The following is a 115343-nucleotide window of genomic DNA, read 5'->3' as shown; positions in this document are numbered from 1 at the left end:
TCAAGGTCAGCGAGCCGCTGCCGGACGACCTGAAGGGCAAGCTGGTGACCGAGGGCGAATCGACGCTTCGTGGCCACATCAAGGGTCAGAACGAGACGGATGACGGATCCGGATCCGAAGCTTACGTTCCGCCGGAGGCGAAGGACGACGTGCAGCTTAATTACGCGCTCGATCTTTTGCGCGGCGTCAAGACCGATCCGTCTTTCCCGCCAAATCCTGAAAAGGCGGTTGTCGCCAAGTAACAGACAAGGCGCCGGGCTGGAAACAGACCCGGCGCTTCCATGTTGGGGATGAACGGTTTCCGGTTGGGGCGGACGAGGAAATTGGGAACGGATCTGCATGCACCGCTGGGCAGGGACCGCCCTGCTGGTCGTAAGAGGCGAGCCCTGCCTTTGGGCCGTGGCATCGCTGGACTTTGCCTGATTGCCATTGCCGGGTTCTCGCTCTATTCGGCATTGCTCAAAGACAATCTGCAGAAGACACCTGCGACGGAGACGGCACGAATTGCGCCGCAATCTACTCCTGCCGGCGTGGAAAAACCTGCCGAAAGCGATGCCGTCAAGACGGGAATGCCGCAGGCCGATCCCCAGTCGGGCGCCAATGTCCAGCGAACGACCACGGGTGACGGTTCGGTCGTTACCACGTTCAGCCCCCGTTCGCGCGACGGCAATGGCCCGGTCCTGATCGGGGCGAGCCAGGTTGGGCAGGACCCGCGCATGGCAGCAACACCAAATGACAGCCTGCTGGAGAACTCGCCCTATGGCCGACTGCCGATCATCGGCTCCGGTGGATTACGGCCGATGGATCAATATGCAAGGCCATGGTCCGGTGCGCGTGGCACCCGTATAGCCATCGTTGTCGGTGGTTTGGGCTTAAGCCAGACCGGCACCCAGCGCGCGATCGAGAAACTCCCCGAGGAGGTGACGCTGGCCTTTGCCGCCAGCGGCAACAGCCTGCAGCGCTGGATGCAGGAAGCCCGCCGCGACGGCCACGAGATCCTGATCCAGGTGCCGTTCGAACCCTTCGACTATCCCGGCAACAACCCTGGGCCGGATACGCTTCTGACCTCCAAGCCGGCGGCAAGGAACGTCGAAGATCTACACAAGGCCATGGGCGAGATCACCAATTATACTGGCGTCATGAATTATCTGGGCGGCCGCTTTCTATCAAATCCAACGGCGCTCGAGCCCGTTCTGCGCGACATTGGCAAGCGCGGATTGCTCTTTCTCGATGACGGATCCTCGGCACAATCGAAATCCGGCACAATCGCCAAGGCGCTTTCAGTCCCCCATGCTTTTGGGGACATGCAGCTGGACGGCGAGTTGCAGACCGATGCCATCTTGAAGAAACTTGACGAACTAGAGCGCGTCGCTCGCCGCAACGGCTCCGCGATCGGCGTCGCCTCCGCCTTCGACGAGAGTATTGACGCCATCAGCAAGTGGAGCGAAGACGCCGCAACACGCGGCATTGAAATTGTCGCTGTTTCGGCATTGGCCGACGATCCCAAGCATCCCTGAAGCCGTGGCAGATTTCAGCCGCCAAGAGGAAGACAATGAGCAAGAGCCAATCACCCGTGAACGCCGCAGACCTGCCTTATCGTCCGTGCGTCGGCCTCATGATTTTGAATCGCGATGGTCTGGTTTGGGCTGGCCGGCGCATTCCGGACGAGAACTCCGAATATGACGGTTCGCCACAGCTATGGCAGATGCCGCAGGGTGGCATCGACAAGGGCGAAGATCCGCTACAGGCGGCCTATCGCGAGCTCTACGAGGAGACCGGCATCAGGACCGTGTCCTTGCTCGCCGAGACGCGCAACTGGATCAACTATGATCTTCCGCCGCAGCTAATCGGCATCGGCCTGAAGGGCAAGTTCCGTGGCCAGACGCAACGCTGGTTCGCATTCCGCTTCGAGGGCGATGAGAGCGAGATTGCCATAAACCCGCCACCTGGAGGCCACCTGGCAGAATTCGATGCTTGGGAATGGAAGCTGATGACCGACTTGCCGGACCTTATCGTGCCCTTCAAGCGAGCGGTTTACGCGCAAGTCATCTCCGAATTCCAGCACCTGGCTGACCTTCGCGCAATGGACGATTGATTGGCAAGGAGGGCAGGCGACCGCGTTTGGCCGCATGCCAGATTAATATAAGATTTGACTAATTCGCTTCATCGGCTGAATCGGCGTTGAGCTGACCGTATTTCGTCTCGCCGATCTTTCCAAGCAGGTCGAGCTGGGTTTCGAGAAAATCTATATGGCCTTCCTCGTCGGCCAGCAGGTCCTCAAATAGCTTCATGGACACATAGTCTCCCTCGTCACCACAGATCTCGCGGGACTTTTTATAGGAGGTGCGAGCATCATATTCGCCGGCGAGATCGGCTTCCAGCACTTCCTTGACGTTCTGTCCGATCCGCAGTGGTGCAAGTGTCTGCAGGTTTGGATGGCCTTCTAGAAAAATGATGCGCGCGACCAATCGGTCGGCATGCTGCATTTCTTCGATCGACTCGGCCCGCTCCTTCTTTGCGAGTTTGGTGTATCCCCAATCCTCGAGAAGGCGATAATGAACCCAGTATTGATTGACCGCACCCAGTTCGAGAAATAGTGCCTCGTTAAGCCGCTCGATTACTTTTTTGTCGCCTTTCAATGTCCGCTCTCCTATTTTCGTCATGAAATTTCTTGAGACGAGACATGAAATCAAATATTTCGGCATCCGTCGAGTGTCGACGGGCATGATAATCCTCGGTTGTTTTTATTATCAGATCCACAACGCTGGGGAAGCAGCCGCAGCAGCGGCCCCGCTTCGACATGGCATGGTAGACCTTGGACGGCACGATGAGCTGCCAGCAATCTTCATCGAGGAGCTCGGTAATGACCTCCCGGATTTCACTATCGGTGATGTAGTTGCAACTGCAGACCAGCATGCCTTATTCAGTCCATCAAACATGACACTTGCTATCCTGTTTATCTGATAAAGAAGATGACCATTGTCAAGAAAGATTCTCGATTCTCTTCATCGAGCCGACAGCGGCAACCTTGCATCGATGTGAAGCAAGTACCTCCCGTTCAATGAAAATTTCGGCCCCTCGGCATAACGCGGGCGGTTTCTGCTGCTTCGCTGCGGCCATCGGTCGCTGCGGCCTTGCTGATCGCCTTTTCCCGGGCGATCCGCTCGATCAGCAAGGCGATCCTTTTTTCCCGGTGATCCGCAGTCGGATGCAGCGCCTCATCCGCCCGCTGATCGGCCGCGAAGCGCCGCGCCTCTCGCTGGAGGATGCCGAGCGCCGACGTCAGATCCTCTATATGATCGACAACGACGTGGATGACGCCGCTCTGGCTTTGCAGGCGCCCCCTGATCTTGACGAGCCGCGCACCCATGACCACGGAACGATATTCATCGAACACCTTCTTCCAGACGATCGCATTCGCCACACCTGTTTCGTCTTCCAGCGTCATGAAGATCACTCCCTTTGCTGAGCCGGGACGCTGACGTACCAGGACCAGACCAGCTATGGTGACCATCCTGCCGTTTGCCACCGTCAGAAGATCGACATTCCGAACGATGTTCATCTGTGAGAATTCAGTCCGAAGGAAGGAAACCGGATGAGCCTTCAAGGACAGCGACAGGTGGCGATAATCCTCGATCACCTGTTCGCCCGGCAGCATGGTCGGCAGGACGACCTCAGGCTCGACCTGCAGATCCTCGCGATCGGCGAGATCGAAGAGCGGCAGTTTTTCCGCGGCACTTTTCGCATCGAGCGCCCGCACGGCCCATAGCGCTTCGCGCCGGCAGAGGCCGATCGAACAAAACGCGTCCGCATCCGCCAGGCGTTCAATGTCGCTTTTCGCAAGCCCCGATCGCAGCCAGAGATCGCGGACGGAAACATAGCGATCGCCACGATTGACAATCAGCCTGTCTTTTATGTCCGTCTCAGACAATCCCTTGACCTGCCTGAAGCCGAGACGCACCGCCCTCTTCGCCTTGATCACATTCCGCATCGAAGCATGGCGCGGATCGATCGCGTCCCTGTTGAATTCGACTTCTTCCAGGGTCGAGTCCCACTCCGACAAATTGATATCGACCGGGCGCACTTCGACACCATGCTCGCGCGCATCTCGAACCAGCTGCGCCGGCGCATAAAAGCCCATTGGCTGCGAATTAAGCATCGCCGCGCAGAAGGCGTCGGGATAATAGGCCTTCAACCAGGAGGAAGCATAGACGAGCAGCGCAAAGGAGGCAGCATGGCTCTCCGGGAAACCATATTCCCCAAACCCCTCGATCTGGCTGAAACAGCGTTCTGCGAATTCGCGTGGGTATTTGTTTTCGATCATGCCATTGATCATGTCATCCTTGAATTCATTCACTTTCCCGAGCCGCTTGAACGTCGCCATCGAACGGCGCAACCTGTCCGCTTTTGCCGGCGGGAACCCGGCTGCCGTAATCGCGATTTGCATCGCCTGCTCTTGAAACAGAGGAACGCCGAGCGTCCGTTTCAGGACTGCTTCCAGCTCTTTGCTCGGATAATCGATCGGCCTGCCGTTTAGATCGTCCTCTCGCCGCTTGAGGTAGGGATGCACCATTTTGCCCTGGATGGGGCCGGGCCGAACGATTGCCACTTCGATGACCAAATCATAGAAGCACCGCGGGCGCAGGCGCGGCAACATGCTCATCTGCGCCCTGCTCTCGATCTGGAAGACGCCGATCGTGTCGGCTCGACAGATCATGTCATAGACCCGGTCCCCCTCGTCGCCGCTTATATTGCCCAGATCGGCGAGGGCGACCTTCCTCTCGTAATGCAAGGCAAGAAGAGCAAAGGCCTTCGCAAGACAGGTCAGCATCCCAAGCGCGAGGATATCGATCTTCAAAATGCCGACCGTGTCGAGATCGTCCTTGTCCCATTCGACCATATAGCGATCTTTCATCGCCGTATTCATGATCGGCATTACCTCGTCCAGTCGGTCTTTCGTGATGACGAAACCGCCGACATGCTGGGTCAGATGTCGCGGAAAGCTCATCAGCTGCGATGCGTAAGAGAGCACGCGTTGGGTGGTCCGATCGGAGAGATCGAGCCCCGCAGCTTTTGCTTCCCTCTCCGAAAGATCATCCGCAGACCACCCCCAGACCGTACTGGCAAGCGCCGACTGGACATCCTCCGACATGCCGAAAGCCTTGGCGACCTCTCGGCCAGCGGAGCGGGCACGATAGCTGGTAACCGCAGCCGTCAGTCCTGCATGTTCCTTGCCGTATTTGCCGTAGATGAACTGAATGACTTCTTCCCGCCTGGAATGCTCGAAATCGACATCGATATCAGGTGGCTCGTTGCGCTCTGTTGAAATAAACCGCTCGAACAGCAGCGTCGTTATCATCGGATCGACTTCGGTGATGCCGAGACAGTAGCAGACGGTGGAATTGGCGGCCGAGCCACGGCCCTGACAGAGAATTTGAAGCTTGTAGCGAGCATGCCAGACAATGTTGCGAACCGTCAGGAAGTAATGCTCGTATTCCATCCTTCCGATCAGATCGAGTTCGTAATCGATCTGATCAGCGACCTTGGTAGGAATGCCGTTCGGATAACGCCAGACCGCCCCTTCGCGAACCAGGCGCTCCAATGTTTCCCCAGGGGCTTCGCCCGGAACGCTTTCGTCAGGGTAGTTATGGCTAAGCTCCTTCAAGGAAAAGGATAGTTGACCGAAAAACCTCGCTGTATTGGCAACAGCCTGGGGATAATCGCCAAACAGCCTTGCCATTTCATGCCCATTCTTCAGATAGCGCTCGGCATTTGGAGCAAGCCGGAATCCGGCTTCCATTATCGTTACATGCTCGCGAATGGCGGTGACGACATCGGATAGTGGCCGCCGTGCTGGGGCGTGATAAAGCGGCTGGTTGGTAGCGATCAAAGCGACCCGGTTGCGCGCAGCGATCATAGAGAGCATTGCAAAAATAAAGGTCTCTCGGCCATCATAGGATGGCGAAAGCGCCAGATAGAGTTTCTTGCGAAAACGCTTTCGTAAGCGATCGAGACACGCCTCCAGCTTTTGGCGATAGGCGACCTCGTCGATGAGGGTTGGTGCCGGAATGAGCGCGAGCATCATCTCGTCGCCCCATTCCAACAGGTCCCCTTCTCTCAGGATGCAGGAACCCTTTTGCGCCCGCAGGTTTCCAGCACTGAGCAAACGGCAGAGGTGCGCCCAACCCGTCCGGTTCTGTGGAAAGGCGAGAATGTCAGGCGTTCCATCGGAAAAGACAAGGCGGGCGCCGGGCTGAACCGGCACAGGATCGAGAACCTCCTCTTCCTCCTCCCCCCTTTCCCTTCGCTCCAGATTTTCTCGTTCTTTCTTTTCATACTCTTCAAGGAGAGCCCGCTCCTGAGAGAAAGCCCTGACAACGCCGGCTACCGAATTACGGTCGGCAATTCCAAGGCCTGAAAGGCGAAGCCTTGTCGCCTGCGTCACCATCTCCTCCGGGCTCGACGCGCCTTCGAGGAAAGAGAAATTCGTCCTGGCTCCGATCTCGAAGAAGGCGGGCAACGCGCTCATGCAAAGACCCCGTGCATCAGCCAGCGCGGAGCAACGCCACTGTTGTAGAGGCCCTCGCGAAACATCCAGAAACGATGGCCGGTCTTAACCTCGAGACGGAAGTAATCGCGCAGAGGCGCCGCTTCGCCGTCGATCCACCATTCCGCCGCCAGCCTTTCCGGCCCTTCGGCCCGCCGCACTTCATGCATCGCGCGACGCCAGCGGAACCGCAGCGGCGGCCCGTCCGGCACTTCGGCGGCGAAGGTCTCGACAAGCTCCGGCACGCGGAAAAGCCGCAGCGGCCGCTCGGCCCTGGCAAAACCTGAATGCGACGCCTCAATAGATCGATGCTGATCGGGCAATGCATCCGCGGCCGGGACGAAGATGGAAGCACGTTCCGGAACATGGCTCTCATGCAATTCGAATACCTGCAGACATTCCCGGCCAAGCCTGGCAGCAACCTGATCGATAAAGACAGCAAGCGATTGGTCCGATTGGCCATTTCCGTCAAAATCGCCCTGCGCCGCATCGAATTTCTCATATCGCTGCACATTCAATCGGACAATCTCATATCCAAACCCGGCATCGAGATCGTCATGGACTGCCTTGATGCGCTCGGAAAACAGCGCAGCGATCCGTTTGGGCTCGCGCAGCGGTTTGGAGGCGCCAGCAGCAATGCGAAAGACCCGACCATCGACCCGAAAAAGCAGTAGTTCGAAAATCCGTCCACCGACGCCCCGCGCTTCCAACCCCGGTTTCAGCGCCTCGCCAAGTTGGCCTGCCAGTCTCAGAATATCGTCCTCGGCCTGCACCGGTTCGCAAAGACGTCTTTCGGCAGACAGGCTGGCCACCGGCCGGCGCGGCGAAATCGGCTCTTCATCCCGTCCCAGCGCCTGATCGAGACGTAGGAGCAGCTGCGATCCGAACCGCCTTGCAAGCGGCGCCCGGGCAGCAGTCAGAATGTCGCCAACCTGCTTCAGGCCGAGTTTTTGCAGCGCGACGACGGTATCTTCACCAAGTCGCAGAGAAGCGACCGGCAGCGGCGCAAGCGCCTCCTCCATCTTGCCCGGTTCGATTATCCCACTGCTGCCAAACCGGGAGACCGCCCAGGATAAGCCTGGTGAAGAGGAGATGGCGCCGCGAACCTCCAGACCGAGGTGGAACAGTCGGAAAAGAATATCCTTAAGCAGCGCGCGTTCGCCGCCGAAAAGATGCGCACAGCCAGTGATGTCGAGAAAAATTCCATTTTTCCCATCGAGCGCTACCAGCGGAGTGTATCGATCGCACCAGTCGGCCATCGCTTCCAGCAGCCTGCGGTCAGCCGGTAGATCCTCTTCGATAACATCGAGAACCGGACATATGGCGCGCGCTTCGGCAACTCCCTGATCAAGCTTAAGCCCGATCGCTTCTGCCGCTTCCTCAAGCGCCGTCAGCCGCATGGCATTCTTCAGCCGACCGGCGCAGACAAGCGGCGGCGCCTTAGGACGACCGACCGAACGCCAGGACAGACCCCATCGCTTGCGCGCGATCCTGTCTGTCGGCAGCCGGGGGAAGGTGAGGGCGAGAATTCGCTGATTTCCGTTCGATAGGGGCAGGGCGCTGCCGGTCGTGGATAGATGAAAATTGGCGGTCATGAGCGTCCCACTCCAGAACGAGGGAAAGAGGAGCCGGATTGCGGCTCTTTTCGAGGGTAAGGCGAAAGGACGGGTTGCCGATGCTGCCGCCAAGCATCGATCCATCCGGCAGGAACCGCGCCCCAGCCGGCGCGGGTTCGACAGACAGGCGAAAGAGAGCGCTGCTCGCCTCTTCCTCTCCCCCCTGTCGCAACAGAAACAGCGGCCGCCCCGCCGCCTTGGCCCTTAAGCTGAGCCGCCGACTTTCCGTCAGCCCGAAACGGGCCGGATTGCCGCGCACCTCCAGAATGACCACGACAAAGACCGCGCTTGAAAGCGCTGCCTCCGCCAGCCACAATGCTTCGTCAAGTTTTCGAGGGGCTGCATGCAGGAAGCCCTGCGGCTCCAGGCCAAAATCCCTAAGGCCGATCGCATAGGGCAGGCCCGCTTCCATCGACGCCACCGTGTCGCCAATCCAAAGCACCGTTTCGTGGCCAGCCGATACATTTTTCTCCCCTTCTCCGAGACGCGAGGCAAGTGCCAGGGCAAAACCCGTAGCAGCACCGGCATCGCGAAGCGAAAGCGAACGGATCTCGGTCATCGCATCGCGTGGAATCCCACCTTCAAGTGCCGCGTCAAGAACGGTTACGCCGGTCTGAAGAGGCGGCCTTTGCTTTAGGCCCGTCTTTAGCTTTCCTTCCTCCGCCGCCATCGCCTCATGGGCGGCAGCGGCCAAAGCAGGCGCCGGCTTGCCTTCCAATCTGGCAATGGTTTCACGCAGGGCAAAAAGCGTTTCCCGCGCCACGGCTGTTTCGGCCACGACGTTAGCTCCTGATAAAAAATGTTCCTGTTATGTTCTTATAGATTCCAGAGTGCCGAAGAAGAGTCAACAGCCTATTTATGTGAATTTATTCCTCGGCTTGATTCCGCTCTCGAAAACTTGCCGCGAAGGCTCTATATGGGCGCAAAGGAAGGAAGTATCATGGCCCGCATTGACCAGAGCGAGGATTGGCGGGACCGCCATGCGCCGACGATCAGTTCATTCGAATCCCTGGCAACGGAGGCCTACGGCCACCTGCCCGAAGAATTCCGTGCGCTCACCGGCAATCTGATCATCGAGATCGAAGATTTTCCGGATGACGAGGTTTTCGAGGATATGGCCCTTGAAACCCCCTTCGACCTGCTGGGCCTATTCGAGGGTCGCGGCATTTCCGAACGCTTCACCGTTGAAACGGGTGAAATGCCCAACCGCATACGCCTCTATCGCCGGCCGATCATCGATTACTGGGCGGAAAATGAGGAAACGCTCGGCGATATCATCACCCATGTCCTGATCCACGAGATCGGCCATCATTTTGGGCTTAGCGACGACGACATGGAACGGATCGAGGAAAGTGCCGAAGAAGCCACCGACCGCTAGGACGACAGTTTTCTACTGCTCGGAAAGCTTCATTTCAGGATCGTACTCCTTGCCCTCGACTTCCTTGACCACCGCCTGGCCGCATTGCATTTCGCCGGTTGCCGCATTGAAGGCGTAGGTCGGCGAGCCATAGAGCGTCCAGCCCTTGTTGAGGCTGGCGGAGATCTTGTGGCAGAAGGAGGCGTCGTCCGGACCGGACAGGAAGCGGTAGAGTTTCATCGGGTCGTCTTTCGTTCTGCAATCAGGCGGGCTTTATGAACCAGTCCCTGCGCCTGGACAAGATGGAGCCTTTCGACCATTCGACCACCAAGATTGACGACATTGAGCCCCTCCGACGCAGGATCGGCAAAAGCTGCGATAATCGCTTCCGCTTCGGTGATGGCCTCGCCATTGGGCCCGAAACAATAATTGGCACATTCGATCTGGTTCGGATGGATCAGCATCTTGCCGTCAAAGCCCATGGCACGTCCCTGGGAACACTCGCTCTCCAGAGAGCCCATATCCTTGAAATCATTAAAAACGCTATCAATCGCATCCAGCCCGTAGGCGCGAACCGCCAGCACCACCTGCATCAGCCATGGGACGAGATAGGTTCGCCCCGGTTGCGGCAGCACACCCGTTTCCTTGCGCAGATCGTTCAGTCCGACGACGAAGCAATCGAGCCTGGAGCCTGCCGTGCGCCCGGCCTCGGCAATCGCTGCAGCATTGAGGATACCGCGCGGCGTTTCAATCATTGCCCAGATGCGTAAATTTTCCGGCGCATCGGCGTCTGCTAGCCTGTCGCTGATGGCCATGATATCCTGCGGTTCATCGACCTTGGGCAACAGGATGGCGTCTGGTTCCAGCTCAAGAACAAGATCCAGGTCGGCATTCCCGAAGCTTGAAGACAGGGCATTGACACGGATGATCCGCTCCTTGGCCGTAAGTGCAGGCCCGGAAAAGAATGCCTTCAGATTATCCCGCGCTTCCGTTTTCCTTTCGACGGCAACGGAATCCTCAAGGTCGAAGATGATAGCGTCGCAATCAAGCTTATGGGTCTTTTCCAATGCACGTCGATTGACCGCAGGCACGCTGAGCACCGAGCGGCGTAGGCGAATGGAACGGGGCGGGGCGGATCTGCTCATTAAATCAGTTCTGCCAATCTTTCGAACATCAGGCAAGACAACAAAAAGCCATGCTCCTCTTGCAGATGAGAAGATCTAGGACCACATTGCACTGCAGAGAAAGGTCTCGATCATGCAGAATGTCCGCTCGTTGTTTCTTGCCCTTGCCGGCATCACCGTCTTTGCCGCCCTGGCACTGTTTACGGTTTCCCTGACGCTTGCCGTCGGCGGCATCCTGACCGTTTGTATGGTCGGGCGAGCCCTGTCGACACGCATGAAGCCAGCTCCGGTGCGCGCAAAGGCAGATCGCCAGCGCGAGATGCACATCTGGAACGACGGTCGCGGCACCATCATCGATCTCTAATGTCGTGATCAGGTAGCATTGTTGCTACCTCCTCAGACAATCGTGCGCGCAATCGCCAGATTGCGGAGCTGACGTCCGACGATCGGGCAATTCCCAAGATTCTCCTTCATTTCTGGCGGGATTTGCTCTATTGGCAGGACAATTCGTTTGATTGAGCGAAATCGAAGGCAGGACTCCATGGATAAGTTCGTAAAATTAACCGGCGTTGCAGCGCCTCTTCCGGTCGTCAATGTCGACACTGACATGATCATTCCGAAGGATTACCTGAAGACCATCAAGCGCACCGGTCTCGGTACGGGATTGTTTGCAGAGGCCCGATACAACGAGGACGGCACGCCCAACCCAGATTTCATCCTGAACAAGCCTGCCTATCAGAACGCCAAGATCCTGGTCGCAGGCGACAACTTCGGCTGTGGCTCGTCGCGCGAACATGCCCCTTGGGCATTGCTCGATTTCGGCATCCGCTGCGTGATTTCCACCAGCTTTGCCGACATCTTCTACAACAACTGCTTCAAGAACGGCATCCTACCGATCAAGGTCTCCCCGCAAGACCTCGACAAGCTGATGGACGACGCCTCGCGCGGCTCCAACGCAATTCTGACCGTCGATCTCGAGAATATGGAAATTACCGGCCCCGACGGTGGCTCGATCACCTTCGATCTCGATGCCTTCAAGCGGCATTGCCTGCTGAACGGCCTCGACGATATCGGCCTGACGCTTGAAAAGGCCGCAGCAATCGACAGCTTCGAGAAATCAAACGCGGTCTCGCATCCCTGGGCCTGATAAAGCTCACGATCTTTAAAGTTTCGAGCCGGGCCGATGAGCCCGGCTTTTCTTTTGCCCCAATTTCAGGTCCGCTCTGAAGCTAAGCTCACTGTAATAAGCCCGACAAGAATGGGGATCATACAGCGCCTGCGGATCAATTCCCCTCCGCAGCGTTTACAATTTCCAACCGGAGCATTTTCATGACCTCCCTCCCGATCCTCGGCGCCGCCATGACGCTCGACGACCTTGAAATCCATCGCAACTGGCTGCTCGACAAGCAGCGAGACCTGGAGTTGCAGAGCTTCGTCGATGCAGACATCCTAAACGGCGACTGGGCGCCGCTTGCCGAGCGCGCGCGCAGTCTCCTCGATGGGCACAATGGCCGGCTTGGCATTCATGGCCCGTTCTGGGGTTTTGTCATCGCCTCTCAGGATCCGGAGATTCGCGCGGTCGTCAAGAAGCGCCTCTCCCAGGCCCTCGACGTCTGCGCTGACATCGGTGCGACGCAGATGGTGATCCACAGCCCTTACACCACCTGGTCCTACAACAACCTCGACAACAACAAGGGTGAGCGCGAGAAAATCATCGCCTATACCCACCAGACGCTCGACGATGCCGTCAAGCGGGCCGAGGATATCGGCCTTACGATGGTCATTGAAAATATCGAGGACATCGATCCGCATATTCGCGTCTCACTGGCCAACAGCTTCAATTCTCCCGCTGTCGCCGTTTCGATCGATACCGGTCATGCGCATTATGCACATGGATCAACAGGCGCTCCGCCGGTCGACTATTACGTGCACGCCGCCGGCAATCGCCTTCAGCATGTTCACCTCCAGGATGCCGACGGTTATGCCGACCGCCACTGGAGCCTCGGAGAAGGCACGATCCGCTGGCACTCGGTCTTTTCGGCCATCGCCAAGCTCGACAGCAACCCGCGGCTGATCATCGAGATTAAGGACAAATCGAAGATCCCGGCATCCGCCGCCTTCATCGCCTCGCTCGGCCTTGGCGAATAAGTTCGGCTTTAGAAAGCACGACCGGCAATCACGGAGATCGCCGGTTGGAGAGAAATTGAGCCATCGGCAGTTCCCAGCCGTACCGTTTTGGCCGGAACCTCGCTTGAAATGACCGCGTTGCGGGTCTAAGAACCCGCAACTTGTTTCTATTGCAGAGGCTTTCTTATGACAGTGCGCAATCTCTTCCTCCTGCCAGGCGATGGCATCGGCCCTGAAGCCATGGGCGAAGTCCGCAAGATCATCGCCTATATGAACGAGACGAAAAATGCCGGTTTCGCCACGGATGAAGGCCTTGTCGGCGGCTGCGCCTATGATGCGCACGGCGCTTCGATTTCCGAGGCGGATATGGCCAAGGCGATGGCCGCAGACGCCGTTCTTTTCGGCGCCGTCGGCGGCCCGAAGTGGGATACGGTTCCCTATGAGGTCCGCCCCGAAGCTGGTCTCCTGCGCCTGCGCAAGGACATGCAGCTCTTCGCAAACCTTCGCCCGGCCATCTGCTATCCGGCACTTTCCGCTGCTTCCTCGCTGAAGCCGGAACTGGTCGAGGGTCTCGATATCCTCATCGTCCGCGAGTTGACCGGCGGCGTCTATTTCGGCGAGCCTAAGGAGATCATCGACCTCGGCAACGGCCAGAAGCGCGGCATCGATACGCAGGTCTACGACACCTATGAGATCGAACGCATCGCAGGCGTCGCCTTCGAGCTGGCCCGCACCCGCGACAACCGCGTCTGCTCGATGGAGAAGCGCAACGTCATGAAATCCGGCGTGCTCTGGAACCAGGTCGTCACCGAGACGCACAAGGCAAAATATTCCGACGTGCAGCTCGAGCATATGCTGGCTGACGCCGGCGGCATGCAGCTCGTTCGCCAGCCGAAGCAGTTCGACGTCATCGTGACAGACAATCTTTTCGGCGACATGCTCTCCGATGTTGCCGCCATGCTGACGGGTTCGCTCGGCATGCTGCCATCTGCCTCGCTCGGCGCACCCGATGCCAAGACCGGCAAGCGCAAGGCGCTTTACGAGCCGGTCCATGGGTCGGCACCCGACATTGCCGGCAAGGGCATCGCCAATCCGATCGCCATGATCGCCTCCTTTGCGATGTGCCTGCGCTATTCCTTCAATATGGTCACGGAAGCCGATGCGCTTGAAAAAGCGATCGCCAACGTTCTCGACAGCGGCATTCGCACCTCCGACATCATGTCGGAAGGCAGCCGGGCCGTCGGAACCAAGGAAATGGGCGAGGCGATCCTTGCAGAATTCAGAACACTTTCCGCCTGATATTTCACGTGAAACAATGACCGCTGCCTTTTCCTTCGAAAGGGCGGCGGCTTGCCGTTGAACTCGCGACTGTAGCGCCTATTTCCTGGCGATGAACACAGAAATCGCCAGACCCAAAAGCCCCGTTAGACGAAAAACACTCTGGCTAAACCTGTCGCGCCGCTACGCCGTGCGCACCCATCTTCATCGCCCAATCGCCTGGCTTGGCTATACACTCGCCTCGATCAATATCGTTGCTATTGCCCTGCTTGTTTTCGACGCGCCGCTGGGCGCAGCGGCAAAGAACCTGTCCCCACAATTGATATGGTTCGCCAGCCGGATTACCAATATCGGCCTGCTCGTCTGCGTGCTCGCCGTAATCTGCGCGCTGCCGATCATCGGTCTGCTGTTGGCGCAGCGGCTTCCTGTCGCCCAGCGTCGATTTCGCATCGCCGCTCTCGCCCGCATGACTGCTTACCTCGCCGCATCAGTGCTTTCGGCCAGCCTAGCCGTGCACATTTTGAAATATGCAATCGGCCGAGCCCGCCCACCTCTCTTCGATGCGGTTGGAATTTTCCACTTCGAGCCATTCGACGGAGGCTTCATGCTTGAAAGTTTCCCGTCGGCCCATGCAACCCATATTGGCGCGCTTTTTTCCGCTCTTGCTCTGCTTTTTCCGCGCTTTCGGCTGCTTTTCGCAGGCCTCGGCCTCTGGCTCGGCGTGACCAGGATCATCGTCGGCGTTCACTATCCAAGCGACGTCGCTGCCGGATTGGCACTCGGCATATGGTTCGCCTTTGCCACAGCGGTGATCTTTGCCCGTTTCGGTCTGGTATTTTCGCCGACGCCGAACGGCTTGCCAACACCTCGAACAACCCTCACAAATCCGTAACAAAATTGTTGCAGGCTAGTGCCTGAGCGGCATACAGACCAGCCGGTATCGAGGTGGACCATCATGCGGGCAATTCTGACGTCTCTTGACCGGCGCTGGCGGCGGAGACAAGCCGGCTTTCCTCCACTACCCTGGCAGACATACCTGTTCATCACAGCCAACATCGTGCTGCTATCGGCGCTTCTACTGGATCAGCCGGTCGGCGCCGGCATGAAACATATGGCTCCTCCGATCCACTTCCTCGGCAGAATGCTCACCGATTTCGGCGAATCCGGCTGGATCATTGTTGTCAGCGCGTTTCTTTGCATCGAGGGATGGGTCGGAAGCCGACTATTGAAGTCGTGTCGCTGCCGCTACCAGGCAGCCATCGCGAGCCGGATCGGCGGCTTTTTCCTTGTCTCGATTGTCCTGTCCGGCCTGGTCGCCAATAGTCTGAAGCGCATCATCGGCCGCGCCAGGCCTGTTCATTTCGACGACTGGGGCATCCTTGGCTTTTCGCCCTTTTCAAACAGCGCCGCCTTCCAAAGCTTTCCTTCCGGGCACGCGACAACCATCGGCGCCTTCTTCGCCGCGCTCATATTCCTCTTCCCGCGTTACCGTATCATCTTTGCGATTTGCGCTATCTGGCTTGCGGCGACCCGAGTGATGGTCGGCGCCCATTATCCGAGCGACGTGGTTGCCGGTCTTGCCCTTGGCGCCTGGTTTTCCTTCATGACGGCCATTGTCTATTCGCGCTATGGGCTGCTTTTCAAGACGGACGAGAACGGCTGGCCGATACCTCGACGGCCGATACTGCGCAAATGAAAACCGGCGCGATCAGGCGCCGGCTCTCCTTGTCAGCAATAACGAAGCATCTCAGCTCATCGTATTGATATCGCGATCCTTTGTTTCCGGCAGGAAAATCAGGCCGATCACCAATGTGATGCCGGCGAAGATGATCGGATACCAGAGACCGTAGTAGATATCGCCCTTGGCGGCACTAAGCGCGAAGGCCATAGCCGGGAGCAGGCCGCCGAACCAACCGTTGCCGATATGATAGGGAAGCGACATGCCGCTGTAGCGAATACGGGTCGGGAACAATTCGACCAGCAATGCGGCGATCGGCCCGTAGACCATTGTCACGTAGAGAACGAGGATCGTCAGGATGGCGATCGTTCCGATCCAGTTCACCGCCGCGGGATCGGCGACCATGGAAAAGGCGCCGCCCTTTGCGATCGAATAGACCGGCATGTCGGTCAATCCATTCGTCTCGTCCTTGGTCATCAGCTTGTCGGCGACAAGCTTGTCGACCGGAACCACGGTCTTGTCTCCAGCGCGCACGGCCTGCGCGTTGAGGCTCAGCTCGGGATTGGCGGCAATGAAGGCATCAAGCTTGGCATCCGGCACCTTGGTGGCGCCGCGAACCAGCGGGTATCCACCGTCGTGCAGCGCGACATTGACGCCCTTTTCGAAGGCGCTATTCAGCGATTTTGCCTTGTCGCCGGCGGCAACGACATCGTAGCTCGGCACTATCTCATTGCCGATCTTGACCGTTGCAGGCGTACCGGCCGGAGCAGGCACGATGTCGTAGGGCACCGAATTCTTGGTCAGGAACGCAGTGGCCACGTCGCAGGAACTGGTAAACTTCGTTGTGCCGGTTGGATTGAACTGGAACCTGCAGTCGGCAGGATCGGCGGCAACCGTAGCGCGGACCGTCGCCTGGGCCTGGGCAAGCGCCGGATTGGCGGTCCAGGTCATCGCCTTGAACAGCGGGAAGTAGGTAACCATCGCCAACAACAGGCCAGCCATGATGATCGGTTTGCGGCCAATCTTGTCCGACAGCCAGCCGAACACCAAGAAGAAGCCGGTTCCGATGAGGAGCGCGACCGCAACCATGATATTGGCCGACTGGAATTCGACTTTCAGCACGTTCTGCAGGAAGAAAAGCGCATAGAACTGGCCGCAATACCAGACGACTGCCTGTCCCATGGTGGCGCCAAAGAGAGCGATCAATGCAATCTTCGCGTTCTTCCACTGGCCAAAGGCCTCGGTCAACGGTGCCTTTGAACCCTTTCCCTCAGCCTTCATCCGCTGGAATGCCGGCGATTCGTTCATTTTCAGACGGATCCACACGGACACCCCAAGCAGAATGAACGAAACCAGGAAGGGTACGCGCCAGCCCCAGACCGAAAAGGCGTCCTTGCCGAGCATCGCCTGCACGATCAGGACGACCACCAGCGACAGAAATAGCCCTAGCGTCGCGGTGGTCTGGATCCAGGATGTGAAATAGCCGCGACGGCCCTTCGGCGCATGCTCGGCGACATAGGTTGCGGCACCACCATATTCGCCGCCGAGCGCCAGGCCCTGAAGCAGACGGAGCGCGATCAGAATGATCGGCGCCATAATGCCGATGGTGGCGGCGCCCGGCAAAAGACCAACCAGGAAGGTCGAAAGACCCATGATCGTGATCGTGACCAGGAAGGTATATTTTCGACCGACCAGATCGCCGAGGCGACCGAAGACCAACGCGCCGAACGGCCGCACGAGAAAACCTGCCGCAAAGGCAAGCAGTGCGAAGATGTTGCGGGTCGTCTCGGGATACTGGGTGAAGAATGTCGCTCCGATATAGGTTACGAGCGACCCGTAGAGATAGAAATCGTACCATTCGAAAACGGTTCCGAGCGAGGAGGCGAAGATGACCTTCTTCTCCTCTGAAGTCATCGGGCTGGCCTTCGGCCCGCCGACGGCTGTAACATTTGCCATTGATCTGTCCTCCAACAGAATTGAACAAGCGCGACAGAACCAATTCTCCTCCGGTCCGACGCACCTGTTGCGAGTGTGACAGAAATGAACAGCTGGACGAGGCATGCTTTGGGATTATGACTTTAGTCTAAGGAGTGGCCACCTGGCCCGGCTCAGAGCTGGCCTGAAAGGTCGTGATCGCAGGTCGGCTGAAGGTTGCCAACCACTCGCCACCTCCATATATCTGCAAACAAGGCTTGCTGCCGCCTATCCTCGGGGAAATCGCCTGAGGAAGCGCGCAACCTGCCAACGCGGCGTACTGCCAAAGTGACGTGAAAAGATGGCACCTGCCAAAGAATTGAACCTGAGCGAACGACAGATGGGCTTGATCGCCCGCGCGCTCGCCGAGCCGCGCCGTTTGCAGATATTGAAGGAAATCGGCGCCTTCCCGTCGCCCATGCCATGCAGCATGGTGACGCAGTCGCATCCCGTCAGCGCCGCGACGATCTCCCATCACATGAAGGAACTTGAGACCGCCGGCCTCATCGACATCGTGCGCGAAGGAAAGTTTGCCAATCTCGTCCTCAACCGCGACGTTCTCTGCGCCTACATGGCGGAACTTTCGAAAATCTGACTTTATTTGATCTGGCTCGTCGGCCCTCTTGTGTCAGTTAGATGATTACCTAAATATCGAAGTGACGGGATGGCTCCCGAACAAGTTTCGGGTGGCTTCGCGTTTTCTAGTTCGATATTTGCCTAACTGTCTAATCATCATCCGATAGGGGATAAGCATGAGCAAACTCTCAGGAAAAGTAGCTGTTGTAACCGGAGCATCGAAGGGCATCGGCGCGGGCATTGCCAAGGCACTTGCCGAGGCGGGCGCATCCGTTGTCGTCAACTATGCCTCAAGTCGCCAGGGTGCCGACAAGGTCGTCGGCGATATCCTTGCCAAGGGCGGCAAGGCAATCAGCGCACATGGCGACGTTTCAAAGGCCGACGATGTAAAGCGGCTCTTCGCCGAGACCAAAGCCGCCTTCGGTCCGGTCGATATTCTGGTAAACAATGCGGGCGTCTACCAGTTCGCCCCGATCGAGGAAGTGACGGAGGCGGAATTCCATCGGGAATTCAACATCAACGTCCTTGGCGTGTTCTTGGCGACGCAGGAAGCAGTAAAGCATTTCGGGCCGGAAGGCGGAAGCATTATCAACATCTCCTCCACCGCGACCAGTCTCGACCTGCCGACGGCATCGCTCTACACCGCGACCAAGTCAGCGGTCGATTCGATTACTCGCGTTCTTGCCAAGGAACTCGGTCCCCGCAACATCAGGGTGAATACCATCGCGCCGGGTGGCGTCGAAACCGAGGGCCTGCACACGCTCGGCATCATTGGCAGCGACTTTGAAAAGCAGATGGTTGCCCAGACCCCGCTGGGGCGTCTTGGTCAGCCTGGCGACATTGCACCGATCGCTGTGTTTCTTGCCTCGGCAGATTCCGGCTGGCTGACTGGCGAAACGCTCAGCGTTTCGGGCGGTATGCGATAACAGAAACGCCGCCTCCCTCCTTCACGGAAGGGAGGCGGCATACTGCCGACAGCACAATGCCTTGACTCTTTGCCAAAACATTTTAATAGCTGCGACGGAAAAGGAAGACGTCCAATGGTTCGTTTCGAACGGATTGCACTGTGCGATCACCTGGCATCAGCTGCCGGGCCGGATTTCTGTTTTCCGGTTTCTTCCAAAACCAAGGCCAAAACGACGACGAAAACCGTCTGACGTCTCTGGCCTGCCGCTCTCTCCCCGGCCCGGCTGGGGACAGGAGCCGCCAGCATGCGGCTCCCCCTCACCGGACAGAGGAGAGATGAGAAAGAGAGCTTGAGAAATGGGTTTCAAAGTTGCAGTTGCGGGAGCAACCGGTAATGTCGGCCGGGAAATGCTCAATATCCTGTCCGAACGCGGATTTCCCGCCGATGAGGTCGTCGCGCTAGCGTCTGCCCGTTCGCAGGGCACGGAAGTGTCATACGGCGATCGGACGTTGAAGGTCTCCAACCTGGAGAACTACAACTTCTCCGACACCGATATCTGCCTGATGTCTGCCGGCGGCGAAGTTTCAAAGAAGTGGTCGCCGAAGATCGGCCAGCAGGGATGCGTCGTCATCGATAACTCCTCTGCCTGGCGTTACGATCAGGACGTGCCGCTGATCGTGCCGGAGGTCAACGCGGACGCGATCACGCAGTTTACCCGCCGCAACATCATCGCAAATCCGAATTGCTCGACGGCCCAGCTCGTCGTTGCGCTGAAGCCGTTGCATGATTTTGCCAAGATCAAGCGGGTCGTCGTTTCGACCTACCAGTCGGTCTCCGGCGCTGGCAAGGACGGCATGGACGAACTGTTCAACCAAACGCGCGCCGTCTTCGTCGCCGATCCGCTCGAAAACAAGAAGTTCCCGAAGCGCATCGCCTTCAACGTCATTCCGCACATCGACGTCTTCATGGAAGACGGCTACACCAAGGAAGAATGGAAGGTTCTGGCCGAAACGAAGAAGATCCTCGATCCGAAGATCAAGGTCACCTGCACGGCCGTCCGCGTTCCAGTTTTCATCGGTCATTCGGAATCGGTCAACATCGAGTTCGAAAACGAGATCAGCGCCGATCAGGCCCGCGACATCCTGCGCGAGGCTCCCGGCTGCATCGTCATCGACAAGCACGAGAACGGCGGCTACATGACGCCTTATGAATCGGCTGGCGAAGACGCGACGTTCATCTCGCGCATTCGCGAAGATGCGACCGTTGAAAATGGTCTCAACATCTGGGTCGTATCGGACAACCTGCGCAAGGGTGCAGCACTCAATGCCATCCAGATTGCCGAACTGCTGATCAACCGTGGACTGATCAAGCCGCGCAAGCAGGCAGCCTAACGACCCGCTAATACGGTTTATAAACCATTACCAGTTAAAAACCCCGCTGTTTCGATCTCGAAAGGCGGGGTTTTCTATGACAGCCGCTGCAGAAGCGCATCATCTGAAGCGTTAACGCAAGATCGCAGCAACCTGATGATGACAGAATCGTCCCGCGCTGGCATGGTCGGCACGAATGACAAAAACTTGGGGATACGAAATGCGCATGACAAAGTCTGGATGGGCCGCTCTCATGGGTGCGCTACTGATGACGATGCCCGTTGCGGCAAACGCCGCCCAATGCGGCAATGGCCCGGCCGGCTTTCCGGCCTGGGTGCCGCAATTCAAACAGGAGGCCGAAGGTCGCGGCGTCAGCCGTTCGGTGCTCGACCGCGCTTTTGCCGATGTCCACTACAATCAGCCCACCATTCGTGCCGACCGGGGCCAGAAGAGCTTCAAGCTCTCCTTCGACGAATTCATGCGCAAGCGCGGCGGCCAGACGGTCATCTCCCGCGGCAAGGGCATGAAACAGGCAAATGCCGCGCTCTTTGCCAGCATCGAGCGCCGCTTTGGCGTTCCCGCCGGCCCGCTGATCGCGATCTGGGGCATGGAAACAGGGTTCGGCAGCTATATGGGCAACGAGCACACCATGTCTGCGGTCTCGACGCTTGCCTATGACTGCCGCCGCACCGACTATTTCACGGATCAGCTTTACGCCGCACTGCAGCTGATCGGCGAAGGCAATCTCAACCCATCGGCCCATGGTGCCGCGCATGGGGAAATTGGCCAGACGCAGTTCCTTCCGCGCAATGTCGTAAACTATGGCGTCGATGGTGACGGCAATGGTCACATCGATCTTGTCGGATCGCGCGCCGACGCGCTTGCATCGACGGCAAACTTTCTGCGCGGTCACGGCTGGAAACCGGGAGCAGGCTATCAGCCCGGACAGCCGAATTTCGCGGCCATCGCCGGCTGGAATGCAGCCGAAGTCTATCAGCAATCGATCGCCTATATCGGCCAGCAGATCGACGGCAAGTAAGCGCGACATCGAAAAGGGCTCTGCGCAAAGCGCCGAGCCCGGTCGCATTTCAATCTGTGAAGAGCCTAGACTTCCGGACGGGTGAAATCGCCGGTCGTTGCGTCCATAACCCACAATTCCCCGGTCGAGATATCGAACCAGGCGCCGTGCAGCGCCAATTCTCCGCTTTCCTCGAGCGTCCCGATATCGGGGAAGCTGCGCAGGTTATTGAGCGAGTTGCGGATTGAGATCCGCTCGAGAGCCGTCTGCCGCTCGGCAACCGTCATGACGTCGTTGTTCTGGATCTGCTCGGTCGCAGGTTTCAGCAGTCCCATCCATTTGCCGATGAAATCACCTTCCGATAGGGGCTCGGAGGTGGTGTCGAGGGCTGCCCGTATGCCGCCGCAGCGACCGTGGCCCATCACCACGATGTCGCGAACCTTGAGCACCTTGACGCCGAATTCCAGCGCCGCCGATGTGGCGTGAAACTGTCCGTCGGGCTCGTGCGGGGGCACCATGTTGGCAACGTTACGGATAACGAATAGCTCACCCGGCCCGGCGTCGAATATCGTTTCCGGTGCGGAGCGCGAGTCGGAACAGGCAATCACCAGCGTCGTCGGCTTTTGGCCGTCCTCCGCAAGGCTGCGGTAGCGGTCACGCTCATCGATGTAGCGGCCGCTCATGAAGTTGCGGTAGCCGTTCAAAAGTGATGATGGAAAACGTTGCATTCTCTTGGATTACAATGCGTGCGAACCAAGATCAACTGCTGCACCGCAAAATGAGCGTTATCTCTGACGACGTTGCGAGGGATGCATGAGGCGGCGCATCTGCACCATCGCCATGGGCGTCGACAGGCTCGAGGCGTCGGCGGCGAGCGTCAGTTCATCACTACCGCGCTTCACCGCCCGTGCGAGCACCTCGTAGACACTGGCGGTCGCCAGTTGCAGCGCCCGCTCCTCATCAAGGCCGCAGAGCAGGCGTGACAGGAATATCGCCGACAACAGATCGCCAAGACCATTTGGCGCATTGTCGATCGAGCGATGTTCCGCCAGCAGCGCGTTGCGTCCGCTGAGATAAAGATTGCCGGTCCCGCCCGCCATCATCGGCACGGCCGAAGTGACCAGCATGCGCGAAGGCCCAAGCGCAAGGGCAGCCTCCATGACCGCATTGTTGTCGTCGAGCGGCGCGCCGGATAGCCAGGCAAGCTCATATCGGTTGGGGGTGGCAAGCGAAGCCAGCGGAATAAGATGGTCGCGGATAGCCTCCGCCATCGGCTCAGGCACATAGAGGCCGCCCAGGTCGCCGATGACAGGATCGCAGGCATAAAACAGATCGGGGTCCCTTTCGCGAAGTGCTGCAACCAGCCGGGCGACCGAGCGCACCTGCGCGACATTGCCAAAATAGCCCGACAACACCGCCTTCACCTCCGAGAGCCAGGGCGCCGCGATGAGATCATCGATCGCCCGGTCGAAGTCGGCCTCGTTGAAAGTCAGCCTCGTCGATTTGCCATGACCCGGATGCCAGGGTAGGACCACCGTCGGGAGTGCCCAGACCGGATGGCCCAATGTCTCCAGTGCAAAGACGGCGGCCCGGTTGCCGACGGATCCCCGGACCACGTGGCTGGAAATGACGATCACGGCCCCCGCTGCAATTTCCGACATGATGCTCGCCTTCACGATTTCGATTGCGCTGTTGATGATATTTTTGCTGCCCTGCTGTCAACCGCCCTTCACACAGCCATGAAAGATCTAGTCAATGCGACAGCCTGTTGCCGAAATAGCCAAAATTTAAGTGCAATTTAAGAAAACAGAACATTTAAGGGCCCGATTCTACGGAAATAGAGAGCCCAAGCGACCAAAAGTCACAATAGCGAGGTCTTTTTGCTAATGTTTTCGATGGGCGTTCTGTTAGTTTGAGCCAAATCAAGGGGGGAGAGTTCCATGGCGGCCAAGACAAATCCGAAGCGGGAAAAACAGATCGATGCGGCGCGCAAGATCGCGACGGCCACAGGCGACGCATTCCTCGATCCGGAAATCCTGTTCGGCCGCGCCAGCAACGATGACATGGATCGCTACACGCCCGAAATGCTGGCGCTGACGGCTATCCGGTCGGCCACGGAATTGGCAGGCTGGACCGGCAAAGAACCGCGCGTCAGCATCGCGCAAATCGATGGCGTGGAGCCCGATGGCACCGCTGTCTCGGTGCTGTCGATCACCGATCGTAACATGCCTTTCCTTTATGAATCGGTCATGGGTGAAGTGACGAGCACCTATCGTGACGTCTATATGGCCGTGCATCCCATCCTGATCGTCAAGGAGGGCAGCACGCCGTGCCTCTATTCGTCGGATACGCCTAGCGACCCCGCGCATCGGATCAGCCATATCCAGCTGCATCTGGCCGCACTCACCCCGGTTCAGGCCGACGACCTCATCAAGCGCGTGTCAGCTGTGCTGGAGCAGACCCATCTCACCGTCTCGGACTGGAAGCCGATGCTCGCAAGGCTCGATACCGTTATCGGGGAGTTGTCGGCATATGATCCCGGCCGCCGCAAGGCGGACCGCGACGAGGCGCTCGCTTTCCTTTCCTGGCTGCGCGACGGCAACTTCACGTTCCTGGGCATGCGCGATTACGTCTATTCCGGCCGTGGCGCGGCAGCCAAGGTCGAGCGCGACCAAGGCACGGGGCTCGGCATCCTTTCCAATCCAGACGTCCGTGTTTTGCGCCAGGGCAAGGATGCCGTCACCACGACCCCAGAAATTCTCGCCTTCCTGGAAGGCCCGGATTTCCTGATCGTCACCAAGGCCAATGTGAAATCTATTGTCCATAGACGCGCCTATATGGACTACATCGGCGTCAAGCGTTTCGATGCCGATGGAAACGTCACCGGCGAGTTGCGCATCGTTGGCCTCTTCACTTCAACGGCCTATACGGCGGCGGTGGCGGAAATACCGCTGCTGCGCTCGAAGCTGCAGAAGGTTACCGACCATTTCGGCTTCGACCCGACCAGCCATTCCGGTCGGATGCTGCAGAACACGCTGGAATCCTACCCGCGCGACGACCTCTTTCAGATAGACACTACGCTTCTTGCAAGTTTCTGCGAGCAGATCAACGATCTGGCCGACCGGCCTCGGGTGCGCGCGTTGCCGCGCATCGACCATTTCGACCGCTTCGTCTCCGTCATCGTCTACGTCCCGCGCGAGGAATATGATTCCATCGTGCGCGAAAAGATCGGGACTTACCTGAAGACGGTCTATGACGGCCGGGTCTCCGCCTACTATCCGGCTTTTCCTGAAGGTGGCGTTGCCCGCGTGCATTTCATCATCGGCCGGTCGAGCGGCAAGACGCCGAGAATCCCGCAAGGCAAGCTCGAAGATGCCATCCGTCTTATCACCGCGCGCTGGTATGACCGGTTCCAAATGCTTGCAGGCCCAAAGGCTCCGCATATCGTAGTCAGCCAGGCTTTCCAGGAGGCTTTCACATCAGACGAGGCCGTAGCCGACCTGCCGGCCATGGTTGCCTGCGCCGGCAGCGAGGCGATCCGCATCGCATTCTATATGAGGCATGCGGAAGAGGGCGACATCCTTTCTCTGAAGATATTCCACGGCGATGGCAATCTAGCGCTTTCACGCCGCGTGCCGCTGCTTGAAAACCTGGGCTTTAACGTGCTCAGCGAGCGAACATTCGACATCAGCGTCACGACATCGGACGGCAAGACGGGATATGTCGTGCTCCATGATATGGAACTGGAAGCAAGAAGCGGCGTGACGCTCGACCTGCTTCGTCATGGCGCGGCGCTCGAGCAGGCGTTCCTTGCAGCGTTCGGTGGAACCATCGACAATGATAATTTCAACCGCCTAATCATCTCCGCTGACCTGTCCGGTCGCGAAGCCAATATCCTTCGCGCCTATGCCCGCTACCTCAGGCAGGCAGGCATTGCCTATTCTCAGGACTACATCGCCGCGACACTCGATAAGTATCCAGCAATCTCCGCTGCAATCGTGCGTCTGTTTCAGACCTCGATGGATCCGAGGCTTGCCGAAAAGCCGCGGTTGAAGAAGCTTGCCGAACTTCATCAGACGATCGAGACCGATCTTGCCGACGTTCCGAGCCTCGACGACGACCGCATTCTGCGCCGCTACGTCAATGCGGTCGACGCGACATTGCGCAGCAACTATTTCCAGAAGAATCCCGATGGCTCGCCGAAGGCCATGCTCGCGCTGAAGCTTGATCCGAAGCTTTTGATCGGTCTGCCGGAACCGCGACCTTTCCGCGAGATCTTTGTCTACGGCGTCGAAGTCGAGGGTGTTCATCTGCGCTTCGGCAAGGTAGCGCGTGGCGGGTTGCGCTGGTCGGACCGGGCGGAGGATTACAGAACCGAGGTGCTCGGCCTGGTGAAAGCCCAGCAGGTGAAAAATGCCGTGATCGTGCCGGTTGGCGCCAAGGGCGGTTTCTATCCGAAGAAGCTGCCCGTTGGTGGCAGCCGAGACGAAATATTCAATGCCGGCCGCGAAGCCTACAAGACCTATATCCGCACGCTGCTATCGATCACCGACAACATTTCGGGGACCGAGATTATCCCGCCGCCGGATACGGTCCGCCTCGACGGCGACGATCCTTATTTCGTTGTCGCAGCAGACAAGGGCACGGCGACCTTCTCCGACACCGCCAACGGTTTGGCGCAGGAAGCCGGCTTCTGGCTCGACGACGCCTTCGCGTCAGGCGGCTCGGCAGGCTATGACCACAAGAAGATGGGCATCACAGCGCGCGGCGCCTGGGAAACCGTCAAGCGCCATTTCCGCGAGTTCGACATCGACATCCAGACCACGCCCTTCTCCGTCGTTGGCGTCGGAGACATGTCGGGCGACGTCTTCGGCAACGGGATGCTGCTGTCGCCGAAGATCAGGCTGATTGCCGCCTTCGACCACCGCGATATCTTCATCGATCCCGATCCCGACATGGCCAAGACACTGGCAGAGCGACAGCGCCTGTTTGATCTTGCGCGCTCGAGCTGGCAGGACTTCAATAAATCGATTCTATCCAAGGGCGCGATGATTATCTCTCGCTCCGCCAAATCCGTGACGCTGACCTCCGAAGCCGCTGCCGCCATTGGCATCGACAAGTTGGTCGCGACACCCTTCGAGATCATGACCGCAATCTTGAAAAGCCCGGTTGACCTGCTCTGGTTTGGCGGCATAGGCACCTATGTCAAGGCAGCTGCTGAAACGGACGCCGACGTCGGCGACCGCGCCAACGATCCCATCCGAATCGCTGCCGACGAGGTGCGCGCCAGGGTGATCGGCGAGGGCGCCAATCTCGGCGTCACTCAAAAAGGCCGCATCGCGTACGGGCTCAAGGGCGGGCGCTGCAACTCCGACGCCATCGACAATTCTGCCGGCGTCAACACGTCGGACGTCGAAGTCAACATCAAGATCGCCTTGGCGGCAGCCATGCACGATGCCCGACTGACGCGCGCCAAGCGCAACCAGCTTCTTGCGTCAATGACCGACGAAGTCGCCGCTCTCGTTCTGCGAAACAATTACTTGCAGTCGCTGGCGATCTCGCTGACGGAACGTCGCGGCACCGCCAACGGGCTGGAACTCGGTCGCTTCATGAGCGTGCTCGAGGCGGCGCGGCAACTCAGCCGCAAGGTGGAGACCTTGCCTGACGACCAGACTTTCGCAGAGCGTTATGCCAATGGCCGTCCGTTGACGCGCGCTGAAATTGGGGTGCTGCTTTCCTACGCCAAGATCGTGTTGTTCGACGCCATCGTCTCGAGCGACCTGCCGGACGACCTCTATTTCGCCGAGACCCTGACAGGCTATTTCCCGGTCAAGATGCAACGCTCTAACGCGGCCGATATCGATGGTCATCGCCTGCGCCGCGAGATCATTGCGACGATCCTTGCCAATGAAGCGATCAATCGTGGTGGCCCGGGCTTTATCGTCAGCATGATGGACGCAACCGCGGCATCGGCTCCAGAGGTGGTCAAGGCAGCTGTCATTGCCCGCGACGGCTTCGATCTCGATCGGCTATGGGCCGAGACCGACGCACTTGACGGTCGCATCGGTGGACAAGTGCAGAACCGCATCTATGCGGAGATCGGACATATCTACACCGTGCTCACACGACTGCTGCTCAAGACCGCTATGGCGAAGGGCGACATCGAAGAGACGATTAGCCGACTACAGGCGGCATTAAAGAAGCTCAGACCCGTCTTTGCAACGCATATTCCAGCAGAATTTTCAGCCGACATCGCCGCGCGACGGGCGGAGTATGTGTCGGCCGGCCTTCCCGAAAATCTCGCAGCGGAGGTCGCTTCTCTATCGACCCTGGTCCTGGTGCCCGAGATCATGCAGATCGCGGAGAGGACCGAAGACACGCTTTCCCGCGCGGCCGAGAGCTATTTTACCGTGTCGCAAACTTTCCGTGTCGGCCGACTGCTCTCCTCCGGCAGCCGCATCATAACGGGTGACCACTATGAAAGCCTGGCGCTGGCCCGCAGCCTCGACCAGATCGCCGGCGCCCGGCGCGACATCGTCATTGCTGCCCTCAGCAATCACCGCAAGGACAAGCAGCCCATCCTTGCCTGGCATGCAGAAGACCGGATCCGCATCAACCGGATAGCTGAAGAGCTATCCGGCCTCAGCGAAGGCGGCGACCCTAACCTTGCACGCATCACGGTGGCCGCCGGCCTGCTGACCGACCTTGCACATGATCGACTGAGATGAGAAGGTCCGGGCGATTTCGTTAGCAAGCAGCGATTTTAGGGGTAAGAGGCTTGGAAATTGTGCATATCGGCGACGGCGCGCCAGCCAAGGTGCCGGCGCGCGGCATCTGGGGTTGGATGCTGTTCGACTGGGCAGCACAGCCGTTTTTCACCGTCGTCACCACCTTCATTTTCGGACCCTATTTCGTCTCTCGGCTAACCACAGACCCTGTCAGCGCGCAGGCCATGTGGAGCAACATGGCGACGATCTCATCGATCATTATCGCCGTGCTCTCCCCGGTTCTCGGCTCCATCGCCGATCAATCTGGCGCTCGCAAGCCGTGGATCGGCTTCTTTGCTGTGATAAAGATCGCCAGCCTTTTCTGCCTTTGGACGGCGGCTCCGGGCTCACCCATCATTTATCCCGTCATCTTCATGATCCTTGCCTCGATCTCGGCCGAATTCTCGATTGTCTTCAATGATTCGATGATGTCGCGGCTGGTCAGCAAGGACGATGTCGGCCGGCTTTCCAATACGGCCTGGGGTCTTGGTTATCTCGGCGGCATGATCGTGCTCATTACGGTCGTCGTGTTGCTGGCGGGAAGCCCCGAGACCGGCAAGACGATCCTCGGATTGATGCCCCTGTTCGGCCTTGACCCAACCCTTGGCCAGGACGCCCGCATCACGGGGCCCATATCGGCGGTCTGGTATGCGATCTTCATCCTGCCGATGTTCTTCTTTACACCGGACGCCAGGCGCGGTCTGCCGCTCGGCCCTGCGGTCCGGTCTGGCCTTGCGGAGTTGAAGACGACGCTAGCCGATCTCAAGCACCGTCCGGGCATTGCCCGTTTCCTGTTCGCGCGGATGATCTATCAGGACGGCGTCAACGGCGTCCTCATCCTGGGTGGGACTTTCGCGGCGGGCATGTTCGGCTGGCCTACCATCGAAATCGGCATCTACGGAATCATTCTCAATGTCGTTGCCATCTTCGGCTGCCTGATTGCCGGACGCCTCGACAAGCGGCTTGGCTCGAAGACGACCGTCGTCGTCAGCCTGACCATGCTGCTTGTTGCCACAATCGGCATCATTTCCACCGGGCCCGGTTTCACGCTGTTCGGTCTCGTGAAACTGTCGACGGAAAACGCCGGTGGTCTATTCGGCACCGCTGCTGAAAAGGCCTATATTCTCTACGGGCTTCTCATCGGCCTCGCATTCGGGCCGGTGCAGGCCTCATCGCGGTCCTACTTGGCCCGCAGTGTCAGCCTGGCTGAGGCCGGCCGGTATTTTGGCATCTACGCACTCTCCGGCCGCGCCACCAGTTTCATGGCAACGCTATTCTTTTCGATCGTCACCTATTGGACTGGATCGGCACGCTATGGCATGGCGACGCTGATCATCTTCCTAGCCGGCGGCCTGCTGGTGCTTTTGCCGACGCCCTATCCCGCCGACGTTCCCAAGAAGCGCTGACGGGTCACACGAAGCAGCGTTCACCCATGGATATCTGTTATTCGTGCGGGAATATCCGTCAGTGGCGGAAATGACGAACGCCGGTGAAGACCATGGCAACGCCATGCTCGTTGGCAGCGGCAATCACTTCCTCGTCGCGCATCGATCCGCCCGGCTGGATGACGGCAGTGGCCCCGGCGGCAATCGCCGACAGCAAACCATCGGCAAACGGCAGGAAGGCCTCAGAAGCGACTGCCGATCCCTTGGTCAGCGGCTCGGCAAGGCCCATGGCCTTGGCGGCATCTTCCGCCTTGATCGCGGCGATACGCGCTGAATCGACCCGGCTCATCTGGCCGGCGCCGATGCCGGCGGTCCGGCCATCCTTGGCATAGACGACGGCATTCGACTTCACATGTTTGGCGACGCGGAAGGCGAACTTCATGTCGATCAGTTCCTGCGCGGTCGGCGCGCGCTTCGTCACCACCTTCAGCTCCAGATCATCGACCATGGCGTTGTCGCGGCTCTGGACAAGCAGGCCGCCGGAGACGGTCTTTGCGGTCAAACCCGGCGCACGCGGGTCGGGCAGGGCGCCCACGGATAGGAGGCGTAAATTGGGCTTGCGGGCGATGATCGCCTTTGCCTCGTCGCTGACCGCTGGTGCAATAATGACTTCGGTGAACAGCTTGACGATTTCTTCTGCGGTCTCGGCATCCAGCAGGCTGTTGAGCGCAATGATACCACCGAATGCTGAAACGCTGTCGCAGGCAAGCGCCCTTTTGTAGGCCTCGGCAAGAGTTGGTCCCGTCGCGACGCCGCAAGGGTTCGCATGCTTGATGATAGCGCAAGCGGGACCGTTTGCCGGCGAGAACTCGGCGACCAACTCGTAGGCGGCATCCGTGTCGTTGATATTGTTGTAGGAGAGCTGCTTGCCCTGAAGCAGCGTCGCGGTGGATACACCAGGTCGGTTGTCACCTGTGACGTAAAACGCCGCCGCCTGGTGCGGATTCTCTCCATAGCGCATCTCCTCGCGAAGCACGCCGCCGATGACCCGGTGGCGTGGTGTGGCAATCTCAAGCGCCTCGGCAAACCAGTTTGAGATCATAGCGTCATAGGCTGCGGTGCGAGCGTACGCCTTTGCGGCCATCCGCTGACGGAATGCATAGGCCGTTTGGCCGGCATCCGTCGAAAGCTGGTCGAGCAGAGCTGGGTAATCGGCCGGATCTGTGAGGATTGTCACATAGGCGTGGTTCTTGGCGGAGGCACGGATCATCGCCGGACCGCCGATGTCTATGTTTTCGACTGTCGTGGGGTAGTCGCCGCCTGCAGCGCGGACCTCTTCGAAGGGATAGAGATTGACGACCACGAGGTCGATCCCCTCGATGCCGTGCTCCTTCATTGCCGCCTGATGTTGCGGATCGTCGCGGATGGCGAGAAGCCCACCGTGCACCTTCGGATGAAGCGTCTTTACGCGCCCGTCCATGATCTCCGGAAACGCCGTGACCTCGGAAACATCGGTGACGGCGATGCCGGCAGCGGCGATCGATTTGTGCGTACCGCCGGTCGACAGCAGGCGAACGCCAATATCGCTGAGAGCCTTTGCAAGTTCGACGATGCCAGTTTTGTCAGAGACGGACAAAAGCGCGATTTTGATTTTCACCTTATCGGGGGCAGGGATCTTCTTCGAAACGACGGCCATGAATTTTCTCCGATCTGGTGTGCGGGAGACATCCGGCGAGGGACGCCATGAGGCTATGGCGCCGCGTTAGCACAGCTTCACCGCAGAGAAAACACTTGGCCGCTCAACGACGGGATAAAAACCACCGGATCTCCGGCTTTTCCGAAAGCGAGAACACCACTTCGATCTGCTCGGACGACCGGACGCCCGAAGCGTCGGCGAAAAAGACGTCCTCGGCCAACAGAACTTCATTGCCGGGGGACGAGAATACCCAGGTTTCACCATCCGGCGCTTTGAGCATCACCGATTCTGAGTCCGACTGCATCATGGCAATCGAAGGATGAATGTGAAAGCGCGCCGAGGCGCGATTTTCCCCAGCGGCCATGTTCTTCCCCGCCGGTGGATAGAACCGGTCGCGGCCGGTCACGATCGTTCCTGTCGCATTCAACGTCAGCTCACGCTCGTGGTGGACACCGAAAGCCTGGAGGTAACCGTCGTGCGATGCCTTTACGCAATCGCGCCCATCCTCGGTCTCCATTCGCTCGACATCGACTTTGCGCAGCCCGCTCACCGCCACCGGCCCGAGCAGATCGGAGCGCGAGAAAGACATCGACGAGGTGTCGTTGAGTGTGACCGTGGAATGCGCGGCCGTGGCGCGGGCCATCTGCACGTAGCGACCGCCGGCAAATTTCGGCGAGCCGGCGTTGATGACAATACGATGCTTGCCAGACGACATCTCGAAAGCGAGACAGCCGGCATGCGCCGTCCGCGACAGGTCATTCGAAACGGGAAGGCCGGTATCGACGATCAACAGCGTCTGTCCGGCCGATAGCCGTTGATAGCGACCCTGCGGCAGGGCCTTGAAGGGCTGCCCGGCTGTCTCGTCGTAGCGCAGCACCGACATCAGCTCATTGGCAAGCGTGGATGTGGCGCCATTGAACAGCGCCAGATCGCCGTCCTGATGGCGAAAAAAGCGCAGCGCAGGATACATTCGGTCGATCCCGGCTATCAACCGTGCGGGCACGTCGTGGCCGAGGTTGACATATGTCTGTCGCAGCGGCAGCAGATCGAGAAGCAGTTCCAGCGCGGCACGGGGATTGCGTGATATATGCGATCCGTCGGGCTGGATCTGCCGGTCGATCTCCCGATCAAGCGCCTGGCCGGCGCGCCGGACGGTCGATAGCCGTGCCGGCATTGCCACCGAAGCCACGGCCAGCGCGATGCGGACCCGAAACCGTACTTCACCATCCGACGCCGTCGCGGCGACATGCCTGAGATAGCGAACCTGGTGGGTGAGCGACTTCATGAAGCGCCGGTAAAAGCCGCTGTCTGTCCCTTGCAGGACGACGGGAGAATGCGACAGCCAGGCGATGATCCGCTGGGCGACAATGTCGGCCTCCCAGGCAATCCCCGTGGGGCGGCGTCCGTGAACGCTGATCCACTCGTTGACGATCGCCCGTGCCTGGGCGCAGGCTTGGTCCGTCTTGTCGGCGCGCATATGCCGAAGCCAGCCAAAACTATGCAGGCGTGTAGCAAACATCTGCGACGGCAATTCCAGCACGAAGGGTGAGCGACCGTTGGTCTCGAGCACCCGACCAGCAAGCGGGATCCGGCCATTGATGATTTCGGCCGCAACAAAGGGATCGATGCTTCGCAAATCTGTCGGCGCGACGATCAATCGTTCCGGCACGCGTACCGTATGGCGGGTAAGGCGCAAACGCGCCAACGCTGTGCGACGCAACATCCGCCGCCATGCTTCCCGCACGTATAAACTCACAAAGCGCCTGCCAATTCTGCGTATTTAATCGCGCTTATTCTCCGCCCCCATCGTTAAGGGGACGTTAGCAAATGGTCAATTCGACCCGGTATGATCCATTTTGATCAGGCGGGGGCTATTGCGTAGCTAGCCCCACCCATCACTTCCGGCGAAGAACAGCCGCAAAAAATCCATCGAGACCGGGCGCAAAACCTTGCGACATCGGCAACATGGATGGTGTCGTCCTGAATTCGCCGAGCGGTGAAATAGCCGCTTCAAGCCCCGGCCAGCTATCCGGGCTGATCGGCACGCGCTCTACTCCGGCATTATTCGCCAGCACGCGCGCGACAAGTTGCTCCCCCTCGGACGGATCGAGCGAGCAATTGGAAAAGACAACAATGCCGCCGGGCTTTACCAGCGTCAGCGCATGGACGAGCAACCGCTCCTGAAGGGCTGCAAGCTTGGCAATATCTTCCGGCCCCTTGGTCCAGAGCACATCGGGATGGCGCCTTGTCGTGCCGGTCGACGAGCAGGGCGCATCGAGCAAAGCCGCGTCGAAAAGCTCGGCCGGCTCGAATTTCGCCATATCCGCAACCACGGTCTCCGCCTTCAGCCCCAGTCGCTCCAAGTTCAACGACAGCCGTCTTAACCGACTGGCAGACTGATCGAGCGCGGTGACTATACCGCCAGCCAGAACAAGCTGCGCGGTCTTGCCGCCAGGCGCGGCGCAAAGATCGACCACGCGTTTTCCAGCGAGCGAACCGAACAGCTTGGCGGGAATACTGGCGGCAGCATCCTGCACCCACCATTCCCCCTCCACAAAGCCGTCGAGCGAGGGTATCGAACCGTCGAAGGCGGCAAGCCTTACTCCCCCCGTTGGCAGCACAATGCCATTCAAGCGATCTGCCCAACCCTGCGGATCGGACTTGACGGTGACGTCAATCGCCGCGGGTTCGAGCTGCGTATCCGAAATCGCAAGCGCCGCCTCGCGCCCGTATGCTGCCTCAAGACGTTTCAAAAACCAAAGCGGCATGGCCGGGACGTTGGACGTGCGGTCGAGAATTGCCTGCTTTTCCCGCCCGATTCGGCGCAGAACCGCGTTGACCAGCTTGGCGAAGCGACGGTTGCGCGGATCCTGGTTGGCCTGCTCGACCGCCAGATCGACCGCCGAGTGATCCGGCACGTCGAGATAAAGCATCTGCGCTGCGGCAACGACCAATACGTGGTGCAACGCCCGCGCACCCTCGGGTAGGGGCGTATCCAACATCGATGCGATTGCTGCCTCGATACGCGGCAGATGGCGAAGCGCCGAATTCAGGATGGCGCGCACCAGCGCCCGGTCGTTGTCTTCGAGAACCCGATAGGCCGGGTTGCCACCCTCCGCATCCAGCATGCCGTCGAGCGGAGTCTTGCGGTCAATGACGGCAGCGAGGATCTTCGATGCGGCCGCCCGCGCGGCCAGACCGGGCTTTGCCGGCAGCGAAGAAATCGGTCGCTGGTGGTCGCGTCTTCCTGTTGTGGAATTACGTCCCTTGGCGGCGGCTTTGTCTGTATCGTCTGAATTCAAGACCAGGGTCCTTTGGGCGGCTGTGTTCCACCGCGGCCGAGGCCGGTATCGGGGACGGAGCGCGATTTGCGCACCGGACTAGCAGGCCGGACCGGCCCCGTCGAGACGATATGCGAATTTGGCTCCGCGCTCTGGTTGCTACGCCTCGCCATCTCGTGGAGCGCAGCAATGCGATTGTCCGTGTTCGGATGGGTGGAAAAGAGATTGTCCATCCGTTCGCCGGACAAGGGATTGATGATGAACATATGCGCGGTCGCAGGGTTGCGCTCAGCCTCGTAGTTCGGCACTTCCCCGGCGGAACGGGCGATCTTTCCGAGTGCTGACGCGAGTGCGAGCGGGTTACCCGAGATCTCCGCACCACGCCGGTCGGCCGAATATTCACGAGTTCGGCTGATCGCCATCTGGACCAGCATCGCCGCTAGCGGCGCCACGATCATTGCAACGAGAACACCGACAAAACCCAGGGGATTGTTGCTGTCCCTCCGGCCGCCAAAGAAGAAAGCAAAGTTTGCGAGCATCGAAATGGCCCCGGCAAGCGTCGCAGTAATGGTCATTGTCAGCGTGTCACGGTTTTGAACATGCGCAAGCTCATGCGCCATGACGCCGGCAACTTCCTCGCCGGTCAGCGCATTGAGCAGGCCGGTCGAGGCGGCAACTGCGGCATTGTCAGGATTGCGGCCAGTGGCAAAGGCGTTCGGTTGCGGGCTGTCGTAAAGATAGACCCGCGGCATCGGCAGGCCGGCATTGCGAGCGAGATTGCGAATGATCGCATAGAATTCCGGCGCGCTTTGTTCATCCACCACCTGCGCGTTGTAGGTGGAAAGTACCATCCGGTCGGAATTCCAGTAGGAATAGAAATTCATGACGAGCGCCGCCACGAAGGCGATCGTCATCCCAGCCCGGCCGCCGATCAGGTAGCCGACACCCATGAATAGTGCCGTCATGAAGGCCAGCAACATGGCTGTCCGAACAATGTTCATAGATACCTCTTTAGGCAAATCATCGGCCCGGTCTTTATATTCGCCCGGGACGCATTATAATCTGGCTATTCGCCTGCCTATTTCAAGTTTGGTTCAAAGTGCCGCATGCAGATAGCTGACAACGACGATATCGGGACCGTCAACGTGGAAACCGAGAGAAAAGCCCCTCAAAAGCCATTGTCCCCCGCTGCAAAACGCGCCCTGGCCGAGGCCGAGGAGCGCCGAAAGAGACAAGCCCAATCCGACCAGCCACCTGAAATCGGCGGACGCGGGGGCGCCGATCCCGCGCGTTTCGGCGATTGGGAGATCAACGGTCGAGCTATCGACTTTTAAGGTAGATATTCCTACTGGCTTTTACCATTGTCAGGAAATAATCCCTGACAATGGTTCGATCTCATTTCGCGGTAATTTTGGCGTTGCTGGCTCTGCATTTTTGCGGAACGACGGTGCACGCCAACACAATCAACGAGGTCGTCGATGGACCGATATCGGCGGAAATAGATCACGTCATCGATGGCAACACGATATCCTTGTCGAGGCGTCGCCCTGGCCGCAACAGACGATCGAGGTCTATGGGTGACAGCGCGGGATTGACGCGCCCGAGTTTCACTCGAAATGCGAAGAGTTTCGCGCCGCTGCCGAGCGAGCCCAGGCGGCTCTCTAGGAAATTATGCCTGCCACCGGTAAGGTGGAGCAGACCAGGAATTCAGGCGACAAATATTTCGGCAGGATTCTTGCCGATGTCACGACGAAGGACGGGGGAATCCGGCTCATGATCTACTCGCCACCGGCCAGGCCGTCCCATACAATGGCGGCCACAGGCCGGCGGCGCATTGCCGGTCGAAATGAAAACGCCGCCTCCTGGAATGAAGCGGCGCGTTGTTTGCATGCGGTCGCTCAATCAAGCCGCGTCCACCTTGTTCTGCCTGTTGGCGATGAGATCGTCGACCACGCCGGGATCGGCCAGCGTCGAGGTGTCGCCCAGCGCGCCGAAATCATCCTCGGCGATTTTCCGCAAGATGCGGCGCATGATCTTGCCTGAGCGCGTCTTTGGCAGACCGGGGGAGAACTGGATCTTATCCGGCGTGGCGATCGGGCCGATTTCCGTGCGCACATGCTTCACTAGGTCTTTGCGCAGAGCCTCGGTGCCTTCGTGGCCGGCCATCAGCGTCACATAGCAATAGATGCCCTGGCCCTTGATCGAATGGGGATAGCCGACGACCGCAGCTTCTGAGACCAGATGATGTGACACCAGTGCCGATTCGACTTCCGCCGTCCCCAGCCGATGACCGGAGACGTTGAGCACGTCGTCGACGCGGCCGGTGATCCAGTAGTAGCCGTCGGCATCCCGCCTGCAGCCGTCTCCTGTGAAATATTTCCCCTTATAGGTCGAGAAATAGGTYTGGATGAAACGCTCATGGTCGCCGTAGACGGTGCGCATCTGGCCCGGCCAGCTGTCGGCGATGCAAAGATTGCCGTCAGCAGCACCTTCCAGCACATTGCCTTCGCCATCGACCAACTGCGGTATCACGCCGAAGAAGGGCTTGGTGGCCGAGCCCGGCTTCAGATCGGTGGCMCCCGGCAGGGGGGTGATCATGTGGCCGCCGGTTTCCGTCTGCCACCAGGTATCGACGACCGGGCAGCGACCGTCGCCGACGACGTTGTAATACCATTCCCAGGCTTCCGGATTGATCGGCTCGCCAACGGTGCCGAGCAATCTCAGGCTTGAGCGCGAAGAGCGCTTCACAAACTCGTCGCCGGCGCCCATCAGCGAGCGTATCGCCGTCGGTGCCGTGTAGAAGATATTGACCTGATGCTTGTCGATCACCTCCCAGAAGCGACCTTGGTCGGGGAAGTTCGGTACGCCCTCGAACATCAGCGATGTCGCGCCGTTGGCGAGCGGACCGTAGACRATGTAGGAATGGCCGGTCACCCAACCGACGTCTGCCGTGCACCAGTAGACATCGCCGTCATGATAGTCGAACGTGTATTCGTGCGTCATCGCCGCATAGACGAGATAACCGCCCGTCGTATGCAGAACGCCTTTCGGCTTGCCKGTWGAACCTGAGGTGTAAAGAATGAAAAGCGGATCTTCCGCCTTCATCTTTGTCGGTGGGCAATCCGCCTTCACCGTGGCTATCTCCTGGTGATACCAGAGATCGCGTCCCGGCGCCCATCCTGTCTTGCCTCCCGTSCGGCGAACGACCAGAACCTTCTGGACCATGACAAGCTGTTTGGCAGCAATATGGATCGCKGTGTCGGCATTGTCCTTGAGCGGCACGGGCTTACCGCCGCGAAGGCCCTCGTCGCAGGTAATAACGAATGTCGACTGGCAGTCGACGATACGCCCGGCCAGGGCATCGGGCGAGAAGCCGCCGAAAACAACGGAATGGACCGCACCGATCCGCGCGCAGGCGAGCATCGCATAGGCGGCCTCGGGTATCATCGGCATGTAGATGGTAACGCGATCGCCTTTCTTGACGCCGTGCTTTTTCAGCACGTTCGCCATGCGGCAAACCTGCTCGTAGAGCTCGTTGTAGGTTACCTTCTTATCGATGTAGGGGTTGTCGCCTTCCCAGATGAAGGCAACCTGATCGCCACGCTTCTTCAGGTGCCGGTCAATGCAATTATAGGCGACGTTGGTGAGGCCATCCTCGAACCATTTGATCGACACCTTTCCTGTGAAAGAGGTGTTCTTGACCTTCGTATAGGGCTTGAACCAGTCGATGCGCTTGCCGTGCTTGCCCCAGAATTTATCGGGCTCTTCGACACTTTGCCGATACCATTTCTCATATTTTTCCCGATCGATGAGCGCACGCGCCTCTACCGATTTACGAACCGGGTAAATATTTTCCGACATGATTTTCCTCCTCGAAATATCAGCCCCGCCATCATCTTTCCCGAGAAAGATGGTGGGGCTTTCGGGCAATCAATAGCAGCTTAAGTTACGGCGGCAATTAGACAAAGGTCATTTGAACGGCAAAGAATTGCAATTCTTCGACACTGAGGTTATATAGGGCACAATTTCCCGGAAATTGGTGGTGTTACCACGGACCGCGGCCCCGGCGCGGACTGATAGAAGGACTATATCCATGGCTCAACAACTGCTTATGCCGAAGGCTACGGCCATCTGGCTTGTCGACAATACGGCATTGTCGTTCGAACAGATTGCGCAGTTTTGCAAGCTGCATCCGCTTGAGGTTAAAGCAATCGCCGATGGCGAAGCCGCCCAGGGCATCAAGGGTCTCGACCCGATCTCCACAGGCCAGCTTTCCCGCGACGAGATCGCCCGCGCCGAGGCGAACCCGAACCACAAGTTGAAGATTTCTGAGCCGAAAGTGCGTGTTCCAGAATCTAAGCGCCGCGGCCCGCGCTATACGCCGGTCTCCAAGCGCCAGGATCGCCCGAACGCTATTCTGTGGCTGGTGCGCAACCATCCGGAGCTGAAGGACGCGCAGATTTCCCGCCTCGTTGGCACGACCAAATCGACGATCGAGCAAATCCGCGATCGCACCCATTGGAACTCGACCAATCTGGCGCCGATGGATCCGGTGACGCTGGGTCTCTGCAGCCAGATCGACCTCGATATGGAAGTCGAGAAGGCCGCCAAGGGCCGTCCGCTGCCAACCGCTGCCGAACTCGGCGCAACATTGCAGCCGGCTCAGGAGACCGAGAAGCTCGGCTTCACCTACCAGCGCGAAGAAAAGGAAAAGGAAATCGACGCCGATGCCGTCTTCGCCAAGCTCAAGTCGCTGAAGTCGACCACCAGGGACGAGGACGACGACCAGTATTAAGCCGAAACTATCGGTCCGACGTTTAAACCCCGGCTTGGCCGGGGTTTTTTTGTTGAGTGGCCGGCCACAACGGTAGGAGAGGTTCAGCGGGCCCCGAAGATTGCTGACCCGACGCGAACGCTGGTCGCGCCGAAAGCCACAGCGATCTCATAGTCGCTCGACATGCCCATCGACAGTTTCGCTACATTGCACTCGCCAGCCAATTTGGCGAGAAGGGCGAAATGCGGCCCCGGATTTTCGTCTGCCGGCGGGATGCACATCAGTCCCTCGATCGTCAGCCCCAGCTCAGCCCTGCATAACTCTACGAAGCCGACCGTGTCGTCCGGGGTAATTCCAGCCTTTTGCGGCTCAAGCCCGGTGTTCACTTGGACGTAGAGCCGCAAATACTTGCCCTGACGCTTCATCTCCTCGCTGAGTGTGCGGGCGATCTTCTCCCGGTCCACCGTCTCGATGACATCGAAGAGCGCTACCGCCTCACTTGCCTTGTTCGATTGCAGCGGTCCAATCAAATGCAACTCGAGACCCGCGATTTCAGCCCGGAGTTCAGGCCACTTGCCTTGACTTTCCTGAACGCGATTTTCGCCAAATACCCGTTGTCCGGCCGCAATCGCCGGCCGAATGGCAGCAGCATCGAAGGTCTTGGAAACAGCGACAAGCTGGACAGTCCCGGCCGGCCGGCCGGCCTCGCGCTCCGCTTTCTCGATATGTGCGCGCACGTCTTCCAGCCGCTCTTGAAGTTCCATAGCCGCACCTCGACATATGTTGCAGTTTTTCCACCAATCGCAGTAGCCAGCCGCAAGGCGATTGCCAAGAGGCGATGGGCTGAATACTTCGCCGCAGGGCCCGATAGGGCAATTGCGGTCCCCGCTAAACTTGACGCTTGGTTGGTTTCATGATGAAGGTCACGGCCAACTCCCCATGATCTCCGGAATACAGATTAAATGGCTACCGAACGTTATAACCCACGCGATGCCGAGCCTCGCTGGCAGCAAAAATGGAATGACGAAGAGGTCTTCGTCACCGACAATGACGACCCACGCGAGAAATATTACGTCCTCGAGATGTTTCCCTATCCGTCCGGCCGGATTCACATGGGCCATGTTCGCAATTATGCGATGGGCGATGTCGTTGCCCGCTACAAGCGCGCACGCGGCTATAATGTTCTCCACCCGATGGGCTGGGACGCTTTCGGCATGCCGGCCGAAAACGCCGCACGCGATAACAAAGTACATCCGAAAGAGTGGACCTATCAGAACATCGCCTCGATGAAGGCCCAGTTGAAGGCGATGGGCCTGTCGCTCGACTGGAGCCGCGAATTCGCGACCTGTGACGTCGAATATTACCATCGCCAGCAGATGCTCTTCATCGACATGATGGAAAAGGAGTTGGTCTACCGCAAAAAATCCAAGGTCAATTGGGATCCTGTCGACAACACCGTTCTCGCCAATGAGCAGGTGATCGACGGACGCGGCTGGCGCTCCGGCGCTTTGGTAGAGCAGCGCGAGTTGACGCAATGGTTCTTCAAGATCACTGACTTCAGTCAGGATTTGCTCGACGCGCTGGACACGCTCGACCACTGGCCGGAAAAGGTACGGCTGATGCAGAAGAACTGGATCGGCCGTTCGGAAGGCATGTCGATCCGGTGGGAGATCGTGCCTGGCACAGCCCAGGGCGACGAAAGGGAGATTGCCGTCTATACAACGCGGCCCGACACCCTTTTTGGCGCCTCCTTCCTGGCAATTTCCGCCGATCACCCGCTTGCGAAGGAAGCCGCAGCAAGAGACGCTGCCGTCGAGGCCTTTTGCGAGGAATGCCGCCGCGCCGGAACGTCCGTCGCTGCCTTGGAAACGGCTGAGAAGAAGGGCATGGACACCGGGATCCGCGTCAAGCATCCGCTCGACGCCTCCTCAGAGCTGCCCGTCTATATCGCCAACTTCGTACTGATGGAATACGGCACTGGCGCCATCTTCGGTTGCCCTTCCGGCGACCAGCGTGACCTTGATTTCGCTCGCAAATATAACCTACCCGTCATACCAGTGGTCATGCCTGCGGATGGTGACGCAGCAAGCTTTACCGTCGGCGAGGTCGCCTATGACGGTGACGGTATCATGATCAATTCCAGGTTTCTCGATGGTATGACAACAACGGAGGCTTTCGATGCCGTCGCGACGAGGCTATCGGCGGCGGCGCTCGGCAACACTCCCCAGGGCGAGCGGAAGGTCAACTTCCGGCTTCGCGATTGGGGGATCTCACGCCAACGCTATTGGGGCTGCCCGATCCCGGTCATCCATTGCGAAGACTGCGGAGTACTGCCCGTGCCGAAGCGGGACCTGCCGGTGAAGCTGCCGGACGACGTCACCTTCGATCAGCCCGGCAATCCGCTCGATCGCCATCCGACCTGGCGGCATGTGGCCTGTCCCCATTGCGGCAAGGACGCGCGGCGGGAAACGGACACAATGGATACCTTCGTTGATTCGAGCTGGTACTTCACGCGCTTTACCGCTCCCTGGGAACAGGAGCCGACAAACAGGGCGGCGGCAAACCACTGGCTGCCCGTCGATCAGTATATCGGCGGCATCGAGCACGCCATTCTCCATTTGCTCTACTCCCGCTTCTTCACCCGCGCGATGAAGGAAACCGGTCATGTCGACGTCAAGGAGCCGTTCAAGGGCTTGTTCACCCAGGGCATGGTCGTCCACGAGACCTATAGCCGTGGAAAGGGCGCTGCTCGCGAGTGGGTTCCGCCAGTCGATATCCGCATAGAGGAAATCGACGGCAAGCGACGGGCGCTGCTGCTGTCAACCGGCGAAGAGATCACCATCGGCTCGATCGAGAAGATGTCCAAGTCGAAGAAGAACGTCGTCGATCCGGATGATATCATCGCCTCCTACGGGGCTGATACCGCTCGCTTCTTTGTGCTATCCGATAGTCCGCCGGATCGTGACGTGATCTGGTCGGAGGCGGGCGTCGAAGGTGCTCATCGTTTTACACAGCGTGTCTGGCGTTTGGTATCCGAAGCATGCGATGTGTTGAGATCTATCAAAGGGACTCCGGCTAAGGAGGGTGATGCGCTGGCGATTTCTCAGATTGCCCATCGCACGTTGAAAGCCGTCCAGGGCGACTACGACAAACTTGCCTTTAACAAGGCCGTCGCCCGCATCTACGAATTCGTCAATGCGCTGGCGGCCCCATTGTCAAGGATTGCGGTCGGAGAGGCTGACGCGGTTTACCGTATGGCTGTTCGCGAAGCTGTGGAGATCCTGATTGCGATCGTCGCGCCGATCACGCCGCATCTTGCTGAGGAATGCTCGGCAGCGATAGGGAACGTTCATCTGATCGCAATGTCGGCGTGGCCGACCTTCGATGAAGCGTTGGTCGTGGAAAACGACATCCTTCTTCCTGTTCAGATCAATGGCAAGAAACGCGCCGAATTGACAATCTCGCGCGATGCGGATCAAAGTGCCGTGCGGGAAGCCGTGCTCGCCTTGGATGCTGTCAAAAGCGCGTTGAATGGTCAGGCGCCGAAGAAGATCATTGTCGTTCCACAGAGGATCGTAAACATTGTCGTCTGATTTCATTTCGAACCTCGCGCGTATCACGGGCGTCGTCACGCTCATCGTTGTTCCCTTGGCACTGTCGTCATGTCAGGTTCGCCCTCTCTATGCAGAAAGCACCGGCGTTACGGCGAAGTTGTCGTCCGTTTCTTTTTCGCCCGCCTCGACACGCGTTGCCCAGGAGGTGAGGAACCAGCTCATTTTCATTGCAGGCCGTGGCGCCGGCGAGCCGACCAAGCCGCTGTATAACGTTACGCTGACAGTGACTGCCGGGACGGCAGGCGTTCTATATCTCGCCTCCTCCGACACTTCGCAGGCAGGCCGGACCGTCGTGACCGCGTCGTTCGTTCTCAAAAACGCGAGTGACGGCAAGGTGTTGAAGGCAGGCAGCCGATCGGCGATTGCTCTGGTTGACTTTCCGACGCAGGAATTCGCCAAGCAGCGCGCTATTCGCGATTCAGAAGATCGTGCCGCCCGAGAGGCGGCCGAGCTCGTCGGTGCCGACATTTCTGCCGCGCTCAGCCGCTGATAGCGGGGTCGCGGTATGTCAGAAATCAAATCTCATGAGTTCGAGGGATTTCTGCCGACTGCTGCAAAGCGCTACAGGATTTTTATCGTCTATGGCCCTGACCGTGGTCTCGTTTCGGAACGTGCCGCGCTTATTGCCGGCGAAACGAAAGTCCCTTTGGACGACCCATTTGCGCTGATCAAGCTCGATGTTGGGGATCTGCATAACGACGCAGGTCGATTGATCGACGAGACGAACGCGATGGGTCTGTTTGGCGGTGAACGCCTCGTCTGGATACGAGGCGCCGCGAATGAAAAGGCACTTATTGATTCCCTGCAGGTGATCGCTGCCAACCCGCCGGACAGTGCGTTTCTTATCGTCGAGGCTGGTGATCTGAAGAAGGGTTCGGCTCTCCGCAAGATCGCCGAGAGCAACCGCGCGGTTATCGGTATTCCCTGCTATACGGATGACGCCAAGGCCCTCAACGGTTTGATTGACCATGAGCTGGCCAATGAAAGCCTGAGAATTACGCCTGCCGCGCGGCATATGCTGCTTGATCTGCTCGGCGGCGACAGGATCGCGTCACGAAATGAAGTGAGAAAGCTGTCTCTCTATTGCCGGGGCCTTGCGACCATCGACGAAGAGCATGTCGGCGACATTATCGGCGACGCCAGTGCGGTATCGGCCGATGACGCTGTCGACGCTATATTGAGGGGCGATACGGAAGCCTTTCTTCACGCAACTCAAAAGATCATCGCGTCCAAGACTTCGATCTTTCTTGTTCTCCAAGGCTGCCTCAGACAGTTCCAGCTGCTGGACACCATGCGGGCCGAAATGGATGACAAGCGGGTCGGAGCCGCACAGGTGATACAGACGCATGGCCGGCATCTGCATTTCAAACGAAAGCCCGTCATTGAAAGAGCGCTGCAGACCTGGACGGGGGCAGCCATCGCCCGCGAGATGAACAGATTGCAGGCCGCCATCTACCAAAGTCGCCAGCGCCAGAGCCTGGAGGACAGCATCGCCCTGCAGACGCTGCTATCCACGACGCTGCAATCCGCGCGAAAGAACTAGGCAAGACGCGTCACCGCCGCTCCAGGAGCCGGCATATCTCCTCCAGCTGCTCCAAGCTCTTATACGCAATGCGGATTTGGCCGCCGCTGCCTTTGTGATTGATGATCACGTCGAGCCCAAGTGCGTCTGACAAGGTGCGCTCGAGCGCTACAGTATCCGAATCCTTCGCGTCACGCCCCGCAGCGGGACGTGGATCACTTTGAGCCTTGATATCGTTCTGGGCCAGGCGTTCTGCATCACGCACCGACATGCCCTTGGAAACGATTGTGCGGGCAAGTGCCGCAGGATCGGATGTGGAAACCAACGCACGGGCATGCCCGGCAGACAGGCTGCCGCCCGCGAGCAGATCGCGAACAGAATCCGGCAATTTCAAAAGACGCAGCGAATTGGCGACATGACTGCGGCTCTTGCCAATAATCTCCCCGAGATCATTCTGCGTATAGCCGTGTTCGGCAATCAGCTGCTCGTAACCGAGCGCTTCTTCAAGCGGATTGAGATCGGCGCGCTGGACATTTTCGACAATGGCAATTTCGAGGGCTGTCTTGTCATCGACATCGCGTACGATGAGGGGGATCTCTATCAGGCCCGCGAGCTGGGCAGCCCTCCAACGTCGTTCGCCGGCTATGATTTCGTAGCGACTGACGGCGACGGTACGCGCCACGACCGGCTGAACGATACCATGCTGACGGATCGACGCTGCGAGATCATGGAGCTCCGTTTCATCGAAGTAGCGTCTTGGGTTCTTTGGATTCCGGCTGACAAACTCGATCGGAACCATACGATCGGGATTGATAGGCGACTTGCCCGTATCGACGGGGTCCGGCTGGTCCATTTCGCCGATTAGAGCCGCAAGGCCACGTCCCAGGCGTCGCTTTGAAAGATCATCGTTCATTGCATATCACTCACTCTTACGACAGTCGATCAGGCGGCGACTTTTGCTTTTCGCAGCCGTTCTCTCTGAATAACTTCCGATGCCAGCTGCAGATAGGCTTGGCTCCCGGCACACTTCAAATCGTAGAGAATTGCAGGCTTTCCGTAGGAAGGGGCCTCGGACACGCGTACGTTGCGCGGAATCAACGTATGATAGACTTTTTCCCCTAGATGCGTACGGACGTCGCTGACCACCTGCTGGGCCAAATTGTTGCGGGCATCGAACATGGTAAGGACTATACCCTGAATATCCAGGGATGGATTGACCGTCCGGCGCACCTGCTCCACCGTCTCCAGCAGTTGGCTAAGCCCCTCCAGTGCGAAAAATTCACACTGCAAAGGAACCAAAACCGAATGCGCGGCTGCCATGGCATTCATCGTCAGAAGATTGAAGGAAGGCGGGCAATCAACAAGGATATAGGAAAATGAATGGGCTTCGGGCGATTGAAGCGCTCTTCGGAGCCTGAACACCCGGTCGCTCTGCTGAGAAATCTCCATCTCAACGCCCAGCAAGTCCATCGTCGATGGAATGATAAAGAGATTGGGAACCGCCGTTTCCACGACAGTCTCGCCAACACTATGGGTGCCGACCATAACATCGTAGGACGAGAGCTTGCGATTGCGGCGCTCGATCCCAAGGCCGGTGCTCGCATTTCCCTGCGGATCGAGATCGATAATCAGGACGCGCTCGCCGATCGCCGCCAGCGCGGTCGCCAGATTGATCGCCGTGGTCGTCTTTCCCACGCCGCCCTTCTGATTTGCTACGGTAATAATCCGGTTCCGTTCGCCTACCATGCCGCACACCCGATTATGTTAGATTTTTCGTCGCGGCCTGGCTATTTCGAGAATGACCGAGTCCGGATCGACAACACTGACGTGTTTTAACAGATCGAATTCCCAACGGCCACGGGCTTTCTCCACCTCGCGCTGATAATCCCGGCCTTTGTGCAGCAGCAGCCTCAGTTTTTCATTGTCCGCCGCCCAAGGCGCCGCATAGCCCATCAAAGCTTCGAGGTCGGCAAGCGCCCTAGCCGACACAGCGTCACAGGTGGGTATTGCGCTCGCTGCCGCCTCGATTCGGATGGCGTGAACCGCACCGCGAGCCTCGCATTCCATCAAACAAACGCGGAGAAAGGCGGCCTTTTTTTGATTACTTTCAATAAGATCAACGCGCCCGTCTCCCACTTCAGCGAGCAGGATTGCCGTCACAATCCCCGGAAACCCACCACCGCTGCCTAAATCCACCCAATGAATGGGCTCGGGGCACAGCTGAAATATCTGCGCACTATCGGCAATGTGACGATCCCATAGGTCCTTGACGGTGGATGGAGCCACCAAATTGATCGATCGTGACCATTTTAAAAAGAGAGCCGCAAAGTGCTCCAGCCTTGCCTGTGTTTCACGTGAAACACGCACACCGTTTATTTGCATGAAAGGACTCTCATACTTTGCAACATCCCCTATGCAAAACGGCGCAAGTCAGCCGCAATGGATTTACGCAAATACGCAATAAGAAGAGAAAGAGCAGCTGGCGTCATCCCATCGACCTTGGCGGCCTGCGCAATGCTGCCCGGGCGCGCAGCACTCAGCTTTTGCTTCAATTCATTCGACAGACCAGAAAGTGCTGAAAAATCGAACTCTGGCGGAATTAGCTTTTCCTCTTCTCGCTTTGTCTGCGCTATATCGGAAGCTTGGCGCTCCATATAGACAGCATAAGCCGCCTCAATCTCAAGCGCCTCACCAGAGCGCCGATCAATATCAGCCAACTCGGGCCACAGCCGCGACAGCGACGATATAGAGTGTTCAGAGTAAGATAGCAGCTCGTAAGCCGTACGACGTTGCCCATCCTGATTGAGATGTATCCCAGCTCGTTCCGCCTCGCGCGGCGTCACACTGAGCGCCTGAAGCAGCTCGCGCGCGGCCCGAATGCTTGACGTATAACTCCCGAAGCGCGCGATGCGCTCCCCGCCGATACAACCAATCGCCACACCAAGTGGCGTCAGCCGGAGATCTGCATTGTCCGCTCGAAGCGACAACCTGTATTCCGCTCTCGAAGTAAACATCCGATAGGGCTCAGTGACGCCCCGAGACGTCAGATCGTCCACCATCACTCCAATATAGGACTCCGCGCGGCTAAGACGAATAGCTGGCTCGCCAGCAGCACACTTGGCAGCATTGAGCCCCGCAACCAATCCCTGCGCCGCCGCCTCCTCGTAACCGGTTGTGCCATTGATTTGGCCAGCCAGAAACAACCCTTGCATCTTCCGCATTTCCAGCGCTGCAGTCAGCTCGCGAGGATCGACATGATCATATTCGATGGCATATCCCGGCTGAAGAATACGAACTCGTTCCAGTCCCGGAATGGTATGTATGAAAGCTTCCTGAACTTCGGCCGGAAGTGATGTCGAAATGCCATTTGGATAAACGGTGTCGTCATCCAGGCCTTCCGGCTCAAGGAAAATCTGATGGCCATCGCGTTCGCCGAACTTGACGATCTTGTCCTCGATCGATGGGCAATATCGTGGACCGACGCCTTCAATCTGGCCGGAATACATCGCCGATTTTCCCAAGTTATCAGCAATTATCTTATGGGTTTGCGGCGTCGTCCGGGTGACGCCGCAATCGATCTGACGATTTGCGATGCTATCCGTCATGAAGGAGAACGGAATCGGCTGATCGTCTGCACCTTGACGGCCAACCGCATCCCAGTCGACAGTCCGCCCGTCAAGGCGTGCAGGCGTCCCGGTCTTCAGCCGCCCAAGGGCAAGACCTAATCTCGACAAGGTGCGGGAAAGACCCAAGGACGGTTCCTCGCCTACTCTGCCCGCCGGCGTCTTTTGGTTGCCTATATGGATCAGTCCGCGAAGAAAGGTGCCCGTCGTCAAGACGACGGAGCCACAGGAAAAAACGCGGCCGTCCTTCAAAATAACGGCAGCGACCGAGCTATCACGAATTTCGAGATCAAAGGCGTCACCCTCGATAATATCCAGGTTTGAAATTGCCTCCAGCTCGGCCTGCATCGCCAAGCGGTAGAGCTTGCGATCCGCTTGCGTGCGAGGTCCGCGAACGGCCGGCCCCTTCTTCCGATTGAGCATTCGGAATTGAATGCCGGCAGCGTCCGCGACCCGGCCCATCAGCCCATCCAAGGCATCTATCTCGCGAACGAGGTGGCCTTTACCAAGCCCTCCGATTGCCGGGTTGCAGGACATAATACCGATGGTTTCGCGCTTGTGGGTCACGATTGCCACGGAGGCGCCAATACGCGCAGCAGCAGCCGCGGCTTCGCAGCCGGCGTGCCCACCACCAACAACAACAACGTCATATTTCTTTGTGAACATGCGGACTCCCGCCTTTCGCCTTCTTTGGCATAATGATTTGGAGAGTCAAGAAGGTTTCACGTGAAACACTTCTCGAGACTCGCAATAGGAGCATCCACTGTTTCACGTGAATCATTTCCCGATGCAGAATTCTGAGAAAATGATCTCCAGGAGGTCTTCGACATCAACATGCCCGGTAATTCGGCCCAAGCCGTCGGCTGCAAGCCGCAGAAATTCAGCGCGAACCTCTAGCGCCGATTTGCCATCGCCCACTGCAACGTTCAACATCTTAGCGGCATGTTCGATAAGTTGGCGGTGCCTAAGCCTGCTTGGCAGCGCCAGTGAGTAACCGGACTCGAACCCGTGCAACTCCTTCGCAAGCCAGGCACGCAGCTCAGCCAGTCCGGCTCCAGTCTTTGCGGACAGCTGTAGATCGTATTCATACAGGCAGGGGCCATCCAGCGGCAGGTCGACCTTTGTTCCGATCCGCACCACGCTGCCACTGAAGTCGGGAAACCGCTCTTCGGCACGTTCGCCAACTTCCGCCAACGAGAGGACGATGTCGGCGTCCTCGATCTTCTTAAGGGCCCGTCGAATACCCTCGACTTCGACGACCTCGTCCGTCTCACGCAGACCGGCAGTATCGAAGAGCTTTACCGCAAAACCGTCAATATCAAGATCGACCTGCAAGATGTCTCGCGTAGTGCCGGCTATATTTGTCACGATCGCGACGTCTCGTTCCGCCAACGCATTCATCAGGCTCGACTTGCCGCTGTTTGGAGGTCCGGCTATCACCACTTTCAGCCCATCTCTAATAATCTCGCCGAATGCAGCGCCGGCGAGATGTGCTTCGAGCTCCGACAGAACCACCGCCATATCAGCCCAGACACGGTCAGAAACCGATCCTGGGACATCCTCCTCATCAGCGAAATCGAGTTCAGCCTCTATCAGGGCGCGTGCGCGGGTAATGCGATCAGCCCAGGCTCTGTACAGGCGTGAATGGCCGCCGGAGCTCTGCTCCACCGCCAAGCGACGCTGCATTTCTGTCTCCGCGGCGATCAGGTCGGCCAGGCCTTCGATCTCAACCAAATCGAGCTTGCCGTTCTCAAGTGCCCGTCTTGAGAATTCGCCATGTTCGGCCAGCCGACAACCTTCGAATGTTGAGAGCTCGTCCAGTAATGCCGCAACCAGCGCCTTGCCGCCATGAATTTGAAATTCGACACAATCTTCGCCAGTAAAGGATGCCGGCCGGTGAAAAGCAAGAATCAAACCCTGATCGAGCACAAGACCGTTGCGCATCCGAATCGTTCTAACCGCGGCTTGCTGCGGCGCGGGTAAGCTTTTCACCAACTGTGCCGCAACTTCGAGAGCAAGCGGACCACTCACACGTACAACGGCAACACCGGACGGTAAGCCGCCGCTCGAAAGCGCAAAGATCGTGTCGATGTCAGAGTTCATCACGCCAACGCCTCGAACCGATCCGCGTCCGAATCGATTCATTTACCTAAAGCAAGATCGGGCCGCAGATTGCGACCCGAGTAGACGTTAAACGAATCCGGCTAATGAAGTTAGGTGTTCATCGAGTCGAAGAAATCCGGATTGTTCTTTGTCTGTTTGAGTTTGTCGATGAGAAATTCGATGGCATCCGTCGTCCCCATCGGGGCCAGAATGCGGCGCAGAACGAAGATCTTCTGCAGATCCTGACGGGGCACCAGAAGCTCTTCTTTTCGAGTGCCTGATTTGAGAATATCCATGGCGGGAAAGATCCGCTTGTCGGCAACCTTGCGGTCGAGAACAATTTCGGAGTTGCCCGTTCCCTTGAATTCTTCGAAAATAACCTCGTCCATTCTACTGCCGGTATCGATCAGCGCCGTCGCAATAATCGTCAGCGAGCCGCCCTCTTCGATGTTACGAGCGGCACCGAAGAAGCGCTTCGGCCGCTGAAGTGCATTGGCATCAACACCGCCGGTTAGAACCTTGCCGGAGGAGGGAACGACGGTGTTATAGGCGCGGCCCAGGCGGGTAATCGAATCAAGCAGGATGACAACGTCGCGCCCGTGCTCAACCAATCGCTTCGCCTTCTCGATGACCATTTCCGCCACCTGCACGTGACGAACCGCAGGCTCGTCGAAAGTCGAGGACACCACCTCGCCGCGCACCGAGCGCTGCATGTCGGTCACTTCCTCGGGCCGCTCGTCAATCAGAAGCACGATCAGGTAGCATTCGGGATGGTTCGCTGTGATCGAATGGGCGATATTCTGCAACAGAACGGTCTTGCCGGTGCGAGGCGGCGCGACGATAAGCCCGCGCTGCCCCTTGCCGAGCGGCGCCACCAGATCGATTACCCGCGGCGACAGGTCCTTTGTTGTGGGAACATCGAGTTCCATTCGGAAACGGTCATTTGGATAAAGCGGCGTCAGATTGTCAAAATGGACCTTATGGCGGATCTTTTCCGGGTCGTCGAAATTGATCGTGTTGACCTTCAACAGGGCAAAATAACGCTCGCCTTCCTTGGGGCCACGGATAGGGCCTTCAACAGTGTCACCCGTCTTCAGGGAGAAACGACGAATCTGCGAAGGAGAAATATAAATATCATCAGGGCCTGGCAGATAGTTTGCATTGGCGGACCGCAGGAAACCGAAGCCGTCCTGGAGAACCTCGACCACACCTTCGCCGATGATTTCAACATCCTGGCTGGCAAGCACCTTCAGGATCGCAAACATCAATTCCTGCTTGCGCATCGTGCTGGCGTTTTCGACCTCGAGCGATTCGGCAAATGCCAGCAAATCGGTCGGAGGCTTGCTCTTAAGTTCTTGAAGCTTCATTTCAGCCATGAAGGGACCATTACTCTGTTTTTAAAAGGGGAAAGGCGATGTTTGTCGAATCGGTACCGCGACAAAAACTCGCGGGCGACTGAATGGATACATGCCACGAAGATGAGATTGGCCGGAAAATAGCGATTCACGTGAAACCCTGCAAGGGGGGTGCCCAAAATGAAGCAAATTTAAAACTGGCCCATCAGCAATCCTACTTAACTGAAAGGCTTGACAACCACAAGGATAACGATCGCTATCATCAGCAAGGTCGGTGCCTCGTTCATATAGCGCCAAAACCGCGCTGATCTCAGGTTTTCGTCGCGAGCGAACGCCTTTACCGAGCGGCTGAAAAAAATATGCACTGCGGTCAACAGCACGACAAGAGCAATCTTTGCGTGCAGCCACCCCCCCTGGAAGCGATATGTCGACCAGGCGAGATAAAGCCCGAACACCCAAGTCAGCATCATCGCCGGGTTCATGATGACCTTAAGCAGCCTCTGCTCCATCATCTTGAACGTCTCCGACTGCACAGAACCAGGTTCCGCTTCAGTGTGGTAGATGAATAGCCGCGGCATGTAGAACAATCCAGCCATCCAGGAAATCACCGCGATGATGTGCAAAGCCTTAACCCACAGATAGAGATTATCGGGTTTCCAGAACACAAGCCCGATCGCTGCCGCGACGAAGACTGCAATGGCGAGATAGGCCCGGGTCCGTGCATAACTAGCGGGTCGCAGGTCAGTCCTTTTTTCCATCAGTCGCCCTCCCACCGCGGACCCGCTCGACAAGCGCAGCAACATGTTGCGGATCAGCCTGAGGCGTGATGCCGTGCCCGAGATTGAATATCAACGGCCCATGCCCCAGATGCTGGAGAATGTCATCCGCGCCCTCCAGCAGTGCCCTGCCGCCGGCCACAACGCGCATCGGGTCGAGATTGCCCTGTACCGGCCCGTCCTTCTGCAGCTCGACGGCAAGGGGCAGGGGCACTGTCCAATCAAGGCCAATCGCATCAGCACCGGTCTTCTGTCGGTAGTCCTTGAGCATCAGCCCAGCCCCCTTTGCAAAAGCGATGATCCGCGCCGCGGGCCGCCGTTCCTTCACGGCAGTGATTATTCTGGCAACAGGCTTAACGGCAAAAGCCTCAAACTCCGGCCCGCCGAGGACACCCGCCCAGGAATCGAATATCTGTACCGCGTCGGCACCGGCATCGATCTGCGCCACGAGATAGTCGGCAGATATTTCCGCGAGCAGCATCAGCAAATGCTCGAACGCCTCCGGATGGCGGTATGCAAATAACCGCGCCGGTGCTTGATCCGGGGTTCCGTGGCCAGCGATCATATAGGTTGCGACTGTCCACGGAGCGCCGCAAAACCCGAGTAAGGTCGTCTTACCTGGTAGATCGACACGAAGCCGCCTCAGTGTCTCAAATACCGGAGCGAGATGGGCCAGCACATCCTTCCCCTTCAGCGCCCTAATCCCCGCCTCGTCTATCGGATCCATTTCCGGACCGTGACCCTCGGTAAAACGGACGTTCCGCTTCAGTGCATCCGGAACAACAAGGATATCGGAGAAGAGGATGGCTGCATCAAACCCGAAGCGCCTGATCGGTTGAAGCGTGACCTCCACCGCGTAGTCGGGCGAATAACAAAGATCGAGGAAACTTCCAGCCTTTGCGCGGGTTTCCCGATATTCGGGAAGATAGCGCCCAGCCTGCCGCATGAGCCAGATGGGAGGAGGCGTCAGCGTCTCCCCGCCCAACACCTTCATAATCGCCCTGCTCTCATCACTCAATGGCCAAGTCCCCATATAAATATAAAGCTAATCTTAAGGTTTCTATTTCTAAGAGTCGGTGACTATCAAGGATTAAAAGCTGTCCACACCCGCCGCCTTTTGACGCGCCTGCCATGGCTGCGATGGAGAAATTCAAAGACATCCGGCGACAAACGTGGGAAATTCCAATTCTACGTTTCCAAACAACGACCTGAAGCTTGCCATGCCGAGATCCAAGCTGTGGACAGCCTGGGGATAACGGCGACACGATAGGACTTATCAACATTACCCACAGGGTTCATATGGAGTATCGCCAGAAATTGCCAATGTGGAAAACTCGGCAGTTTTTCCACCGCCCGGATCAACGATCTTCAAAACCATTGGGCTCTCCCCACTTATCAACAGATGACGGAAAATAGCGTGGAGAACCGGACAAACTTCTTTCACCTTCATCTGATTTCTGACTCAACCGGGGAGACCCTCATCTCTGCCGGTCGCGCGGTTTCGGCGCAGTTTCACGGAAGCCAGCCAATCGAACACGTCTATCCGCTCATCCGCAACCGACGCCAGCTGATGCCGGTGCTGGAAGCGATCGACACGAGCCCCGGCATCGTCCTCTACACCATCGTCGATCGCGAACTTGCAGATCTGATCGACGGGCGGTGCCGAGAAATGAGCGTCCCTTGCGTCAATGTGCTCGAACCGGTCATGAATGTGTTCCAGACCCATCTCGGCGCGATCTCCCGCCGGCGGGTCGGCGCACAGCACGTGATGAACGCTGAATACTTTGCCCGTATCGAAGCACTCAATTTCACGATGGATCACGACGACGGGCAGATGCCCGATGACTATAATGATGCCGATGTCGTCATCATCGGCATTAGCCGGACATCGAAAACCCCCACCAGCATCTATCTCGCCAACCGGGGCATCAAGACAGCCAATATCCCCATCGTTCACGGCATGGCCCTGCCTGAAAGCTTGATCAAGGCAACAAGACCTTTGATCGTCGGCTTGGTTGCCACCACCGACCGAATCTCGCAAGTCCGCGAAAATCGAATACTGGGTGCCACGGCAGGCTTCGATCGCGGTGGCTACACGGACCGTGCCACCATTTCTGAAGAACTGAAATATGCCCGATCCATCTGCGCACGACATAACTGGCCAATCATCGACGTCACACGCCGCTCCATCGAGGAAACGGCCGCGGCGATTGTTGCCCTCCGGCCGAAGCTGCGTTAAGCGCAATCCATTGGCAGCCGCATTGAGGTCCCCTCGTCCATGACATTGCGCCTTATACTCGCCTCCTCAAGCCCATTCCGCCGGATGTTGATGCAAAACGCCGGGCTCGGCTTCGACGCGATGGCGGCCGATATCGACGAACGAGCCATCGAGGCGCCCCTCGAGAGATCAGGTGCGACCCCCGATGCGGTCGCCTTGCTCCTGGCCAAGGCGAAAGCGCAAGAGGTTAGCGCTCGTTTCCCTGAGGCTTTCGTCATTGGTTCGGATCAGACAATGTCACTCGGCGACAGGGTGTTCCACAAGCCAAAAGATATCGCCGAGGCGGAGAACCACTTGGAAATACTGTCGGGCAGGACCCACCGCTTGAACAGCGCTGTCGCCATCGCCAAAAGCAGCGAGGTTGTCTGGGAACATGTGTCGCATGCCGAGCTGACGATGCGTAAATTGACTCGGGACTTTATTCACCGCCATATCGCCAGGGTGGGCAATCGAGCGCTTTCAAGCGTCGGCGCCTACCAGTTGGAGGGTGAAGGCATCCAGCTTTTCTCGCATATCGATGGTGACTATTTTACGATCCTGGGGCTGCCGATGTTGCCACTCTTACAGCAATTGCGCAGTTTGGGTTTGATCGATGGATGATTCACGTGAAACATTAACCTTAAAGGCCTTTGTCACCGGCTATCCGATAAAGCATTCCCGCTCTCCCTTGATCCATGGATACTGGCTTGGAAAGCTTGATATCACCGGCAGCTACGAGGCATATGAAGTCTCCGCCGAACAGTTCCCCTCATTCATCGGCGCTCTCAAGGATGGCTCGGCAGGCTTCGTGGGCGGCAACGTAACGCTCCCACACAAGGAAATGGCCCTCCGACTGGCCGACAGGCCGGATGAGCTGTCTGCCGAACTTGGCGCGGCGAACACGCTCTGGCTGGAAGAGGGACGGTTGCACGCCACAAATACGGATGGCCGCGGCTTCACCGCCAATCTCGACGCATGCCATCCAGGCTGGGATCAGGTCGAAAAGGCGATCGTCCTCGGCGCGGGCGGTGCCAGCCGGGCTATCATCCAGGCGGTTCGTGACCGCGGCATCAAGGAAATTCACGTCGTCAACCGCACGATCGATCGTGCGCGGGAGCTTGCTGATCGCTTCGGCGAAAAGGTCCATGCCCATCCGATGGGCGCGCTCAGCGAGGTCATGGCCGGCGCTGGCCTTTTCGTCAACACCACGTCATTGGGTATGGATGGCAGGACGGCGCCACAGATTGACTTTGCGCCGATGGCGACTGACGCGGTCGTGACGGATATTGTCTATATCCCCTTGAGGACACCCCTGCTGGCGCAGGCAGATGCGCAAGGTCTTGTCACGGTCGATGGCCTCGGCATGCTGCTTCATCAGGCCGTCCCAGGTTTCCAGAGATGGTTCGGCAAGCGCCCCGTTGTCGATGCAACCCTTCGTGCGCTTGTGATTGCCGATATGGAAAAGCTCTGATGATCCGCATCGGCCTGACAGGATCGATTGGCATGGGAAAATCCACGACGGCGATACTCTTTGCCGATGCCGGCGTCGCTGTTCACGATGCGGACGCCGCAGTCCACGATCTCTATCGCGGCGAAGCGGTGCCACTGGTGGAGGCCGCATTCCCAGGCACGACCCGGGATGGGATCGTCGATCGCGTCGCGCTTGGAAAGCAACTTTCATCTGAGCCAACCGGGTTCAAACGGCTGGAGGCGATTGTTCATCCGCTCGTACGCGCCCGCGAACGGGCTTTTCTAGAGCAGCAAAAGGCGGGAGGCGCCGACCTGGTGGTCCTCGATATTCCCCTGCTGTTTGAATCGGGCGGTGCGGAAAGGGTAGACAAAATCGTTGTCGTCAGCAGTGATCCACAGATTCAACGGCGCCGGGTCCTTGCTCGACCTGATATGACGGAGGAGAAATTCAATCTGATTCTATCGCGCCAGATGCCTGACGCGGAAAAGCGAGCGCGGGCAGATTATGTCGTCAACACCGGCGACGGCATTAAAGCAGCGCGCAAACAAGTCGACGAGATCATTGCGGATTTGCGGCAGACGGTAAAAAGGGAGCATTGAGATGCGCGAGATCATCTTCGATACGGAAACGACCGGCCTCGACAGCCGAAGCGACCGCGTCATCGAAATCGGCGGCATCGAGCTTTTCAACCATTTCCCAACGGGGCGCACCTTCCATCGATACGTTAGTCCAGGAGAGCAGAAGGTCCATCCGGATGCGCTTGCGGTTCATGGGATCACCGACGAATTCTTGAAAGACAAGCCGCCTTTCTCCGAGCTGGCCTTAGAGTTGCTCGAATTCTTTGGCGATGCGAAGTGGATAGCCCACAACGCCACATTCGATATGGGCTTCATGAACGCAGAATTTGCCCGGCTTGGCATGCCGCCGATCCTGCCAGAAATGGTCATCGATACGTTATCGATGGCCCGCCGCAAACACCCGATGGGTCCGAATTCCCTCGATGCGCTCTGCCGACGCTACAGCATCGACAATGCCCACCGCACCAAACACGGCGCGTTGCTCGATTCTGAGCTTTTGGCCGAAGTCTATATCGAGATGATTGGCGGCCGGCAAACAGCGCTTGGTCTAAGCGTCAGAGCATCATCCAATTCAGACAGTCGCGATACGGATACCGAGAAAGGGATCGTCGAGATTCATTCTCGACCCAGGCCCTTGCCGGACCGCGTCAGCCAGGCGGAACAGCAAGGCCACACAGCCCTGGTCGCCAGACTTGGGTCAAAAGGCATCTGGTCCAAATACAGCTCTTCAAACCAATAAAAAAAGCCCAGGCTGGGGCTGGGCTTTCTGCTTAGGCGATGAGATCGAAGGTCAGTTTGGGACGACGTTGACCTGCGCCCTGGTCTGCTCTTCGGCAACGCGCTGGGTAAACATCGTTGCGAAATCGATCGGGTCGATGATCAGAGGCGGGAAGCCGCCGTTGCGCGTCACATCGGCAATGATCTGACGGGCGAACGGGAAAAGCAGCCGCGGGCACTCGATAAAGAGCAGCGGCAACATGTGCTCCTGCGGGAAATCGGTAACGCGGAAGACGCCGCCATAGACCAGTTCCGTATGGAAGACGATCTTGTCGCCATCCTTGGCTTCGGCGTTCAAAGTCAGCACAACGTCGAAATCCGTATCCGACAGCGGGTTTGCGTTGACATTGACGTTGATATTGATCTCAGGCGCCTTGTCGCGCGACTGCAACGAGCGTGGCGCGCCGGGGTTCTCGAAGGACAGATCCTTCGTGTACTGGGCAAGAACGGAAAGGCTCGGGTTGGGCGAGCCGTTGATGTTGTCGTCGGCCATGGGCTGTTCCTCGCGGCATCAATGGGTGTCGCCATCTATCATTTCGAAACCTGCCTTACAACCCTGCGGCCAGATTCGAGGAACCGCTAATCCTCGAGGCGTTTTCTATCCGACCAGGGAGATTTTCGATCGGTTTCGCGGCTGAAATCGCCGTCGTCCAGATCGACGACAGGTCCCGTTTTTTGTGGCGTCGTTGACGCGTGTGGTCGGTTTCCGCTTCGATTGAACGCCGGCGAGGAGCCGAGGATGACGATGCGGCGGCTCAGAAATTTCCAGGCAAGGTCGCGCACGCCCGGAATGAAAAGCAGCAGCCCAAGAATATCAGACAGAAAACCCGGCAATAGCAGGAGAAAGGCTGCGACAACAATCATCGCGCCATGGACGAGCTCGCGTCCGGGAATACCGCCGTTTTCGCTCTCTTTGGAAATGCGCCGGAGTATACCCACACCCTGGATGCGCAGCAGTGCGGCGCCGAGCAAGGCGCTGAGCACGACGAGACCGAGCGTCGCCCAAAGGCCGATCGCCTTGCCGACGATCACAAAGCCGGCGATTTCCGCAAGCGGCATCAAAAAGATCATGGCGGGAATAAGCGATAGGCGCATGATATCCTGTCCTTGGAATGGTCTGCTTCGCAGCGTTAATCGATTGCGCGCAACAAAGATACCGCTCCGCTATTTGAATGATCGGTCGATGCAGACTATATGGGTACTGAAACCTAGAATGTTAACAGTGGTGCCGGTACGATATGGGTTCGAACGACTTTGTGACGCTCTTTTTCCTCGTGGCGGCGGTGCTGATCTTTCTCCAGTTGCGCAGCGTGCTTGGTCGCCGCACCGGAAACGAGAAGCCGCCGCGCGATCTCTATACCCCGGGCGATGCGGCGCCACCAAGTGACGCCCCTGACGCAGGCAAGGTCGTCACTTTGCCGAGGCGCGATGTTGTCGAAGATGAAAACCGATTTGCAGCCATCGACGCATTTTCAAAACCGGGGACGCCGCTGAATGACTCGTTGCGTGAGCTGAACAGGGCGGATCCGACATTTGAGCCGACGCAGTTCGTAAACGGCGCCCGCATGGCCTATGAGATGATTGTCATGGCTTTTGCTGATGGCGATCGAAAGGCGCTCAAGGGCTTGCTATCGCGCGAGGTCTATGAGGGTTTCGATACGGCGATTTCGGAGCGTGAAGCCAAGGGCGAAAAGGTCAAGGCCAGCTTCGTCGGCATAGACAAGGCCGACATCAAGCATGTGGAGATGAAGGGCAGCGAAGCCCTGGTCACCCTGCGGATCGTCAGCCAGATGATATCGGCGACATATGACAAGACAGACAAGATTGTCGATGGCGATGCCGAACAGGTATCGGAAGTCAGCGATGTCTGGACCTTTTCCCGCGACACGCGTTCGCGCGATCCCAATTGGAAACTCGTGGCGACCGAATCCGAGCAATGAGTGGGCTAGGGCAGGATTTCAGACTGGAGCCGATATCCTTCGAGACACTGAAGGGCTGGAAGGACGACGACCCTTCCGGCCTTTTTGACGCCATGCGGGCCTGTCGCCGCTACATCGTCGATACAAAGCCCTACCGCACCGGCTCAGCAGGCCTGACCGCTGATGATCTTCTGCCGCTGCTAGATGAGGCCCTGACCGTTGCGCCAGCAAATGCGGCGGAGGCGCGGGCCTTCTTCGAGCAGCGTTGCAAGCCCTTCTTCATTCGACGGGCTGAAGGCAGGAATGGGTTCGTCACGGCCTTTTTCGAACCGGAGATTGAAGTCGCGGCGAAGCCGGACGCGGTCTATCGCTATCCCTTTTACCGCCGACCCACCGACCTTATCGATCTCGACGACAGCAACCGGCCATCGAACCTCGACCCGTCCTATATGTTTGGACAATCAAAGGATGGCGTCATTTCCGCCTATCCCGATCGTGGAGAGATCGCGCGTGGCTATCTCGAAGGGCGCACCCTTGAGATTGCCTGGGCAAAATCCAAGGTCGATGTCTTCTTTGTACATGTCCAGGGTGCCGCGCGCCTGCGCTATCCCGACGGCACGCTCGGCCGCATCACCTATGCTGCAAAGGCTGGTCATCCGTTTTCGCCGGTCGGGCGGCTATTGATCGACCGTGGGGCGATCGCACCGGCCGCAATCTCGATGCAGAGCATAAGAGACTGGCTCTACGCTCATCCCGATCAAGTCGACGAGGTGCTTGCCCATAACAGGTCCTATATCTTCTTCCGCGACGCTGCGGTGGATGACATCCGGGCCGGGCCGATCGCTGCGGCGAAGGTGCCTCTGGTTGCCGGCCGCTCTTTAGCGGTCGACCGGCTTATCCATACCTTCGGCTTTCCCTTCTTCATCCGCTCGGAAAGCTTGACCCATCTCGACGGCGGCAAGCCATTTCAGCGGTTGATGCTGGCACTCGACACCGGTTCGGCCATCGTCGGGCCGGCGCGAGGCGACATCTTCACAGGATCGGGATACGAGGCAGGCGAACTTGCAGGCACAGTCAAGAACGAGGCCGACTTTTACATCTTCGTTCCGAAGGCGGCAGCCGCGAGGCTGATGTGATGGCAAAGGATCGCAAGCTTAGCGCTGAGGAGCGGATCCTTTGGGGCAAGGTCGCCAAGAGCACGAGACCGCTGCCGGAACGGCAGCGGGATATGAACGCGCTCGATGCCTTCCTCGCCGACGGGCAAACAGCCGAGGATGCCGACATCGAGCAGGCAAAAGACAAGGCGGCAACACCGGCGAACAAGCCGACGCCTTCCGCCGTTCAAAAGAAACAGCCTTCCCACACACACCATCCGCTGGAGCGGCCCGTGAAGCGCAAGATAGCCAAGGGGCGGCTGCCGCTCGAGGCGCGCATCGATCTGCACGGGCTTTTCCAAAGCGAGGCCCACGGCATGTTGCTGGATTTTCTGCTGCGCGCCCACCAGCGCGGCATGCGCCACGTCCTGGTCATCACCGGCAAGGGCAGCTCGATGGGGAGCGAAGGGGCTCTGAAGCGTGCTGTACCTCTATGGTTTTCCAAGCCGGAGTTTCGCTATCTGATCTCGTCCTACGAGGATGCCGCTCAAAAGCACGGCGGCGAAGGCGCGCTTTACATCCGTCTGGCGCGGCGGCCGGGGGATCACGAATGACACCCTTCGGCGAGGCAGTCAGAAAGCTCCGGCAGCGCAAGGGCGTATCGCAAAAGCAAATGGCCGCAGCGCTCAACGTCACGCCTGCCTATCTCTCCGCGTTGGAGCACGGAAGGCGAGGTTTGCCGACCTTTGACCTCTTGCAGCGGATCGCCGGGTATTTCAACATCATCTGGGACGAGGCCGAAGAACTCTTTATGCTGGCAAGGGGTTCCGATCCTCGCGTGGTGATAGATACCTCGGGCATGGCACCGGAATATACCGCCCTTGCCAACCGCCTGGCCGCCCGGATCAGGCACCTGGATATGGAGACCGTCGCCGAAGTGGCCATCCTCCTCGAAAATACCAGAAAAAGGGGCTGAAAAGCGCCTCAATCCCCTGTTTTATGGACGCCTTAGGGGCCATATATTTGGAAGTTCGGGGAAAAGTCACCTATAGTCCAGAGAGGAAAACCGATGATTCGCCAGGATCGTTGCGCTCTCTGTAGAAACACTGGAAAGACCTCAAAAACATGACCGATACGCCCGCGACTGAAAACGCCGCAAGCGCCGAATATGGCGCCGATTCCATCAAGGTTCTGAAGGGCCTCGATGCTGTCCGCAAGCGTCCGGGCATGTACATCGGCGACACGGACGACGGTTCGGGTCTTCACCACATGGTCTACGAAGTCGTCGACAACGCAATCGACGAGGCTCTCGGTGGGCACGCCGACCTGGTGACCGTAACGCTCAATCCCGATGGCTCAGTGACGGTCACCGACAACGGCCGCGGCATCCCGACCGATATCCACACGGGCGAAGGCATTTCGGCAGCCGAGGTCATCATGACCCAGCTCCACGCCGGCGGCAAGTTCGACCAAAATTCCTACAAGGTCTCAGGCGGCCTCCACGGCGTCGGCGTCTCGGTCGTCAACGCGCTGTCGGTCTGGCTGAAGCTCAAGATCAAGCGCCAGGGTAAAATTCACGAAATCAGTTTCACGCATGGTGTTGCCGATGCGCCCTTGAAGACGCTCGGAGACAGCGGCGGCGAAACCGGCACGGAGGTTACCTTCCAGCCCAGCACCGACACGTTCACGATGATCGAATTCGATTTTGCCACGCTGGAGCATCGCCTGCGCGAACTCGCCTTCCTGAATTCCGGCGTGCGTATTCTGCTGACAGACCGGCGTCACTCCGACGTCAAGCAGGAAGAGATGCTCTATGACGGTGGTCTCGAGGCTTTCGTGACCTATCTCGATCGCGCCAAGAAGCCTCTGGTCGACAGGCCCGTTTCAATCCGCGGCGAAAAGGATGGCATCACGGTTGAGGTCGCCATGTGGTGGAACGACAGCTACCACGAGAATGTTCTTTGCTTCACAAACAACATTCCGCAGCGTGACGGCGGCACCCATATGGCCGGTTTCCGCGGCGCGCTGACCCGGCAGATCACCTCCTATGGTGAATCCTCCGGCATCACCAAACGCGAAAAAGTCACACTGACCGGCGATGACTGCCGCGAAGGCCTGACCGCCGTCCTGTCTGTCAAAGTGCCAGACCCGAAATTTTCCTCGCAGACCAAGGACAAGTTGGTCTCTTCCGAAGTTCGACCTGTTGTGGAAAGCCTCGTCAACGAAGCGTTAGGTTCGTGGCTCGAGGAACACCCGGCTGACGCAAAAATCCTGGTCGGCAAGGTGGTCGAAGCCGCCGCTGCCCGCGAGGCGGCGCGCAAGGCCCGCGAACTGACGCGTCGCAAAGGCGCGCTCGACATCGCATCGCTGCCGGGCAAGCTTGCAGACTGCTCCGAGCGCGATCCTGCCAAGTCGGAAGTTTTCCTCGTCGAAGGCGATTCCGCCGGCGGCTCTGCAAAGCAGGGCCGGTCGCGCGAGAATCAAGCGATCCTGCCGCTCCGCGGCAAGATCCTCAATGTCGAGCGCGCCCGCTTCGACAAAATGCTGTCGAGCCAGGAAATCGGCACGCTGATTACCGCACTTGGCACCGGCATCGGCAAGGACGAATTCAACGCCGACAAACTGCGCTATCACAAGATCATCATCATGACGGACGCCGACGTCGATGGCGCCCACATCAGAACGCTGCTCCTGACCTTCTTCTTCCGCCAGATGCCGGAGTTGATCGAGCGTGGCCATATCTACATCGCCCAGCCGCCACTTTACAAAGTCTCGCGCGGCAAATCGATTCAGTATCTGAAGGACGAGAAGGCGCTGGAAGAATATCTGATCGCAATGGGCCTTGATGACGCCAGCCTCCGGCTCGGGGGCGGGGAAGTGCGGGCCGGACAGGATCTGCGCGCGGTTATCGCCGATGCGCTGCGTCTTCGCGCCCTGCTCGAGAACCTTCACTCGCGTTATAACCGCGCCGTTGTCGAGCAGGCGGCAATTGCCGGGGCGCTCAACGCGGATCTTGTCAGCGACGGTGCACGCGCGCAGGTCGTGGCAACGGAGGTTGCCCGGCGTCTCGATATCATCGCCGAGGAAACGGAGCGTGGCTGGGCTGGCACGATCAACAGCGAAGGCGGCCTTCGTCTCGAGCGCATGGTGCGTGGGGTGAAGGAAGTCGTGACGCTCGATATGGGACTGATCGGATCCTCAGATGCGCGTTATCTCGACCAGCTTTCGCCGCGCCTGAAGGAAATCTACGACGTGCCGCCGACATTGGTCCGGCGTGACGGCGAAACCGAGATTGCCGGAGCACGAGCTCTTCTCGAAGCTGTGTTTGCAACAGGTCGCAAGGGCCTGTCGATGCAGCGCTACAAGGGTCTCGGCGAAATGAATGCCGAGCAGCTCTGGGAGACGACGCTTGATCCGAACGTCCGGTCGTTGCTGCAGGTGCGCGTGAATGACGCGGTCGATGCCGATGGTCTGTTTGCCCGCCTCATGGGTGACGAGGTCGAACCGCGGCGCGAGTTCATTCAGGAAAATGCGCTGAACGTCGCCAACCTCGATATCTAGTCATTGTAACGAAAAGGCCCGCGTGACGGTTGTCGCGCGGGCCTTTCTTTCGTTTTGGCACACTACTTTGCGATGAAAGTGCCGTTGAAGGCGACGTCCGACAACGGTTTGCGATGGCTTGGAAATTCGCGTTCGCGCAACTTTTCAGGGAGCTGGTTCTTATCGCCGATCTTGCCGATGGCGACGCCAGCCTCGACGCGATAACCCTCAGGAATATCAAGGGCTTCAGGAATCCTGTCCAGGTGAATGCCGCCCATGCCGTGGGCGTAGTAGCCAGATAGGCGCGCCTGCAATGAGAGGAAACCCCAGGCGGTGCCGGCATCGAAGGAATGGGTGTAGTTTGGCTTCTGTTCGGCAGATCCCAGTTCGCCGGTGTGGGTGCGGGAGACCACGAACAGCAAAGCGGCAGCCGTCTTCGCCCAGCCCTGGTTGAATTCGATCAGCAGATCGAGAAACCTATCCCAATGCTGCGAACCGCGCAGCGCGTAAACGAAGCGCCACGGCTGATGATTAGAGGAGGAGGGCGCCCAATGAGCTGCCTCCAGCATCGTCAATAGGTCAGCTTCCGGCATTGTCTCGTTGGTAAACGCCCGAGGCGACCAGCGATCGAGAAAGAGACTGTCGATCGAATACTGTGATTCTCGGCTGTTGGTGTTAGTCATGAAATTTCTTTCCGGTGGATGGGGGATCAGCTGAAACCGCCTTGTGGCAAGAGCAAGAGCATCTATAACGCGCCTTCACCCCTAGTCCAGACCACTTCGAGCTCTTCGCGAAAGGCGAAGCGCTTGAGATGTTCTGCCACCACGTTCTGCATCCGCTCGAGATTTGCGCCATCGGTTACATGCAAGACCATGCGCAGGTCATTCTCATCAGCCTCGAACACGACATCGGACTCCGGGCTGAAAGGTACTTTTCCGGTTTCCTCGTTGAATTCGACTGCAAACTTGTGGCTCCAATGCTTGCAGAGCTGTTGCAGGTAGCGGCTGGCGTTGACAGTCTTCACAATGGAATGCGAGGTGGGCATGAAAGCTCCATAAGTTGACAGTTGTCGACAGGTTTTAGGCCGGTGATTGGCGACGGCAAAGGGAAAAGTCATCCCAGCGGGCATGCTTCGTTTCAACAAACCGTGATTTCGAAGTCGCTGCTTGTTTTGATGGGGCTTACTTGACTAGCCTCGACCGTTCGCCGAAACGCGCCTAAGGTCCAGCGCCGGAAAAAGAGAGGACGACAATTGGGATATGCTCCATCCTCCTTGTGGATATTCTCTTTCGAGGAAGCTCGGTCTCGGCCGTGAAATGGAATGATGACACAGGTGAATGTTTCGTTCATATATGGCGGAATAAGTATTAAAGGCAGCTAGGGAAGGAAGACCCATGAAACTGATGCGCGTAGGCGAACCCGGCAAGGAAAAGCCGGCGCTTCTGGATAAGGACGGCAAGATTCGCGATCTTTCGGCACATGTCGCTGATATTGGCGGCGAAGCAATCGGCCCTGCGGGTCTGGCAAAGATCGCAGCGCTCGATCAAAGTAGCCTGCCCGAACTTGCCAAAGGCCGCATCGGTGCTTGCGTTGCCGGCACCGGAAAACTCATTTGCATCGGTCTGAATTTTTCGGACCACGCGGCAGAGACCGGCGCGACCGTTCCGCCCGAGCCCATCATCTTCATGAAGGCAAGCTCGGCAATAGTAGGCCCGAACGATACGGTCCGCATTCCGCGCGGGTCGGAAAAGACGGACTGGGAGGTCGAACTCGGCGTGGTCATCGGCAAGACGGCAAAATATGTCAGTGAGGCCGACGCCTTGGACTATGTCGCTGGCTATTGCGTGTCGCATGACGTTTCCGAGCGCGCCTTTCAAACGGAGCGTTCCGGCCAATGGACCAAGGGGAAATCCTGCGACACCTTCGGCCCGATCGGCCCCTGGCTGGTGACGAAAGAGGAAGTGCCGGACCCGCAAAATCTCGGCATGTGGCTGAAGGTCAACGGCAAGACGATGCAGGACGGCTCGACCAGGACGATGGTCTACGGCGTCGCCCATCTCGTCTCTTACCTTAGCCAGTTCATGTCGCTTCACCCTGGCGACGTTATTTCGACCGGCACGCCTCCAGGCGTCGGCATGGGCATGAAGCCACCGCAATATTTGAAGGTGGGCGATGTCGTGGAGCTTGGAATACAGGGCCTCGGCGATCAGAAGCAGACCTTTGCGGCCGATTTCTAAGTGATTGTCTGCCGCGATATCAACGGTTCGAAGCAATAGGGATGCCGCGGAGCATTTCCGCGGTATTCTCTGTGTCAATTGTTGCAAATTTATATTGCCATGCAGCAAAAACTGTTAGGTTCACAAATAGACTCAGTAAGGTCGCACCATCGAGAACGCGATTATCGGTCGTTTGAAAGGTAATACTTGCAATGTTTTACCAGCTTTACGAACTCAATCATGCTGCCATGGCGCCAATTCGAGCCGCAGCTGATCTGATGCGGCAGGCCTATACCCATCCGCTCAATCCCCTGACTGACACCATGTTTGGCCGTACCCTGACAGCGGGCCTGGAAGTGTTCGAGCGAACGACCCGCCGCTACGCCAAGCCGGAATTTGGCCTCAAGGAGACGCCGATCGACGGCAAGTCGGTGCCCGTGCGTGAGGAGATTGTCTGGAAGAAGCCGTTCTGCCAGCTCATCCATTTCGACCGCAGCCTGCCCGCCAGCCGTGCAAAGGATCCGCGGATCCTGGTTGTCGCACCGATGTCGGGCCACTATGCGACGCTGTTGCGCGGAACGGTGGAAGCGCTGCTGCCTGGCGCCGACGTCTATATCACCGACTGGATCGATGCCCGGATGGTGCCGGTTGCAGAGGGTACTTTCGATCTGGATGACTATATCGACTATGTCATCGAAATGCTGCATCATCTTGGCCCCGATACCCACGTGGTCGCGGTCTGTCAGCCCTCAGTGCCGGTATTGGCAGCCGCTGCTCTGATGGAAGAAGCCGGCGATCCGCTTTCGCCAGCGTCCATGACGCTGATGGGCGGCCCGATCGATACCCGCATCAATCCGACGGCTGTCAACAAGCTTGCAGAGGACAGGCCTCTCGAATGGTTTGCCGAAAACGTTGTGATGAATGTCCCATGGCCGCAGCCGGGTTTTTTGCGGCCTGTCTATCCGGGCTTCCTGCAATTGTCCGGATTCATGTCGATGAACCTCGACCGCCACGTCAACGCGCAAAAACAATTCTTCATGCACCTGGTCAAGAATGACGGCGAGCCAGAAAAGCACCGTGAGTTCTACGACGAATATCTGGCCGTGATGGATCTTACGGCCGAGTTTTACCTGCAAACGGTCGATCAGGTTTTCATGAAGCACGCCCTGCCGAAGGGAGAGCTGATGCATCGCGGACGCCGTGTCGATCCATCCGCAATCAGGAACGTCGCATTGTTGACCGTCGAAGGTGAAAACGACGACATTTCGGGTGTCGGCCAGACGCAGGCGGCGCAGACAATCTGTACCAATATTCCCGAAGCAATGCGCATGCACTATCTGCAGCCGGATGTCGGCCACTATGGCGTCTTCAACGGCTCGCGGTTCCGCCGCGAGATCGCGCCGCGCATACTGGCTTTTGCCGGGGAGCACGCAAGGAGCCGCAAACCGGTCGTCAAGCGCGTCATCAAGGGCGGAAAGTCCGCCTAGCGCATTTGATCGGCCAAAATGTTTTAAATTATCGGCCTTTATTCAACGGGTTGTTCGATTTCGTCGGATATCTCATTGAAGGGGACCCTCGTGGTAACCACATCGATTCCAGCGATTTGGCATTCGGCCTTTCGCTGAAACCGAGGTACTTCACGATGAACCAATCAGCATTGCTTCGCCCGGATTGGACTCCGGCTACCATTGCCCTGATGATACTCGGCTTCGTGGTCTTCTGGCCCCTGGGTCTGGCCATGCTCGCCTATATTCTCTTCGGTGACCGCTTGAGAGGGTTCAAAAGGGACATCAACGAGGCAACGGATGGAATGTTCGCCGGCTGCCGTCGCGGCCCGCGCGGCCGACATCGCTCGCATTTTACAAGCGACAATGTCGTCTTCGATGACTGGCGCAAGGCAGAGCTCGACAGGCTGGAACAGGAGCGCCGCAAGCTCGACGAGATGCGCGCAGAATTTGACACCTATGTCCGCGAGCTTCGCCGCGCCAAGGACCAGGACGAGTTCGATCGCTTCATGCGCGAGCGCAATAACGTCAAGCGCGATGACAATGGCCCGGCTGCGGAATTCCAGACGCCGTAGCAGTCACGATCCGAACGACCGGCATCTCGCGATGCCGGTTTTTCTTTGGCGGATTTTCGACCGAATCATATAAAACGGTGTCATGTTTCCGCTTCTTTCCAAAGCACGCCGAGCCGTTCGAAAGCCGTCTGCGCCAGAAACGCGAACGCTCGACGTCGCTGGCCGCCTTATGCCGCTGACCATTCGCCAGCACGATCGTGCGACGCGGATCACGCTGCGGATCGAGCCTGGCGGACGAGCCCTCAAGATGACGATCCCCCAGGGGCTTGCCGCGCGTGAAGTCAATGCCTTCCTCGATCGCCATCAGGGCTGGCTTTTGACCAAGCTTGCAAAATTCTCTCCGGACACGACGCTAAAGGGCGGAGGAGAAATCCTGTTTCGCGGCGTTCGCCATCGCATCGAGCATACTGGCAGTCTGCGTGGCTTGACCGAAGCCACGGAGGTCGACGGACATCACATTCTTCGCATTAGCGGCATGCCGGAGCACGCGCCGCGCCGCATTTCGGCTTTCCTGAAGAAGGAAGCCCGGGCAGATCTCGAGCGGCTAGTCGCCGTCCATGCTGGCCGAATTGGCGCAAAGGTTTCCTCGATCAGCATGAAGGATACGCGCAGCCGCTGGGGCTCCTGTTCGTCAGGGGGTAATCTAAGCTTTTCCTGGCGCATCGTTATGGCGCCGCCGATTGTCATCGACTATCTTGCCGCCCACGAAGTCGCGCATCTGAAGGAAATGAACCACGGACCTCATTTTTGGGCCTTGTGCAAGAGACTTTGTCCTCAAATGGAAGAGGCGAAGACCTGGCTGAAGCGACATGGCACCCAGCTCCACGCGATCGACTTCGGCTGACCCCTTTGCAATGATGCCGGAACTGCCTTGGCTGTCGCGAAGGGGCTCGACTCTTTTCCGTTTTCATGTCACTTCGCTGCCATGAAGCCCGATATCAAGATTTGTGGATTGAAGACACCGGAAGCTGTCGATCGCGCGCTTGCGCGCGGCGCGACGCACATCGGTTTCATTTTCTTTGAAAAGAGCCCACGCTATATCGAGCCGGATCTTGCCGGCAAATTGGCGGATCGCGCCCGCGGCAAGGCAATGATCGTCGCCGTCGTCGTCGATGCCAACAATGATGACCTCGACGAGATCATGACGATGGTCAGGCCCGACATGCTGCAGCTTCACGGCAGCGAGAGCCCCGAGCGCGTTCTGACCATAAAAACGCTCTACAACGTTCTTGTGATGAAGGCGATGTCTGTCAGGGACAGAGATGACCTGAGGCGCGTAGAGTCCTATATTGGCATCGTCGATCGGTTTCTTTTCGATGCAAAGCCGCCTGTCGGTTCTGATCTGCCTGGCGGAAATGGCGTGTCGTTCGACTGGAGCGTTCTCGGCTGGCTTGATGGCCGTGTCGACTACATGCTTTCCGGCGGCTTGAACAAGGATAATGTCGGCGTTGCGCTCGCATCCACGAACGCGACCGGTGTCGATATATCCTCCGGTGTTGAGAGTGAGCCGGGGGTCAAGGACCTGGCGAAGATAGATGCGTTTTTTGACGCCTTTGAGGATGCAATCATGCCTGCGCAGGCATCAGGGAGTTAAGAGTGAACGAGACGCCGAAACCCAATTCCTTCCGATCCGGCCCCGACGAAGACGGTCGCTTCGGTATTTATGGCGGCCGCTTCGTCGCCGAAACGCTGATGCCGCTGATCCTCGAATTGCAGGCGGAATGGGAAAAGGCCAAGGAAGATCCGGCGTTCAAGGCAGAACTCGAGCATCTCGGCACGCATTATATCGGCCGGCCGAGCCCGCTCTATTTCGCCGAGCGCCTGACGGCTGAACTTGGCGGCGCCAAGATCTACTTCAAGCGCGAAGAGCTCAATCATACCGGTTCGCACAAGATCAACAATTGCATTGGCCAGATTCTGCTCGCCAAGCGTATGGGCAAGACCCGGATCATCGCCGAGACCGGTGCCGGCCAACACGGCGTGGCGTCTGCCACGGTCGCTGCCCGCTTCGGCCTGCCTTGCGTCGTCTACATGGGTGCGACCGATGTCGAGCGCCAGGCTCCCAACGTTTTCCGCATGAAGTTGCTCGGCGCGGAGGTGGTTCCGGTAACAGCCGGCAGCGGGACGCTGAAGGACGCGATGAACGAAGCGTTGCGCGACTGGGTCACCAACGTCGACGACACCTATTACCTGATCGGCACAGCCGCAGGTCCGCACCCCTATCCGGAGATGGTTCGCGACTTCCAGTCGGTGATCGGAATAGAGGCAAAGCAGCAGATGCTGCTGGCTGAAGGGCGACTGCCGGATCTCGTCGTCGCAGCGGTCGGCGGCGGCTCCAACGCGATCGGCATCTTCCATCCGTTCCTCGACGACGCAAGCGTCAAGATTCTCGGTGTCGAAGCTGGCGGCAAGGGGCTCCAGGGCGATGAGCATTGCGCCTCGATCACCGCCGGTTCGCCCGGCGTGCTGCATGGCAATCGCACCTATCTACTGCAGGACAGCGACGGCCAGATCAAGGAAGGCCATTCGATCTCCGCCGGCCTCGACTACCCCGGTATTGGACCGGAACATTCATGGCTGAACGATATCGGCCGTGTCGAATACGTGCCGATCATGGACCACGAAGCGCTGGACGCATTCCAGATGCTGACGCGCCTTGAAGGGATAATCCCCGCGCTGGAGCCGAGCCACGCGCTCGCCGAGGTCATCAAGCGCGCGCCGAAGATGGGCAAGGACGAGATCATCCTGATGAACCTGTCCGGGCGCGGCGACAAGGACATTTTCACCGTCGGCAAGATTCTGGGAATGGGACTTTAAGAACATGACCGCACGCATGGACAAACGCTTTGCCGATCTCAAGGCGGAAGGCCGCCCGGCGCTCGTCACCTATTTCATGGGCGGCGACCCGGATTACGATACGTCGCTCGGCATCATGAAGGCGCTGCCAGAAGCCGGCGCCGATATCATCGAGCTCGGCATGCCTTTTTCCGACCCGATGGCCGATGGTCCGGCCATCCAGCTTGCGGGCCAGCGCGCCTTGAAGGGCGGGCAGACATTGAAGAAGACACTCAAACTCGCTGCCGATTTTCGCAAGATCGATACCGATACGCCGATCGTGATGATGGGATACTACAATCCGATCTATGTCTATGGCGTGGAGACTTTCCTCGACGATGCGATCGCGGCCGGCATTGACGGACTGATCGTCGTCGACCTACCGCCGGAGATGGACGACGAGCTATGCATTCCGGCGATCCGCAAGGGCATCAACTTCATTCGTCTCGCGACCCCGACGACCGATGACAAGCGTCTGCCGACCGTTTTGAAGAATACGTCCGGTTTCGTCTATTATGTATCGATGAACGGTATCACCGGTTCCGCGCTGCCCGATCCGTCATTGGTGTCGGGCGCCGTAAAGCGGATCAAGAGCCATACCGATCTGCCGGTCTGTGTCGGCTTTGGCGTCAAGACCGCCGATCATGCCAAGGTCATCGGCAGCTCGGCCGACGGCGTCGTTGTCGGAACGGCAATCGTCAACCAGGTCGCCACCAGCCTCACCAAGGACGGCAAAGCCACCGCCGATACGGTCCAGGCCGTTGCCACCCTCGTCCGTGGCCTTTCTACAGGAACCCGTTCTGCGCGCCTTGTTGCTGCCGAATAGTGTCACCACATTGGCTTTGGTCAATTCAGTCATTCAGGAGCATTCGATTTGAACTGGATCACGAATTACGTTCGCCCACGGATCAATTCCATGTTGGGCCGCCGCGAAGTCGCGGAAAATCTCTGGATCAAGTGCCCGGAGACGGGCGAAATGGTCTTCCATAAGGACCTTGAAGACAACAAGTGGGTCATTCCCGCCTCCGGCTTCCATATGAAGATGCCTGCAAAGGCGCGCCTGCTCGATCTTTTCGACAATGGCGAATACGAAGCCTTACCGCAGCCGAAGGTGGCGCAGGATCCGCTGAAGTTCCGCGATTCGAAGAAATATGCCGATCGCCTGAAGGACAGTCGTATCAAGACCGAACAGGAAGATACGATCGTTGCCGGTGTTGGTAAGCTTCAGGGTCTGAAGATCGTTGCCGTCGTGCATGAATTCAATTTCATGGGCGGGTCGCTCGGCATCGCCGCCGGCGAGGCCATCGTCAAGGCTTTCGAGCGCGCCATCACCGAGAAGTGCCCGCTGGTCATGTTCCCCGCTTCGGGCGGCGCGCGCATGCAGGAAGGCATCCTTTCGCTGATGCAGCTGCCGCGCACGACGGTTGCTGTCGACATGCTGAAGGAAGCCGGTCAGCCCTATATCGTCGTGTTGACCAACCCGACCACCGGCGGCGTTACAGCCTCCTATGCGATGCTTGGAGACATCCATCTGGCCGAGCCGGGCGCAGAAATCTGCTTTGCGGGAAAGCGCGTCATCGAGCAGACCATCCGCGAGAAATTGCCGGAGGGCTTTCAGACCTCGGAATATCTGCTGGAGCACGGCATGGTCGATATGGTGATCAAGCGCCACGACATTCCGGATACATTGGCGCGCCTTTTGAAAATCCTGACGAAGAAGCCCGTGGAAGCCTTGTCGAAAGAGAGCAAGGAGCTTGTGCTCCCGATGGCTGTTGGTGCCTGAACAACGATAGATAGACGAAAGGCGGAGGTGCAGGATGATACCCATGGACCAATCCGCAATGAGCGAGGCCGGACAGGAAATCGAAAAACTTCTGGGACTGCATCCCAAAGGCTTCGACCTGTCGTTGGATCGCATAACCCGCCTCCTTGACGTGCTCGGAAATCCGCAGAGGAAACTTCCGCCGGTCATTCACGTTGCGGGAACCAACGGCAAAGGCTCGGTCACGGCCTTTTGCCGCGCGCTGCTTGAAGCCGGAGGTTTTGCGGCTCACGTTCATACCTCCCCGCATCTCGTCAACTGGCACGAGCGCTACCGAATGGGCGTCAAGGGTGGACGCGGACAGCTCGTCGACGATGCCGTCTTTGCCGATGCGCTCAGGCGGGTGGCAGATGCCAATGATGGCCAGAAGATCACCGTCTTCGAAATCCTCACCGCCGTCACCTTCATCCTGTTTTCGGAACATCCGGCTGATGCCGCCATTGTCGAGGTTGGCCTCGGCGGACGGTTTGACGCCACCAACGTGATTTCGAACCCCGCCGTCTCGGTGATCATGCCGATCTCGCTGGATCACCAGCCATATTTGGGCGATCGTGTCGAATTGATCGCCGCGGAAAAGGCCGGCATCATGAAACGCGGCCTGCCTGTTGTCATTGGCCATCAGGAATACGACGCAGCGCTCGATGTCCTCATGGCGACCGCCGAGCGGCTGAATTGTCCGACTGCGGTCTATGGTCAGGATTATTCAGCACATGAGGAATATGGCAGGCTGATCTACCAGGACGAATTCGGGCTCGCCGATCTGCCTCTGCCGCGGCTGCCGGGCCGTCACCAGCATGCCAATGCCGCAGCCGCCATCCGCGCCCTAAAGGCGGCTGGTTTCAGCGTGACCGAAGCGATGATGGAAAAGGCGATGGTGTCCGTGGATTGGCCGGGACGGCTCCAGCGCCTGTCGGAAGGCAAACTGATGGCGCACGCACCGGCAGGCGCCGAGATCTGGGTCGATGGCGGGCACAATCCCGGTGCCGGCGAGGTCATCGCCGAAGCGATGGCCGGCTTTGAAGAGCGTCAGTCACGTCCGCTGTTCCTGATCACGGGCATGATCAATACCAAGGATCCGATCGGCTATTTCAAGGCCTTCGCCGGCCTTGCCGAAAAGGTCTTCTGCGTCCAGATCCGCCATAGCGACGCGATGATCGATCCGGTCATCCTTGCCAACGCGGCTTACGACGCCGGCCTGGTGGCGGAGCCGATGACGACTGTCGCCGATGCACTTGACGCGATCACAGGCAGCTCGTTGCCTGACAACATCGCGCCGCGGATCCTGATCGGTGGCTCGCTTTATCTGGTTGGAGATGTGCTCTCCGATAACGGCACGTCGCCAAAATGAAAAAAGCCCGGTCGAAGCCGGGCTTTTCGTCATGACCTGATCTCACACCTTAAGCGGCATTCGAAATCCAGCTCGAAAGAGCGGACTTCGGCGCTGCGCCGACCTTGATGTCGGCAACTTCGCCGGCCTTGAAGATCGCGAGCGTCGGGATCGAACGCACACCGAACTGTGCCGCCAGTTCAGGATTCTCATCGATGTTCAACTTGGCAACCTTGACCTTGCCAGCCATTTCGACGGCGATTTCCTCAAGGCTTGGAGCGATCATTTTGCAGGGACCGCACCATTCAGCCCAGAAATCAACAACGACGGGTTCTGAAGAGTCCAGAACTTCGGTTTGGAAGTTTGATACATCGACTTTTACGGTAGCCATAGGCTGCTTGCTCCTTACGGGAATTTCAGTTGAACCAGATGTGATGGCGCGGCGCCGGAATTTCAATGTCCGGTATTTCACTTTGTCTTGAGTTCGGCAAGCGTCGATAAAAGTGCAATGTCGCTGAGAGTATGGATCGACGCATCCTCGGTATAGACCAGAACGCAGTCTATACGCTTGCCGGGGTAAAGTGGAGCGAGGATCTCACGGTAGATCGCAAGCTGCGCCCTATGAGCGAATGGGATGTCGGCGGCCGTGGGCGGAGGCACGCGATTGGTCTTGTAGTCGAGGATAATGACGTGACTGTCGAGCACCGCCAGCCGGTCGATCCGGCCGGAGACCGCAAATGTCTGTCGATCGAGCGCCAGAGTGCCCATGATCGAGACTTCCGCCTGCGCGTGGGCGCCGAAGACATCTTGCATGTCGGTGTGTGTCACCAGCGTCAGGACCGAATGAACGAGCCGATCGCGTTCCACCTGGGGCCAGAACCTGGCGGCGCGCTCGGCATAGCGCCCCGCGGCATCCGCTCGGTCCCCGAGAGCGATGTCGGGCAACATCTGCAACATCCGGTGAATGAGCCGACCTTTTTCCAGCGAGCGGTCCGATCGTGGTGTGTCGGCAAATAGCGCCGAGGTGACCAGCAGATCGTCTGCCTCGTCATCGATGATGGTGCCAGCCCCTGAGGGGCTCAGCGGACGCGGCAGCTGACGTTGTGGCGGCAACGGCAGGGACAATTCTGCCGGCAGGGATAGCCGCTCCGCCCGCCGTTCCGTCTTGTCGGCGGGCTGAAACGTGCGATCGATCCGTCCGACACGCCACTCAAATCCCTGCCATTCACCGTCAGGGCCGGCAAAGGTCGCCGGCGTGCAGCGATGGCTATCCGCGCCGATCGCCGAGGAGATCATCATGTGCCAGGTATCCGGATTTTCCCGGATGCCGCGGTAGCCGCAGACGATAAGGCGGTCTGCGGCACGCGTCATTCCGACATAAAGCAAACGTCGGTATTCCTCCTCAGCCTGGCTCTGAATGCGGACAGCGTCGATCTGTGTCAACGAATTGGCAAGCGCGCTGACCGGAACCCATACGGGGACCGGCACCTCGCCCGGTCTGCTTTCGAGTAGGCGCAGTTTCGGCAGATGCGTGTGGGTGAAGGATTTCGAGCCGCCATCAACGAGGAACACGATCGGCGCCTCAAGCCCCTTGGAAGCGTGCACCGTCATGATCCGCACCTCGTTGCGACCCTTGTCCTGCTCGCGTTTGACGACGGGTGCCTCAAGCTCCAGCGTTGAAACGAAGGCCTGCAATCCCGGCAAGCCCGAGGTCTCGTGGTCCAGCGTGAAGGTGAGGAATTCATCGAGGATATCGCTGACCTCAGTGCCGAGACGAGCAAGGAACTGCCGGCGACCGCCGTGGCTACCGAGCACGCGCGCATAGAAGTCATGTACGGAGCAAGATTTCGACAGCGCGATGAATATCGTCATCCGCGCGACGGCAGCGACAAATCGCACGTTGTCGTCGGTCGCGAATTTCTGAAGGTGGCTCCAGCAGCTTTCGCCCTCGCCGCGCAAGGCGGCAATGGCGAACACGTCATCTTCGCTAAGGTCGAACAGCGGGCTTTTCAATACCGCCATCAGTGACAGGTCGTCTGCCGGCAAAAGCAGGAAGCGGCCAAGCGCCAGGAGATCCTGGATAGCGATATGGCTCGTCAGCACCAGTCGGTCAGCACCTGCGACCGGGATATTGCCCCTACGCTTCAGTGCCCTCGTAAGCGCGTTGACGAAGGCGTCGCGCTTGCGGACGAGGACAAGGATATCGCCGGCCTCTATGGCTCGTTTCTTACCTTTTTCGACAATCGTCTCTTGCCGGATGAGCGCGCCGATCGTATGGGCCATGCGCCGCGCCAGGATTGCCGCCGGTGCGCTTTCCGGCGCAGTATCGAAGGGCGCTGTCCAGTCCTCCTCCCGCAATGTTGCTTCAGGCGCAATCATCTCCCAGAGATCGACGGCACCCGGATGGCCGATCCGGCTCGACCGGTGCACCACCGCTTCGCCCGTGGCACTCAGGCCGCGGGCGTTGCCGGGATCGGTAAAGACGTGATCGACGGCGGACAGGACATCTTCGGTCGAACGGAAGGAAAGCGGCAACCGCACCGGCGAGAATGCCTGGCCGCCGGCCAAGACCCGCTGGCGCGTCCGGTCGCTCTCTTCGGAAAACCGCTCCGGCCGCGCCCCCTGAAACGAATAGATCGACTGCTTCTCGTCGCCCACCGCAAAAAGCGTCCGCAATGTCGGCCTGGCGCTTGCGCCGGAGAAGAAATCCTCCGCCAGCGACTGGATGACGCTCCATTGAATCGGGCTGGTGTCCTGCGCCTCATCGACAAGGATGTGATCGATGCCCTGGTCGAGCTTGTAGTGGATCCACGGACCAACGCCGCTCCGCGTCAGAAGATCGGCCGTACGGGTGATGAGGTCTTCGAAATCAAGCTGGCTGCGCTGTTTCTTCAGGTCTTCGTAGTCGCGGTTGAGCCGATCGGCAAGCGTCAGCGCCGCCCTTGTCGCGCGGTACATCCGCATCACCTTCATCAGATCACGGCAGGCGGCCACATGAGCGCGTGCAGCAACAACAGCCTCTGCAAGGTGCGGAGCCTCGGCCAGCATCGCCTTCACGAAGAACTGCCCGTCGGCCTTTGGCTCGCCCTTTAAGGTCAAGAGCACCTTCTCGAGGATCTCGGCGCGCGCGGCCGGATCGCGTGCCAGTGCAGCGAGCCTTAGTCCATAGGCTATCTCCTGAGCCTTGGCGCCACCCTTGAGATCTGCAAGCGTTAGATAGAGATCGAGTGTCTGGCCGTTGAGACCCGGCAACGGCCAGTATTGCTGAGCAATGCTGACTTCTGTCTCGCTTGCCGAAAGGTCAAGGCGTACACGAAGCAATGTGTCGACGCCGCCTTGCTGCTCGGCCGCAAACGTAAAGCGGCGAATGGCGTTGCGGTTGGCCACGATCTCCCTGAGCAACCCCTCCAGTCCGGTCTCGTCGCCAAGATCAAGCACATGGGCAAAGGCCTCGGCGAGGCCAGAGTCCTCTTCCAGCGTCGTTGCGGTCAGCAGTGAGCGGCGTGCATCGGCCAGCAGCGTCGATGCCGCGCGGTCGTCTAGCACGGAGAAATGGCCGGCGACGTTTGCTTCCAGCGGAAATTGGTGCAACAGCGCCTCGCAGAAGGCATGGATGGTCTGGATTTTCAAACCGCCGGGCGTTTCCAGCGCCTTGGCAAAGAGTCGCCGCGCCTGCGCCAGCTTGAAGATGTCAGGCGTCTCGCCCTCGATCCCGGCAATCCTTGAACGCAACTCCTCGTCGGACAGCGTCGCCCATTCGGCCAGCCGTTCGAACACCCGGTTTGACATTTCCGATGCTGCCGCCTTGGTATAGGTGAGACAGAGAATGGCCGAAGGTCGTGCGCCGGCAAGCAGCAGTCGAATGACGCGCTGCGTCAGCACATGCGTTTTTCCAGAGCCAGCGTTGGCGGACACCCATGCCGAACGCATCGGATCGGAGGCGAGGGATTGCTGGATCGTCGTCCATCCGATCCAGGTTCCAGGATCGTCTCCCTCGGGAAGATCAGCCAGATCATTCATCGGTTGCCTCTTCGGTTTCAGCGGTCGACCACTCCGCCACGCGGGCAAGGTGATCGTAGTCGCCGCCAAACTCGAACTGCTGTGCCGGAACGAGGCGCGAAGAAAAGCCTTTTTCACCCGATTGCAGCAACAGGACGAACTTTACCAACTGGTCGATGGACTCTTCTGCAAGGTCCATAGCCGACTTCGGTTGCGTTCTGGTGCTTGCTTTCGCAAGCTCGTTATTTACCTGATCGACCTTGAACCGATTGCCGGGCCTGAGGCGGACATAGAGCAGGTTCTCTGGGATCAACGCCCCGACATCGCGAAATGCGCCCGCCTGCAAAGCATAGGCCTCGAGCGCCAGCTGCGGGTCGAGCAGGCTATGCGCCTGATTGGGCGAGGGATTGAATCCGGTCTTGTAGTCGATGATGTCGGCCGTATTGCCGCGTTTCAGGTCGATCCTGTCGGCGACGCCAGTAAGTTTGACGCCTGCCGGTTCGATCTCGATGCCGCCCCGCACTTCGGTGAAAGTGCGACGGGCTTCGTGACGGCGCTCCATCTCCCAGTTCAGAAATGCTCGTGCGACTTCGCGAAACCGCGGGCGCCAGACACTGTCGATATGCGCTGGCAGTTGCTCTGCATCAAAGAGCTCGGAAAGAATGTGCTCCATCGCCACCACGGCGTTCGGGGTGCCGGCAACATGGCCCTCGCGGATGAAGCGATCGACGATCTTGTGATAGAGCGTTCCGCGCTCCGCAGCGCCCGGATCGCGATTGAACGGATCAATGGGGTCAAGTTTGAGGACACGTCTTGCATAGATCGCATAGGGGTCTCGCCGCAACCGGCCGACCTCGCTGAAGGAGTAGCTTTTTGGTTGCAGCAAAGCCGGCGGCGTTGGCGATGGCCGTTGCGCCGGGCTCTGATTTGCCCCTTCGTCGATTTGCGCCGCCCAGTTGCGGAAACGATCGCCGCGCTCTTTCAGGTCGGCAGCAAATCCCTTGCCACCCAACGCCATCAGGCGCTGCAGCCAACGGGACGCGACCGTCGGCGTCGAACCCTGGCGCGTGGCTCGAGAATAGATCAGCTCGCGCGTGCCGTTCGCCATCTCGAAGTCGTGCGCCAGTTGGCCGATGCGCCGCTCCGGCGGCTCCAGCCCGATCTCGGTTTTCATCGTTCGCGAAATGAACGGATTGTTGGCGGTCTGGCCAGGCCATGATCCCTCGTTCAGCGAGCCGAGAATGAGCGTATCGACGCTCTGCAGTCGCGCTTCCAGCGTGCCGAAGATGAAGATGCGTGGATGGCTCATGGCTCGTGGCTTCACGGCCTGCCCCGCGCTCAGCGCCGCCATGATGTCGATCCATTGCGGCCCATCGGCGTCCATCTGCCCATCGGCATCCATGACCTCGCGCAACACCCTGGCAAGCGCATCGCCTGCTTCTCCCGACCAGAGAGACGCAAGATCACCGCGTTCATCGGCGGCAACGGCCTCCAGCGCACGTCCCGTGTGCTCTGCCCATTTGGAAAGTGCGAAGCTGGTCGTCAGGCTGCGCCCTCCGACCGTGTGCCGCACGATTGCCGAGGCGAGAGGTTCTGTGGCCTCAGCGATGCGCAGTGTCAGGAGGCGGGCATGGTCCGCTGCCTCGGCGGTTAGGCTCTTGCGCCACTGCGGTTGATGGCGGTCTGTTGATTGCTCGGCAATCCGTTGTTCGAGCAACGGTCCGAGCGCCGTGATATCGACCTCCACGACGCCACCGCGCAGGGCAAGAAGCTCGAGCGCCTCGACTGATTGCTCGAGGACCTCGCGGGGGAGCCCGAAGCGGGCAAGCGGATGTTTCAGCAGCGCCACGATGGCGACAGGGTCACCGGGACGAAGGGTGGCTTCGAGAAGAAGTTGCAGCAGGCCACCTTGCAGCGTGGCAGACAGCGGCGTGCCGGCCGAATCGTCGGCGGTAATGCCGAAGCGGGTCAGTTCGGCTGTTACACGGCGCGCGAGGTTGCGGTCCGGCGTGATCAGCGCCGCTTGGCTTTCGCCGTTCTGTCCCTGCTTTTCGAGTGCCAACCGGAGCGCGATGGCAATCGCCGTTGCTTCCTCACGTTCGTTGGCGGCTTCGATCAGCGATACCTCGGCGAATGCTTGGGTAATCGCGCCAGTCGGCAGCGTCTTCTGCCATTCGCCCCAGCCGCTGGTCGCCTCTGCCGGCGCCAGCGCGCGCGACAGAATCTCTGCGCGAAGCCGCATGTCTGGCGCCGCTTGCTGGACGGTCTCGACGTCATGGCGCTGCGCCTTCAGTCGCAACAGCAATTGCGCCAGGCCGTATTGCGAGTGACTTCGAGCAGTTGGGTCGGCGCTCCGGCCATCGCGCAGCGGCGGCGCGACGATCATCCAGTCCTCATCGGGCATAGCAAGATCGAGACCGGGAAGCACGATCACGCCTTGAGGGAGTGCTGCAACGGCGGCAATCAGATCGGCGGTCGCGGGAACGGAGCCGGTCGAGCCGGCGACGATGATCGGTCCCGCATGCTGCATCGTCGCCAGCCGCTGCGCCTCGGCGCGCAGGATGGCGTTGCGATGCCGCGCTGGCGATGATTTGCCGAGCTCCTCCAGACGAAGAGGCCAGAAGCTGCTGGCGATCTGGAGAAACTCCGCGGTCAGCTGCCACCAGAGCGCATGATCCTGCGCATCCAGTTTGCCGAGATCCGCCCAATCGCGGTCTTCCGTCTCGATGGAATCGATCAGCTCGGCCAGATTGCGTGCCAGCCAGATCGCATCTGCCGGACTTGCCGGGGCTACCAGCGGCGAATCCGAGTGGATGTCGCGGACGATCTGCGGCAGCCGGTTGCGCCAGGCAAGAATGAGCCGCGCCAGCTCCAGCAGGCGAGCGGTGTTCGACAACGGCTGCGCAACGTCGGCAATTGCCGGCATTTCCTCGTCGAAATAGCCGCTGTCGTCGTCGGTTTCCCCGAGCGGCCGGATCACTGGCAGTATGGCGGAGCGGCCACCGAGCAGATCGACGAATTCTGAGCGCAAGACGCGGGCTGCACGTCGCGTCGGCAGGAATATGGTGACTTTGGCAAGCGACAGGGGATCGGCGGGGTCGTGGCGGAAATGCTCCGTCAGTCGGCCGTCGCAAAGCGCCGTGGCAAGGGTTTTCAGGAAAGGCAGGCCCGCCGGGATCGTCAGGATGCGTTGGCGACGGCCTTCCGTCATGTCGACACTGTCTCCTGGATGCGTCGGATAGTTTCTTCCGCTTCGCCGATGGCCTCCGGCGTCCCAACCGTCAGCCAGTGGCCCTGAAGAACCATGCCATAAAGCCTGCCGCGCTCGATTGCCCTGTCGAAGTAGATGTTGAGATTAAAGGCATCTGAAGGTGCGTCGTCGAACAGCGAAGCGTTCATGACGATGGCGCCGGCATAGACGACGGGGCTCGCCATATCCCCGGCGTAGCGTTCAAGCCGTCCGTCTGCGGCAAGGCTGAAATCCTTCTTGCCGTTATGGCCGGTCGTATCTTCGAGTTCGACGCAGAGCAGCGCCATGTCCATTCGCTCCGGATCGAAGAAGTCGCCGAGCCGTTCAAGATTGGTCGGCATCCCCTCCCGCTCGCCGATCCAGAACAGATCGGCATTCATGACGAAAACCGCACCACCACCGAGAAGCTTCAGGCCCTTTGCCAATCCGCCGCCCGAATTCATGAGCTGCTCCCGCTCGTCTGAGATCAGAATCTCCATTCGCTGGTAGGAGCTGAGATGGTCCAGCATCTGGTCAGCGAGATAGTGAATGTTGACGACAGCTTTTTCCACCCCGGCATCGGCCAGCGCATCGAGCGCATAGTCAATCATCGGCCTGCCGGCGATCTTCACCAGCGGCTTTGGAATGGTATCGGTGATCGGGCGCATGCGGGTTCCAAGCCCCGCCGCTAACACCATAGCCTGTTTGATGGTCATTTGATCCGGAAGTTATGATTCGCTGGCTGCTATTCCAGCCCCTGCGCACCATTCGCGCAAGGGGGCGAGGGCCTCGTGCTCGAAAGCGACCTGAAGATAGATCAAGGTTCGCGACATATGCTTCAGATATCCGGGCTTTCCGTCCCGTTGCTTGAGACGCACCCACAGGCCCGCAAGCTTACAATTACGCTGCGCCGACATGATGGCCCAGCTCTTGAGGAATTCCGTCTCGTTGAATTCGCCCTGCTCGCGTCGCAACGACAAATAGTCGGCCATCAGCTCTTCGAACAGGTCGCGGTTGATGGTAACTCGCGCATCCTGGACCAAGGCGGCCAGATCGTAGGAGGTCGGACCGATCATCGCATCCTGGAAGTCGATGATTCCGACCCGACGGATGCCGGTTTCCTCAGGCCGCCAGATGATGTTTGGCGAATGCACATCGCGCAGCAGCAGGTTTTTTTCCGAGCCTTCCAATTCGTCGATCAGGCCGTCCCATATGGCGAGATATTCCTGGCGCTCCGCCTCTGTCGCCGCCACTCCCCTTTTCCACGGCAGATACCAGTCGAGCAGCAACCTTGCTTCCATTTTCATGGCAGTCCGGTCGAAATCGGGGATGTGGTGGATATGTGCGGGCGTGACCTCTATGTCGCGCGGCATTGCCAGCGAGTGAAGATGGGCGAGGCAGGCGACGCTTGCTAGATAGCGCTCACGGATCGGCAGCCCTTCCGTGTCGAGAACGCCCTCGGTGCCGAGGTCCTCGATCAGCAGAATGCCGTTCTCATAATCAACGTCGTAGATTGCTGGCGCGGCAAGGCCACTGCCCCTGAGCACATTCGAAATCGCCACGAAGGGATAGGCGTCTTCGGCGAGATGCGCGACCTTGGGATAGGGCTTGCCGTCGAGCACTGCGGGCCCTTCCGGCTGCCGCGGCCAGTCCATCAGGATGAGACGCCTTGAACCATCTTCGGGGTAGATCGACTCATAGGCCCGCAAGGACGCGTCGCCTGTCAGGAAGCGGCGTCCAGCGTCGTGATATCCGTGCTCGTCAAGGAAGGATCGAATTTTCAACACGCGGCGGATTCGCGCCGTTTGCGCCGGAGGTGCCGTGATGGTCGCACGTCGTCCACTCCCTTCATTGTCCAGCCTCAGGTCGATCCGCTCTTTTGGCAACTCGCCGCCTGCCATCTCCGGCCATTCCACCAGGCAGATTCCGATGTCCAGCGCGTCATCAAGGCCGAGTTCGTCAAGTTCGCTGGAATCGCCGAGCCGGTACAAATCGAAATGTGAGACGGGGATGGGCAGGTCATAGGATTGGACGAGCGTGAACGTCGGGCTTGGGACGTCCAGTCCGTCGTCATCCGCTACCGCGCGGATAAAGGCGCGGGCAAGCGAGGATTTCCCGGCGCCCAGATCGCCGCTAAGCGCCAGGCAATCCCCGATCTTCAGCGCCAGCGCCAAATCCTCGCCGAGCCTGCTCGTCGCGGCTTCGTCTTTGAGAAAGAGCGAGATTTCCCCGTCCACCGCGGTCACTCGGCTGCGACGACGGAGCTGGGCAGTTGAGCGGAGGGGATGCGGCAGGTGACAACGGTGCCCTTGCCGGGTTCGCTGTCGATGGTGACCTGTCCATTATGCAGGCTGACGAAGCTCTCGACGATGGAAAGGCCGAGGCCCGCGCCGCTGCGCTTGCCGCCCTTGCCGTTCGAGGCAAAACGCTTAAATACCGCCCTGATCATGTCTTCAGGAATGCCCGGACCCTGATCCGACACGGAGAAGACAAAGTCTCCGTCTTCGCGATGGCATTTCAGCGAAATAACCGATCCCTCGGGCGCGAAATTCGCGGCATTGTTCAAGAGCTTCACCACGATCTGCTTCAGCCGCTGCTGATCGGCAACGACGCTGCCGAGATGTGCTGGCGCGACGATCTCGAGTGTCACGCCGCTTTCCTGCAGCCGGTCGGCGATCTGCATCGATACGTCGTCGAGGAGTCCGTCCAGAGAAATGTCGGAATAATTGAGGCGCATGATGCCGGCATCGACCGTGGCCAGATCGAGAATATCGTTGACCAGCGTCAAAAGCAGCGAAGACGACGTGGCTATATGATCGACATATTCGGCCTGCCGGTCGCTGAGAGGACCGATGCCCGGCGTCTTCAAGAGATCGGAGAAGCCAATGATGTTGGTCAGCGGCGACCTTAGCTCGTAGGACACGTGCTGGACAAAGTCGTTCTTCAATTCGTCGGCCTTGCGAAGGGCCTCGTTCTTTTCGGTCAGCGCCCGCTCGGCACGCACGCTGTCTGTCATATTGACGAAGGTCAGCATTGTCTGCGCATTGGGTAGCGGAATGACCGCGTAATCGAGCACCAGACCGGAGAAAAGCTCGAGTGTTCCCTGCGACGAGGGTCGTTCGTCTTCGAAGCTGGTGATCCGTTCGGCAAAGCGTTTCCAGCCATCCGGCTGGTCATAGGAGAGTGCGCAGGCGTCCGCCACGGCGCGGATATGGGTGCCGGGCTTGGCTTGCACTTCGGTGATGCCCCACAGCGCGCGAAAGGCGGGATTGGACAGGCGGATACGGCCATCCGCCCCGAAGACCGCGACACCTTCGGAAAGATGGTCGATCGTCTCGCCCTGAACCTTCACCAGCGTATTGTAGCGTGTTTCGAGATCGACCTGCTCGGTCAGGTTCTCGAACACCCAGGTGGCCCCGCCTTGTGGATGCGCAGTTGCAAAGACGCGCAGCGTCTGGCCATTTGGCAGATGCCAGAGGTCTGATTGCGTGTCGAGCGCGCGATAGACCGAAAGCGCGCTGTCCTTCCAGGATTTCCAATTCAGCGGCTCAGGCAGCTTCTTGGCTGCCCGCAGCCGCTCCAGCAGCTCGCTGTTGTCGGGCTTGGATTCGAGGAAGGCTATGTCCAGTTCCCATAGCCCGACGAAGGCCTGGTTATAGAATTGCAGCTTTCGATCTCCGTCAAAGATCGCGACCGGCGTCCCGAGGTGATCGAGGGTCTCGGCATGGCTCTTCAGCGTGCGCTCAAGCTCGGCGCGAACCGCCTCGGTTGCGGAGACGTCAATTGCGATACCGGACGAGCCGCTTGGCACCTTGACATCGACAACATCGAAGAAGGTGCGGTTGCCACGCACGACCGTTGAAATCTTGTCGTGAAAGGGGGACTCCGGCGTTGTCGAGGACCGGATCCGCTCGCGAGCAATGGTCGTCAGGAACTCACGGCCCTCACGGATCGCTTCTTGCGGCGAGACTGCCTCCACCGCCTCGCCATAAGCCTGATTGACCCAGGTGAGTTGGCCGTTGGCATCGCGCTGCCAGACCGGCAGATCGATGGCATCGAGCAGGCTCTGGAATGCCGATATGGAAGTCATCAGCCGGTCGCGCTCAATCTTAATCTCGGCAAGCTCGGCGCGCAGATTGTTAAGCGCAATGAAGCGGACGAAGGCCCGGCCACCGGAAATTCGGCCCTGCGCTTCGAGTATCTCCTCGCGGTTGGTCTCGACCACCATGTCGAAGGACTGGCCGCTGCCGCGCAATTTGTCGATTGCCTTTTCAAGGTCGCCTGCCGACCACGACTTAAGCCAGCGGCCGAACGCCAGAAACTCATGATCCTGCGGTGCGCCTGTCTCAGCGGGAAGCTGGCCAAGCAGTTCCGGCCGCGTGTTCGGCCCATCCCAGATCACGATCCGGCGATTCTTGTCGGCGATCAACGCCTGATATTGGGAAATACGCTGGTTGGCATCGGAAAGCGCCGACCGGATTTCGCGGCTCTCGGTCTCAAGATTGCCGCGTTGACGGACGAGCCAGATGGTGGAAAGAAGTGCGGCGGATATGACGCCGAGGACAACAGAGAACGTCACCATTTCCGAAGAGGTGAAGAGGCGCACGGCGGTCGGCATCTTTGCTTCGGCCTGGGCAAAAGCGGGGTGCGCCAGACCGGCTACGGCGGTGCCGCAGGCAAAGCGTGACAGGAGCCGAGCGATCGGCTTCATCGCATACAGATTACCCCAACGGCGTCCGCCCGGGGTCTCCAACGGCCTAGCCACCAGCTGGCACGCGAGGGCGACGCACGCTGCCGCCTCAGGCCCGCTTTCGTTCATTTCCGACATTCCCGGTCTGTCTCCGTCCTATAATGTGCCGCATCTCGACAAGACATCCCATTTTCGTGCGTTCCGAAGATCGGTTCGTCACGAATCAAGTGCCAAAAGAATACCGCCTAAGGGAATCTGCGGAAAGGGATTAGCCCAAAAAATAAGCCGCGGCATTTGTCAATGCCGCGGCCACAACATCTTGTGTATATTGATGTTTGGATCAGTATCTGTAGTGGTCAGACTTGAACGGACCCTGCGGTGTGACGCCGATATAGGCAGCCTGTTCGTCGGAAAGCTCCGTCAGCTTTACGCCGAGCTTGGCCAGATGTAGACGGGCGACCTTCTCGTCGAGATGCTTTGGCAGCACGTAGACCTGGTTGCTATAGGCCTGCGGCTTGGTGAACAGCTCGATCTGGGCCAGCACCTGGTTGGTGAAGGAAGCCGACATCACGAAAGAGGGATGGCCGGTCGCATTGCCGAGGTTCAACAGGCGACCTTCCGAAAGCAGGATGATGCGGTTGCCCTTGGCGAATTCGATCATGTCGACCTGAGGCTTGATGTTGGTCCACTTCAGGTTCCGCAGCGAGGCAACCTGGATCTCGTTGTCGAAGTGGCCGATGTTGCCGACGATCGCCATGTCCTTCATCTGGCGCATGTGCTCGATGCGAATGACGTCCTTGTTGCCGGTCGTGGTGATGAAGATGTCGGCAGAAGAGATCACGTCTTCAAGCGTCACGACTTCATAGCCGTCCATGGCCGCCTGGAGTGCGCAGATCGGATCGACTTCAGTCACCTTGACGCGGGCGCCGGCGCCGCTGAGCGATGCGGAGGAGCCCTTGCCGACGTCGCCATAGCCGCAGACGACCGCGACCTTGCCGGCCATCATCACATCGGTGGCGCGACGGATGCCATCGACCAGCGATTCCTTGCAGCCATACTTGTTGTCGAATTTCGATTTGGTGACGGAGTCGTTGACGTTGATCGCCGCGAAGGGAAGCAAGCCCTTCTGGCTGAGTTGGTAGAGACGGTTGACGCCTGTTGTCGTCTCTTCGGTTACGCCCTTGATCGCGTCGCGCTGCTTGGTGAACCAGCCAGGCGATGCGGCAAGCCGCTTCTTGATCTGTGCGAAGAGGATTTCTTCTTCTTCGGACTCAGGCTTCGACAATACATCCTCGCCGGCTTCGGCGCGGGCGCCGAGCAGGATGTACATCGTGGCGTCGCCGCCATCGTCGAGGATCATGTTGGACAGACCGCCATCGGTCCACTGGAAGATCTTGTCGGTGTAGATCCAGTAATCGTAGAGCGACTCGCCCTTGATTGCGAAAACCGGAACGCCTGAGGCAGCAATGGCAGCAGCGGCGTGATCTTGCGTCGAAAAGATGTTGCAGGAGGCCCAGCGAACTTCAGCGCCGAGCGCAACCAGCGTCTCGATGAGAACAGCGGTCTGGATTGTCATATGGAGCGAGCCGGTGATGCGTGCGCCCTTCAGCGGCTTCGTCGTGCCGAATTCTTCGCGGCAGGCCATCAGGCCGGGCATTTCGGTTTCGGCGATCGCGATTTCCTTGCGGCCATAGTCGGCAAGGCCGATATCGGCGACGACGTAGTCGTTTTCAGTGCTCATGAGGAGGTCTCCAGCCTGGATGAGGCACCCGGACCGCCGGCTAAGTTGCGGCGACGGAATGCACGGGAATTGCCCGCGCTTGGCGCAGGCGGATAATGCCCGTTTAGCAGGCTTCATTGCGGAAAGCAATGAGGATATAAAGAGGTCTTTATGTCTTTATATGACCGATGGCTGGGTCATATCTCCTCGCCGAACTTGTCGGCGATCAGCTGGTCGAGTGCCTCGAGCGCTTCGGCCGCCTGGTTTCCGCTGGCGGTGACGACCACGCTGCATCCGGGGCTGGCCGCAAGCATCATCAGGCCCATGATCGAGTTGCCACCGACCGTCGTTCCATCCTTGGAGACGGTGATTGCTGCGTCGTAGGCCTCGACAGTCTGGACGAATTTGGCCGATGCGCGGGCGTGAAGGCCGCGTTTGTTGATGATCAGAAGTTCACGGGAGTGCGATGTCATGGGCGCGATAGCGGTCTCGTCATTTGCCGCTCAAGACGCGGCTGGCCACGTTGATATATTTTCGCCCGGCTTCGGATGCCTCAACCAGAGCCTTTTCCATATTGTTTTCACCACGGACGCCGGCAAGCTTGATCAGCATCGGCAGATTGACACCTGCGATCACCTCAGTATGGCCGCTGTTCATGACAGAAATCGCGAGATTGGAAGGGGTCCCACCGAACATATCAGTGAGGATGATGACGCCATTCCCGTCGTCGGCGCCGGAAACCGCCCCAATAATGTCCTGCCGCCTTTGATCCATGTCGTCTTCAGGACCGATCGAGACAGTCTCAATGAATTTCTGCGGACCAACGACATGCTCGACCGCATGCCGAAACTCTTCAGCCAGCTTGCCATGAGTGACAAGCACAAGTCCGATCATGATATTACTGCTCCCATCGCATAAGCAAACAGGTGGCCCATATCGCAACGCAGCAATCGCGTCCACCGGTGGGGGCACATCTTGGCCATGAAAAGTCGAAGTGCAAGCCAAAAATGCATAAATGGGGTGCCCGCCGCCAAGCTCAAGGGATTATCAGGCTGTCCCGATCGCTATTTTTGCCATGATGATGGCGAGTGGATTGGGAGAGCTTGCGAAAAGTCTGATGACTGGCAAGGAAACATTCTCAAGGACCTCTATCCGCTCGTCTTCCTCGGGAAGTCGCTCCGCCGTCAAGGGATCGACCGGCAGTATGGCGCAATGCATTTGGGCGTGAGAAACATGGGGCAACCGGACGATCCCGGTACCGCGGATTTCCATCAGCCCGGCAATCGAAGGCGGGCATTCGGCCGATAGACAGTGGTCGCGCGCCGATATGAGAACACGATCATCGGCCACCAGCGCTGCAGACAGTCCAAGCGGCTTGGCGGCGGCAAGGCAAAGGAAGGCAAGCGACGTCTTTCCAGCTCCAGACGGTCCGAGGAAGAGCAGGCCGGTACCGCCGACAACGATCGCGGTGCCGTGGATGTTGGCCGATTGCTTCGTCATGTGTGCGCTTCGGCTGGCAGTGACAGGATGAAGCGGGCGCCCCGTGTCGCACCACTTTCCGGATCGACGATGTTCTCAGCCCGAAGCGAGCCGCCATGCGCCTCGGAGATTTGGCGGCTGATCGAAAGCCCGAGCCCAGAATTCTGCCCGAAGCCCTCCGCCTCCGGCCGATCGGTATAGAAACGTTCAAAGATCCGGTCGATATCCTCTGCCTGTATGCCAGGGCCGTTATCCTCGATGTAGGCAACGCAGCGCGTCCGCGTCCGCACCAGCCGCACGATGATCTTGCCGCCGTCGACAGGTACGAAGGAGCGCGCATTCTCGATCAGGTTGGTGATGATCTGGCTTATGCGCAGGTCATGGCCGTTAATCGTGAACTTTGTCTTGGGCCCCGCCTTGCGCTCGACGACATACTCGATCTCGACCGCCTTCTTGGTGTGGCGAACCTGCCGCGACAGGTCAACGAGATCGCGCAGAAGAACCTCCATGTCGATGAGTTCGGCATCGCTGCGGGCAAGCTCGGCGTCAAGCCGCGAGGCATCCGATATATCGCTGATCAAACGATCGAGGCGACGCACATCGTGCTGGATAACATCCATCAGCCGCTTCTTGCTGTCCTCGTTACGGGCAAGCGGCAAGGTCTCCACGGCGCTGCGAAGCGACGTCAGCGGGTTCTTGAGCTCATGGCTCACATCGGCCGCGAAACTCTCGATCGCCTCGATCCGGTCATAAAGGGCGGTCGTCATTTCACGCAGCGCTATGGAAAGATTGCCGATTTCGTCCTGGCGCGCGGAAAAATCCGGAATTTCCTCGCGCTCCTTCGAGCCTCGCCGAACCCGGATTGCTGCCGCCGAGAGGCGTCGAAGCGGATTGGCAATCGTCGAGGACAGAAGCAACGACAGCACGACGTTCACCAGCGTCGCGACCCCGAAGACGCGCATGATCGCAAGCCTCTCCGCGTGAACTATCTTGTCGATGTCGCCGGCCTGCGTCGACAGCAGCAGTACGCCGAGCACCGCTCGCGAACGCTGGATCGGCACTGCGACGGAAACGATCAGTTCGCCCTTTTCGGTGCTGCGCACGACGGCACCTCGAACGCCGGTCAGGGCATTCATCACCTCCGGATAGATAGAGCCGTCGCCGCCGGGGGCTTCCTTGTAGACCGGCAGGTTGCTTGGCTGCAGCATCTTGTTGAGCAGGCCGGTGAACCAGTCGGACCAGTTTTGCACCTCGTCGTCGACTGGCGGAAGGTCGAACCGAAGCACTTGGCCGCGGGAATAGAGATGGCGCGAATCTAGCAGGAGATTTGCGTCCGCGTCGAAGATGCGCGCGCGCGTGCGCGTCGGCGAGATCAGGCGCCGGAGAACCGGCGCGACCTTTTCCGGGTCGATCGGAAATTCGAGGTCCTCGTCGTTCGGTACAGGCGTGATGCTTTGCCCGGCCTGAAGCTCGAGAAGCTTCTCCGGGTCGATGGTAATCGAATTGGTATCGACGGAGGCGGAGGCCGAAACGGCGCCGGCAATAATTTCGCCCTGCGTCAGAAGGCTTTCGACACGGGCATCGATCAATCCTTCGCGGAACTGGTTGAGGTAGAGAATACCGCCGACAAGCACCACAAGTGCCGTCAGGTTGAAGAAGAGGATGCGCCGTGTCAGACTCGAGAAGACGGCATTTCCGAAGATCCGCCGGATGATCGTGAACGGATGCGTCCAGCGCCGGCCGGCAGTGCGGGCACCGGTCGGGCTATCCGTGTCGTCGATGTCTCTGTGCTGCACCAGCTGTGCCAAGCTTCGGCCCTTTCGAAGGACAGGACCGGCAATCCTACCCAAAAGCCCTTATTTCATAGTCGCGCCGTCAGCGGGCGGCCATCAGGCCGCCTCGCGGAAGCGATACCCCACTCCGTAGAGTGTTTCAATCATATCAAAGTCGACGTCGACCATCTTGAATTTCTTTCGCAGCCTCTTGATGTGGCTGTCGATCGTACGGTCGTCCACATAAACCTGCTCGTCATAGGCGGCATCCATCAGCGCGTCGCGGCTTTTGACGACGCCGGGCCGCTGAGCCAGCGAATGCAGAATGAGAAACTCCGTGACCGTCAGCGTCACCGGTTCGCCCTTCCAGGTGCAGGTGTGCCGCTCCTGGTCCATGGCGAGCTGCCCCCGCTCCAGCGAGCGAGCCTGCAGCACGGCGCCAGCCTTCGGCGTTCCGCCGCCACCGGCTGCCGCCGCAGCCTCGCGGTTGGAGGCGCGGCGAAGCACCGCCTTGACGCGCTCCACCAGCAGCCGTTGGGAGAAAGGCTTGGTGATGAAGTCGTCGGCGCCCATCTTCAGGCCGAACAGCTCGTCGATTTCCTCGTCTTTCGACGTAAGGAAGATAACCGGGATGTCCGATTTCTGGCGCAGCCGGCGAAGCAGCTCCATCCCGTCCATGCGCGGCATCTTGATGTCGAAGATCGCCAACTGCGGTGGGCGAGCCAGAAGACCGTCGAGCGCAGAGGCGCCGTCGGTATACGTCTCGACCTTATATCCCTCGGCTTCCAGAGCAATGGAGACGGAAGTCAGGATATTGCGGTCGTCGTCAACGAGCGCGATTGTCAGCATGGTGTTCATCTCCGTCATCAATGCGCATCTCCCGGAACAGGTTTCCAGCCAGGTGGCTTGCCAGCTCGGTCGGCTTACAAGGCGCGCTTATGGGGGATAAAGGTGGAACAAATTGTGGCAAAGATAAAGGGGCGGTATCGACGTCTTTGACGCGTACCAATTTAAAGTTGCGTCCCGCGACAACGACAATTTCTGTCTTTCAAACGATTTAAAAATAACAGTCCAAATTTAAATCGATTAAATATCTGATATCATTATGCTTTTAACAATATTTGCTCTTGTGCTTTGAAATAAACGTCTCTACCGTTCGTTTACTTTCCCATCACGACGGCTTCAGCAAAGGAAGATAAACGATGCAGGTGTTAGGAGTGCACAACCCGGCGATAGGGCTGGAGACGATCGGATTTAGCAATGCGGAGAGCATTCGCTATAACTTTTCGGAGGCCGCGCTATACGAGGAGGCGATTCGCCGCGGCGAAGCCGACCTGACCGCCCATGGGGCACTGCGGGCTATCACCGGCCAGCACACCGGCCGCTCACCAAAAGACAAGTTCGTTGTCCGAGACAGCACGACCGAAGACCAGATCTGGTGGGACAACAACAAGCCGATGTCGCCTGAACACTTCGCGTTGTTGCAGGAGGACATGCTCGCACATGCGCAGGGCAGGTCGCTCTTTGTCCAGGACCTCATCGGCGGCGCTGATATCGATTACGCCTTGCCGTCACGCATCGTCACCGAATTTGCCTGGCACTCGCTGTTCATCCGCAATCTTCTGATCCGGCCGGATCGGTCGACGCTGGAGCAGTTTGTTCCCAAGCTGACGATTATCGATTTGCCGAGTTTCCGTGCTGATCCAGAGCGTCACGGCTGCCGGAGCGAAACCGTCATCGCCTGCGATCTCGTCAACGGTGTGGTTCTGATTGGCGGCACGTCCTACGCCGGTGAGATGAAAAAATCGGTTTTTACCGTGCTGAATTACTTGCTGCCGGAAAAGCACGTCATGCCGATGCATTGTTCCGCCAATGTCGGGCCTGATGGTGATGCGGCGGTCTTCTTCGGTCTCTCGGGCACTGGAAAGACCACGCTTTCGGCGGATCCGAACCGGACGCTGATCGGCGATGACGAGCATGGTTGGGGCGAAAACGGTATCTTCAATTTTGAAGGCGGCTGCTATGCCAAGACGATCCGTCTCTCGGCCGACGCAGAGCCGGAAATCTATGCGGCAACGCGCCGTTTCGGTACCGTCCTTGAAAACGTCGTTCTCGACGAAGAGCGCATTCCGGATCTGGATGACGGCTCGCTCACGGAAAATACCCGGAGCGCCTATCCGCTGCATTTCATTCCGAACGCGTCTGAAAGCGGCATGACGGGCCATCCGCAGACGATCATCATGCTGACGGCGGATGCCTTCGGTGTCATGCCGCCGATTGCACGGTTGACCCCGGAGCAGGCGATGTACCACTTCCTTTCTGGCTACACCGCGAAGGTAGCCGGCACGGAAAAGGGCGTGACCGAGCCGGAAGCGACGTTCTCGACATGCTTTGGGGCGCCGTTCATGCCCCGCCATCCTTCCGAGTATGGCAATCTGCTGAAGGAATTGATCGGTCGCCACGGTGTGAAATGCTGGCTGGTCAATACAGGCTGGACCGGCGGAGCTTACGGGACAGGTCGGCGCATGCCCATCAAGGCGACGCGCGCATTGTTGGCCGCCGCGTTGAAAGGCGAGCTCGACAACGTCGCGCTCCGAACCGATGCCAACTTCGGCTTTGCGGTCCCAGTGGCCGTTGACGGCGTCGAAAGCAGTATTCTGGACCCGCGCTCGACCTGGCCGGATGCGATGGCTTACGATGCGCAGGCAGGAAAGCTAGTGCAGATGTTCACCGCCAACTTCACCAAGTTCGAAGATCATGTTGACGGCAACGTGCGCAACGCAGCACCGGGACTGTCGATAGCCGCCGAATAACGCAAGCTACTGACGATTCACGTGAAACCCGGCGGCATCCCGCCGGGTTTTTCAATTTCAGCGGTGACCTGTTTTCAACCGCGCGCCGATATGGGATAGACGGGCGCGGAGAACATCATGGCCAGCGACGCGCTTTATATCAATGACAGGATCACCATCGCCGGTTGGGAGCTGACGGAGCAGTTCGTGCTTGCGGGCGGCCCCGGCGGTCAAAACGTCAACAAGGTTTCGACGGCAGTCCAGCTGTTCTTCAATATCCAGAACTCGCCTTCGATGAACGACCGCGTCAAGGCGAACGCGATGAAGCTGGCCGGCCGGCGTCTTTCGAAGGAGGGCGTGCTGATGATCGAGGCAAGCCGCTTCCGCAGTCAGGACCGCAACCGGGAGGATGCGCGCGAACGTTTGAAGGAAATGGTCCTGAAGGCTGCCGAACCTCCGCCGCCACCGCGGCGGAAAACCAAACCGACGAAGGGCTCGATCGAACGACGGCTGAAGGAAAAATCCGGTCGCGCCGAGGTCAAGAAGATGCGCGGCAAAGCCTCAGGCGGCGAGTAGGCGGCTTCTTGCCGGGCGTGATCCGCCTATCGCGCTAGTCTCGACCCCCGCCGACGGAAAGATGCTCATGCTGCTGCCCAATGGAATTAGACATCTGCCCGAATATCTGGACCGTCCTCGCCAGGAGGCGCTCGTTAACACCGTGCGTGCAATCGTTGCAGAAGCGCCGCTTTATGTCCCGGCCATGCCTGGAACCGGCAAGCCGATGTCGGTGCGAATGAGCAATTGCGGATCGCTAGGCTGGATGACGGACAAGGCAGGCGGTTATCGTTACCAGCCGACGCATCCTGTAACGGGTCGACCCTGGCCGGCTATTCCGCAAGATTTGCTCGCCCTATGGAGAGATATAGCTGGCTATGCCCTACCCCCCGAGGCCTGCCTGATCAATTTCTACTCCGACGACGCCAAGATGGGTCTCCATCAGGATCGCGACGAAAAGGATTTTGGCGCTCCTGTCCTGTCTGTCTCGCTCGGCAACGCCTGTCTTTTCCGCGTCGGCGGCACGCAACGGACAGATCGCACGCTATCCTTCAAGCTTTCCAGCGGCGATATCGTTGTGCTCGGCGGCCAGGGGAGGCTCTGTTTCCACGGCGTCGACCGCATCTATCCGTCGACCTCGACCTTGCTGAAAAACGGCGGACGCATCAATCTGACGCTTCGCCGCGTCAATCCATGACCACGTGGATCAAAGCTTTCGCAGCGCCACCTGCTCGATGAGGTGGTCATGGCCCTTCTGCAGGATCAGATCGGCGCGCGGGCGGGTCGGCAGGATGTTCTGGCGCAGGTTCTTGAGGTTGATGTTCTTCCAGAGCCCCTCAGCGGTCGCCAGGGCTTCTTTTTCGGTAATCGAGGCGTAGCGATGGAAGAAGGAATTGGGGTCGCGGAAGGCGGTCTCGCGCAGGTTCATGAAGCGATGTACGTACCAGTCGCGGATCAGATGTTCATCGGCGTCGATGTAGATCGAGAAATCGAAAAAATCGGAAACCATCGGCACAATCTTGCCATCGGCGGGCAGATGCCGCGATTGCAGCACGTTGATCCCCTCGAAAATCAGAATGTCAGGACGATCGACGATCTTGTATTCGTTCGGCAGCACATCGTAGACGAGGTGCGAGTAGCAGGGTGCCTTGACATTGGGCTGGCCGGCCTTGATGGCCGACAGGAAGCGCAACAGCGCGCCGGTATCGTAGCTTTCGGGAAAACCCTTGCGCTGCATGAGGTTTCGCCGTTGCAACTCCACGTTCGAGTGCAGGAAACCATCCGTCGTGATCAGATCGACCTTTGGGCTCGACGGCCAACGGCGCAAAAGCTCCTTCAGGATACGCGCCGTGGTCGACTTGCCGACTGCAACGGAACCGGCGATGCCGATGACAAAGGGTGTCTTGGCGACATCGGATAGGCTGAGGAACCGGTTGCGCTGCTCGAACAGGATCTGCGAGGATTCCACATGCGAGGACAATAGGCGCGACAGTGACAGATAGATCCGCCGAACCTCGTCGAGATCGATCGGGTCGCCCATCGAGCGCAGCCGCGTCACCTCGTCCGCCGTCAGCGTCAGAGGCGTATCGGCACGGAAGTGCGACCATTCCTCGGACGAGAAGAAATGATAGGGCGAATAGGCGTTGGCCTGGAAATGGTCGAGCGGTTCCGGCGCTGCGGTGGTTTGGGTTGCTATCGTCATGAATTCTGCCGACTGGCCTTCTCTTTAAGGCCGGATTGAACGGTACGCTTCTTAAGTTCGCCCATAACATTCTCTAACGGAATGTCGGCAATCTTTAAAACAACCATCAGATGATAGAGGAGATCGGCGGCCTCACAGGTGAGGTTGTCGCGGTCGTTCATGACAGCTGCCATGACGGTCTCGATTGCTTCCTCGCCCAGCTTCTTTGCCGCCTTCGATTGACCACCCAACACAAGCTTTGCGGTCCAGGATTCCTGCGGTGCCGCTCTCGAGCGCTCGTCTACGATTTTCTCGAGATCGGAAAGGGAAAAGCCGTTCATATCGTCTCTTTCAGGGCTCAGTCCAGGCGCATGGCGATGCCACGCTCCGACATATAGCGCTTTGCTTGCCCAATCGAATAGGTGCCGAAGTGGAAAATCGACGCCGCCAGCACGGCATTGGCATGCCCGTCCTTGACGCCGGCAACGAGGTCGTCAAGGTCGCCGACGCCACCGGATGCAATGACCGGAACGCGGACGGCATCGGCGATCGCCCGGGTCAATTCCAGGTCGTAGCCGACCTTGGTGCCGTCACGATCCATAGAGGTTACCAGAAGCTCGCCGGCGCCGCGCTCAACCATCTTCCAGGCGAACTCGACGGCATCGATCCCCGTCGCGTTTCGGCCGCCATGCGTGTAGATCTCCCACGCGCTGAGATTATCGCCCCCAACCCCCTGGCTCCGGCGGCGCTTCGCATCGATCGAGACGACGATGCATTGATTGCCGAACTTGTCGGCAGCTTCTGTCACAAAGTCGGGATTGGCGACAGCTGCCGAGTTGATCGAAACCTTGTCGGCGCCACAGAGCAGTAGCTTGCGGATATCGGCGATGGTTCTAACCCCGCCACCGACCGTCACCGGCATGAAGCATTGCTCAGCAGTGCGGGTCACCACGTCGAAGATCGTGTCGCGATTGTCGGACGAGGCCGTGATGTCGAGGAAGCACAGCTCGTCGGCGCCCGCCGCATCATAGGCCTTGGCAGCCTCGACCGGATCACCGGCGTCGATGAGATTCAAAAAGTTGACGCCTTTGACGACACGCCCGTCCTTGACGTCGAGACAGGGAATGATGCGAGCCTTGAGTGTCATAGCACTGCTTCCTTGCTGCCAGCGGCCCTGATCAGCGCCAGCGCCTCGCCCGGGTCGATCCGGCCATCATAGAGCGCACGGCCGGAAATCGCACCCTCGAGCTTGCGCGCGTCCGGCTCGAGCATGCGCCTGACGTCGTCAAGCGATGCAAGGCCACCCGAAGCGATGACGGGGATCGAGACCGCATCGGCAAGCTCGAGCGTCGAAGCCCAGTTGATGCCGGCAAGAATGCCGTCCCGGTCGATATCCGTATAGATGATCGCCGCCACGCCAGCGCCCTCGAATTTGCGTGCCAATTCGATCACGCCGAGCTGCGAGGCCTCGGCCCAGCCCTCGACGGCAACCTTGCCGCCCTTGGCGTCAATTCCGACGGCAACCCGGCCTGGAAATTTGCGGCAAGCCTCGATCACCAGCGCCGGATCGCGAACCGCGATGGTGCCGAGGATGACGCGACTTAGCCCGCGCGCCAGCCAGCTTTCGATATGATCGAGCGTGCGGATGCCACCACCAAGTTGCACCGGATTTTTCGTCGCCTTCAAGATGCGATCGACCGCATCGCCGTTGACACTTGTACCGGCGAAGGCGCCATTGAGGTCGACCACATGCAGCCATTCGAAGCCCTGGTCCTCAAAGGCTTTCGCCTGCGCCGCGGGGTCGGGATTGTAGACGGTCGCCTGCGCCATGTCGCCGAGCTTCAGGCGAACACACTGGCCATCCTTGAGGTCGATTGCTGGAAAAAGGATCATGATATCTGGGTCCGTTCGATGCGCGAAGCCGTCAAGGCTTCCAGCGCAGGAAATTGGCAATCAGGGCAAGGCCGAGTTTTTGGCTTTTCTCGGGGTGAAACTGCGAGCCAACCATATTGTCGCGCCCGACGAAGGCAGTGACAGGCCCGCCGTAATTCGTAGTCGCTATGACGTCGCCAGGATTGTCGGCTGCCAGGTGGTAGGAGTGCACGAAATAGGCATGCAGTCCCTCGGCCCCGGTCGGGATGCCATCAAAAAGCGGGTGCGGGCTTCGCAGATCCAGCGTGTTCCAGCCGATCTGCGGGATTTTCAAGAGGGCATCGTCCGGCGTCATCTCAATAACATCGCCGCTGATCCAGTCTAGGCCCTGCGTCGTCGTCTTCTCGAGACCACGCGACGACATCAGCTGCATGCCGACGCAAATGCCGAGGAAAGGTCGTGCCTTTTGCTCGACAGCCTCGACCAGTGCCGCGGTCATCCCGTCGACGGCATCTAACCCCCGGCGGCAATCCGCATAGGCGCCAACACCGGGAAGAACAATCCGGTCGGCCGTCGCCACGCGGTCGGCCCGGTCGGTCAATTCGATCTCGGCGTCGATACCGGCCTCGCGGGCGGCTCGTTCGAACGCTTTCGTGGCGGATCGGAGATTTCCGGAGCCATAGTCGATAATGACGACGTGCATCGCTCAGCGCCCTCCGTCATAACCGATGAGGCCGAGCGCCGCGCCACCGGAATTGCCGGTGCCGTGTGTCGGAATATCCCAATACACCGACGGAATATTCGTAGCCATTTCATCAGGAATTTCGGCAAAATAAATCTCTTCGGCCTCCGAAAGCCGGCGCGCCGAAACCAGCCCGGTTTCCTTCCAGCCCATTGCAACGAGCCTCCGGGCAACAAGGTTGCGCCCCTCGACCGCAGCAAGCAGGCTGACGCCAAGGAGAATGGCAATGCCGGCCGGCCACAGGGCAGCCTTGCCAATCAGAGCGAGGCCAAACATCTGGAGAAGAAACGCAGCTATCCCGGAAAGCCACAGCCGCTGCCAAAGCAACCAGATCCAGGGGAAGAAAAAGGCGAGCAGCGAAAAACCGTCGCGGATGAAGCGAGTGTTCTCATGGTCTTTGCCCGGCCCGCTCGCCGGTGTCAGGATAAGGTAGCTTGCCATCGTCTTGCTATGCTCGTGAACGGCTTAGGCGAGCGTGCCCTTGGTCGAGGGAATGCGGCCTGCCTGCCTTGGGTCAATCTCGGTTGCCACACGGAGCGCGCGGGCAACAGCTTTGAAGCATGTCTCGGCAATATGGTGATTGTTGGCGCCATAGTGATTGAGGACGTGCAGCGTGATCCCGGCATTCTGCGCCAGCGCCTGGAAAAACTCGCGCACCAGCTCGGTATCGAAGGTGCCGATCTTGGGTGAGGTGAAGGCCACATTCCAGACAAGAAAGGGCCGGCCGGAAAGGTCGACCGCTGCCTTGGTCATCGTCTCGTCCATGGCAAGGTCGATCGAGGCGTAGCGCGCAATGCCACGGCGATCACCGAGCGCCTTGGCGATTGCCAGGCCGATGGCGATGCCGGTGTCCTCGACGGCATGATGATCGTCGACATGCAGGTCGCCCTTGGTCTCGATCTCCATGTCGATCAGGGAGTGGCGCGAAAGCTGATCGAGCATGTGATCGAAAAAGCCCACGCCCGTCGAAATCGTCGATTTTCCGGTACCGTCGAGAACGACGGAAACCGACACCGAGGTCTCGTTCGTCTTGCGGGAAATGCTTGCCGTGCGGCTCGCAACGGTCTCTGCCATGGCCTGCTCCATCGGAATTATGGCCGTTCCTTATCAGGCACATCAGGAAATATCCAGAAGTTACATGACGGCAGCTCGTCTTTGGCAACGCCTCTGTCACGATTCGGAAATGAAGGCCATTTGCAATCGTGGGAAGCCGACTTACATAGGTCTCGACAGGGCCGATGCACGGCCCCTCGACAGCGCCCGGGATCGGGCAAAGACAGGTGTTTCATGACAACAATCATAACAGTGCGGAAAGGTGGCCAGGTCGTGATGGCCGGTGATGGCCAGGTCAGCCTCGGCCAAACCGTGATGAAGGGCAACGCCCGCAAGGTTCGCCGCATCGGCAAAGGCGACGTCATAGCAGGCTTTGCCGGCGCGACGGCGGATGCCTTCACGCTTCTCGATCGGCTCGAAAAGAAGCTGGAGCAATATCCAGGACAGCTAATGCGCGCCGCCGTCGAGCTGGCCAAGGACTGGCGGACCGACAAATATCTACGCAACCTCGAGGCAATGATGTTGGTCGCCGACAAGTCGATCACGCTGGCGCTCACCGGCAACGGCGATGTGCTGGAGCCCGAGCACGGAGCGACTGCAATCGGCTCCGGCGGCAACTATGCTTTGGCAGCAGCACTCGCCTTGATGGACAGCGACAAGTCGGCAGACGAGATTGCCCGTCGAGCGCTGGATATCGCGGCCGACATCTGTGTCTACACAAACCACAATGTCGTCGTCGAAACACTCGACACCGAAGGCTGATTTCCTTTCCTGATCGTTTCTAGCCCTGACGGGAAACCCATAAGATGACCACTTTTTCTCCCCGCGAGATCGTTTCCGAACTCGACCGCTATATTATCGGCCAACATGAGGCCAAGCGCGCCGTCGCAATCGCACTGCGTAACCGCTGGCGCCGCCAGCAGCTCGAGCCCTTCCTGCGTGAGGAAGTGATGCCGAAGAACATCCTGATGATCGGCCCGACCGGTGTCGGCAAGACGGAAATATCCCGTCGGCTGGCCAAGCTCGCAGGCGCGCCTTTCATAAAGGTGGAAGCCACCAAATTCACTGAAGTCGGCTATGTCGGCCGCGACGTCGAGCAGATCATTCGCGATTTGGTTGAGGTCGGCATCGGCTTGGTGCGCGAAAAGAAGCGCAGCGAAGTCCAGGCGAAAGCCCATATGAGTGCGGAGGAGCGCGTTCTTGACGCGCTTGTCGGCTCGACGTCGTCGCCGGCGACGCGCGAGAACTTCCGTAAGAAGCTTCGCGACGGTGAACTCGATGACAAGGAAATCGACATCGAGGTCGCCGACAGCGGTTCGGGCGCTCCCGGTTTCGAGATTCCCGGCATGCCAGGCGCCAATATCGGCGTGCTGAACCTGTCGGAAATGTTCGGCAAGGCCATGGGCAATCGCACTAAGAAGGTGCGCACTACCGTCAAGGCATCCTATGCGGACCTGATCCGCGATGAATCCGACAAGCTGATCGACAACGAAGTCATCCAGCGCGAAGCCGTCCGCTCCGCTGAAAACGACGGCATCGTCTTCCTTGACGAAATCGACAAGATCGCTGCCCGCGACGGCGGCGTCGGGGCCGGCGTTTCGCGCGAAGGCGTTCAGCGGGATTTGCTGCCGCTGGTTGAAGGCACGACGGTCGCGACGAAGTACGGCCCGGTCAAGACGGACCATATCCTCTTCATCGCCTCCGGTGCCTTCCATGTCTCCAAGCCATCGGACCTGTTGCCGGAACTTCAAGGCCGCTTGCCGATCCGCGTCGAGCTGAAGCCGCTGACCAAGGCAGATCTTCGCCGCATCCTGACGGAAACCGAGGCAAGTCTCATCCGCCAGTACAAGGCGCTGATGGAAACGGAAGGGCTGACGCTCGATTTCACCGACGGTGCGCTAGATGCTCTGGCTGATGTCGCCGTTCATCTGAACTCGTCGGTGGAAAATATAGGCGCGCGCCGTCTGCAGACCGTCATGGAGCGCGTGTTGGACGAAATCTCCTACAACGCACCCGATCGGGGCGGCACCTCGGTGACGATCGATGCCGATTATGTGAAGGAGCATGTCGGCGATCTTGCCGGCAATACCGATCTGTCGCGCTATATCCTCTAGTTCGACGGATCGGCCAGGCCGAATATTCGAAGACGACCCTCGACAGCGGGCCCTTTACTTTTTAGTGAAGGGCCCGTTTCCGTGTATGGAAATTGCGGCACCGGCATCATTCGGCCAAGTTTATGATCCACGCAGCCGCAGTGAAACATAAGATGATATTTCGACAGGGCAACCGATCATGCGACGCATTCTGATTTCCCTCCTTGTGGCCGTGTTCAGCCTCTCCTGGGTTCCAGCGAACGCAGCGGGCCTTCTCACCGTGCCGCCGGGCAATCGCAATGCAGAGCAACCCGACATTCCAGGCGCCTCCGTTCGTCGCACCAAGGGGACGAACGGCACCTTCGAGCGCAAGTACCAGAAAGTCCGCGAGCTCCTGGCAACCGACAAGAAACTCATATCGAAGATCAAGGCGGTATCGCGGGCCTATGATATCCAACCGATCCATGTGATCGGCGCGATCGTCGGCGAGCACACCTACAATGTCGACGCCTATGACGGCTTGCAGTCCTATTACATCAAGGCGGCATCCTATGCCGGCGAGAGCTTTCGTTTTGCCTATAATGGCGAGGACGTCGATGATTTCGTAGCTCGGCCGCAATTTGCCCGGTGCAACGGTAAGAGCGAATCCTACGGTCTCTGGACCTGCAGGGAAGACGTCTGGGAGGAGGATTTCCGCGGCAAGACGATCGACGGAAAATCCTTTCCCAACAACAGGTTCAGCGCGGTGTTTTTCCAGCCTTTCTATGCCGGGCAGACATTCGGGCTCGGCCAGATCAATCCGCTGACGGCTCTGATGCTTTCGGACGCGGTGAGCAGGATCTCGGGCATTCCCAAGCTTGACGAGAAAAAGGCGGCCGACGTCTACCACGCGATCATGGATCCGGACCTGTCGCTTGCCTTTATCGCCGCCGAGGTCAAAACTTCAATTGATGACTATCGCTCGATCGCCGGCATGGACATCTCCAACAATCCGGGCCTCACCGCCACGCTCTACAATCTGGGCAATCCTCGCAAGCGTGCCGCAGCGCTTGCTGCTAGAAACCGGGGTGCCGGCCAGCCGGTCTGGCCTGAGGAAAACTATTATGGCTGGCTGATCAACGAGAAGCTCGACGACCTCAAATCCCTGCTCTAAGCTCGCCAAGCGGGGGCACGAGGAATTCTTCTAATGGCGATCTCATGGATATGAGCCCCGAGCCCTTCACGCCGCCCGCTCCAACCCCGCGAAACGTTCCGCCGTCGCGGTTGGAAATCATCCGCACGATCTTGCGCAACCCGCTCGAGCTTTGGGGCGAGCCCTCCTACACATTGCCGTGGATACACACGCGCTTCTTTCGCGAAAGCACGCTGATCGTCAACGATCCCGGGCTGATCAAGCATGTGCTGGTCGACAACGCCGCCAATTATCGCATGTCGGACATTCGCCAGCTCGTGCTCCGACCGATCCTGCGCGACGGTTTGCTGACTGCTGAGGGGCAGGTGTGGAAACGCTCGCGCAAGGCACTGGCTCCGGTCTTCACACCGAGGCATGCCCGCGGCTTTGCGGGCCAGATGCTGAAGCAGACGGAGGAATATGCGGCGAAATACCAGTCGGTTGGTGTTGATGGCAAGCGGTTCGACATCGCCGTTGACATGACCGAACTCACCTTTGCGATCCTCGCCGACACGTTGTTTTCCGGCGAAATTGTCACTGCCAGCGGCCATTTTGCCGACGACGTCAATCAGCTATTGCATCGCATGGGTCGCGTCGACCCGATGGATCTGCTGCGAGCACCATCGTGGGTTCCCCGAATCACGCGCATCGGCGGCCAGAAGGTCCTCGACAAATTCCGCAGCATCGTCCGCGATACCATGAACTTGCGCCTCGACAAGATGAAGGCGGATCGCGCTGCCGCACCGGACGATTTCCTGACGCTGCTCCTTGAGCAATCAGGCCCCGATGGGCTGACCATGGAAGAGATCGAGGACAATATCCTGACCTTCATCGGCGCCGGCCACGAGACGACCGCAAGGGCGCTTGCCTGGTGTCTTTACTGCGTCGCCAATGTCGCGCATGTCCGCGTCGAGATGGAAGAGGAAATCGATCGCGTCCTGGCAACGGGTGTCGAGCCGGTGGAGTGGCTGGATCTCATGCCCCATGTCCGCGCAGCCTTTGAAGAGACCATGCGACTCTATCCGCCGGCGCCATCTATCAACCGCGCCGCCATAGCGACCGACCAATGGACCAGCCCGACCGGGGAGCGCGTCGACATTCCGGCCGGGGTCACAGTCCTGATCATGCCATGGACCTTGCATCGCCACGCGCTTTATTGGGAAAAGCCGCGGGCCTTCATGCCTGAGCGCTTCCTGCCGGAGAATCGCGTCGGCATCAATCGCTTCCAGTTTCTACCGTTCGGTGCCGGTCCGCGCGTCTGTATCGGCGCGACATTCGCCCTTCAGGAGGCCGTCATAGCGCTCGCTGTCTTGATGCATCGCTTTCGCTTTGATGTGACCGCCGACACCAATCCGTGGCCGGTACAGAAGCTGACGACACAGCCGCAGGGAGGCTTGCCCATGCTGGTCTCTCGTCGAAGCTAGACCAGAGCAAGGCTTCAATCTGCCGCTCCTTGGCTAGCCATCGTGAAGCAAACAGTGCAATAAACGCGGGAACCTTCCGCTTCAGGGACTTGATCAGCGCGTGACTTCCCATTTCCTGCTCGGCATCGATACCGGTGGAACCTACACGGATGCCGTCCTTTTCCATGAGATCCGCGGCGTTGTCGCCAAGGCGAAGTCGCTGACCACGCGGCACGATCTGGCAATCGGTATCGCTGGCGCGGTCGACGCGGTTATTTCTGAGGCTGGCGTCGATGCCTCGGCGATCAGCCTTGTGTCGCTTTCGACGACGCTCGCGACCAATGCCCTTGTCGAAGGCCAGGGCGGGCGCGCCGGCCTCGTCATGATCGGTTTTGGTCCGGATGATCTGAAGCGTGCCGGTCTTGCCGACGCGCTTGGGTCCGATCCGGTCGTCTACTTGGAGGGCGGCCATGATGTTCACGGGAACGAAAACCCGCTCGAATTGGCGGCCTTGGACGAAGTCCTGCCGGAACTGGCAAGAGGTGTGTCCTCCTTCGCCGTCGCAGGTTATTTCGCGGTGCGGAATCCGGCTCACGAAATCCGCGTGCGTGATCGAATTCGGGAGATCTCACACCTGCCAGTCACTTGCAGCCACGAGCTTTCCTCGAAGCTCGGCGGCCCGCGCCGGGCATTGACGACCCTTCTCAATGCCCGCCTGGTCTCGATGATCGACCGGCTGGTCGGCGCCTGCGAGAACTTCCTGGCAGCGCGCGGTATCGAAGCCCCGATGATGGTCGTGCGTGGCGACGGCGCTTTGATCTCGGCGTCCGAGGCAAAGCTGCGCCCGATCGAAACTATTTTGTCCGGCCCCGCCGCGAGCCTTGTCGGCGCGCGCTACCTGACGGGTCTCGATAATGCCGTTGTCTCTGACATCGGTGGCACGACGACCGATGTAGCAGTGATGGAAGCCGGGCGGCCACGTTTGGATGCGGACGGTGCCGTCGTCGGTGGCTATCGCACCATGGTCGAGGCCGTTGCAATGCGGACCTATGGGCTCGGCGGGGATTCCGAGGTGCGCATCAACGAACGAGGCCTCGCCGTAGCGTTCGAACTCGGCCCGCGTCGCCTTCTGCCGCTAAGCCTTGCCGCCGAAACCCACCCGGATGCGATCCTCCCTGTCTTGCAGCGGCAGGTGCGCAGCCCTCACCTCGGCCGCAATGATGGCCGCTTCGCGGTTCGGACCGGCGTGCCGGATCACTTGGCAAGTGGTCTCCAGCCTCAGGAACAGGCCTTGTTCGACAAGATAGGCATGGTCCCGGTGGCACTTGACCAGCTTCTGACGTCAACACCGCAGAAGGCGACCCTCGACCGCCTTGTCGCTCGCGGTCTGGTCCATCTCTGCGGCCTGACGCCGTCCGATGCCATGCACGCCCTCGGTCGCCAAGAGCAATGGAATGTGGAAGCCGCGCAATTGGGCCTCGCCCTTGGTTGCCGCATCAAGGATGGGTCGGCTCGCCCGATAGCCTCGACGGTCGAGGACCTTGCCAAGAAGATTGTCGATCGGCTGACGCGACAGTCAGCGGAGGTCATCCTTGCTGCTTGCCTGTCTGAAGACGGGGTTGGCGATCTGGATCCTGCCAAATCCAAAGCGATTGACCGGGCTCTGCAACGGCAGCCGGGTATCGTCCGCTTCGCCGTCGCGCTCGATCGGCCGCTGGTCGGGCTCGGTGCTTCCGCCTCCGTCTACTATCCGGCGATCGCTGAAATGCTTGGCAGCGAAAGCGCCATTCCCGCCGACGCGGACGTGGCAAACGCCATCGGCGCGGTCGTCAGCCAGGTGCGCACAAGCGCGACAGTCTTTATCACGGCGCCGGAGGACGGAATTTTCATCCTCAACGGCGCCGGAGAAACGCTGCGGTTTATCGACGAAGCCAAGGGTTTCGAGGCGGCGCGAGCCCGAGCCAGGGCGGTCGCACTCGAGCAGGCACGTCTGAACGGCGCCGCTGATCCGGTTGTTTCGATCGTCGAGGAGGTCGACGCCGCTGACATCGAAGGCTCGCGCAAGCTGATCGAGGCGCGGTTCATCGCGACCGCCAGCGGGCGACCTCGGATCGCCGCCGAGTGATCGTGCCATGCGATCCCTGGCATTTTCGGACCACGGATAAATTGACTATCAGCGGCAGCGCTCGCAAATTGGCAGCCAAAGAGAACCGACGTCGGCATCAGGAGTAAATGGCATGGACCGCATTGACAGAAATGGGCTTGCGATCGAAGAGGTGCTTGATGATTTTCTGATCAATGAGGCACTGCCAGGCTCCGGCGTCGATCCGGATAGCTTCTTTGCCGGCCTCTCGGCGATCGTCCACGACCTTGCACCGAAGAACCGCGCGCTGCTCGCCAGGCGCGACGCCTTGCAGGCATCGCTCGACGATTGGTATCGTCGCAATGGTGCGCCGAGCGATATGGAGGCCTATGAGGGGTTCCTGCGCGATATTGGTTACCTCATCCCAGAAGGCCCTGATTTTTCCGTCTCGACATCCAATGTCGATGACGAGATTGCCGTGGTCGCTGGCCCCCAACTGGTCGTGCCGGTCATGAATGCGCGGTATGCGCTGAATGCCGCCAACGCTCGCTGGGGATCGCTCTATGACGCGCTTTACGGCACGGACGCGATTGCGGAAGCGGATGGCGCCGAAAGGGGCAAGGGCTACAATCCAAGGAGGGGCGAAAAGGTCATCGCCTGGGCCCGGGACTTCCTTGATGCCGCCGTTCCGATATCGGATGCAAGCTGGAACGATGTCACCGGCTTTGCCGTCAGGGATGGCGAGCTGGTGCTTGCCGCGGCTGATGGTAGGCACAGCCTGACCTCCGCATCGCAACATTTTGCTGGCTATCTCGGAGATGCAGCCAGCCCCACCCATATCCTTTTGAAGAATAACGGCATTCACATCGAGATTGTCATCGACGCCACGACTGCGATCGGCAAGACCGATCCCGCCGGCATCTCCGACATCAGGCTCGAATCGGCAATCACGGCGATCATGGACTGCGAGGATTCGATCGCGGCAGTGGATGCGCAAGACAAGGCCGTCGTCTATCGCAACTGGCTCGGGCTGATGAAAGGTGATTTGACGGAAGAGGTCGCAAAGGGCGGTAAGAGCTTCATCCGTCGGCTCAATCCCGACGTCGATTATACGGCTCCGGATGGCACGAGCTTCGCGCTGCGCAGCCGGTCCTTGATGCTGATCCGCAACGTCGGGCATCTGATGACCAATCCCGCCATCCTCGATCGCGATGGCAACGAAGTACCCGAGGGCATCATGGATGCCGCGATCACAGGCCTGATCGCGCTCTACGACATCGGTCCGAGCGGCCGTCATATGAACTCGCGCCAGGGGTCGATGTATGTCGTCAAGCCGAAGATGCACGGCCCCGAAGAGGTCGCGTTCGCAGCTGAGATATTCGGCCGCGTCGAGGATATGCTCGGCATGCCGCGATACACGATCAAGATGGGCATCATGGACGAGGAGCGTCGCACGACGATCAACCTCAAGGAATCAATCCGTGCCGCCCGCGAGCGCGTCGTCTTCATCAACACCGGCTTCCTCGACCGCACCGGCGACGAGATTCACACCTCGATGGAAGCAGGCCCGATGATCCGCAAGGGCGACATGAAGCAGGCCGCCTGGATTGCCGCCTATGAGAACTGGAATGTCGATATCGGGCTTGAATGCGGCCTGTCCGGCCACGCGCAGATCGGCAAGGGCATGTGGGCGATGCCGGATCTGATGGCGGCGATGCTGGAACAGAAGATCGCGCATCCAAGGGCCGGCGCCAACACGGCCTGGGTGCCGTCACCGACCGCGGCAACGCTCCATGCCACGCACTATCATCGTGTCAACGTCGCCGAGGTGCAGAAAGCCCTGAAGGGTCGTCCGCGCGCCAGGCTTTCCGACATTCTCTCCGTACCGGTCGCCGTCCGTCCCAACTGGACGCCGGAGGAAATCCAGCGCGAGCTCGACAACAATTCGCAAGGTATCCTCGGCTACGTCGTACGCTGGGTCGACCAGGGCGTCGGCTGCTCGAAAGTGCCTGACATCAACAATGTCGGCCTGATGGAGGACCGTGCCACGCTTAGAATCTCGGCGCAGCACATGGCCAACTGGCTGCATCACAAGGTGGTGACCGAGGCGCAGGTCGTCGAGACCATGAAACGGATGGCTGCGGTGGTCGATCAGCAGAATGCCACCGATCGGGAATATGCCGCCATGGCCGGCAACTTCGAAGGATCGGTGGCGTTTCAGGCGGCGCTCGACCTCGTCTTGAAGGGCCGCGAACAGCCGAACGGCTACACCGAACCTGTTCTGCATCGCAGAAGGCTTGAACTCAAAGCCAAGCAGCACGCTTAAGCCAGATTGCCTGACCAAAAACGCCGACAAACAAAATGGCCGCCGGATGATCCATCCAGCGGCCATTTTCAAATATCGGCTATGGTTGCTGCTACTGGATCACGACAACCTTTGTTGTGTGGCCCGGCAGGACGCGCTTGTAGAGGTCGATAACGTCCTGATTGATCATGCGGATGCAGCCAGAGGAAGCTGCGGTGCCGATTGATGCCCATTCCGGCGTGCCGTGCAGGCGGAAGAGAGTATCCTGGCCCTTGTCGTTGTAGAGGTACATCGCGCGCGCGCCGAGCGGATTTTCAAGGCCCGGGTTCATGCCGTCATCGACATATTTGGCGACTTCCGGCTTACGTTCGGCCATTTCCTTCGGCGGGTGCCAGCTCGGCCATTCCTGCTTCCACGCAACATAGGCGTTGCCCGACCAGGCAAAGCCCTGCTTGCCGACGCCGATGCCGTAACGGATCGCCTGGTTGTCGGCCAGAACGTAGTAAAGATGGCGTTCGCGCGTGTTGACGATGATCGTGCCGGGCGCCTCGCTGCTCTGGAAGGTGACCATCTGGCGGCGGAACTCAGGCTTGACCTTCTGGATCGGGATCGCCGGAAGGGAGAAGCCGGCATCGCTGGTCACGCCATAGTCGCTATCGAAGGTCTTAAGCGTTTCGACGGAGGAGGTTGCTGAGCTGATCGGCGCGGCCGTAGCGGTCGCTGCGTAGCCGGCCGCGGCAACTGTCGCGACAAGGCCGAATACGGTCATTGCATTGCGGAGGCGCATGAATGTCTCTCGGGTTGTGGGTTGGAAAGAGGGATTGCATCAACCATCTTTGACTACGGTTTATTTTAGATATAATGCGCCTTTGCAAGCGACTGCTGCACAACAAAGATCAAGTCCGACGCAAATTGGAACCGCATGGTTTTTTTGCAACAATTCTTGGTGCAGCCGGAGTGATGATCATGACCATTTTGACTGTTTATAATAGTAATCCGTTAATAGACGGTCGCCAGTCCGACCGAGCGCTGCTTGTTCGCAAAGGCATGCAGTTGTTGCTTCACGAGATGCGCCATGCAGTGCTGCCGGAATTGCCGCTCGCCTCTGGGCGTCGCGCCGATCTGATTTCGGTGTCGGAAAGGGGAGAGATATGGATCGTCGAGATCAAGACTTCGATCGAAGACTTCCGGGTCGATCGCAAATGGCCAGACTATCGGCTCCATTGTGACCGCCTCTTCTTTGCGACCCACAAGGATGTTCCGCTCGACATCTTTCCGCAGGACTGCGGCCTGTTTCTCTCTGATGGCTATGGTGCGCATATGATCAGGGAAGCGCCGGAACATCGTCTGCCGCCGGCAACGCGCAAGGCCGTCACGCTCAATTTTTCCCGGGTTGCCGCTCAACGCCTGTTGATGGCGGAATGGGCGACCGGCAAGTCCTTTCCGATCGAATAAGCGACACCTATTTCGGCGCGCGCTTGGCGAGAATCCGCTGCAATGTCCGGCGATGCATGTTGAGCCGTCTTGCTGTTTCAGAGACGTTTCGCTCGCACATCTCGTAGACACGCTGAATATGCTCCCAGCGAACGCGGTCCGCCGACATCGGATTTTCCGGCACATCCGCCTTCTCGCCCGGACGCTGCGTCAAGGCCAGGTACACATCGTCCGCATCGGCCGGTTTGGCAAGATAGTCGAGGGCACCCAGCTTCACGGCTGTCACGGCTGTCGCGATGTTGCCGTAACCGGTCAGAACGATGATGCGGGTATCGTCGCGACGCTGCCGGATGGCCGCTATGACGTCGAGCCCGTTGCCGTCACCAAGTCTGAGGTCAACGACCGCATATTTAGGCGGGCGGCTCTTCGATTTGGCAACGCCTTCGGCCACCGATTCGGCCGTCTCGACCAGAAATCCCCGCGTTTCCATCGCGCGCGCCAGCCGGCGCAGAAACGGCCCATCGTCGTCAACGATCAGGAGGCTTGCATCCGGCCCGATGTGGTCCACTAAGCTTTGGGCAGCAGCGAGCGGTTCGCCGCGCACATCTTCACTTACCTCAATCATTCCTACACGATCCCGGCGGCCACGCCGCCTCCTCAATTGCAGTATTTCTCATTCTCGTTTTAGGCCTGCAAATTCATTTTGTCGAATTGCTATCGATCAACATCCTCGGCCATTCGATCCTGATACGGGCGCCGGGCGCTTCCGGATCGCGGTTGCCGAAGGTCAACGACGCACCGGAGCGCTCCAGCAATGTCTTGGCGATGAAGAGACCAAGTCCGAGGCCGCCGGCAGTATCATCCCGCGGTCTGCTGGTGACGTAGGGCTCGCCGATCCTCGTCAGGATTTCAGGCGCATAGCCGACGCCGTCGTCCTCGATCAGGATTGTCAGCGTCTCCGCATTGAATTCGACGGTCACCGTCACCTTTTCGCGCGCATAATCCACGGCGTTTTCGATCAGGTTGCCGAGCCCGTACATGATGCCGGCATTGCGGTTCAGTACCGGCTCGCCAGCTCGTGGATTCTTCTCTATCAGCTCAAGATTAATGCCGAACTCGCGATGCGGCGCGATAACCTCCTCCATCATCGAGGACAATGTCAGATGTCGCATATGCGCTTCGTTTTCAGATGACAGCGTCGTTAGCCGGCGCAGGATGTCGCGGCAACGCTCGCTCTGGCTGCGCAGCAGCGCGACGTCCTCGCGGTAGCGCTCGTCGTGTCCGAGCTCTCTTTCCATCTCCTTGGCGACAACGCTGATCGTTGCGAGCGGCGTACCGAGCTCGTGGGCGGCAGCGGCGGCAAGCCCGTCGAGCTGCGACAGGTGCTTTTCCCGCTGCAGAACCAGCTCTGTTGCTGCCAGTGCGTCCGCCAGCTGGCTTGCCTCCATCGAGACGCGATAGGCGTAGAAGGCGGCAAAGGCCATGGTTGAGGCGATGGCACACCAGACGCCAAGCTGCATGACGTTATGAACGTTGATCTCCGCCCCTTCATACCAGGGAAGATGGAACGGCGAGAACGCCAACGCGGTGATGCAGATCATCGCCGAGGCGATCAGCGCCATGCTGTAGCGGATCGGCTGGGAGGCAAAGGAGATGATAACCGGCACGCAGACCAGCACCGAAAACGGATTGGCAAGGCCGCCGGTAATGAAAAGAAGCCCGGAAAGCTGCAGAAGGTCAAGCGCGAGCAGGGCAAAGGCTGCCGGCGGCTCCAGTCTATGCGTCGCAGGATAGCGCAATGTCAGGAAGAAGTTGATCCAGGCAAGACAGGCGATCAACACGCACGCAGCCAGCAGCGGCAGTGGAAACTTGAGCCAGAAGGCGACGATCATTACGGTTGCCGTCTGGCCGCAGACCGCAAGCCAGCGCAGCCGCACCAGCGTCTGCAATCGCAGTCGTCTGCTTTTGTGATAGTCGTCCGGAAGCTTTGCGTCCGTGTCTGCCATCAGACCCTGTCCTTTGAGCCCCTCTGAAAGCCGGGGCGGGGCTCATGTACCACGCGGTTTCACCCTTGTCGTTGGCACTGCTGTCGCAGGGTCTTCCGGCCAGGGATGGCGGGGATATCGCCCACGCATATCGGCGCGCACATCCTTCCAGGATCCGGCCCAGAACCCCGGAAGATCGCGGGTCGTCTGGATCGGCCGGTGGGCAGGCGAGGTGAGCTCCAACACCAGTGGCAACCGGCCACCCCCAATTGCGGGATGCTGCTTCAAGCCGAACAGCTCCTGGACGCGGATCGTCAGTAGCGGCTCCCCGCCATCATATTGTATCGGATGCCGCTGCCCGGTCGGCGCTTCGAAATGCGTCGGCGCCAGCCGGCTAAGTTCGCGCTGCAGGTCGTGCGGCACCAGCGACAGCAGCCCATTCGAAAGCCCACCAGGCGAAATATCGGCAAGACCGCGCGCCTCTGCCTGGAATGGGACGAACCACTCGTCAAGTCGCTCAAGCAGCGCGTCTGCGCCCATATCAGGCCAGGGATCGCCGAGGGTGCGATGAAGAAAACCGATCCGGTCGCGCAATTGCGCCGCCTCCTTGGAGAACGGCAGCACCTCAAGCCCGAGATCACGCACGCCCTCGGCGAGCGCCCTCACAACACGCTCGCCTGATGGTCGCGGCAGCGGCGTCTCGTCGAAGATGATTGCCCCGAGCCGCGTCACCCGTCGGGCGCGCACCTGACGGCTCGCCCTGTCGAAGACACATTGCTCCTCGGTCTTGATTTCGCCCGGCAGGTGCGCCTCGACATCCATGCGTGATATCTCGGCCGCCGCCAGAATGCGCGCTTGCGCCGCCCGCCCGGTCAGGTCCGCGATCACAAGCATCGAGCAGCCGGAGAGGCGCTCCGTCTCCGGCAGCTCCGCACCCCGACCGTTGGCCATGACAAAACGCCCGCGCCCGCCCCGTTGCAGCGCGATGCGATCGGGAAATGCGTGGAGCAGCAATTGCCCGGCAAGGACAGGCTCCGGCGACCCAACCTTCTTGTCTCTTGCAGCGTGGGCAAGTCGCCCCGCCAGTTTCCGCGCCGCCTCAGCCCGCTCCCCTCTTTCCGATTTGAAACGCCGAAGCCGGTCTTCAAGATCGACACTTGGTCCGCCGAGCCCCTGTTCCGTCAGAAGTACGGCGAGCAAAGCCGCCTCACGTCCCTGGCCGAAGTCTGCTGCCGAGATCACCATCGCCGCGAGCCTTGGCGGCAGTGACAGTTCCCGCATCAGTCTGCCACGGGCTGTCAGCCCGTTTTCTATGGTGAGCGCCCCGAGTTGCCTCAGCAGCGCCCGGGCCTCACTGAGCGTCGTTGCTGGCGGTTGGTCGACGAAGGCCAGCGCCGCCGGGTCCTGCACGCCCCAATGCGCCAGGTCGAGAGCCAGCCCGGCGAGATCTGTTGAAAAGATCTGTGGCGGTGTGAAGGCGGGAAGTGCAGCCGTCTGGCCCTGATGCCAAAGCCTTATCGCGATGCCCGGCTCAGTGCGGCCGGCGCGGCCGGCCCGCTGGTCGGCGGAAGCGCGGGAAACGCGCACCGTTTCGAGTCGCGTGATTCCGGTCGAAGCTTCGAAGACGGGCAGCCGCTGCATGCCGCTGTCGATGACGATCCGCACCCCGTCGATGGTAATAGAGGTCTCGGCGATCGAAGTGGTAAGCACGATCTTGCGTGTACCCCTGGGTGCCGGGCGGATCGCCGCATCCTGTTCACTCTGACTGAGATTGCCGTATAGAGGCGCGATCACGGTCTCCGGTCCGAAGCGGCCCTGCAGGCGTTCCGCGGTGCGCGTGATCTCGGCCTGTCCCGGCAGAAAGGCGAGGATGGAACCCTCGTCGGCGCCATGAGCATCGAGGATCGCCCGCGTCACCGCGTCTTCGACCCGCTCGCCACCCGGGCGATCTCGGTAGCGGACATCAATCGGGAAGCTCCGGCCGCGGCTCTCGATGACGGGCGGATTTCCAAGCAAACTTGCAACGCGGTCTATGTCGAGTGTGGCCGACATGACGAGGATCCGGAGATCTTCGCGCAACGCCGATTGTACATCGAGAGCCAGCGCCAGTCCGAAATCCGCGTCGAGCGAGCGCTCGTGAAATTCGTCGAAGATGACGGTAGAGACGCCTGACAATTCCGGGTCGTCGAGGATCATCCGCGCAAACACACCTTCGGTCACCACCTCGACGCGGGTCCTGCCGGAGATGCGGCTGTCCAGCCGCATGCGATAGCCGACCGTTTCGCCCACCTGCTCGCCAAGCAGCGAGGCCATCCGCGCCGCGGCTGCCCGCGCTGCCAGCCGTCTCGGTTCGAGCAGGATGATCTTGCCATCGCCGCGCCAGGTCTCGCCAAGGAGATGCAGCGGCACCAGCGTCGTCTTGCCGGCGCCGGGCGGCGCCGACAGCACAGCGCGCCGATGATCGGCAAGTGCTGCGGCGATATCGGCAAGAACATGAGAGACCGGTAGATCGGGAAGAAAGGGGATCATTGTCTGGCGTCAGTCGCGCCGGTCACGTGTTCGTATGCAAGGATCGCTCCCGCTAGATCTTCCAAAGCAGCGCCGACAGATTTGAACAAGGTGATGTCTCGATCGTCAAGGCGTCCCGGCCTAGTTCCATCGACGAGTTCCGCCAGCTCCGCATGGATGGTCTCGGCGGTGAGCGCGCCGCTCTTCAAGGGCTGGACGATGTCGCCCGCCTCGCTCATGGCCCCCGCTCGCGTGTCGACGAAGACCTTGGCCCGCCGGATCGCCGTGTCGTCCGCCTCGCGCATGTGGGGTGTGAAACCGCCGACCAGATCCAGATGTGCGCCCGGTTTCAGCCATTCGCCTGAAATCAGCGGCTGGCTCGACAGCGTCGCG

At 59.1% G+C, this 115343-nt stretch carries 102 protein-coding genes (2 of these 102 only partly in view); 50 read left to right on the top strand and 52 right to left on the bottom strand.

Going from position 1 to position 115343, the window contains the following annotated elements:
* The 3 genes from AB4Z52_RS04710 to AB4Z52_RS04700 form a co-directional block, all read left to right on the top strand.
* On the top strand, nt 1–242 hold the final stretch of the coding sequence (locus AB4Z52_RS04710) for a S41 family peptidase (RefSeq protein ID WP_442216754.1). It extends 1081 nt beyond the left edge of the window; the window shows 242 of its 1323 coding nt (coding positions 1082–1323); its start codon lies beyond the left edge, outside the window; it ends in the stop codon at nt 240–242.
* Nucleotides 243–323: 81 nt separating this feature from the next.
* Nucleotides 324–1517 (top strand): divergent polysaccharide deacetylase family protein, encoded by a 1194-nt coding sequence (locus AB4Z52_RS04705; protein WP_442216753.1) that lies wholly within the window; start codon nt 324–326, stop codon nt 1515–1517.
* 35 nt (nt 1518–1552) lie between these two features.
* Entirely contained in the window at nt 1553–2095 is a 543-nt protein-coding gene (locus tag AB4Z52_RS04700) for an RNA pyrophosphohydrolase (protein ID WP_442216752.1), read from the top strand.
* Nucleotides 2096–2153: 58 nt separating this feature from the next.
* Here AB4Z52_RS04700 and bfr read toward each other — a convergent pair whose 3' ends face one another.
* The 5 genes from bfr to AB4Z52_RS04675 all read right to left on the bottom strand — a co-directional run bounded on the left by bfr (nt 2154) and on the right by AB4Z52_RS04675 (nt 8941).
* The gene (bfr, locus tag AB4Z52_RS04695; RefSeq protein ID WP_442216751.1) at nt 2154–2639 is read right to left on the bottom strand and encodes a bacterioferritin; all 486 of its coding nucleotides are present in this window, start codon (nt 2637–2639) and stop codon (nt 2154–2156) included.
* Complete coding sequence (locus AB4Z52_RS04690) at nt 2605–2916, bottom strand: (2Fe-2S)-binding protein (RefSeq protein WP_442216750.1); 312 nt, start codon at nt 2914–2916, stop codon at nt 2605–2607. The genes bfr and AB4Z52_RS04690 overlap by 35 nt, the downstream gene beginning before the upstream one ends.
* A gap of 142 nt (nt 2917–3058) precedes the next feature.
* Entirely contained in the window at nt 3059–6529 is a 3471-nt protein-coding gene (locus AB4Z52_RS04685; RefSeq protein WP_442216749.1) for an error-prone DNA polymerase, read from the bottom strand.
* On the bottom strand, nt 6526–8016 hold the full coding sequence (locus tag AB4Z52_RS04680; RefSeq protein WP_442216999.1) for a Y-family DNA polymerase: 1491 nt from the start codon (nt 8014–8016) through the stop codon (nt 6526–6528). Before AB4Z52_RS04680 ends, AB4Z52_RS04685 begins: the two co-directional genes overlap by 4 nt.
* On the bottom strand, nt 7988–8941 hold the full coding sequence (locus AB4Z52_RS04675; protein ID WP_442216748.1) for an ImuA family protein: 954 nt from the start codon (nt 8939–8941) through the stop codon (nt 7988–7990). The genes AB4Z52_RS04680 and AB4Z52_RS04675 overlap by 29 nt, the downstream gene beginning before the upstream one ends.
* A gap of 162 nt (nt 8942–9103) precedes the next feature.
* Here AB4Z52_RS04675 and AB4Z52_RS04670 point away from each other — a divergent pair, with 162 nt between their 5' ends.
* Nucleotides 9104–9541, top strand: coding sequence for a metallopeptidase family protein (locus AB4Z52_RS04670; RefSeq protein ID WP_442216747.1), 438 nt, complete (start codon nt 9104–9106; stop codon nt 9539–9541).
* A gap of 12 nt (nt 9542–9553) precedes the next feature.
* Here the strand turns inward: AB4Z52_RS04670 and AB4Z52_RS04665 are convergent, their stop codons facing one another.
* Together AB4Z52_RS04665 and AB4Z52_RS04660 are read right to left on the bottom strand one after the other, a co-directional pair.
* Nucleotides 9554–9760 carry a DUF1737 domain-containing protein gene (locus AB4Z52_RS04665; protein ID WP_442216746.1) on the bottom strand — a complete coding sequence of 69 codons (207 nt, stop codon included), beginning with the start codon at nt 9758–9760 and terminating at the stop codon, nt 9554–9556.
* Nucleotides 9757–10665 (bottom strand): HpcH/HpaI aldolase/citrate lyase family protein, encoded by a 909-nt coding sequence (locus AB4Z52_RS04660; protein ID WP_442216745.1) that lies wholly within the window; start codon nt 10663–10665, stop codon nt 9757–9759. The genes AB4Z52_RS04665 and AB4Z52_RS04660 overlap by 4 nt, the downstream gene beginning before the upstream one ends.
* Nucleotides 10666–10777: 112 nt before the next feature.
* Here AB4Z52_RS04660 and AB4Z52_RS04655 point away from each other — a divergent pair, with 112 nt between their 5' ends.
* The 6 genes from AB4Z52_RS04655 to lpxE all read left to right on the top strand — a co-directional run bounded on the left by AB4Z52_RS04655 (nt 10778) and on the right by lpxE (nt 15745).
* Nucleotides 10778–11008, top strand: coding sequence for a hypothetical protein (locus AB4Z52_RS04655; RefSeq protein ID WP_442216744.1), 231 nt, complete (start codon nt 10778–10780; stop codon nt 11006–11008).
* 177 nt (nt 11009–11185) lie between these two features.
* Nucleotides 11186–11791 carry a 3-isopropylmalate dehydratase small subunit gene (gene leuD / locus AB4Z52_RS04650; protein WP_442216743.1) on the top strand — a complete coding sequence of 202 codons (606 nt, stop codon included), beginning with the start codon at nt 11186–11188 and terminating at the stop codon, nt 11789–11791.
* Between the two features lie 182 nt (nt 11792–11973).
* The gene (locus AB4Z52_RS04645) at nt 11974–12792 is read left to right on the top strand and encodes a sugar phosphate isomerase/epimerase family protein (protein ID WP_442216742.1); all 819 of its coding nucleotides are present in this window, start codon (nt 11974–11976) and stop codon (nt 12790–12792) included.
* 165 nt (nt 12793–12957) lie between these two features.
* Entirely contained in the window at nt 12958–14070 is a 1113-nt protein-coding gene (gene leuB, locus AB4Z52_RS04640) for a 3-isopropylmalate dehydrogenase (RefSeq protein WP_442216741.1), read from the top strand.
* Nucleotides 14071–14161: 91 nt separating this feature from the next.
* Entirely contained in the window at nt 14162–14941 is a 780-nt protein-coding gene (locus AB4Z52_RS04635) for a phosphatase PAP2 family protein (RefSeq protein WP_442216740.1), read from the top strand.
* Nucleotides 14942–15004: 63 nt separating this feature from the next.
* A complete protein-coding gene (gene lpxE, locus AB4Z52_RS04630) occupies nt 15005–15745 on the top strand; it encodes a lipid A 1-phosphatase LpxE (protein WP_442216739.1) in 741 nt (246 codons plus the stop codon).
* Between the two features lie 51 nt (nt 15746–15796).
* On the opposite strand, the gene AB4Z52_RS04625 is transcribed toward lpxE, so the two are convergent.
* A complete protein-coding gene (locus AB4Z52_RS04625) occupies nt 15797–17683 on the bottom strand; it encodes an MFS transporter (RefSeq protein ID WP_442216738.1) in 1887 nt (628 codons plus the stop codon).
* Nucleotides 17684–18002: 319 nt separating this feature from the next.
* On the opposite strand from AB4Z52_RS04625, the gene AB4Z52_RS04620 reads away from it, so the two are divergent.
* The 4 genes from AB4Z52_RS04620 (at nt 18003) to AB4Z52_RS04605 (ending at nt 21593) form a co-directional block, all read left to right on the top strand.
* On the top strand, nt 18003–18296 hold the full coding sequence (locus AB4Z52_RS04620) for a winged helix-turn-helix domain-containing protein (RefSeq protein WP_442216737.1): 294 nt from the start codon (nt 18003–18005) through the stop codon (nt 18294–18296).
* Nucleotides 18297–18453: 157 nt separating this feature from the next.
* Entirely contained in the window at nt 18454–19203 is a 750-nt protein-coding gene (locus AB4Z52_RS04615) for a glucose 1-dehydrogenase (RefSeq protein WP_442216736.1), read from the top strand.
* Between the two features lie 337 nt (nt 19204–19540).
* The gene (locus AB4Z52_RS04610) at nt 19541–20575 is read left to right on the top strand and encodes an aspartate-semialdehyde dehydrogenase (protein ID WP_442216735.1); all 1035 of its coding nucleotides are present in this window, start codon (nt 19541–19543) and stop codon (nt 20573–20575) included.
* Nucleotides 20576–20774: 199 nt separating this feature from the next.
* A complete protein-coding gene (locus tag AB4Z52_RS04605; protein WP_442216734.1) occupies nt 20775–21593 on the top strand; it encodes a lytic murein transglycosylase in 819 nt (272 codons plus the stop codon).
* A 65-nt stretch (nt 21594–21658) separates the two neighbouring features.
* Here AB4Z52_RS04605 and AB4Z52_RS04600 read toward each other — a convergent pair whose 3' ends face one another.
* Both AB4Z52_RS04600 and pdxY read right to left on the bottom strand, forming a co-directional pair.
* The gene (locus AB4Z52_RS04600) at nt 21659–22300 is read right to left on the bottom strand and encodes a carbonic anhydrase (protein WP_442216733.1); all 642 of its coding nucleotides are present in this window, start codon (nt 22298–22300) and stop codon (nt 21659–21661) included.
* A 57-nt stretch (nt 22301–22357) separates the two neighbouring features.
* A complete protein-coding gene (gene pdxY, locus AB4Z52_RS04595; protein ID WP_442216732.1) occupies nt 22358–23233 on the bottom strand; it encodes a pyridoxal kinase PdxY in 876 nt (291 codons plus the stop codon).
* A 279-nt stretch (nt 23234–23512) separates the two neighbouring features.
* Here pdxY and AB4Z52_RS04590 point away from each other — a divergent pair, with 279 nt between their 5' ends.
* On the top strand, nt 23513–28300 hold the full coding sequence (locus AB4Z52_RS04590) for an NAD-glutamate dehydrogenase (protein ID WP_442216731.1): 4788 nt from the start codon (nt 23513–23515) through the stop codon (nt 28298–28300).
* Nucleotides 28301–28350: 50 nt separating this feature from the next.
* On the top strand, nt 28351–29745 hold the full coding sequence (locus tag AB4Z52_RS04585) for an MFS transporter (protein ID WP_442216730.1): 1395 nt from the start codon (nt 28351–28353) through the stop codon (nt 29743–29745).
* Nucleotides 29746–29803: 58 nt separating this feature from the next.
* Here AB4Z52_RS04585 and purH read toward each other — a convergent pair whose 3' ends face one another.
* The 4 genes from purH to htpX form a co-directional block, all read right to left on the bottom strand.
* The gene (purH, locus tag AB4Z52_RS04580; RefSeq protein ID WP_442216729.1) at nt 29804–31420 is read right to left on the bottom strand and encodes a bifunctional phosphoribosylaminoimidazolecarboxamide formyltransferase/IMP cyclohydrolase; all 1617 of its coding nucleotides are present in this window, start codon (nt 31418–31420) and stop codon (nt 29804–29806) included.
* Nucleotides 31421–31523: 103 nt separating this feature from the next.
* Nucleotides 31524–33143, bottom strand: coding sequence for a heparinase II/III family protein (locus tag AB4Z52_RS04575; protein ID WP_442216728.1), 1620 nt, complete (start codon nt 33141–33143; stop codon nt 31524–31526).
* A gap of 172 nt (nt 33144–33315) precedes the next feature.
* Entirely contained in the window at nt 33316–34728 is a 1413-nt protein-coding gene (locus AB4Z52_RS04570) for an RsmB/NOP family class I SAM-dependent RNA methyltransferase (RefSeq protein WP_442216998.1), read from the bottom strand.
* The gene (htpX, locus tag AB4Z52_RS04565; RefSeq protein WP_442216727.1) at nt 34719–35702 is read right to left on the bottom strand and encodes a zinc metalloprotease HtpX; all 984 of its coding nucleotides are present in this window, start codon (nt 35700–35702) and stop codon (nt 34719–34721) included. Before htpX ends, AB4Z52_RS04570 begins: the two co-directional genes overlap by 10 nt.
* 105 nt (nt 35703–35807) lie before the next feature.
* On the opposite strand from htpX, the gene AB4Z52_RS04560 reads away from it, so the two are divergent.
* Nucleotides 35808–36035, top strand: coding sequence for a DUF1674 domain-containing protein (locus tag AB4Z52_RS04560; protein ID WP_442216726.1), 228 nt, complete (start codon nt 35808–35810; stop codon nt 36033–36035).
* Nucleotides 36036–36603: 568 nt separating this feature from the next.
* Here AB4Z52_RS04560 and acs read toward each other — a convergent pair.
* Nucleotides 36604–38562: an acetate--CoA ligase gene (acs, locus tag AB4Z52_RS04555; RefSeq protein WP_442216725.1), complete on the bottom strand. Its 1959-nt coding sequence runs from the start codon at nt 38560–38562 to the stop codon at nt 36604–36606.
* Nucleotides 38563–38794: 232 nt separating this feature from the next.
* Here acs and AB4Z52_RS04550 point away from each other — a divergent pair, with 232 nt between their 5' ends.
* Complete coding sequence (locus tag AB4Z52_RS04550) at nt 38795–39496, top strand: DUF1013 domain-containing protein (RefSeq protein ID WP_442216724.1); 702 nt, start codon at nt 38795–38797, stop codon at nt 39494–39496.
* Nucleotides 39497–39579: 83 nt separating this feature from the next.
* Here the strand turns inward: AB4Z52_RS04550 and AB4Z52_RS04545 are convergent, their stop codons facing one another.
* Nucleotides 39580–40239 (bottom strand): YggS family pyridoxal phosphate-dependent enzyme, encoded by a 660-nt coding sequence (locus AB4Z52_RS04545; RefSeq protein WP_442216723.1) that lies wholly within the window; start codon nt 40237–40239, stop codon nt 39580–39582.
* Nucleotides 40240–40437: 198 nt separating this feature from the next.
* Between AB4Z52_RS04545 and leuS the strand changes: the two genes are divergently transcribed.
* Genes leuS through holA form a run of 3 tightly spaced genes read left to right on the top strand, consistent with a single transcriptional unit; the run spans nt 40438 to nt 44632 of the window.
* Entirely contained in the window at nt 40438–43068 is a 2631-nt protein-coding gene (gene leuS, locus AB4Z52_RS04540; protein ID WP_442216722.1) for a leucine--tRNA ligase, read from the top strand.
* Nucleotides 43058–43579 carry an LPS assembly lipoprotein LptE gene (lptE, locus tag AB4Z52_RS04535; RefSeq protein WP_442216721.1) on the top strand — a complete coding sequence of 174 codons (522 nt, stop codon included), beginning with the start codon at nt 43058–43060 and terminating at the stop codon, nt 43577–43579. Before leuS ends, lptE begins: the two co-directional genes overlap by 11 nt.
* Nucleotides 43580–43594: 15 nt before the next feature.
* Nucleotides 43595–44632: a DNA polymerase III subunit delta gene (holA, locus tag AB4Z52_RS04530; protein ID WP_442216720.1), complete on the top strand. Its 1038-nt coding sequence runs from the start codon at nt 43595–43597 to the stop codon at nt 44630–44632.
* Nucleotides 44633–44642: 10 nt separating this feature from the next.
* Here holA and AB4Z52_RS04525 read toward each other — a convergent pair whose 3' ends face one another.
* From AB4Z52_RS04525 to hemE, 8 genes are all read right to left on the bottom strand, one after another.
* Nucleotides 44643–45524: a ParB/RepB/Spo0J family partition protein gene (locus tag AB4Z52_RS04525; RefSeq protein WP_442216719.1), complete on the bottom strand. Its 882-nt coding sequence runs from the start codon at nt 45522–45524 to the stop codon at nt 44643–44645.
* Between the two features lie 29 nt (nt 45525–45553).
* The gene (locus AB4Z52_RS04520) at nt 45554–46357 is read right to left on the bottom strand and encodes a ParA family protein (protein ID WP_442216718.1); all 804 of its coding nucleotides are present in this window, start codon (nt 46355–46357) and stop codon (nt 45554–45556) included.
* Nucleotides 46358–46375: 18 nt separating this feature from the next.
* Nucleotides 46376–46993 (bottom strand): 16S rRNA (guanine(527)-N(7))-methyltransferase RsmG, encoded by a 618-nt coding sequence (gene rsmG / locus AB4Z52_RS04515; RefSeq protein ID WP_442216717.1) that lies wholly within the window; start codon nt 46991–46993, stop codon nt 46376–46378.
* 29 nt (nt 46994–47022) lie between these two features.
* Nucleotides 47023–48900 (bottom strand): tRNA uridine-5-carboxymethylaminomethyl(34) synthesis enzyme MnmG, encoded by a 1878-nt coding sequence (mnmG, locus tag AB4Z52_RS04510; RefSeq protein ID WP_442216716.1) that lies wholly within the window; start codon nt 48898–48900, stop codon nt 47023–47025.
* Nucleotides 48901–49011: 111 nt separating this feature from the next.
* Nucleotides 49012–50337, bottom strand: a complete 1326-nt coding sequence (gene mnmE, locus AB4Z52_RS04505; RefSeq protein WP_442216715.1) for a tRNA uridine-5-carboxymethylaminomethyl(34) synthesis GTPase MnmE — start codon at nt 50335–50337, stop codon at nt 49012–49014.
* 110 nt (nt 50338–50447) lie between these two features.
* Complete coding sequence (gene rho / locus AB4Z52_RS04500) at nt 50448–51713, bottom strand: transcription termination factor Rho (RefSeq protein ID WP_111163158.1); 1266 nt, start codon at nt 51711–51713, stop codon at nt 50448–50450.
* A 197-nt stretch (nt 51714–51910) separates the two neighbouring features.
* Nucleotides 51911–52450 (bottom strand): protoporphyrinogen oxidase HemJ, encoded by a 540-nt coding sequence (gene hemJ / locus AB4Z52_RS04495; RefSeq protein WP_442216714.1) that lies wholly within the window; start codon nt 52448–52450, stop codon nt 51911–51913.
* A complete protein-coding gene (gene hemE, locus AB4Z52_RS04490; RefSeq protein ID WP_442216713.1) occupies nt 52434–53486 on the bottom strand; it encodes a uroporphyrinogen decarboxylase in 1053 nt (350 codons plus the stop codon). Before hemE ends, hemJ begins: the two co-directional genes overlap by 17 nt.
* 399 nt (nt 53487–53885) lie before the next feature.
* Here hemE and AB4Z52_RS04485 point away from each other — a divergent pair, with 399 nt between their 5' ends.
* Genes AB4Z52_RS04485 through dnaQ form a run of 5 tightly spaced genes read left to right on the top strand, consistent with a single transcriptional unit; the run spans nt 53886 to nt 57513 of the window.
* Nucleotides 53886–54707 (top strand): pyruvate, water dikinase regulatory protein, encoded by an 822-nt coding sequence (locus AB4Z52_RS04485; protein ID WP_442216712.1) that lies wholly within the window; start codon nt 53886–53888, stop codon nt 54705–54707.
* A 39-nt stretch (nt 54708–54746) separates the two neighbouring features.
* Nucleotides 54747–55346, top strand: coding sequence for a Maf-like protein (locus AB4Z52_RS04480; protein WP_442216711.1), 600 nt, complete (start codon nt 54747–54749; stop codon nt 55344–55346).
* A complete protein-coding gene (locus tag AB4Z52_RS04475) occupies nt 55339–56196 on the top strand; it encodes a shikimate dehydrogenase (protein WP_442216710.1) in 858 nt (285 codons plus the stop codon). Before AB4Z52_RS04480 ends, AB4Z52_RS04475 begins: the two co-directional genes overlap by 8 nt.
* Nucleotides 56196–56795, top strand: a complete 600-nt coding sequence (gene coaE, locus AB4Z52_RS04470) for a dephospho-CoA kinase (RefSeq protein WP_442216709.1) — start codon at nt 56196–56198, stop codon at nt 56793–56795. Before AB4Z52_RS04475 ends, coaE begins: the two co-directional genes overlap by 1 nt.
* A 1-nt stretch (nt 56796) precedes the next feature.
* Complete coding sequence (dnaQ, locus tag AB4Z52_RS04465; RefSeq protein WP_442216708.1) at nt 56797–57513, top strand: DNA polymerase III subunit epsilon; 717 nt, start codon at nt 56797–56799, stop codon at nt 57511–57513.
* A gap of 51 nt (nt 57514–57564) precedes the next feature.
* Here dnaQ and secB read toward each other — a convergent pair whose 3' ends face one another.
* The gene (gene secB / locus AB4Z52_RS04460; RefSeq protein WP_442216707.1) at nt 57565–58044 is read right to left on the bottom strand and encodes a protein-export chaperone SecB; all 480 of its coding nucleotides are present in this window, start codon (nt 58042–58044) and stop codon (nt 57565–57567) included.
* 86 nt (nt 58045–58130) lie between these two features.
* On the bottom strand, nt 58131–58646 hold the full coding sequence (locus AB4Z52_RS04455; protein ID WP_442216706.1) for an FxsA family protein: 516 nt from the start codon (nt 58644–58646) through the stop codon (nt 58131–58133).
* A gap of 143 nt (nt 58647–58789) precedes the next feature.
* Here AB4Z52_RS04455 and AB4Z52_RS04450 point away from each other — a divergent pair, with 143 nt between their 5' ends.
* The 5 genes from AB4Z52_RS04450 to gyrB all read left to right on the top strand — a co-directional run bounded on the left by AB4Z52_RS04450 (nt 58790) and on the right by gyrB (nt 64125).
* Nucleotides 58790–59491 (top strand): Tim44/TimA family putative adaptor protein, encoded by a 702-nt coding sequence (locus AB4Z52_RS04450; RefSeq protein WP_442216705.1) that lies wholly within the window; start codon nt 58790–58792, stop codon nt 59489–59491.
* Nucleotides 59488–60606: a murein transglycosylase A gene (gene mltA, locus AB4Z52_RS04445; protein WP_442216704.1), complete on the top strand. Its 1119-nt coding sequence runs from the start codon at nt 59488–59490 to the stop codon at nt 60604–60606. The genes AB4Z52_RS04450 and mltA overlap by 4 nt, the downstream gene beginning before the upstream one ends.
* The gene (locus AB4Z52_RS04440; protein WP_442216703.1) at nt 60606–61178 is read left to right on the top strand and encodes a Smr/MutS family protein; all 573 of its coding nucleotides are present in this window, start codon (nt 60606–60608) and stop codon (nt 61176–61178) included. The genes mltA and AB4Z52_RS04440 overlap by 1 nt, the downstream gene beginning before the upstream one ends.
* On the top strand, nt 61175–61540 hold the full coding sequence (locus AB4Z52_RS04435) for a helix-turn-helix domain-containing protein (RefSeq protein ID WP_442216702.1): 366 nt from the start codon (nt 61175–61177) through the stop codon (nt 61538–61540). The genes AB4Z52_RS04440 and AB4Z52_RS04435 overlap by 4 nt, the downstream gene beginning before the upstream one ends.
* A gap of 149 nt (nt 61541–61689) precedes the next feature.
* Nucleotides 61690–64125, top strand: a complete 2436-nt coding sequence (gene gyrB, locus AB4Z52_RS04430) for a DNA topoisomerase (ATP-hydrolyzing) subunit B (protein ID WP_442216701.1) — start codon at nt 61690–61692, stop codon at nt 64123–64125.
* Between the two features lie 62 nt (nt 64126–64187).
* On the opposite strand, the gene AB4Z52_RS04425 is transcribed toward gyrB, so the two are convergent.
* A complete protein-coding gene (locus tag AB4Z52_RS04425) occupies nt 64188–64787 on the bottom strand; it encodes a nitroreductase family protein (protein ID WP_442216700.1) in 600 nt (199 codons plus the stop codon).
* A 62-nt stretch (nt 64788–64849) separates the two neighbouring features.
* Nucleotides 64850–65149 (bottom strand): DUF2218 domain-containing protein, encoded by a 300-nt coding sequence (locus tag AB4Z52_RS04420; protein ID WP_442216699.1) that lies wholly within the window; start codon nt 65147–65149, stop codon nt 64850–64852.
* A 349-nt stretch (nt 65150–65498) separates the two neighbouring features.
* On the opposite strand from AB4Z52_RS04420, the gene AB4Z52_RS04415 reads away from it, so the two are divergent.
* From AB4Z52_RS04415 to AB4Z52_RS04375, 9 genes are all read left to right on the top strand, one after another.
* A complete protein-coding gene (locus tag AB4Z52_RS04415; protein WP_442216698.1) occupies nt 65499–66341 on the top strand; it encodes a fumarylacetoacetate hydrolase family protein in 843 nt (280 codons plus the stop codon).
* Between the two features lie 191 nt (nt 66342–66532).
* On the top strand, nt 66533–67807 hold the full coding sequence (locus AB4Z52_RS04410; RefSeq protein ID WP_442216697.1) for a polyhydroxyalkanoate depolymerase: 1275 nt from the start codon (nt 66533–66535) through the stop codon (nt 67805–67807).
* A gap of 155 nt (nt 67808–67962) precedes the next feature.
* Complete coding sequence (locus tag AB4Z52_RS04405; RefSeq protein ID WP_442216696.1) at nt 67963–68400, top strand: DUF2852 domain-containing protein; 438 nt, start codon at nt 67963–67965, stop codon at nt 68398–68400.
* A gap of 82 nt (nt 68401–68482) precedes the next feature.
* Entirely contained in the window at nt 68483–69244 is a 762-nt protein-coding gene (locus AB4Z52_RS04400) for a M48 family metallopeptidase (RefSeq protein ID WP_442216695.1), read from the top strand.
* Between the two features lie 81 nt (nt 69245–69325).
* Nucleotides 69326–69994, top strand: a complete 669-nt coding sequence (locus tag AB4Z52_RS04395) for a phosphoribosylanthranilate isomerase (protein ID WP_442216997.1) — start codon at nt 69326–69328, stop codon at nt 69992–69994.
* A gap of 2 nt (nt 69995–69996) precedes the next feature.
* On the top strand, nt 69997–71217 hold the full coding sequence (trpB, locus tag AB4Z52_RS04390) for a tryptophan synthase subunit beta (protein WP_442216694.1): 1221 nt from the start codon (nt 69997–69999) through the stop codon (nt 71215–71217).
* A 4-nt stretch (nt 71218–71221) separates the two neighbouring features.
* Complete coding sequence (gene trpA / locus AB4Z52_RS04385; RefSeq protein ID WP_442216693.1) at nt 71222–72061, top strand: tryptophan synthase subunit alpha; 840 nt, start codon at nt 71222–71224, stop codon at nt 72059–72061.
* A gap of 48 nt (nt 72062–72109) precedes the next feature.
* Nucleotides 72110–73018 carry an acetyl-CoA carboxylase, carboxyltransferase subunit beta gene (gene accD / locus AB4Z52_RS04380; RefSeq protein ID WP_442216692.1) on the top strand — a complete coding sequence of 303 codons (909 nt, stop codon included), beginning with the start codon at nt 72110–72112 and terminating at the stop codon, nt 73016–73018.
* A 34-nt stretch (nt 73019–73052) separates the two neighbouring features.
* On the top strand, nt 73053–74405 hold the full coding sequence (locus tag AB4Z52_RS04375; protein ID WP_442216691.1) for a bifunctional folylpolyglutamate synthase/dihydrofolate synthase: 1353 nt from the start codon (nt 73053–73055) through the stop codon (nt 74403–74405).
* Between the two features lie 49 nt (nt 74406–74454).
* Here the strand turns inward: AB4Z52_RS04375 and trxA are convergent, their stop codons facing one another.
* From trxA to AB4Z52_RS04315, 12 genes are all read right to left on the bottom strand, one after another.
* Entirely contained in the window at nt 74455–74775 is a 321-nt protein-coding gene (trxA, locus tag AB4Z52_RS04370) for a thioredoxin (protein WP_442216690.1), read from the bottom strand.
* A 77-nt stretch (nt 74776–74852) separates the two neighbouring features.
* Entirely contained in the window at nt 74853–78404 is a 3552-nt protein-coding gene (gene addA, locus AB4Z52_RS04365) for a double-strand break repair helicase AddA (RefSeq protein WP_442216689.1), read from the bottom strand.
* Nucleotides 78397–81594, bottom strand: a complete 3198-nt coding sequence (gene addB, locus AB4Z52_RS04360) for a double-strand break repair protein AddB (RefSeq protein ID WP_442216688.1) — start codon at nt 81592–81594, stop codon at nt 78397–78399. The genes addA and addB overlap by 8 nt, the downstream gene beginning before the upstream one ends.
* Nucleotides 81591–82328 carry a nucleotidyltransferase family protein gene (locus AB4Z52_RS04355; RefSeq protein ID WP_442216687.1) on the bottom strand — a complete coding sequence of 246 codons (738 nt, stop codon included), beginning with the start codon at nt 82326–82328 and terminating at the stop codon, nt 81591–81593. The genes addB and AB4Z52_RS04355 overlap by 4 nt, the downstream gene beginning before the upstream one ends.
* A gap of 12 nt (nt 82329–82340) precedes the next feature.
* Nucleotides 82341–83849, bottom strand: a complete 1509-nt coding sequence (gene tsaE, locus AB4Z52_RS04350; protein WP_442216686.1) for a tRNA (adenosine(37)-N6)-threonylcarbamoyltransferase complex ATPase subunit type 1 TsaE — start codon at nt 83847–83849, stop codon at nt 82341–82343.
* A 5-nt stretch (nt 83850–83854) separates the two neighbouring features.
* Nucleotides 83855–86323, bottom strand: coding sequence for an ATP-binding protein (locus tag AB4Z52_RS04345; protein WP_442216996.1), 2469 nt, complete (start codon nt 86321–86323; stop codon nt 83855–83857).
* 319 nt (nt 86324–86642) lie between these two features.
* Complete coding sequence (gene ahcY / locus AB4Z52_RS04340) at nt 86643–88043, bottom strand: adenosylhomocysteinase (RefSeq protein ID WP_442216685.1); 1401 nt, start codon at nt 88041–88043, stop codon at nt 86643–86645.
* 176 nt (nt 88044–88219) lie between these two features.
* Nucleotides 88220–88495 carry an HPr family phosphocarrier protein gene (locus tag AB4Z52_RS04335; protein WP_442216684.1) on the bottom strand — a complete coding sequence of 92 codons (276 nt, stop codon included), beginning with the start codon at nt 88493–88495 and terminating at the stop codon, nt 88220–88222.
* Nucleotides 88496–88514: 19 nt separating this feature from the next.
* Nucleotides 88515–88916: a PTS sugar transporter subunit IIA gene (locus tag AB4Z52_RS04330; RefSeq protein ID WP_111163189.1), complete on the bottom strand. Its 402-nt coding sequence runs from the start codon at nt 88914–88916 to the stop codon at nt 88515–88517.
* 153 nt (nt 88917–89069) lie between these two features.
* A complete protein-coding gene (locus AB4Z52_RS04325) occupies nt 89070–89522 on the bottom strand; it encodes an HPr kinase/phosphorylase (protein ID WP_442216683.1) in 453 nt (150 codons plus the stop codon).
* Nucleotides 89519–91309: a stimulus-sensing domain-containing protein gene (locus AB4Z52_RS04320; protein WP_442216682.1), complete on the bottom strand. Its 1791-nt coding sequence runs from the start codon at nt 91307–91309 to the stop codon at nt 89519–89521. Before AB4Z52_RS04320 ends, AB4Z52_RS04325 begins: the two co-directional genes overlap by 4 nt.
* A gap of 81 nt (nt 91310–91390) precedes the next feature.
* The gene (locus AB4Z52_RS04315; RefSeq protein WP_442216995.1) at nt 91391–92122 is read right to left on the bottom strand and encodes a response regulator transcription factor; all 732 of its coding nucleotides are present in this window, start codon (nt 92120–92122) and stop codon (nt 91391–91393) included.
* A 353-nt stretch (nt 92123–92475) separates the two neighbouring features.
* Here AB4Z52_RS04315 and AB4Z52_RS04310 point away from each other — a divergent pair, with 353 nt between their 5' ends.
* From AB4Z52_RS04310 to AB4Z52_RS04300, 3 genes are all read left to right on the top strand, one after another.
* Nucleotides 92476–94086: a phosphoenolpyruvate carboxykinase gene (locus AB4Z52_RS04310; RefSeq protein WP_442216681.1), complete on the top strand. Its 1611-nt coding sequence runs from the start codon at nt 92476–92478 to the stop codon at nt 94084–94086.
* Between the two features lie 117 nt (nt 94087–94203).
* Nucleotides 94204–94641: an alternative ribosome rescue aminoacyl-tRNA hydrolase ArfB gene (gene arfB / locus AB4Z52_RS04305; protein ID WP_442216680.1), complete on the top strand. Its 438-nt coding sequence runs from the start codon at nt 94204–94206 to the stop codon at nt 94639–94641.
* A gap of 67 nt (nt 94642–94708) precedes the next feature.
* Nucleotides 94709–95317: an alpha-ketoglutarate-dependent dioxygenase AlkB family protein gene (locus AB4Z52_RS04300; RefSeq protein WP_442216679.1), complete on the top strand. Its 609-nt coding sequence runs from the start codon at nt 94709–94711 to the stop codon at nt 95315–95317.
* A gap of 9 nt (nt 95318–95326) precedes the next feature.
* Here AB4Z52_RS04300 and coaA read toward each other — a convergent pair whose 3' ends face one another.
* Genes coaA through hisB form a run of 7 tightly spaced genes read right to left on the bottom strand, consistent with a single transcriptional unit; the run spans nt 95327 to nt 99989 of the window.
* Nucleotides 95327–96322: a type I pantothenate kinase gene (coaA, locus tag AB4Z52_RS04295; RefSeq protein WP_442216678.1), complete on the bottom strand. Its 996-nt coding sequence runs from the start codon at nt 96320–96322 to the stop codon at nt 95327–95329.
* The gene (locus AB4Z52_RS04290) at nt 96319–96642 is read right to left on the bottom strand and encodes a phosphoribosyl-ATP diphosphatase (protein ID WP_442216677.1); all 324 of its coding nucleotides are present in this window, start codon (nt 96640–96642) and stop codon (nt 96319–96321) included. The genes coaA and AB4Z52_RS04290 overlap by 4 nt, the downstream gene beginning before the upstream one ends.
* Before the next feature lie 17 nt (nt 96643–96659).
* Nucleotides 96660–97448: an imidazole glycerol phosphate synthase subunit HisF gene (gene hisF, locus AB4Z52_RS04285; RefSeq protein WP_442216676.1), complete on the bottom strand. Its 789-nt coding sequence runs from the start codon at nt 97446–97448 to the stop codon at nt 96660–96662.
* Nucleotides 97445–98194, bottom strand: coding sequence for a 1-(5-phosphoribosyl)-5-[(5-phosphoribosylamino)methylideneamino]imidazole-4-carboxamide isomerase (gene hisA, locus AB4Z52_RS04280; protein WP_442216675.1), 750 nt, complete (start codon nt 98192–98194; stop codon nt 97445–97447). The genes hisF and hisA overlap by 4 nt, the downstream gene beginning before the upstream one ends.
* Nucleotides 98195–98225: 31 nt before the next feature.
* On the bottom strand, nt 98226–98876 hold the full coding sequence (gene hisH, locus AB4Z52_RS04275; protein WP_442216674.1) for an imidazole glycerol phosphate synthase subunit HisH: 651 nt from the start codon (nt 98874–98876) through the stop codon (nt 98226–98228).
* A 3-nt stretch (nt 98877–98879) separates the two neighbouring features.
* Nucleotides 98880–99356: a DUF2628 domain-containing protein gene (locus tag AB4Z52_RS04270; protein ID WP_442216673.1), complete on the bottom strand. Its 477-nt coding sequence runs from the start codon at nt 99354–99356 to the stop codon at nt 98880–98882.
* Nucleotides 99357–99380: 24 nt separating this feature from the next.
* Nucleotides 99381–99989 (bottom strand): imidazoleglycerol-phosphate dehydratase HisB, encoded by a 609-nt coding sequence (hisB, locus tag AB4Z52_RS04265; protein ID WP_442216672.1) that lies wholly within the window; start codon nt 99987–99989, stop codon nt 99381–99383.
* Between the two features lie 213 nt (nt 99990–100202).
* On the opposite strand from hisB, the gene hslV reads away from it, so the two are divergent.
* The 6 genes from hslV to AB4Z52_RS04235 all read left to right on the top strand — a co-directional run bounded on the left by hslV (nt 100203) and on the right by AB4Z52_RS04235 (nt 109044).
* The gene (hslV, locus tag AB4Z52_RS04260; protein ID WP_442216671.1) at nt 100203–100730 is read left to right on the top strand and encodes an ATP-dependent protease subunit HslV; all 528 of its coding nucleotides are present in this window, start codon (nt 100203–100205) and stop codon (nt 100728–100730) included.
* Nucleotides 100731–100774: 44 nt separating this feature from the next.
* Nucleotides 100775–102082 (top strand): ATP-dependent protease ATPase subunit HslU, encoded by a 1308-nt coding sequence (gene hslU, locus AB4Z52_RS04255; protein WP_442216670.1) that lies wholly within the window; start codon nt 100775–100777, stop codon nt 102080–102082.
* 178 nt (nt 102083–102260) lie between these two features.
* Nucleotides 102261–103214 carry a DUF1402 family protein gene (locus AB4Z52_RS04250; RefSeq protein WP_442216669.1) on the top strand — a complete coding sequence of 318 codons (954 nt, stop codon included), beginning with the start codon at nt 102261–102263 and terminating at the stop codon, nt 103212–103214.
* Nucleotides 103215–103258: 44 nt separating this feature from the next.
* Entirely contained in the window at nt 103259–104656 is a 1398-nt protein-coding gene (locus AB4Z52_RS04245; protein ID WP_442216668.1) for a cytochrome P450, read from the top strand.
* Nucleotides 104657–104756: 100 nt separating this feature from the next.
* On the top strand, nt 104757–106760 hold the full coding sequence (locus AB4Z52_RS04240; protein ID WP_442216667.1) for a hydantoinase/oxoprolinase N-terminal domain-containing protein: 2004 nt from the start codon (nt 104757–104759) through the stop codon (nt 106758–106760).
* 112 nt (nt 106761–106872) lie between these two features.
* A complete protein-coding gene (locus AB4Z52_RS04235) occupies nt 106873–109044 on the top strand; it encodes a malate synthase G (protein WP_442216666.1) in 2172 nt (723 codons plus the stop codon).
* 91 nt (nt 109045–109135) lie between these two features.
* Here the strand turns inward: AB4Z52_RS04235 and AB4Z52_RS04230 are convergent, their stop codons facing one another.
* Nucleotides 109136–109810: a L,D-transpeptidase gene (locus AB4Z52_RS04230; RefSeq protein ID WP_442216665.1), complete on the bottom strand. Its 675-nt coding sequence runs from the start codon at nt 109808–109810 to the stop codon at nt 109136–109138.
* Nucleotides 109811–109989: 179 nt separating this feature from the next.
* Here AB4Z52_RS04230 and AB4Z52_RS04225 point away from each other — a divergent pair, with 179 nt between their 5' ends.
* The gene (locus AB4Z52_RS04225) at nt 109990–110478 is read left to right on the top strand and encodes an MmcB family DNA repair protein (protein WP_442216664.1); all 489 of its coding nucleotides are present in this window, start codon (nt 109990–109992) and stop codon (nt 110476–110478) included.
* 7 nt (nt 110479–110485) lie between these two features.
* Here the strand turns inward: AB4Z52_RS04225 and AB4Z52_RS04220 are convergent, their stop codons facing one another.
* From AB4Z52_RS04220 to AB4Z52_RS04205, 4 genes are all read right to left on the bottom strand, one after another.
* Nucleotides 110486–111082 carry an ActR/PrrA/RegA family redox response regulator transcription factor gene (locus tag AB4Z52_RS04220; protein WP_442216663.1) on the bottom strand — a complete coding sequence of 199 codons (597 nt, stop codon included), beginning with the start codon at nt 111080–111082 and terminating at the stop codon, nt 110486–110488.
* 73 nt (nt 111083–111155) lie between these two features.
* Nucleotides 111156–112463: an ActS/PrrB/RegB family redox-sensitive histidine kinase gene (locus AB4Z52_RS04215; RefSeq protein WP_442216662.1), complete on the bottom strand. Its 1308-nt coding sequence runs from the start codon at nt 112461–112463 to the stop codon at nt 111156–111158.
* A gap of 42 nt (nt 112464–112505) precedes the next feature.
* The gene (hrpB, locus tag AB4Z52_RS04210) at nt 112506–114971 is read right to left on the bottom strand and encodes an ATP-dependent helicase HrpB (protein WP_442216661.1); all 2466 of its coding nucleotides are present in this window, start codon (nt 114969–114971) and stop codon (nt 112506–112508) included.
* Nucleotides 114968–115343 carry the end of an ornithine cyclodeaminase family protein gene (locus tag AB4Z52_RS04205; protein WP_442216660.1) on the bottom strand. The gene runs 584 nt beyond the window's last position, so 376 of the gene's 960 nt are visible here — the last part of the coding sequence; its start codon lies beyond the right edge, outside the window; its stop codon occupies nt 114968–114970. Before AB4Z52_RS04205 ends, hrpB begins: the two co-directional genes overlap by 4 nt.

This window comes from Rhizobium sp. 2YAF20 (genome assembly GCF_052114685.1).
GTDB lineage: Bacteria > Pseudomonadota > Alphaproteobacteria > Rhizobiales > Rhizobiaceae > Rhizobium.
This window is presented reverse-complemented; position numbering and strand designations above follow the sequence as displayed.

Excerpts from the sequence above, each read along its gene's own strand:
- secB (WP_442216707.1), bottom strand. The coding sequence starts at position 58,044 with ATGGCCGACGACAACATCAACGGCTCGCCCAACCCGAGCCTTTCCGTT.
- addB (WP_442216688.1), bottom strand. The coding sequence starts at position 81,594 with ATGACGGAAGGCCGTCGCCAACGCATCCTGACGATCCCGGCGGGCCTG.
- AB4Z52_RS04355 (WP_442216687.1), bottom strand. The coding sequence starts at position 82,328 with ATGACCATCAAACAGGCTATGGTGTTAGCGGCGGGGCTTGGAACCCGC.
- AB4Z52_RS04425 (WP_442216700.1), bottom strand. The coding sequence starts at position 64,787 with ATGACTAACACCAACAGCCGAGAATCACAGTATTCGATCGACAGTCTC.
- AB4Z52_RS04410 (WP_442216697.1), top strand. The coding sequence starts at position 66,533 with ATGTTTTACCAGCTTTACGAACTCAATCATGCTGCCATGGCGCCAATT.
- AB4Z52_RS04300 (WP_442216679.1), top strand. The coding sequence starts at position 94,709 with ATGCTGCTGCCCAATGGAATTAGACATCTGCCCGAATATCTGGACCGT.
- AB4Z52_RS04270 (WP_442216673.1), bottom strand. The coding sequence starts at position 99,356 with ATGGCAAGCTACCTTATCCTGACACCGGCGAGCGGGCCGGGCAAAGAC.
- AB4Z52_RS04610 (WP_442216735.1), top strand. The coding sequence starts at position 19,541 with ATGGGTTTCAAAGTTGCAGTTGCGGGAGCAACCGGTAATGTCGGCCGG.
- trxA (WP_442216690.1), bottom strand. The coding sequence starts at position 74,775 with ATGGCTACCGTAAAAGTCGATGTATCAAACTTCCAAACCGAAGTTCTG.
- AB4Z52_RS04345 (WP_442216996.1), bottom strand. The coding sequence starts at position 86,323 with ATGAAGCCGATCGCTCGGCTCCTGTCACGCTTTGCCTGCGGCACCGCC.
- AB4Z52_RS04665 (WP_442216746.1), bottom strand. The coding sequence starts at position 9,760 with ATGAAACTCTACCGCTTCCTGTCCGGTCCGGACGACGCCTCCTTCTGC.
- mltA (WP_442216704.1), top strand. The coding sequence starts at position 59,488 with ATGAGTGGGCTAGGGCAGGATTTCAGACTGGAGCCGATATCCTTCGAG.
- gyrB (WP_442216701.1), top strand. The coding sequence starts at position 61,690 with ATGACCGATACGCCCGCGACTGAAAACGCCGCAAGCGCCGAATATGGC.
- dnaQ (WP_442216708.1), top strand. The coding sequence starts at position 56,797 with ATGCGCGAGATCATCTTCGATACGGAAACGACCGGCCTCGACAGCCGA.
- mnmE (WP_442216715.1), bottom strand. The coding sequence starts at position 50,337 with ATGAACTCTGACATCGACACGATCTTTGCGCTTTCGAGCGGCGGCTTA.
- AB4Z52_RS04655 (WP_442216744.1), top strand. The coding sequence starts at position 10,778 with ATGCAGAATGTCCGCTCGTTGTTTCTTGCCCTTGCCGGCATCACCGTC.
- addA (WP_442216689.1), bottom strand. The coding sequence starts at position 78,404 with ATGAATGATCTGGCTGATCTTCCCGAGGGAGACGATCCTGGAACCTGG.
- AB4Z52_RS04475 (WP_442216710.1), top strand. The coding sequence starts at position 55,339 with ATGGATGATTCACGTGAAACATTAACCTTAAAGGCCTTTGTCACCGGC.
- rsmG (WP_442216717.1), bottom strand. The coding sequence starts at position 46,993 with ATGCAAATAAACGGTGTGCGTGTTTCACGTGAAACACAGGCAAGGCTG.
- AB4Z52_RS04670 (WP_442216747.1), top strand. The coding sequence starts at position 9,104 with ATGGCCCGCATTGACCAGAGCGAGGATTGGCGGGACCGCCATGCGCCG.
- hslV (WP_442216671.1), top strand. The coding sequence starts at position 100,203 with ATGACAACAATCATAACAGTGCGGAAAGGTGGCCAGGTCGTGATGGCC.
- AB4Z52_RS04550 (WP_442216724.1), top strand. The coding sequence starts at position 38,795 with ATGGCTCAACAACTGCTTATGCCGAAGGCTACGGCCATCTGGCTTGTC.
- AB4Z52_RS04685 (WP_442216749.1), bottom strand. The coding sequence starts at position 6,529 with ATGAGCGCGTTGCCCGCCTTCTTCGAGATCGGAGCCAGGACGAATTTC.
- leuD (WP_442216743.1), top strand. The coding sequence starts at position 11,186 with ATGGATAAGTTCGTAAAATTAACCGGCGTTGCAGCGCCTCTTCCGGTC.
- leuS (WP_442216722.1), top strand. The coding sequence starts at position 40,438 with ATGGCTACCGAACGTTATAACCCACGCGATGCCGAGCCTCGCTGGCAG.
- hisB (WP_442216672.1), bottom strand. The coding sequence starts at position 99,989 with ATGGCAGAGACCGTTGCGAGCCGCACGGCAAGCATTTCCCGCAAGACG.
- hisF (WP_442216676.1), bottom strand. The coding sequence starts at position 97,448 with ATGACACTCAAGGCTCGCATCATTCCCTGTCTCGACGTCAAGGACGGG.
- lpxE (WP_442216739.1), top strand. The coding sequence starts at position 15,005 with ATGCGGGCAATTCTGACGTCTCTTGACCGGCGCTGGCGGCGGAGACAA.
- AB4Z52_RS04600 (WP_442216733.1), bottom strand. The coding sequence starts at position 22,300 with ATGCAACGTTTTCCATCATCACTTTTGAACGGCTACCGCAACTTCATG.
- AB4Z52_RS04455 (WP_442216706.1), bottom strand. The coding sequence starts at position 58,646 with ATGCGCCTATCGCTTATTCCCGCCATGATCTTTTTGATGCCGCTTGCG.
- AB4Z52_RS04335 (WP_442216684.1), bottom strand. The coding sequence starts at position 88,495 with ATGACATCGCACTCCCGTGAACTTCTGATCATCAACAAACGCGGCCTT.
- AB4Z52_RS04450 (WP_442216705.1), top strand. The coding sequence starts at position 58,790 with ATGGGTTCGAACGACTTTGTGACGCTCTTTTTCCTCGTGGCGGCGGTG.
- AB4Z52_RS04620 (WP_442216737.1), top strand. The coding sequence starts at position 18,003 with ATGGCACCTGCCAAAGAATTGAACCTGAGCGAACGACAGATGGGCTTG.
- rho (WP_111163158.1), bottom strand. The coding sequence starts at position 51,713 with ATGGCTGAAATGAAGCTTCAAGAACTTAAGAGCAAGCCTCCGACCGAT.
- AB4Z52_RS04375 (WP_442216691.1), top strand. The coding sequence starts at position 73,053 with ATGATACCCATGGACCAATCCGCAATGAGCGAGGCCGGACAGGAAATC.
- hisA (WP_442216675.1), bottom strand. The coding sequence starts at position 98,194 with ATGATCCTTTTTCCAGCAATCGACCTCAAGGATGGCCAGTGTGTTCGC.
- ahcY (WP_442216685.1), bottom strand. The coding sequence starts at position 88,043 with ATGAGCACTGAAAACGACTACGTCGTCGCCGATATCGGCCTTGCCGAC.
- AB4Z52_RS04645 (WP_442216742.1), top strand. The coding sequence starts at position 11,974 with ATGACCTCCCTCCCGATCCTCGGCGCCGCCATGACGCTCGACGACCTT.
- AB4Z52_RS04700 (WP_442216752.1), top strand. The coding sequence starts at position 1,553 with ATGAGCAAGAGCCAATCACCCGTGAACGCCGCAGACCTGCCTTATCGT.
- AB4Z52_RS04310 (WP_442216681.1), top strand. The coding sequence starts at position 92,476 with ATGCAGGTGTTAGGAGTGCACAACCCGGCGATAGGGCTGGAGACGATC.
- AB4Z52_RS04660 (WP_442216745.1), bottom strand. The coding sequence starts at position 10,665 with ATGAGCAGATCCGCCCCGCCCCGTTCCATTCGCCTACGCCGCTCGGTG.
- AB4Z52_RS04575 (WP_442216728.1), bottom strand. The coding sequence starts at position 33,143 with ATGTTGCGTCGCACAGCGTTGGCGCGTTTGCGCCTTACCCGCCATACG.
- AB4Z52_RS04245 (WP_442216668.1), top strand. The coding sequence starts at position 103,259 with ATGGATATGAGCCCCGAGCCCTTCACGCCGCCCGCTCCAACCCCGCGA.
- AB4Z52_RS04435 (WP_442216702.1), top strand. The coding sequence starts at position 61,175 with ATGACACCCTTCGGCGAGGCAGTCAGAAAGCTCCGGCAGCGCAAGGGC.
- AB4Z52_RS04220 (WP_442216663.1), bottom strand. The coding sequence starts at position 111,082 with ATGATTGAGGTAAGTGAAGATGTGCGCGGCGAACCGCTCGCTGCTGCC.
- AB4Z52_RS04330 (WP_111163189.1), bottom strand. The coding sequence starts at position 88,916 with ATGATCGGACTTGTGCTTGTCACTCATGGCAAGCTGGCTGAAGAGTTT.
- AB4Z52_RS04525 (WP_442216719.1), bottom strand. The coding sequence starts at position 45,524 with ATGAACGATGATCTTTCAAAGCGACGCCTGGGACGTGGCCTTGCGGCT.
- AB4Z52_RS04545 (WP_442216723.1), bottom strand. The coding sequence starts at position 40,239 with ATGGAACTTCAAGAGCGGCTGGAAGACGTGCGCGCACATATCGAGAAA.
- AB4Z52_RS04440 (WP_442216703.1), top strand. The coding sequence starts at position 60,606 with ATGGCAAAGGATCGCAAGCTTAGCGCTGAGGAGCGGATCCTTTGGGGC.
- AB4Z52_RS04625 (WP_442216738.1), bottom strand. The coding sequence starts at position 17,683 with ATGGCAAATGTTACAGCCGTCGGCGGGCCGAAGGCCAGCCCGATGACT.
- AB4Z52_RS04405 (WP_442216696.1), top strand. The coding sequence starts at position 67,963 with ATGAACCAATCAGCATTGCTTCGCCCGGATTGGACTCCGGCTACCATT.
- purH (WP_442216729.1), bottom strand. The coding sequence starts at position 31,420 with ATGGCCGTCGTTTCGAAGAAGATCCCTGCCCCCGATAAGGTGAAAATC.
- holA (WP_442216720.1), top strand. The coding sequence starts at position 43,595 with ATGTCAGAAATCAAATCTCATGAGTTCGAGGGATTTCTGCCGACTGCT.
- coaA (WP_442216678.1), bottom strand. The coding sequence starts at position 96,322 with ATGACGATAGCAACCCAAACCACCGCAGCGCCGGAACCGCTCGACCAT.
- AB4Z52_RS04635 (WP_442216740.1), top strand. The coding sequence starts at position 14,162 with ATGAACACAGAAATCGCCAGACCCAAAAGCCCCGTTAGACGAAAAACA.
- AB4Z52_RS04225 (WP_442216664.1), top strand. The coding sequence starts at position 109,990 with ATGACCATTTTGACTGTTTATAATAGTAATCCGTTAATAGACGGTCGC.
- AB4Z52_RS04420 (WP_442216699.1), bottom strand. The coding sequence starts at position 65,149 with ATGCCCACCTCGCATTCCATTGTGAAGACTGTCAACGCCAGCCGCTAC.
- AB4Z52_RS04690 (WP_442216750.1), bottom strand. The coding sequence starts at position 2,916 with ATGCTGGTCTGCAGTTGCAACTACATCACCGATAGTGAAATCCGGGAG.
- AB4Z52_RS04415 (WP_442216698.1), top strand. The coding sequence starts at position 65,499 with ATGAAACTGATGCGCGTAGGCGAACCCGGCAAGGAAAAGCCGGCGCTT.
- AB4Z52_RS04590 (WP_442216731.1), top strand. The coding sequence starts at position 23,513 with ATGGCGGCCAAGACAAATCCGAAGCGGGAAAAACAGATCGATGCGGCG.
- hisH (WP_442216674.1), bottom strand. The coding sequence starts at position 98,876 with ATGCACGTCGTCATTATCGACTATGGCTCCGGAAATCTCCGATCCGCC.
- arfB (WP_442216680.1), top strand. The coding sequence starts at position 94,204 with ATGGCCAGCGACGCGCTTTATATCAATGACAGGATCACCATCGCCGGT.
- leuB (WP_442216741.1), top strand. The coding sequence starts at position 12,958 with ATGACAGTGCGCAATCTCTTCCTCCTGCCAGGCGATGGCATCGGCCCT.
- AB4Z52_RS04520 (WP_442216718.1), bottom strand. The coding sequence starts at position 46,357 with ATGGTAGGCGAACGGAACCGGATTATTACCGTAGCAAATCAGAAGGGC.
- AB4Z52_RS04235 (WP_442216666.1), top strand. The coding sequence starts at position 106,873 with ATGGACCGCATTGACAGAAATGGGCTTGCGATCGAAGAGGTGCTTGAT.
- AB4Z52_RS04250 (WP_442216669.1), top strand. The coding sequence starts at position 102,261 with ATGCGACGCATTCTGATTTCCCTCCTTGTGGCCGTGTTCAGCCTCTCC.
- hemJ (WP_442216714.1), bottom strand. The coding sequence starts at position 52,450 with ATGGAAAAAAGGACTGACCTGCGACCCGCTAGTTATGCACGGACCCGG.
- AB4Z52_RS04395 (WP_442216997.1), top strand. The coding sequence starts at position 69,326 with ATGAAGCCCGATATCAAGATTTGTGGATTGAAGACACCGGAAGCTGTC.
- AB4Z52_RS04290 (WP_442216677.1), bottom strand. The coding sequence starts at position 96,642 with ATGAACGGCTTTTCCCTTTCCGATCTCGAGAAAATCGTAGACGAGCGC.
- AB4Z52_RS04230 (WP_442216665.1), bottom strand. The coding sequence starts at position 109,810 with ATGCGCCTCCGCAATGCAATGACCGTATTCGGCCTTGTCGCGACAGTT.
- AB4Z52_RS04480 (WP_442216711.1), top strand. The coding sequence starts at position 54,747 with ATGACATTGCGCCTTATACTCGCCTCCTCAAGCCCATTCCGCCGGATG.
- AB4Z52_RS04325 (WP_442216683.1), bottom strand. The coding sequence starts at position 89,522 with ATGACGAAGCAATCGGCCAACATCCACGGCACCGCGATCGTTGTCGGC.
- hrpB (WP_442216661.1), bottom strand. The coding sequence starts at position 114,971 with ATGATCCCCTTTCTTCCCGATCTACCGGTCTCTCATGTTCTTGCCGAT.
- pdxY (WP_442216732.1), bottom strand. The coding sequence starts at position 23,233 with ATGTCGGAAATTGCAGCGGGGGCCGTGATCGTCATTTCCAGCCACGTG.
- mnmG (WP_442216716.1), bottom strand. The coding sequence starts at position 48,900 with ATGTTCACAAAGAAATATGACGTTGTTGTTGTTGGTGGTGGGCACGCC.
- trpA (WP_442216693.1), top strand. The coding sequence starts at position 71,222 with ATGACCGCACGCATGGACAAACGCTTTGCCGATCTCAAGGCGGAAGGC.
- AB4Z52_RS04615 (WP_442216736.1), top strand. The coding sequence starts at position 18,454 with ATGAGCAAACTCTCAGGAAAAGTAGCTGTTGTAACCGGAGCATCGAAG.
- hslU (WP_442216670.1), top strand. The coding sequence starts at position 100,775 with ATGACCACTTTTTCTCCCCGCGAGATCGTTTCCGAACTCGACCGCTAT.
- htpX (WP_442216727.1), bottom strand. The coding sequence starts at position 35,702 with ATGAACATTGTTCGGACAGCCATGTTGCTGGCCTTCATGACGGCACTA.
- AB4Z52_RS04315 (WP_442216995.1), bottom strand. The coding sequence starts at position 92,122 with ATGCTGACAATCGCGCTCGTTGACGACGACCGCAATATCCTGACTTCC.
- AB4Z52_RS04605 (WP_442216734.1), top strand. The coding sequence starts at position 20,775 with ATGCGCATGACAAAGTCTGGATGGGCCGCTCTCATGGGTGCGCTACTG.
- AB4Z52_RS04400 (WP_442216695.1), top strand. The coding sequence starts at position 68,483 with ATGTTTCCGCTTCTTTCCAAAGCACGCCGAGCCGTTCGAAAGCCGTCT.
- AB4Z52_RS04215 (WP_442216662.1), bottom strand. The coding sequence starts at position 112,463 with ATGGCAGACACGGACGCAAAGCTTCCGGACGACTATCACAAAAGCAGA.
- coaE (WP_442216709.1), top strand. The coding sequence starts at position 56,196 with ATGATCCGCATCGGCCTGACAGGATCGATTGGCATGGGAAAATCCACG.
- AB4Z52_RS04560 (WP_442216726.1), top strand. The coding sequence starts at position 35,808 with ATGCAGATAGCTGACAACGACGATATCGGGACCGTCAACGTGGAAACC.